The sequence below is a fragment of the Arthrobacter sp. B1I2 genome, assembly GCF_030816485.1.
Taxonomy (GTDB): Bacteria; Actinomycetota; Actinomycetes; order Actinomycetales; family Micrococcaceae; genus Arthrobacter.
In genome coordinates, this window is sequence record NZ_JAUSYC010000001.1 from 3,690,829 (window position 1) to 3,803,185 (window position 112,357).

Annotated in this window: 108 protein-coding genes and 2 pseudogenes (1 of these 110 cut by a window edge); 23 read left to right on the top strand and 87 right to left on the bottom strand. The window is 66.7% G+C overall.

Features of this window, described 5'->3' with window-relative positions; genetic code table 11:
- Window positions 1-1,382, bottom strand: partial view of a HelD family protein gene (locus tag QFZ57_RS17175; protein WP_306901061.1) — the 5' portion only. Its footprint begins 847 nt before the window's first position; the window shows 1,382 of its 2,229 coding nt (coding positions 1-1,382); the start codon lies at window positions 1,380-1,382; the stop codon falls past the left edge of the window.
- Between the two features lie 51 nt (window positions 1,383-1,433).
- A complete protein-coding gene (locus tag QFZ57_RS17180; RefSeq protein ID WP_306901062.1) occupies window positions 1,434-2,123 on the bottom strand; it encodes a DNA-3-methyladenine glycosylase in 690 nt (229 codons plus the stop codon).
- 128 nt (window positions 2,124-2,251) lie between these two features.
- Between QFZ57_RS17180 and QFZ57_RS17185 the strand changes: the two genes are divergently transcribed.
- Together QFZ57_RS17185 and QFZ57_RS17190 are read left to right on the top strand one after the other, a co-directional pair.
- Window positions 2,252-3,730: an AlkA N-terminal domain-containing protein gene (locus tag QFZ57_RS17185; RefSeq protein ID WP_306901063.1), complete on the top strand. Its 1,479-nt coding sequence runs from the start codon at window positions 2,252-2,254 to the stop codon at window positions 3,728-3,730.
- Window positions 3,727-4,221: a methylated-DNA--[protein]-cysteine S-methyltransferase gene (locus QFZ57_RS17190; RefSeq protein WP_306901064.1), complete on the top strand. Its 495-nt coding sequence runs from the start codon at window positions 3,727-3,729 to the stop codon at window positions 4,219-4,221. Before QFZ57_RS17185 ends, QFZ57_RS17190 begins: the two co-directional genes overlap by 4 nt.
- Window positions 4,222-4,301: 80 nt before the next feature.
- Here QFZ57_RS17190 and QFZ57_RS17195 read toward each other — a convergent pair whose 3' ends face one another.
- The 10 genes from QFZ57_RS17195 to argC all read right to left on the bottom strand — a co-directional run bounded on the left by QFZ57_RS17195 (window position 4,302) and on the right by argC (window position 14,410).
- On the bottom strand, window positions 4,302-5,042 hold the full coding sequence (locus tag QFZ57_RS17195) for a maleylpyruvate isomerase family mycothiol-dependent enzyme (protein WP_306631717.1): 741 nt from the start codon (window positions 5,040-5,042) through the stop codon (window positions 4,302-4,304).
- 21 nt (window positions 5,043-5,063) lie between these two features.
- Window positions 5,064-5,612: a pyridoxine/pyridoxamine 5'-phosphate oxidase gene (locus tag QFZ57_RS17200; RefSeq protein ID WP_306631718.1), complete on the bottom strand. Its 549-nt coding sequence runs from the start codon at window positions 5,610-5,612 to the stop codon at window positions 5,064-5,066.
- Window positions 5,613-5,682: 70 nt separating this feature from the next.
- Window positions 5,683-7,167 carry an argininosuccinate lyase gene (argH, locus tag QFZ57_RS17205; RefSeq protein WP_373461266.1) on the bottom strand — a complete coding sequence of 495 codons (1,485 nt, stop codon included), beginning with the start codon at window positions 7,165-7,167 and terminating at the stop codon, window positions 5,683-5,685.
- Window positions 7,168-7,172: 5 nt separating this feature from the next.
- A complete protein-coding gene (locus tag QFZ57_RS17210) occupies window positions 7,173-8,378 on the bottom strand; it encodes an argininosuccinate synthase (RefSeq protein WP_306631719.1) in 1,206 nt (401 codons plus the stop codon).
- 44 nt (window positions 8,379-8,422) lie between these two features.
- Window positions 8,423-8,953 (bottom strand): arginine repressor, encoded by a 531-nt coding sequence (locus QFZ57_RS17215; RefSeq protein WP_056338242.1) that lies wholly within the window; start codon window positions 8,951-8,953, stop codon window positions 8,423-8,425.
- Window positions 8,953-9,954 carry an ornithine carbamoyltransferase gene (gene argF / locus QFZ57_RS17220; protein ID WP_306901065.1) on the bottom strand — a complete coding sequence of 334 codons (1,002 nt, stop codon included), beginning with the start codon at window positions 9,952-9,954 and terminating at the stop codon, window positions 8,953-8,955. Before argF ends, QFZ57_RS17215 begins: the two co-directional genes overlap by 1 nt.
- Window positions 9,951-11,204 (bottom strand): acetylornithine transaminase, encoded by a 1,254-nt coding sequence (locus QFZ57_RS17225; RefSeq protein WP_306901066.1) that lies wholly within the window; start codon window positions 11,202-11,204, stop codon window positions 9,951-9,953. The genes argF and QFZ57_RS17225 overlap by 4 nt, the downstream gene beginning before the upstream one ends.
- Window positions 11,201-12,160, bottom strand: a complete 960-nt coding sequence (argB, locus tag QFZ57_RS17230; protein ID WP_306901067.1) for an acetylglutamate kinase — start codon at window positions 12,158-12,160, stop codon at window positions 11,201-11,203. The genes QFZ57_RS17225 and argB overlap by 4 nt, the downstream gene beginning before the upstream one ends.
- 55 nt (window positions 12,161-12,215) lie before the next feature.
- Window positions 12,216-13,382 carry a bifunctional glutamate N-acetyltransferase/amino-acid acetyltransferase ArgJ gene (gene argJ / locus QFZ57_RS17235; RefSeq protein ID WP_306901068.1) on the bottom strand — a complete coding sequence of 389 codons (1,167 nt, stop codon included), beginning with the start codon at window positions 13,380-13,382 and terminating at the stop codon, window positions 12,216-12,218.
- Complete coding sequence (argC, locus tag QFZ57_RS17240; RefSeq protein ID WP_306901069.1) at window positions 13,379-14,410, bottom strand: N-acetyl-gamma-glutamyl-phosphate reductase; 1,032 nt, start codon at window positions 14,408-14,410, stop codon at window positions 13,379-13,381. Before argC ends, argJ begins: the two co-directional genes overlap by 4 nt.
- Window positions 14,411-14,567: 157 nt before the next feature.
- Between argC and QFZ57_RS17245 the strand changes: the two genes are divergently transcribed.
- On the top strand, window positions 14,568-15,533 hold the full coding sequence (locus tag QFZ57_RS17245) for a quinone oxidoreductase family protein (protein ID WP_306631725.1): 966 nt from the start codon (window positions 14,568-14,570) through the stop codon (window positions 15,531-15,533).
- An 82-nt stretch (window positions 15,534-15,615) separates the two neighbouring features.
- On the opposite strand, the gene pheT is transcribed toward QFZ57_RS17245, so the two are convergent.
- Both pheT and pheS read right to left on the bottom strand, forming a co-directional pair.
- Window positions 15,616-18,159 carry a phenylalanine--tRNA ligase subunit beta gene (pheT, locus tag QFZ57_RS17250; protein ID WP_306901070.1) on the bottom strand — a complete coding sequence of 848 codons (2,544 nt, stop codon included), beginning with the start codon at window positions 18,157-18,159 and terminating at the stop codon, window positions 15,616-15,618.
- Window positions 18,160-18,161: 2 nt separating this feature from the next.
- Window positions 18,162-19,225 (bottom strand): annotated as a pseudogene (gene pheS, locus QFZ57_RS17255) (phenylalanine--tRNA ligase subunit alpha).
- A 201-nt stretch (window positions 19,226-19,426) separates the two neighbouring features.
- Between pheS and QFZ57_RS17260 the strand changes: the two are divergent.
- The 3 genes from QFZ57_RS17260 to QFZ57_RS17270 are packed head-to-tail and all read left to right on the top strand — an operon-like array spanning window position 19,427 to window position 21,699.
- Window positions 19,427-19,879: a hypothetical protein gene (locus QFZ57_RS17260; protein ID WP_306631728.1), complete on the top strand. Its 453-nt coding sequence runs from the start codon at window positions 19,427-19,429 to the stop codon at window positions 19,877-19,879.
- Window positions 19,879-20,523 (top strand): SIMPL domain-containing protein, encoded by a 645-nt coding sequence (locus tag QFZ57_RS17265; RefSeq protein ID WP_306901071.1) that lies wholly within the window; start codon window positions 19,879-19,881, stop codon window positions 20,521-20,523. Before QFZ57_RS17260 ends, QFZ57_RS17265 begins: the two co-directional genes overlap by 1 nt.
- A 57-nt stretch (window positions 20,524-20,580) precedes the next feature.
- A complete protein-coding gene (locus QFZ57_RS17270) occupies window positions 20,581-21,699 on the top strand; it encodes an Rv2578c family radical SAM protein (protein WP_306901072.1) in 1,119 nt (372 codons plus the stop codon).
- On the opposite strand, the gene QFZ57_RS17275 is transcribed toward QFZ57_RS17270, so the two are convergent.
- Window positions 21,696-22,142: a (deoxy)nucleoside triphosphate pyrophosphohydrolase gene (locus QFZ57_RS17275; RefSeq protein ID WP_306631731.1), complete on the bottom strand. Its 447-nt coding sequence runs from the start codon at window positions 22,140-22,142 to the stop codon at window positions 21,696-21,698. The genes QFZ57_RS17270 and QFZ57_RS17275 overlap by 4 nt on opposite strands.
- Before the next feature lie 173 nt (window positions 22,143-22,315).
- On the opposite strand from QFZ57_RS17275, the gene QFZ57_RS17280 reads away from it, so the two are divergent.
- Together QFZ57_RS17280 and QFZ57_RS17285 are read left to right on the top strand one after the other, a co-directional pair.
- A complete protein-coding gene (locus QFZ57_RS17280; RefSeq protein ID WP_306631732.1) occupies window positions 22,316-23,524 on the top strand; it encodes an MFS transporter in 1,209 nt (402 codons plus the stop codon).
- 154 nt (window positions 23,525-23,678) lie between these two features.
- Window positions 23,679-23,954, top strand: coding sequence for a GlsB/YeaQ/YmgE family stress response membrane protein (locus QFZ57_RS17285; RefSeq protein WP_141160945.1), 276 nt, complete (start codon window positions 23,679-23,681; stop codon window positions 23,952-23,954).
- 120 nt (window positions 23,955-24,074) lie between these two features.
- Here QFZ57_RS17285 and QFZ57_RS17290 read toward each other — a convergent pair whose 3' ends face one another.
- The 4 genes from QFZ57_RS17290 to infC form a co-directional block, all read right to left on the bottom strand.
- Window positions 24,075-25,001, bottom strand: a complete 927-nt coding sequence (locus QFZ57_RS17290; RefSeq protein ID WP_306631733.1) for a TrmH family RNA methyltransferase — start codon at window positions 24,999-25,001, stop codon at window positions 24,075-24,077.
- A gap of 72 nt (window positions 25,002-25,073) precedes the next feature.
- Complete coding sequence (gene rplT, locus QFZ57_RS17295; protein WP_306901073.1) at window positions 25,074-25,463, bottom strand: 50S ribosomal protein L20; 390 nt, start codon at window positions 25,461-25,463, stop codon at window positions 25,074-25,076.
- A 118-nt stretch (window positions 25,464-25,581) separates the two neighbouring features.
- Complete coding sequence (rpmI, locus tag QFZ57_RS17300; RefSeq protein ID WP_018771575.1) at window positions 25,582-25,776, bottom strand: 50S ribosomal protein L35; 195 nt, start codon at window positions 25,774-25,776, stop codon at window positions 25,582-25,584.
- 118 nt (window positions 25,777-25,894) lie between these two features.
- Window positions 25,895-26,947 carry a translation initiation factor IF-3 gene (gene infC, locus QFZ57_RS17305; protein ID WP_373461267.1) on the bottom strand — a complete coding sequence of 351 codons (1,053 nt, stop codon included), beginning with the start codon at window positions 26,945-26,947 and terminating at the stop codon, window positions 25,895-25,897.
- Between the two features lie 401 nt (window positions 26,948-27,348).
- Between infC and QFZ57_RS17310 the strand changes: the two genes are divergently transcribed.
- Window positions 27,349-27,735 carry a DUF1844 domain-containing protein gene (locus tag QFZ57_RS17310; RefSeq protein WP_018771577.1) on the top strand — a complete coding sequence of 129 codons (387 nt, stop codon included), beginning with the start codon at window positions 27,349-27,351 and terminating at the stop codon, window positions 27,733-27,735.
- Between the two features lie 175 nt (window positions 27,736-27,910).
- Here the strand turns inward: QFZ57_RS17310 and QFZ57_RS17315 are convergent, their stop codons facing one another.
- The 8 genes from QFZ57_RS17315 to QFZ57_RS17350 form a co-directional block, all read right to left on the bottom strand.
- Complete coding sequence (locus tag QFZ57_RS17315) at window positions 27,911-29,212, bottom strand: MFS transporter (RefSeq protein ID WP_306901074.1); 1,302 nt, start codon at window positions 29,210-29,212, stop codon at window positions 27,911-27,913.
- 57 nt (window positions 29,213-29,269) lie between these two features.
- Complete coding sequence (locus QFZ57_RS17320) at window positions 29,270-30,154, bottom strand: SseB family protein (RefSeq protein WP_306901075.1); 885 nt, start codon at window positions 30,152-30,154, stop codon at window positions 29,270-29,272.
- A gap of 19 nt (window positions 30,155-30,173) precedes the next feature.
- Window positions 30,174-30,920, bottom strand: a complete 747-nt coding sequence (priA, locus tag QFZ57_RS17325; protein WP_306631736.1) for a bifunctional 1-(5-phosphoribosyl)-5-((5-phosphoribosylamino)methylideneamino)imidazole-4-carboxamide isomerase/phosphoribosylanthranilate isomerase PriA — start codon at window positions 30,918-30,920, stop codon at window positions 30,174-30,176.
- Window positions 30,921-31,013: 93 nt separating this feature from the next.
- Window positions 31,014-31,172: a hypothetical protein gene (locus tag QFZ57_RS17330; RefSeq protein ID WP_306631737.1), complete on the bottom strand. Its 159-nt coding sequence runs from the start codon at window positions 31,170-31,172 to the stop codon at window positions 31,014-31,016.
- Window positions 31,173-31,934: an imidazole glycerol phosphate synthase subunit HisH gene (gene hisH, locus QFZ57_RS17335; RefSeq protein WP_306631738.1), complete on the bottom strand. Its 762-nt coding sequence runs from the start codon at window positions 31,932-31,934 to the stop codon at window positions 31,173-31,175. It abuts the gene before it with no gap.
- Window positions 31,931-32,557, bottom strand: coding sequence for an imidazoleglycerol-phosphate dehydratase HisB (hisB, locus tag QFZ57_RS17340; RefSeq protein WP_306631739.1), 627 nt, complete (start codon window positions 32,555-32,557; stop codon window positions 31,931-31,933). Before hisB ends, hisH begins: the two co-directional genes overlap by 4 nt.
- A gap of 61 nt (window positions 32,558-32,618) precedes the next feature.
- Window positions 32,619-33,737, bottom strand: a complete 1,119-nt coding sequence (locus tag QFZ57_RS17345) for a histidinol-phosphate transaminase (RefSeq protein ID WP_306901076.1) — start codon at window positions 33,735-33,737, stop codon at window positions 32,619-32,621.
- Between the two features lie 177 nt (window positions 33,738-33,914).
- Window positions 33,915-34,316, bottom strand: coding sequence for a LysM peptidoglycan-binding domain-containing protein (locus QFZ57_RS17350; RefSeq protein ID WP_306901077.1), 402 nt, complete (start codon window positions 34,314-34,316; stop codon window positions 33,915-33,917).
- A 353-nt stretch (window positions 34,317-34,669) separates the two neighbouring features.
- Between QFZ57_RS17350 and lexA the strand changes: the two genes are divergently transcribed.
- Window positions 34,670-35,407: a transcriptional repressor LexA gene (gene lexA / locus QFZ57_RS17355; RefSeq protein WP_306631742.1), complete on the top strand. Its 738-nt coding sequence runs from the start codon at window positions 34,670-34,672 to the stop codon at window positions 35,405-35,407.
- A 42-nt stretch (window positions 35,408-35,449) separates the two neighbouring features.
- Here the strand turns inward: lexA and QFZ57_RS17360 are convergent, their stop codons facing one another.
- Both QFZ57_RS17360 and hflX read right to left on the bottom strand, forming a co-directional pair.
- The gene (locus QFZ57_RS17360; protein ID WP_306901078.1) at window positions 35,450-37,510 is read right to left on the bottom strand and encodes an ATP-dependent DNA helicase; all 2,061 of its coding nucleotides are present in this window, start codon (window positions 37,508-37,510) and stop codon (window positions 35,450-35,452) included.
- The gene (hflX, locus tag QFZ57_RS17365; RefSeq protein WP_306901079.1) at window positions 37,503-39,083 is read right to left on the bottom strand and encodes a GTPase HflX; all 1,581 of its coding nucleotides are present in this window, start codon (window positions 39,081-39,083) and stop codon (window positions 37,503-37,505) included. Before hflX ends, QFZ57_RS17360 begins: the two co-directional genes overlap by 8 nt.
- A 437-nt stretch (window positions 39,084-39,520) precedes the next feature.
- Here hflX and QFZ57_RS17370 point away from each other — a divergent pair, with 437 nt between their 5' ends.
- Window positions 39,521-40,144, top strand: a complete 624-nt coding sequence (locus QFZ57_RS17370) for a class I SAM-dependent methyltransferase (protein WP_306901081.1) — start codon at window positions 39,521-39,523, stop codon at window positions 40,142-40,144.
- On the opposite strand, the gene dapF is transcribed toward QFZ57_RS17370, so the two are convergent.
- The 6 genes from dapF to QFZ57_RS17400 all read right to left on the bottom strand — a co-directional run bounded on the left by dapF (window position 40,116) and on the right by QFZ57_RS17400 (window position 45,705).
- On the bottom strand, window positions 40,116-41,060 hold the full coding sequence (gene dapF / locus QFZ57_RS17375) for a diaminopimelate epimerase (protein ID WP_306901082.1): 945 nt from the start codon (window positions 41,058-41,060) through the stop codon (window positions 40,116-40,118). The two genes, QFZ57_RS17370 and dapF, sit on opposite strands and share 29 nt — an antisense overlap.
- Before the next feature lie 59 nt (window positions 41,061-41,119).
- Window positions 41,120-42,016 carry a tRNA (adenosine(37)-N6)-dimethylallyltransferase MiaA gene (miaA, locus tag QFZ57_RS17380; RefSeq protein WP_306631746.1) on the bottom strand — a complete coding sequence of 299 codons (897 nt, stop codon included), beginning with the start codon at window positions 42,014-42,016 and terminating at the stop codon, window positions 41,120-41,122.
- Between the two features lie 2 nt (window positions 42,017-42,018).
- On the bottom strand, window positions 42,019-43,596 hold the full coding sequence (miaB, locus tag QFZ57_RS17385; RefSeq protein ID WP_373461269.1) for a tRNA (N6-isopentenyl adenosine(37)-C2)-methylthiotransferase MiaB: 1,578 nt from the start codon (window positions 43,594-43,596) through the stop codon (window positions 42,019-42,021).
- Between the two features lie 3 nt (window positions 43,597-43,599).
- Window positions 43,600-44,088, bottom strand: coding sequence for a regulatory protein RecX (locus tag QFZ57_RS17390; RefSeq protein ID WP_306632553.1), 489 nt, complete (start codon window positions 44,086-44,088; stop codon window positions 43,600-43,602).
- Window positions 44,089-44,220: 132 nt separating this feature from the next.
- Window positions 44,221-45,276 (bottom strand): recombinase RecA, encoded by a 1,056-nt coding sequence (recA, locus tag QFZ57_RS17395; RefSeq protein ID WP_306632554.1) that lies wholly within the window; start codon window positions 45,274-45,276, stop codon window positions 44,221-44,223.
- A gap of 204 nt (window positions 45,277-45,480) precedes the next feature.
- Complete coding sequence (locus tag QFZ57_RS17400) at window positions 45,481-45,705, bottom strand: DUF3046 domain-containing protein (protein ID WP_306631747.1); 225 nt, start codon at window positions 45,703-45,705, stop codon at window positions 45,481-45,483.
- 41 nt (window positions 45,706-45,746) lie between these two features.
- On the opposite strand from QFZ57_RS17400, the gene QFZ57_RS17405 reads away from it, so the two are divergent.
- Complete coding sequence (locus QFZ57_RS17405) at window positions 45,747-46,277, top strand: MarR family winged helix-turn-helix transcriptional regulator (protein WP_306631748.1); 531 nt, start codon at window positions 45,747-45,749, stop codon at window positions 46,275-46,277.
- Between the two features lie 120 nt (window positions 46,278-46,397).
- Here the strand turns inward: QFZ57_RS17405 and QFZ57_RS17410 are convergent, their stop codons facing one another.
- The 7 genes from QFZ57_RS17410 to QFZ57_RS17440 form a co-directional block, all read right to left on the bottom strand.
- The gene (locus QFZ57_RS17410; RefSeq protein ID WP_018771597.1) at window positions 46,398-46,850 is read right to left on the bottom strand and encodes a helix-turn-helix domain-containing protein; all 453 of its coding nucleotides are present in this window, start codon (window positions 46,848-46,850) and stop codon (window positions 46,398-46,400) included.
- Window positions 46,851-47,016: 166 nt separating this feature from the next.
- The gene (locus QFZ57_RS17415; RefSeq protein ID WP_306631749.1) at window positions 47,017-47,496 is read right to left on the bottom strand and encodes a CinA family protein; all 480 of its coding nucleotides are present in this window, start codon (window positions 47,494-47,496) and stop codon (window positions 47,017-47,019) included.
- A complete protein-coding gene (gene pgsA, locus QFZ57_RS17420; RefSeq protein ID WP_306901083.1) occupies window positions 47,493-48,137 on the bottom strand; it encodes a CDP-diacylglycerol--glycerol-3-phosphate 3-phosphatidyltransferase in 645 nt (214 codons plus the stop codon). The genes QFZ57_RS17415 and pgsA overlap by 4 nt, the downstream gene beginning before the upstream one ends.
- Before the next feature lie 17 nt (window positions 48,138-48,154).
- Window positions 48,155-51,046 carry an FtsK/SpoIIIE family DNA translocase gene (locus tag QFZ57_RS17425; RefSeq protein WP_306901084.1) on the bottom strand — a complete coding sequence of 964 codons (2,892 nt, stop codon included), beginning with the start codon at window positions 51,044-51,046 and terminating at the stop codon, window positions 48,155-48,157.
- 160 nt (window positions 51,047-51,206) lie between these two features.
- Window positions 51,207-52,898, bottom strand: coding sequence for a ribonuclease J (locus QFZ57_RS17430; protein ID WP_306631752.1), 1,692 nt, complete (start codon window positions 52,896-52,898; stop codon window positions 51,207-51,209).
- 40 nt (window positions 52,899-52,938) lie between these two features.
- The gene (gene dapA / locus QFZ57_RS17435; protein ID WP_306901085.1) at window positions 52,939-53,847 is read right to left on the bottom strand and encodes a 4-hydroxy-tetrahydrodipicolinate synthase; all 909 of its coding nucleotides are present in this window, start codon (window positions 53,845-53,847) and stop codon (window positions 52,939-52,941) included.
- Between the two features lie 58 nt (window positions 53,848-53,905).
- Complete coding sequence (locus tag QFZ57_RS17440) at window positions 53,906-54,289, bottom strand: hypothetical protein (RefSeq protein WP_306901086.1); 384 nt, start codon at window positions 54,287-54,289, stop codon at window positions 53,906-53,908.
- Window positions 54,290-54,392: 103 nt separating this feature from the next.
- On the opposite strand from QFZ57_RS17440, the gene QFZ57_RS17445 reads away from it, so the two are divergent.
- Complete coding sequence (locus QFZ57_RS17445) at window positions 54,393-55,628, top strand: heparan-alpha-glucosaminide N-acetyltransferase domain-containing protein (RefSeq protein ID WP_306901087.1); 1,236 nt, start codon at window positions 54,393-54,395, stop codon at window positions 55,626-55,628.
- Between the two features lie 79 nt (window positions 55,629-55,707).
- Here the strand turns inward: QFZ57_RS17445 and QFZ57_RS17450 are convergent, their stop codons facing one another.
- The 8 genes from QFZ57_RS17450 to QFZ57_RS17485 form a co-directional block, all read right to left on the bottom strand.
- Window positions 55,708-56,661, bottom strand: a complete 954-nt coding sequence (locus tag QFZ57_RS17450; protein WP_306901088.1) for a TM2 domain-containing protein — start codon at window positions 56,659-56,661, stop codon at window positions 55,708-55,710.
- Window positions 56,662-56,880: 219 nt separating this feature from the next.
- Window positions 56,881-57,354: a hypothetical protein gene (locus QFZ57_RS17455; protein ID WP_306631757.1), complete on the bottom strand. Its 474-nt coding sequence runs from the start codon at window positions 57,352-57,354 to the stop codon at window positions 56,881-56,883.
- Between the two features lie 3 nt (window positions 57,355-57,357).
- Window positions 57,358-58,128 carry a 4-hydroxy-tetrahydrodipicolinate reductase gene (gene dapB, locus QFZ57_RS17460; RefSeq protein ID WP_306901089.1) on the bottom strand — a complete coding sequence of 257 codons (771 nt, stop codon included), beginning with the start codon at window positions 58,126-58,128 and terminating at the stop codon, window positions 57,358-57,360.
- 63 nt (window positions 58,129-58,191) lie between these two features.
- Window positions 58,192-58,713: a molybdenum cofactor biosynthesis protein MoaE gene (locus tag QFZ57_RS17465; protein WP_306901090.1), complete on the bottom strand. Its 522-nt coding sequence runs from the start codon at window positions 58,711-58,713 to the stop codon at window positions 58,192-58,194.
- Window positions 58,703-59,233: a MogA/MoaB family molybdenum cofactor biosynthesis protein gene (locus tag QFZ57_RS17470; protein WP_306631760.1), complete on the bottom strand. Its 531-nt coding sequence runs from the start codon at window positions 59,231-59,233 to the stop codon at window positions 58,703-58,705. Before QFZ57_RS17470 ends, QFZ57_RS17465 begins: the two co-directional genes overlap by 11 nt.
- Complete coding sequence (gene moaC / locus QFZ57_RS17475) at window positions 59,230-59,721, bottom strand: cyclic pyranopterin monophosphate synthase MoaC (RefSeq protein ID WP_306901092.1); 492 nt, start codon at window positions 59,719-59,721, stop codon at window positions 59,230-59,232. The genes QFZ57_RS17470 and moaC overlap by 4 nt, the downstream gene beginning before the upstream one ends.
- Window positions 59,709-60,971 (bottom strand): molybdopterin molybdotransferase MoeA, encoded by a 1,263-nt coding sequence (locus tag QFZ57_RS17480; RefSeq protein ID WP_306901093.1) that lies wholly within the window; start codon window positions 60,969-60,971, stop codon window positions 59,709-59,711. The genes moaC and QFZ57_RS17480 overlap by 13 nt, the downstream gene beginning before the upstream one ends.
- A 23-nt stretch (window positions 60,972-60,994) precedes the next feature.
- The gene (locus QFZ57_RS17485) at window positions 60,995-62,485 is read right to left on the bottom strand and encodes a molybdopterin-dependent oxidoreductase (RefSeq protein WP_306901612.1); all 1,491 of its coding nucleotides are present in this window, start codon (window positions 62,483-62,485) and stop codon (window positions 60,995-60,997) included.
- Window positions 62,486-62,748: 263 nt separating this feature from the next.
- Here QFZ57_RS17485 and moaA point away from each other — a divergent pair, with 263 nt between their 5' ends.
- The 3 genes from moaA (at window position 62,749) to QFZ57_RS17500 (ending at window position 65,849) form a co-directional block, all read left to right on the top strand.
- Window positions 62,749-63,876 (top strand): GTP 3',8-cyclase MoaA, encoded by a 1,128-nt coding sequence (moaA, locus tag QFZ57_RS17490; protein ID WP_306631763.1) that lies wholly within the window; start codon window positions 62,749-62,751, stop codon window positions 63,874-63,876.
- Between the two features lie 5 nt (window positions 63,877-63,881).
- The gene (locus tag QFZ57_RS17495; protein ID WP_306631764.1) at window positions 63,882-64,148 is read left to right on the top strand and encodes a MoaD/ThiS family protein; all 267 of its coding nucleotides are present in this window, start codon (window positions 63,882-63,884) and stop codon (window positions 64,146-64,148) included.
- Window positions 64,149-64,223: 75 nt separating this feature from the next.
- Window positions 64,224-65,849, top strand: a complete 1,626-nt coding sequence (locus tag QFZ57_RS17500) for an HNH endonuclease signature motif containing protein (RefSeq protein WP_306901094.1) — start codon at window positions 64,224-64,226, stop codon at window positions 65,847-65,849.
- Between the two features lie 35 nt (window positions 65,850-65,884).
- Here QFZ57_RS17500 and QFZ57_RS17505 read toward each other — a convergent pair whose 3' ends face one another.
- Window positions 65,885-66,679 carry a helix-turn-helix transcriptional regulator gene (locus QFZ57_RS17505; protein WP_306901095.1) on the bottom strand — a complete coding sequence of 265 codons (795 nt, stop codon included), beginning with the start codon at window positions 66,677-66,679 and terminating at the stop codon, window positions 65,885-65,887.
- A gap of 476 nt (window positions 66,680-67,155) precedes the next feature.
- Between QFZ57_RS17505 and QFZ57_RS17510 the strand changes: the two genes are divergently transcribed.
- Entirely contained in the window at window positions 67,156-67,437 is a 282-nt protein-coding gene (locus tag QFZ57_RS17510) for a hypothetical protein (RefSeq protein WP_306631766.1), read from the top strand.
- A gap of 189 nt (window positions 67,438-67,626) precedes the next feature.
- On the opposite strand, the gene QFZ57_RS17515 is transcribed toward QFZ57_RS17510, so the two are convergent.
- From QFZ57_RS17515 to truB, 10 genes are all read right to left on the bottom strand, one after another.
- On the bottom strand, window positions 67,627-67,953 hold the full coding sequence (locus QFZ57_RS17515; protein ID WP_306901096.1) for a DUF1579 family protein: 327 nt from the start codon (window positions 67,951-67,953) through the stop codon (window positions 67,627-67,629).
- A gap of 71 nt (window positions 67,954-68,024) precedes the next feature.
- Entirely contained in the window at window positions 68,025-69,368 is a 1,344-nt protein-coding gene (locus tag QFZ57_RS17520; protein WP_306901097.1) for a M16 family metallopeptidase, read from the bottom strand.
- 112 nt (window positions 69,369-69,480) lie between these two features.
- Window positions 69,481-71,742, bottom strand: coding sequence for a polyribonucleotide nucleotidyltransferase (locus QFZ57_RS17525; RefSeq protein ID WP_306901613.1), 2,262 nt, complete (start codon window positions 71,740-71,742; stop codon window positions 69,481-69,483).
- Window positions 71,743-71,989: 247 nt separating this feature from the next.
- A complete protein-coding gene (gene rpsO, locus QFZ57_RS17530) occupies window positions 71,990-72,259 on the bottom strand; it encodes a 30S ribosomal protein S15 (protein WP_306631769.1) in 270 nt (89 codons plus the stop codon).
- A 198-nt stretch (window positions 72,260-72,457) separates the two neighbouring features.
- Complete coding sequence (locus QFZ57_RS17535; protein WP_306901098.1) at window positions 72,458-73,717, bottom strand: kynureninase; 1,260 nt, start codon at window positions 73,715-73,717, stop codon at window positions 72,458-72,460.
- Window positions 73,714-74,568, bottom strand: a complete 855-nt coding sequence (gene kynA, locus QFZ57_RS17540) for a tryptophan 2,3-dioxygenase (protein ID WP_306901099.1) — start codon at window positions 74,566-74,568, stop codon at window positions 73,714-73,716. Before kynA ends, QFZ57_RS17535 begins: the two co-directional genes overlap by 4 nt.
- Before the next feature lie 40 nt (window positions 74,569-74,608).
- Window positions 74,609-75,592 (bottom strand): bifunctional riboflavin kinase/FAD synthetase, encoded by a 984-nt coding sequence (locus QFZ57_RS17545; protein WP_306631772.1) that lies wholly within the window; start codon window positions 75,590-75,592, stop codon window positions 74,609-74,611.
- 79 nt (window positions 75,593-75,671) lie between these two features.
- Entirely contained in the window at window positions 75,672-76,139 is a 468-nt protein-coding gene (locus tag QFZ57_RS17550) for a hypothetical protein (RefSeq protein WP_306901100.1), read from the bottom strand.
- Window positions 76,140-76,158: 19 nt separating this feature from the next.
- Window positions 76,159-76,512 (bottom strand): hypothetical protein, encoded by a 354-nt coding sequence (locus QFZ57_RS17555; protein WP_306631774.1) that lies wholly within the window; start codon window positions 76,510-76,512, stop codon window positions 76,159-76,161.
- A 2-nt stretch (window positions 76,513-76,514) separates the two neighbouring features.
- Entirely contained in the window at window positions 76,515-77,447 is a 933-nt protein-coding gene (gene truB / locus QFZ57_RS17560) for a tRNA pseudouridine(55) synthase TruB (protein ID WP_306901101.1), read from the bottom strand.
- Window positions 77,448-77,562: 115 nt separating this feature from the next.
- On the opposite strand from truB, the gene QFZ57_RS17565 reads away from it, so the two are divergent.
- Window positions 77,563-78,720, top strand: a complete 1,158-nt coding sequence (locus QFZ57_RS17565) for a pyridoxal phosphate-dependent aminotransferase (protein ID WP_306901102.1) — start codon at window positions 77,563-77,565, stop codon at window positions 78,718-78,720.
- 59 nt (window positions 78,721-78,779) lie between these two features.
- Here QFZ57_RS17565 and trxA read toward each other — a convergent pair whose 3' ends face one another.
- Window positions 78,780-79,217 (bottom strand): thioredoxin, encoded by a 438-nt coding sequence (trxA, locus tag QFZ57_RS17570; protein ID WP_306901103.1) that lies wholly within the window; start codon window positions 79,215-79,217, stop codon window positions 78,780-78,782.
- Between the two features lie 2 nt (window positions 79,218-79,219).
- Window positions 79,220-79,705 (bottom strand): nucleoside deaminase, encoded by a 486-nt coding sequence (locus tag QFZ57_RS17575; protein WP_306901104.1) that lies wholly within the window; start codon window positions 79,703-79,705, stop codon window positions 79,220-79,222.
- Between the two features lie 174 nt (window positions 79,706-79,879).
- Here QFZ57_RS17575 and QFZ57_RS17580 point away from each other — a divergent pair, with 174 nt between their 5' ends.
- Complete coding sequence (locus QFZ57_RS17580; RefSeq protein WP_306631778.1) at window positions 79,880-81,004, top strand: ScyD/ScyE family protein; 1,125 nt, start codon at window positions 79,880-79,882, stop codon at window positions 81,002-81,004.
- A gap of 67 nt (window positions 81,005-81,071) precedes the next feature.
- Here QFZ57_RS17580 and rbfA read toward each other — a convergent pair whose 3' ends face one another.
- The 5 genes from rbfA to rimP all read right to left on the bottom strand — a co-directional run bounded on the left by rbfA (window position 81,072) and on the right by rimP (window position 87,062).
- Complete coding sequence (rbfA, locus tag QFZ57_RS17585; RefSeq protein WP_306631779.1) at window positions 81,072-81,581, bottom strand: 30S ribosome-binding factor RbfA; 510 nt, start codon at window positions 81,579-81,581, stop codon at window positions 81,072-81,074.
- A gap of 284 nt (window positions 81,582-81,865) precedes the next feature.
- Window positions 81,866-84,790, bottom strand: coding sequence for a translation initiation factor IF-2 (infB, locus tag QFZ57_RS17590; RefSeq protein ID WP_306901105.1), 2,925 nt, complete (start codon window positions 84,788-84,790; stop codon window positions 81,866-81,868).
- A 152-nt stretch (window positions 84,791-84,942) separates the two neighbouring features.
- The gene (locus tag QFZ57_RS17595) at window positions 84,943-85,290 is read right to left on the bottom strand and encodes a YlxR family protein (RefSeq protein ID WP_306631781.1); all 348 of its coding nucleotides are present in this window, start codon (window positions 85,288-85,290) and stop codon (window positions 84,943-84,945) included.
- Between the two features lie 180 nt (window positions 85,291-85,470).
- Window positions 85,471-86,451 carry a transcription termination factor NusA gene (gene nusA, locus QFZ57_RS17600; RefSeq protein WP_306631782.1) on the bottom strand — a complete coding sequence of 327 codons (981 nt, stop codon included), beginning with the start codon at window positions 86,449-86,451 and terminating at the stop codon, window positions 85,471-85,473.
- Window positions 86,451-87,062: a ribosome maturation factor RimP gene (gene rimP, locus QFZ57_RS17605; protein ID WP_306631783.1), complete on the bottom strand. Its 612-nt coding sequence runs from the start codon at window positions 87,060-87,062 to the stop codon at window positions 86,451-86,453. The genes nusA and rimP overlap by 1 nt, the downstream gene beginning before the upstream one ends.
- A gap of 107 nt (window positions 87,063-87,169) precedes the next feature.
- Between rimP and QFZ57_RS17610 the strand changes: the two genes are divergently transcribed.
- From QFZ57_RS17610 to QFZ57_RS17620, 3 genes are all read left to right on the top strand, one after another.
- Window positions 87,170-88,288, top strand: a complete 1,119-nt coding sequence (locus QFZ57_RS17610) for a DUF4439 domain-containing protein (protein ID WP_306901107.1) — start codon at window positions 87,170-87,172, stop codon at window positions 88,286-88,288.
- A 103-nt stretch (window positions 88,289-88,391) separates the two neighbouring features.
- Entirely contained in the window at window positions 88,392-89,159 is a 768-nt protein-coding gene (locus tag QFZ57_RS17615) for a VIT1/CCC1 transporter family protein (RefSeq protein WP_306901108.1), read from the top strand.
- A gap of 34 nt (window positions 89,160-89,193) precedes the next feature.
- Entirely contained in the window at window positions 89,194-90,231 is a 1,038-nt protein-coding gene (locus tag QFZ57_RS17620; RefSeq protein ID WP_306901109.1) for an aminoglycoside phosphotransferase family protein, read from the top strand.
- 77 nt (window positions 90,232-90,308) lie between these two features.
- On the opposite strand, the gene QFZ57_RS17625 is transcribed toward QFZ57_RS17620, so the two are convergent.
- The 12 genes and pseudogenes from QFZ57_RS17625 to dxr all read right to left on the bottom strand — a co-directional run bounded on the left by QFZ57_RS17625 (window position 90,309) and on the right by dxr (window position 102,602).
- Window positions 90,309-91,700 carry a pyridoxal phosphate-dependent decarboxylase family protein gene (locus QFZ57_RS17625; RefSeq protein WP_306901110.1) on the bottom strand — a complete coding sequence of 464 codons (1,392 nt, stop codon included), beginning with the start codon at window positions 91,698-91,700 and terminating at the stop codon, window positions 90,309-90,311.
- A gap of 55 nt (window positions 91,701-91,755) precedes the next feature.
- A complete protein-coding gene (locus QFZ57_RS17630; RefSeq protein WP_306901111.1) occupies window positions 91,756-92,550 on the bottom strand; it encodes a sulfite exporter TauE/SafE family protein in 795 nt (264 codons plus the stop codon).
- Window positions 92,547-94,359, bottom strand: a pseudogene (locus tag QFZ57_RS17635) (proline--tRNA ligase). The gene QFZ57_RS17630 and the pseudogene QFZ57_RS17635 overlap by 4 nt, the downstream one beginning before the upstream one ends.
- 394 nt (window positions 94,360-94,753) lie before the next feature.
- Complete coding sequence (locus QFZ57_RS17640) at window positions 94,754-95,320, bottom strand: hypothetical protein (RefSeq protein ID WP_306631789.1); 567 nt, start codon at window positions 95,318-95,320, stop codon at window positions 94,754-94,756.
- Window positions 95,321-95,567: 247 nt separating this feature from the next.
- Entirely contained in the window at window positions 95,568-96,458 is an 891-nt protein-coding gene (locus tag QFZ57_RS17645; RefSeq protein ID WP_306901614.1) for a GNAT family N-acetyltransferase, read from the bottom strand.
- The gene (gene ispG / locus QFZ57_RS17650) at window positions 96,421-97,587 is read right to left on the bottom strand and encodes a flavodoxin-dependent (E)-4-hydroxy-3-methylbut-2-enyl-diphosphate synthase (RefSeq protein WP_306901112.1); all 1,167 of its coding nucleotides are present in this window, start codon (window positions 97,585-97,587) and stop codon (window positions 96,421-96,423) included. Before ispG ends, QFZ57_RS17645 begins: the two co-directional genes overlap by 38 nt.
- A 34-nt stretch (window positions 97,588-97,621) precedes the next feature.
- Complete coding sequence (locus QFZ57_RS17655; protein ID WP_306631790.1) at window positions 97,622-97,915, bottom strand: YciI family protein; 294 nt, start codon at window positions 97,913-97,915, stop codon at window positions 97,622-97,624.
- A gap of 100 nt (window positions 97,916-98,015) precedes the next feature.
- Window positions 98,016-98,528, bottom strand: coding sequence for a hypothetical protein (locus QFZ57_RS17660; RefSeq protein WP_306631791.1), 513 nt, complete (start codon window positions 98,526-98,528; stop codon window positions 98,016-98,018).
- A complete protein-coding gene (locus tag QFZ57_RS17665; protein ID WP_306901113.1) occupies window positions 98,525-99,250 on the bottom strand; it encodes a MarR family transcriptional regulator in 726 nt (241 codons plus the stop codon). The genes QFZ57_RS17660 and QFZ57_RS17665 overlap by 4 nt, the downstream gene beginning before the upstream one ends.
- 88 nt (window positions 99,251-99,338) lie before the next feature.
- Window positions 99,339-100,013, bottom strand: a complete 675-nt coding sequence (locus QFZ57_RS17670) for a DUF4386 family protein (RefSeq protein WP_306901114.1) — start codon at window positions 100,011-100,013, stop codon at window positions 99,339-99,341.
- 55 nt (window positions 100,014-100,068) lie between these two features.
- A complete protein-coding gene (locus QFZ57_RS17675; protein ID WP_306631794.1) occupies window positions 100,069-101,400 on the bottom strand; it encodes a M50 family metallopeptidase in 1,332 nt (443 codons plus the stop codon).
- 17 nt (window positions 101,401-101,417) lie between these two features.
- A complete protein-coding gene (gene dxr / locus QFZ57_RS17680) occupies window positions 101,418-102,602 on the bottom strand; it encodes a 1-deoxy-D-xylulose-5-phosphate reductoisomerase (protein WP_306901115.1) in 1,185 nt (394 codons plus the stop codon).
- 109 nt (window positions 102,603-102,711) lie between these two features.
- Between dxr and QFZ57_RS17685 the strand changes: the two genes are divergently transcribed.
- Window positions 102,712-104,181, top strand: a complete 1,470-nt coding sequence (locus QFZ57_RS17685; protein WP_306901116.1) for a lipase maturation factor family protein — start codon at window positions 102,712-102,714, stop codon at window positions 104,179-104,181.
- A gap of 29 nt (window positions 104,182-104,210) precedes the next feature.
- On the opposite strand, the gene QFZ57_RS17690 is transcribed toward QFZ57_RS17685, so the two are convergent.
- The 7 genes from QFZ57_RS17690 to QFZ57_RS17720 are packed head-to-tail and all read right to left on the bottom strand — an operon-like array spanning window position 104,211 to window position 112,305.
- Window positions 104,211-105,050 (bottom strand): HpcH/HpaI aldolase/citrate lyase family protein, encoded by an 840-nt coding sequence (locus QFZ57_RS17690; RefSeq protein ID WP_306901117.1) that lies wholly within the window; start codon window positions 105,048-105,050, stop codon window positions 104,211-104,213.
- On the bottom strand, window positions 105,047-105,604 hold the full coding sequence (locus tag QFZ57_RS17695; RefSeq protein WP_306631798.1) for a MaoC family dehydratase: 558 nt from the start codon (window positions 105,602-105,604) through the stop codon (window positions 105,047-105,049). Before QFZ57_RS17695 ends, QFZ57_RS17690 begins: the two co-directional genes overlap by 4 nt.
- Window positions 105,601-106,392 (bottom strand): CoA transferase subunit B, encoded by a 792-nt coding sequence (locus QFZ57_RS17700; RefSeq protein WP_373461271.1) that lies wholly within the window; start codon window positions 106,390-106,392, stop codon window positions 105,601-105,603. Before QFZ57_RS17700 ends, QFZ57_RS17695 begins: the two co-directional genes overlap by 4 nt.
- Before the next feature lie 2 nt (window positions 106,393-106,394).
- Window positions 106,395-107,198 carry a CoA transferase subunit A gene (locus tag QFZ57_RS17705; RefSeq protein WP_306901118.1) on the bottom strand — a complete coding sequence of 268 codons (804 nt, stop codon included), beginning with the start codon at window positions 107,196-107,198 and terminating at the stop codon, window positions 106,395-106,397.
- A gap of 34 nt (window positions 107,199-107,232) precedes the next feature.
- The gene (locus QFZ57_RS17710) at window positions 107,233-108,396 is read right to left on the bottom strand and encodes an acyl-CoA dehydrogenase family protein (protein WP_306901119.1); all 1,164 of its coding nucleotides are present in this window, start codon (window positions 108,394-108,396) and stop codon (window positions 107,233-107,235) included.
- Between the two features lie 2 nt (window positions 108,397-108,398).
- Window positions 108,399-110,684 (bottom strand): acetyl/propionyl/methylcrotonyl-CoA carboxylase subunit alpha, encoded by a 2,286-nt coding sequence (locus QFZ57_RS17715; RefSeq protein WP_306901120.1) that lies wholly within the window; start codon window positions 110,682-110,684, stop codon window positions 108,399-108,401.
- A gap of 13 nt (window positions 110,685-110,697) precedes the next feature.
- Window positions 110,698-112,305 carry a carboxyl transferase domain-containing protein gene (locus QFZ57_RS17720; protein ID WP_306901121.1) on the bottom strand — a complete coding sequence of 536 codons (1,608 nt, stop codon included), beginning with the start codon at window positions 112,303-112,305 and terminating at the stop codon, window positions 110,698-110,700.
- Between the last annotated feature and the right edge of the window lie 52 nt (window positions 112,306-112,357).

A 112,357-nucleotide genomic window follows, 5' to 3' on the forward strand; every position in this document is an offset into this window, starting at 1 on the left:
TGCTCCTGCTGCGCCAGCCCGCGCCCGGCCGCCGGATCCAGCTCACCGAGCAGTTCGGCGGCCTCGTCCAGCAGCGGTACGTCGGATTCGGTCCACGGGGCATCGGCGGGACGCTGCAGCAGCGCCCGTTGGGCCGGCGTCAGGTTGGGGGTGCAGAATTCCAGCACCTCCGGCTTGCTGAACAGATCGGAGATCAGTTTCTCCGGCGTCATGGGCATCCAGCACAGGTTGAGCGCGATCCGCACGTCGCGGGCCGCCCGGACGTCCTCGGCCAGGTACGAGCGGTCCGCGTTGTTTCCGATGTTGCCGGCCTCAACGAGTTCGGTCATTTGTTCGGTCAGCTCGCGCAGCAAGATCTTCACGAACGTCACGCGTGCCTCGTTGTACGGCTTTCCGGTGGCACGGGCACGTTCCCGGGCACGCCGGACCTGACGCGGTGTCAGGGTAAGTTTGCGGCCGTCCACCTCAAGGATCCGGTTCTGTGCGGGGACGCGCATGCGGTTGGACACGGCGTTGGCCACAATGGCAGCCATGTCCAGGCGCCCCTTGATGGCGGCCACGTCCGCATTGGTTTCGGGGACGGCGTTGATGCCGGGCATCAGGCGGCCAACGCTGGCCATGACGACGCCGGTCTCGCCGAGCGAGGGCAGCACCCGCTCGATGTAGTTCATGAACGACGACGACGGTCCCACCAGCAGCACACCGGCGGTCTTGAGCCGGTCGCGGTGCGTGTAGAGCAGGTAGGCGGCCCGGTGCAGGGCCACGGCGGTCTTGCCCGTGCCCGGGCCGCCCTGGACTACCACGGCGCCGGAGATTGAGGACCGGATGATGCGGTCCTGCTCCGACTGGATGGTGCTGACGATGTCCGACATGCGGCCGGTTCGCTTGGAGTTCAGGGCAGCAAGCAGGGCCCCTTCGCCCTGGAGCGATTCTGCGTCCGTGAGCATGCCGGCGTCCAGAACGTCATCCTCGATGGCTTTGACGTCGCGGCCCTGCAGGATCAGGTGCCTGCGGCGCCGTACGCCCTGCCGGTCAAAGGCGGTGGCCTGGTAGAAGTGGCCGGCCTCGGGGGCGCGCCAGTCCACCATCAACCGCTGCAGGTCCTCGGTGGTGAGGCCGATGCGGCCAATGTATTGCGCTTCCCCGGAATCCAGGTCCAGGCGGCCAAAGACCAGCCGGTCATCCACCGCATCCAGCTGCGCCAGGCGGTCCTCATACAGTGCGGCGAACGCATCACGTTCCGAAACGTTCTGCATGGTGCCCACAGCTCCGGCACGACGGACCTGCGCCAGCTGGCGGCGCTTTTCCTCCCGGAGCTCCTCCAGCCGGGCATACAGGCCGGCTACATAGTCCCGTTCGTGGGCCAATTCGGCGTCGAGCATCAACGTTCCCCTATCGCAAAAGACAGACCGTCCATTCTACAACCATTTCCGTTAACGCTTGTGAAACCTTGCAGCCGGCGGCGCACCTGCAGGCTGCTTCCGGATCCGGGGCTTCGCGGCCTTGTACCTGGAGACTGTGGGGTCGCCGGTGAGCCAGAACCGCCAGGCGTATTCCTCCAAGCCCCCGGCGCCGGCCACGCCCACCCGCGGACCGGAACTGACCGGGCCGCTGCTGCCGGAGGGAAGCTCCAGCCCGAAAGGCGGAGCCAGTGCATCCCGGCCGCTGTCCGCCGTCGTCAATCCCAGTGCTTTGGCGAGGCGGGCCGGGCCGCTGGCCAGATCGGCGGGAGTTTTCGACGTGGGACGGCGCCGCTGTGCCAGCTCAAGCCCGTCCACGATCTCCCCGGCCCGGAGCAGCAGGGCGGACGCGGTGCCCGCCGGACCGCAGACGATGTTGGTGCAGTGATGCATGCCGTAGGTGAAGTAGACATAGAGGTGCCCGGCGGGCCCGAACATCGGTGCGTTGCGTGGCGTCGGGCCGCGGTAGGTATGCGAGCCGGGGTCCGGATGAAGTGAATCCTCCGGCCCAAGGTAGGCCTCCACCTCGGTGAGCCGGATGGACACGCTCCCGTCGCGGGACTCATGGGTCAGCACGGCGCCCAGCAGTTGCGGTGCGAGCTCGCGGGCATCCCCGGACAGGAAACTCCGAAGCTGCCCGGCGCCCGAAGTGCTTTCGTTCATTGCTTGACCTTACCCGGAGGCGGCTGGCTTGATGCGTTCAGAACGCGGTCCGGCGCCGGATTTCAGCCCGCCACGGCCATGTCCGATTTCCGCTAGAACCAGCAGGCGGCGGCTGGCAGGATGGAGGAATGGACTTCTGGCAGCGCTACCGGGCAATCGATACCCGTGATCCCCGGTTCGACGGCCAGTTCTACACCGCGGTCCGCAGCACCGGGATCTACTGCCGCCCCTCCTGCCCCGCCCGGACTCCCAAGGCATCGAACGTGACGTTTTACGAGACCTCCGCCGCAGCACATGAGGCCGGCTACCGCGCCTGCAAACGCTGCCTGCCGGAGGCGGTGCCGGGCACCCCGGCCTGGAACATGCGCCAGGACGTGGCGGGCCGAGCGATGCGGCTGATCAACGACGGCGTGATTAACCGCGACGGGGTGGCAGGCCTTGCCTCGCGCCTGGGCTATTCGCCGCGCCAGCTCAACCGGATCCTGGGCCAGGAGCTTGGCGCCGGTCCCCTGTCGCTGGCCCGCGCCGCAAGGGCCCAGACCGCACGCACCCTGCTGGTGTCCACCTCCATGAAGCTGGCCGACATCGCCTTCGCCGCCGGCTTCAGCAGCGTCCGGCAGTTCAACGAAACCATCGCGGAGGTGTTCGACATGACGCCCACTGCGCTTCGCAGGACGGTCCGGCACCCGGCACCGGGCGGCGGCACCACGGCCCTGACGCTGGGCCTGCCCTACCGCCCGCCGTTCGATCCGGGCATCTTCTCCTTCCTGGCGGTCCGCGCCATCCCCGGGATCGAGGAGGGCACGCCCACTTCCTACGCCCGGACGCTGCGTCTCCCCCACGGCGACGCGCGGTTCCGGGTGGAGTACGACGACGGCGCGCGGGAACGGCAGCTCACGCTCACCGTGGGTGCGGTGGACCTTCGCGACCTTCCGGCGCTGCTCAGCCGCGTGCGGCGGCTGTTCGACCTGGACGCGGACCCGGAGTCAATTGACGGCGCCCTCGCCGCCGACCCCCGGCTTGCTGCCTCCGTTGCCAACACTCCCGGGATGCGCCTGCCGGGGGCGCTGGACCCGCAGGAACTGCTGGTCCGGGCCATGGTTGGCCAGCAGATCACGGTGGCGGCAGCCCGCACCGCACTGACCCAGTTGTCCACGGCCGGCAGTCCCAGCAGTACATCCGGCGGGGGCCTGGACAGGTTGTTCCCCACCCCCACGGAAATCGCGGCGGCCGCACATCTGCTGCGCGGCCCCAAAAGGAGGATCGGGTCGCTCCTCCATGCAGCCTCAGCCATGGCCGGCGGGGAACTGGACTTCGGTTATGGCGACGACCTGGCCGGCCTGCGCGCGAAACTGCTGCCCTTGCCGGGAGTGGGACCGTGGACCGTGGGGTACGTGGCCATGCGGGTCCTGGGCGCCCCGGACGTCTTCCTTGCGAACGACGCCGCCGTGCGGAACGGCATCCGCGCACTTGATAATGGGGATAACGCCCTTAGTCCTGACTTCCGGGAGACCAGTCCGTGGCGCTCCTACGCCACCATGCACCTGTGGCGCGCCGCGGCCCGGCCCGCACTGACACCAACCGTTCCCGCGAAAGGGATGCCATGAAAGCGCAGCTGCTGCAACTGTCCACCCCGGACGGACCGTTCACGGTCCTAGCCCGGGACGGCGTGGTCCTTGCCTCGGGCTGGACGGCCGGCCTTCCGGAACTGGCCGGACAGGTCCATCCGGCGCTGCGCCCTGACGCCGTGGAAGAGGTGACAAACCTTGGCGGCATCTCGTCCGCCGTCGAAGCCTTCTACAGCGGCGACCTCGGCCCGGCCATGGCAGTCCCGGTCCGCCAGCAGTCCGGCCCGTTCCGTGCCCACGCCTGGGATGTACTGCGCCAGGTCAAACCGGGCGCACCGGTCACCTACAGCGAGTACGCGGCGCTCGCCGGCAACCCGCGCGCAGTCCGGGCGGCGGCAAGCGCCTGCGCCTTCAATGCGGCAGCCCTGTTCGTTCCCTGCCACCGCGTGATCCGCACCGACGGCTCGCTGGGCGGCTTCCGCTGGGGCCTGCGCATCAAGGAGAGCCTGCTGGCCCGCGAGGCCGCCTGACCCGACGGTTGCCCTGCCCTCTTGCGCTATCACTTTTGGTTGCTAAACCCATGGTTTAGGTGCCAAAAGTGATAGAGCAATCAACTCTTGGGTTCCGGCATCGCCGAAGGCCAGGGCAGCAGGCCGGGAAGGTCGGTACTGTCCCCGGCGGCGGTGGCCCGCAGGCTGTCCAGCGATGGCTTACGCCCCGCGAGCCACGCGGCGATGTCCGTGACCATGCCGCTGACGACGACGGTGCTGCCGCCGGCACCGAGGGCCAGCGGCGGAAGTGCCACCGGCTGCAGGACAAGCCGGGTTCCGGCCGGGATGCGGGCGGCCAGGAAGTCGAAGAGGTGGGAGCAGAAGTCCCTGTTCCAGGTCTCGGGTCCCGTCCCGGTATCCAGGTCCGAGGTGTGAATGACGAGCTCCCGCCAGAGCGCCAGCCCGGCATCGAAGATGACCCCGTCGCGGAACGCGATGGGGGTCTGCCACTCGTCCCCGCCCAGCGCATCAAACGCAGCCAGCGCCCGGCGCAGCGCAGCATCGACGTCCTCCCGGTGCCGCTCAAGGCTGTGCCCGGCGGCGAGATCGATGGCGCGGTTTCGGCCGTCCACGCCGCCGTCGTAAAGCTCCACCTTTTCGCCGCGTCGGCCGTATTCCACTTGCCGGGCCAGGGCATCGCAGATCCCGGCGAGATGGGCCAGGAGGTGGCCGCGGCTCCAGCCGGGAAGGGTGGACGGAGCGGTTTCGCCGCCGGCGGGGATGCGGTCCAGCCCGGCAGTCAGCGCGGCGCCGGCCTTGTGCAGTTCAGCCAGGAGCACGGCAGGAGAAGGAGAGGTCATGCGGCCAGCCTAGCGGAGCACTCAAGCCAGCGGAGTTCCGTCCGGCCCGACACGGTGGCGGACGTGGTTGCCGTCGTTGCCGGCCTGCCAGAACTCGATCTCGGCGGGCTGAAGAGCGTAAAGCTGCCAGTGCGGGTTGTCGCTGCCGTCGGCCCGGGGCCGCTCGTGCCAGTCGACGGCGGAGGCCTCGGCGGAGAGCTCAGTCACGGTGCCAACCACCCGGACCTGGCGGCCCAGGCCAGCCCAGTAGAAGTTCATGGCGGCACGCGGCTCGGCCGCCAGTTCGCGGCCCTTGCGGGAGGTGCGCGACGTGGCGAAGTGCCAGCCGTCGTCGTCAATGTTCTTCAGGATCAGCATCCGCGAGGACGGCTGCGGCGCGCCCCCGGACCCGGCACCTACTGTGGCCAGGCTGAACGCGTGCGGCTGCTGCTGCCCTGCGTCCAGCGCCTCGTCCAGCCACTGCTTAAACAGCAGTGCCGGTTCCTGCGGGGCGTTGTCCGGGTCGAAACCGGGCAGGTCGGAGGGGAAGTCGGGCAGGGTGCGAAGGAACTTGCGGAAGGTTTCGCTCATGGACCCAGCCTAGCCACATGCGGCAAAGGGGCCCCGCGGCGTACCACGGGGCCCCTTGCAGCCCAGGCAACTACCCTGCGTACTCCCGGACGCCGGAGAGCTCGGCTTCCAGCGCGGCAAGCTGGCGTTCGACGGCGGCCGGTGCCGTTCCGCCCTGGGAGTTGCGGCTGTTGAGGGAGCCCTCGGTGGAGAGAACGGTGCGGACCTCGGGAGTCAGGTGCTCCGAGATGGCCGCGTATTCTTCGTCCGTGAGGTCCCATAGCTCCACGCCGCGCGACTCGGCCTGCTTGACCGCCGCTCCGGAGAGTTCGTGCGCCTCGCGGAACGGGACGCCCTGGCGGACCAGCCATTCGGCAATGTCCGTGGCAAGCGCGAAACCCTGCGGGGCCAGGGACTCCATCCGCTCGGTGTTGAACGTCAGGGTGGCGATCATGCCGGAGACGGCCGGAAGCAGCAGCTCCAGGGTGTCCGCGGCGTCGAACACCGGCTCCTTGTCCTCCTGCAGGTCGCGGTTGTACGCCAGCGGCAGGCCCTTGAGCGTGGCCAGCAACCCGGTGAGGTTGCCGATCAGGCGCCCTGCCTTGCCGCGGGCCAGCTCCGCCACGTCCGGGTTCTTCTTCTGCGGCATGATCGAGGACCCCGTGGAGTACGAATCATGCAGCTTGACGAAGGAGAACTCCTTGGTGGCCCAGAAGATGACTTCCTCGGAGATGCGGGACAGGTCCACGCCGATCATGGAGCAGACCCAGGCGAATTCGGCGAAGACATCGCGGGACGCGGTGCCGTCGATCGAGTTGTGCACGGCGGAGTAGAAGCCGAGGTCCGCTGCCACAGCCTCAGGGTCCAGTCCCAGCGAGGACCCGGCCAGCGCGCCGGAGCCATAGGGCGAGACGCCGGCGCGCTTGTCCCAGTCCTGGAGCCGCTGCACGTCACGCAGCAGGGCCCAGGCATGGGCCAGCAGGTGGTGGCTTAGCAGGACCGGCTGGGCGTGCTGCAGGTGCGTCCGCCCCGGCATGGCCACACCGTGGTGCGCCTTGGCCTGCTCCACCAGGGCATCCACCGTGGCAAGGACGCCGCGCGCGATGATCTTTGCGTGGTCGCGCAGGAACATCCGGCCCAGCGTGGCCACCTGGTCATTGCGGGACCGGCCCGCGCGGAGCTTGCCGCCCAGCTGGGTTCCGGCCCGCTCAATCAGGCCCCGCTCCAGCGAACCATGCACGTCCTCGTCGGACTCTGCGGGCAGGTAGGCGCCGGAAGCCACGTCCTCATCAAGCTGCGTCAGGGCAGCAAGCATGCCTTCCAGCTCGGCGTCATCGAGTAAACCCGCCTTGTGCAGCACGCGGGCGTGCGCCTTTGAGCCGGCGATGTCGTAACGTGCCAGCCGCCAGTCGAAGTGCGTGGACTTGCTGAGCGCCGCGAGGGCGTCGGCGGGACCGCCGGCGAACCGGCCGCCCCACAGCGTGCCCGTGTTAGTCCCCGAGCGCACCCCAACCTCGCTGCGCTCGGATGGGGACCCCTGCGCTCGTGGGCCCTGTTTGGAATTCTGCTCACCCACGCGGGCTACTTTCCCGCAACCCGGATGTCGCGGCCGGAGGCAACCTTGGCGGACATGCCCCACAGCTCGATGAAGCCCTTGGCCTGGGACTGGTCGAAGGTGTCGCCGGTGTCGTAGGTGGCGAGGTTGAAGTCGTAGAGCGAGGTGTCGGAGCGGCGGCCGTTGACGACGGCCTGGCCGCCGTGCAGGGTCATGCGGATGTCGCCGGAGACGTACTTCTGGGTGTCTTCGATGAACGCTTCCAGGGAACGCTTGAGCGGAGAGAACCACTGGCCGTCGTAGACCAGCTCGGACCAGCGCTGGCCAACGGTGGCCTTGAAGCGGGCCTGCTCGCGCTCAACGGTGATGTCCTCGAGGTGCTTGTGGGCGGTGATGAGCGCCATGGCACCCGGGGCTTCGTAGATTTCGCGGGATTTGATGCCCACCAGGCGGTCCTCGACGACGTCAATGCGGCCCACGCCCTGGGCGCCGGCGCGGCGGTTGAGTTCCTTGATGGCCTGCAACGGGGTGACCTTGACGCCGTCGATCGCTACCGGAATGCCGGCTTCGAAGGAGATGATGACCTCATCCGGTGCCGGCGGGAACTCCGGGGTGGCGGTGTAGTCGTAGATGTCCTTGGTGGGGCCGTTCCAGATGTCCTCGAGGTAGCCGGTTTCCACGGCGCGGCCCCAAACGTTCTGGTCGATGGAGTACGGGTTCTTCTTGGTGGTCTCGATGGGCAGGCCCTTTTCCTCGGCGAAGGCGATGGCCTTGTCGCGGGTCAGGGCGAGGTCGCGGACCGGTGCGATGCACTTCAGGTCCGGGCCGAGGGTCTGGATGCCGACCTCGAAGCGGACCTGGTCGTTGCCCTTGCCGGTGCAGCCGTGCGCAACGGTGGTGGCGCCGAATTCGCGGGCGGCCTTGACCAGGTGCTTGACGATGACGGGACGGGAGATGGCGGACACCAGCGGGTAGTGGCCCTGGTAGAGGCCGTTGGCCTTCAGGGTGGGCATGCAGTACTCGTTGGCGAACTCGTCCGAGGCGTCGGCTACATAAGCCTCAACGGCGCCGCAGCCCAGGGCGCGCTGGCGGATGGTCTCGAGGGACTCCCCGCCCTGTCCGACGTCCACCGCCACGGCGATGACCTCGGCACCGGTGGCTTCACCGATCCAGCCGATGGCGACGGAGGTGTCCAGGCCGCCGGAGTAGGCCAGCACAATGCGTTCAGTCACTTTAGATGCTCCTTGTTGGGTTGGTTGGTTCGTTGTCTTCAAGCTTATTGCCCGGCTTCCTCGGCCATTTGCAGGAAGCGGGCTGCGAGGTCCGGGCCGCCCAGCGGGTCGCGGGAGACCAGCAGGACGGTGTCGTCGCCGGCGATGGTGCCCAGGATGGACGGCATCACCGAGTGGTCGATGGCCAGGGCCAAAAAGTTCGCCGCGCCGGGCGGAGTGCGCAGGACGGCGATGTTGGCGGAGGCTTCGGCGGTGACCAGCAGTTCGCTGCACAGCCGGGCCAGCCGCGCGTCGAGGATCTCCTGCGTCACACCGCTCTTCGCGGCCCGTTCACCGCCTTCGCCGGGGACTGCGTAGACCAGGACGCCTTCCTTGCCGCGGACGCGGACGGCGCCCAGTTCCACGAGGTCGCGGGACAGCGTGGCCTGGGTGACCTGTACGCCGTCGTCCGCCAGCAGCGCCGCCAGCTCAGCCTGGGAACGCACGGACTGCCCGGTAAGGATTGCCGTGATGCGCGCCTGCCGGGCGGTCTTGGTGGCCGGGCTGGTGCCCGGGGTGGACGGCTGGGCGGACACTAGAACGTGCTCTCCCCAGTGCCTTCAACGGGCGAAAGACCCTCGACGAAGGCCAGGCCCGAGCGGTGCATCAGCCAGGCCATCAGCGCCTTCTGGGCGTGCAGCCGGTTTTCCGCCTCGTCCCAGACGATCGACTGCGGGCCGTCGATGACATCGGCGGAGATCTCGTAGCCGCGGTAGGCAGGCAGGCAGTGAAGCACGACGGCGTCATCCGCGGCGAGTGCCATGGCGTCCGAGTCGACGGAGTAGTCCCGGAAGAGCTTCATCCGGGCTTCCTTTTCGGCTTCCTGGCCCATTGAAACCCAGGTATCGGTGGCCACGACGTCGGCCCCCTGCAGCGCTTCCTTCGCATCTGTGGTGATGAGCACGGAACCGCCGGTTTCAGCAGCTCGTCCCTTCGCGGCTGCCACGATGTCCGCGGCCGGCAGGTAGCCCTCCGGTCCGGCGATCCGGACGTGCATGCCGGCGGTGACTCCGGCCAGCAGGTAGGAGTTGGCCATGTTGTTGGCGGCATCCCCAAGGTAGCTCATGGTGAGGCCCTTGAGATTGCCCTTGTGTTCCTTGACGGCGAGCAGGTCGGCCAGGAGCTGGCACGGGTGGTAGTCATCGCAGAGGGCGTTGATGACCGGAACCCTGGAGTTCTCGGCCATGGCCACCAGGCCGGCGTGCGGGCCGGTGCGCCACACGATGGTGGAGACCATCCGTTCCAGCACCTTGGCGGTGTCCTCCACGGATTCCTTGTGTCCGATCTGCGCCTCGCCGGGGTTGATGATCAGGGCGTTGCCGCCCATGTCCGCGATGCCGGCGGCGAACGAGACGCGGGTCCGGGTGGAGGTCTTGTCGAAGATCACGGCCACCGTCTTGCGTCCGCTGCCTTCCGCGGCGAACGGCTGGACACTGTAAGGGGCAGCCTTCATGCGGGCGGCAAGTTCGAGGACTTCCGCCTGTTCGGCGGGGCTGAGGTCGGTGTCCTTGAGGAAGTGCCGGGTTGCGGTAGTCACTGGGCGTCCTTAGCTGTCTGGAGGATTGCCGGGAAGGCGGCGAGGAAGGAGTCGGCCTGTGCCGTGGTGAGGATCAGCGGCGGCGCCAGGCGGATGGTGCGGGGGCCCGGGCTGTTGACGATGAACCCTGCTTCAAGGCCGGCCTGCACCACGGCGGGGGCCACATCGGCGTCGAGGTCGAAGCCGATCAGGAGTCCCTCACCCCTGACCTCGGTGACTCCCTGGATGGCGGCCAGGCCGGAGCGCAGGTGCTCCCCCACGGCCACCACATTAGCGAGCACGTGCTGGCTTTCAAGGGTGTGGAGGGTGGCGAGGGCGGCGGCGGTCGCCACTGGATTGCCGCCGAAGGTGGTGCCATGCTGACCGGCGGACAACAGCGACGAAACCTGCTCGCCAAAGGTGACCAGGGCACCGACGGGGAATCCGCCGCCCAGGCCCTTGGCGAGTGTGACGGCGTCGGGGACAATTCCGGCGTCCTCGCTGGCGAACCACTTGCCCGTGCGGCCGATGCCGGTCTGGACCTCGTCCAGGATCAGCAATGCTCCGACCCGGGCCGTCAGTTCGCGTGCAGCCCTCAGGTATCCGGGCGGCAGGGGGCGTACGCCCGCCTCACCCTGGATTGGCTCAAGGAAGACCGCCGCAACGGTTTCATCGACTGCGTCTTTGAGCGCCTCGATGTCCCCGAACGGAATGTGCTCCACGCCGCCGGGCAGCGGCTCGAAGGGAGCACGGTAGGCTTCCTTGGCCGTGAGCGCCAGGGCGCCCATGGTCCGGCCATGGAACGCGCCCTCAAGGGCGATGATTTTGGTCCGCTTGGTATCCCCTCCGCCTGTGTTGCGGCGGGCCAGCTTGAAGGCGGCCTCGTTGGCCTCGGTTCCTGAGTTGGTGAAGAACACCTTGGAACCGGCCGGCGCATCGCTGAGGGCCAGGAGCTTTTCGGCCAGAGCAATCTGGGTGGGGCTGGTGAAGAAGTTGGACACGTGGCCGAGCGTTGCCAGCTGGCTGGCGATGACTGACGTCACGAACGGGTGGGCGTGGCCCAGGGCGTTGACGGCGATGCCGCCCAGCAGGTCCAGGTACTCCTTGCCGTCGGCGTCCCACACCAGGCAGCCGGCGCCGCGGACCAGGACCCGCTGCGGCGTGCCGAACACGTTCATGAGCGAGCTGGAGTAGCGGGAGAGCCACTCGGAGCCGGCGTGGCCGGTGGTTTCCACTAACTCAGTCACTGGGGACTTCTCGACGGTGTTCATCCGTTGATCTCCTCGTCGGGGACGACCTGGGTGCCAATGCCCGCCGTCGTAAATGTTTCAAGAAGCATGGAATGGGCCAGGCGCCCGTCCACGATGTGGGCCCGTTCCACGCCCTCGTCAACGGCCTTGAGGCAGGCGGCCATCTTGGGGATCATTCCGGATTCGAGCCTGGGCAGCATCTCCCGCAGTTCCGACGCCGTGAGCGAGGAAATCAGGGAGGACTTGTCCGGCCAGTTGGCGTAGAGGCCTTCGACGTCGGTCAGGATCACCAGCTTGGAGGCGCCCAGGGCCGAGGCCACCGCGGCCGCTGCCGTATCCGCATTGACGTTCAGGACCTGGCCCGTGGGCTGGAACCGTGCGGTCCCCGCCACGCTGTCGCCGCCGTCGACAATTTCCGGGGCCACCGTGGAGATCACGGGGATGCGGCCGGCGTCGAGGATGTCCACGATGCCCGCGGGGTCGACACCCACCACCTCGCCCACCAGGCCGAGGTCGACCTCTTCCCCGTCCACCACGGTGCCGGTGCGGACGGCGCGCAGGAGGCCGCCGTCTTCGCCGGACATCCCCACGGCGTAGGGGCCGTGGGAGTTGATCAGGCCCACGAGTTCGCGTCCCACCTGGCCGGTGAGGACCATGCGGACCACGTCCATGGCCTCGGGCGTGGTGACGCGCAGGCCGCCCTTGAACTCTGACTCAATGCCGAGCCGCGCGAGCATGGAGTTGATCTGGGGGCCGCCGCCATGGACCACCACGGGATGAATGCCCACGTGGTGGAGGAAGACGATGTCTTCGGCGAAAGCGCGCCGGAGTTCGTCGTTGACCATGGCGTTGCCGCCGTACTTGACCACCATGATGGTGCCGGCGAAGCGCTGGATCCAGGGCAGCGCCTCGATCAGGGTTGCTGCCTTGTCCTGGGCGTCGGACATGCTGGTGGTTTCACGCGTCTGGGTGTTCATGTTGTCACTTTCCGCAGCGGTTTCTGCCGTGCGCGGGCACTGGCTGGAGGAGCTCCTAGCTGGAGTAGGCGCTGTTCTCGTGCACGTAGTCGTGGGTGAGGTCGTTGGTCCAGATCGTGGCTTCGGCATCGCCTGCCTGAAGGTCGATCTCCACCAGCACCTCCCGCGGTTCCAGGTCCACCAGGCTGCGGTCGTCGCCGATGCTGCCATTGCGGCAGATCTGGACGCCGTTCATGGCCACATTGAGCTTGTCCGGTTCGAACGCCGCGTCCGTGGTGCCAACGGCGGAGAGCACACGGCCCCAGTTGGGGTCCTTGCCGAAAATGGCGGCCTTGAACAGGTTGGAGCGGGCCACCGAGCGGCTGACCGTTTCGGCATCCGCTTCGCTGGCGGCGTTGAAGGTGCGGATGGCGATGTCGTGGCTGGCGCCTTCGGCGTCGGCGATCAGCTTCCGTGCGAGCTCGGCGCAGACCTGGGTGAGACCGGTGCCGAAGGCCTCGGCTGACGGTACTGCGCCAGAGGCGCCGGAGGCCAGCAGGACCACGGTGTCATTGGTGGACATGCAGCCGTCGGAGTCGGCACGGTCGAAGGTGACGCGGGTGGCATCGCGGAGGACGACGTCGAGCAGTTCCGGCTGCACCATGGCGTCCGTGGTGAGCACCACCAGCATGGTGGCCAGGCCGGGGGCCAGCATGCCTGCTCCCTTGGCGATGCCGCCGATGCTGAATTCCTGGCCGTCGGTGTCGGTGCCGATGAACAGCGCGGACTTGGGCACGCTGTCGGTGGTCATGATGGCCGTGCCGGCAGCCGGGCCGCCCTCGGTGCTGAGCGCCGCAGCGGCGGCTTCCACACCCGGCAGGATCTTGTCCATGGGCAACTGTTCACCGATCAGGCCGGTGGAGCAGACGAAGACATCCGTGGCAGAGATGCCCAGGACCTCAGCCACTTTTTCGGCGGTGCTGTGGGTGTTCTGGAAGCCGGTGGGCCCGGTACACGCGTTCGCTCCGCCGGAGTTAAGGATGACCGCGTCCACGCGCCCGTCGGAGACCACCTGGCGGGACCAGTGCACGGGGGCTGCAGCCACCCTGTTGCTGGTAAAGACGGCGGCGGCAGCCTTGGACGGGCCGTCATTGACGACCAGGGCGAGGTCCGGGTTGCCGGAGGCCTTCAGTCCGGCGGTGACGCCGGCTGCCCGGAATCCCCGGGGTGTGGTGACGGTCACGGGGCTACTCCCTGCAGGTTGAGGCCGGCGGTTTCCGGCAGGCCGAGTGCGATATTCATGGATTGCACGGCGCCGCCGGCGGTGCCCTTGGTGAGGTTGTCAATCACGCAGGTGACGATCACCCGGCCGGTGTGGGCGTCGAATGCCAGCTGCATGGCCGCGTGGTTGGAGCCCTGGACCGACTTGGTTCCGGGCCACTGGCCCTCGGGCAGCACGTGCACGAACGGCTCATCGTCATACGCCTCGGCCCAGGCCAAACGCAGCTGCGCGGCGGTGGTGCCGGCCTTGACCTTTGCCGTGGCGGTGGTGAGGATGCCCCGGCTCATCGGAGCGAGGGTGGGCGTGAAGGAAACGGTGACCTGCTCCCCCGCCGCGCTGGAAAGGCCCTGCTCGATCTCGGGTGTGTGCCGGTGGCCGCCGCCCACGCCGTAGGGGCTCATGGAGCCCATCACTTCGGCGCCGATCAGGTTGACCTTGGCCGCCTTGCCGGCACCCGAGGTGCCGGACGCGGAAACGATCACGACGTCGTCGGGCTCCAACAGGTGCGCGGCGAACCCGGGGGTCAGTGCCAGGAGGGCGGACGTGGGGTAGCACCCGGGCACGGCGATGCGCTTGGCGCCCTTGAGGGCTTCGCGCTGGCCGGGCAGTTCCGGAAGTCCGTAGGGCCAGGTGCCGGCATGTGCCGAGCCGTAGAACTTCTCCCAGGCTGCGGCGTCCTCAAGGCGGTGGTCGGCGCCGGCGTCGATGACGATTGTTCCTTCGGGCAGCTGGGCGGCGATCTCAGCGGAAGCACCGTGCGGCAGCGCGAGGAAGACAACATCGTGGCCGGACAGGTTCTCCACGGTGGTGTCCTCGAGGATGCGGCTGGCCAGTCCGTGCAGGTGCGGCTGCAGTTCGCCCAAGCGGGACCCTGCGTTGCTGTGGGCTGTGATGGCGCCGATGGTCACCCCGGGGTGTCCGGCAAGGAGGCGGAGGACCTCTCCCCCGGCGTACCCGCTGGCTCCGGAAACCGCAACAGAAATAGTCATGCTCCGACTATACAGCAATAGTTATGCATAGGAGCCGATATTTATGCACAGATCGTGGCCTTGGATGACTCGTCAGCTTGTCGTCCCGGTCGGCGGTGTCCCTAGGATGGTTCCGGCAGCCGGGGCCGGAGACGCCGGGACCCGTGAAAGGAGAGCCATGACGCACGCAATCGTCGCACGGCAGGCAGGCGGACCGGAAGTCCTTGACTACACCGAAGTTGAAACACCCGTTCCGGGGCCGGGCCAGCTGCTGTTCAAAGTGGGCGCGGCCGGCGTCAACTTCATCGACACCTACAAGCGCAGCGGCACCTACAAAGTTCCGTACCCCCTCGTTCCCGGCACGGAGGCCGCAGGAACGGTGGAGGCAGTGGGTGAAGGTGTCACCGGCTTCTCCGTCGGTGACCGGATCGCCACGGCCGAGGGCATCAACTGCTACGCGGACTACGCACTGGTGGGCCAGGATGCCGCGCTGCCGGTACCGAAGGGCCTGGACGTCTTCACCGCCGCCGCCCTCCCCCTGCAGGGCATCACCGCCCATTACCTGATGAACTCAACGTTCAAGGTGGAGCCTGGCCACAAGGTCCTGCTGCATGCCGGTGCTGGCGGCGTGGGGCTGCTCCTGATCCAGCTGCTTAAAGCCCGGGGCGCCGAAGTCATCACCACGGTCTCCACGGATGAAAAGGAGCAGTTGGCGTCCGACGCCGGCGCGGACCACGTGCTGCGCTACGAGGGTTTTGCGGAGCGGGTCAGGGACATCACCAGCGGGACCGGCGTGGACGTCGTCTACGACGGCGTGGGGAAGGATACCTTCGACGGCTCGCTTGCTACGCTGCGGGTCCGGGGAATGCTGGTGCTTTTCGGTGCCGCGTCGGGCCCCGTCCCGCCGTTTGACCCGCAGCGCCTCAACGCCGGCGGCTCGCTGTTCCTGACCCGCCCCACCATGGGCCACTACCTGCGGGACGCGACGGAGCGGCGCTGGCGCTCGGACGAGGTCTTTGCTGCCGCCGCCGACGGCAGCCTGAAAGTGCGGATCGGCGCCCGCTACCCGTTGAGCCAGGCGGCCCAGGCGCACCGCGACCTCGAAGGCCGCAAGACCACCGGCAAGGTCATCCTGGTTCCCTAGCCCACCGCTTTTCCCGCGTAATGCAGAAATCCCCGCAACCAATCCAGGTTGCGGGGATTTCTGTCATGCAGGGGCGGCCAGCTCAGCGCTGGACCGCTCCAAAGCGCTCGGCAGCCAGCGCAACTGCGCCTTCACGCGCCGCCGAGGCTTCATCAGCGGTCAGTGTGCGGTCAGCCGCCCGGAACCGGAGGCCGAAGGCCAGTGACTTCTTGCCCTCCTCGATGCCCTTGCCTGCATAGACGTCGAACAGTGCCACGTCTTCCAGCAACTCACCCGCACCTTCACGCAGGGTGGCAAGCACCTCGTCCGCGGGCACCTCGGCGGGGACCACAAGGGCAACGTCCTGGGTGGCCACCGGGAACGTGGAAATATCGCGCGCCACGATAACGTCCGGTGCCGCCTCGAACAGGGCGTCAGCATTGAGTTCCAGCGCCATCGAACGCGCAGGCATGTCCGAAGCTGCCAGCAGCTTCGGGTGCAGTTCGCCCGCGTACCCCACGGTCTCCCCTGTCCGCAGCGCGAGCCGGGCGGTGCGGCCGGGATGGAACGCCTGGTGGCTGCCCTGGCTGACCACGAGGTCAACGCCAAGGACGTCCCCCGCCAAGCGGGCAACATCCAGCGCATCCGCCCAGTCCCACGCGCGCGGCGTGTGGGAGGCGGCGGCCGGGGAATCATGGCCCGTCAGGACGGCGGCCAGGTGGAACGGCTGGTCCGGGACGCCGTCGTACAGTGCGTCGAGCACCTCCGTGGCAGGCTTGGCGCCCAGCGGCGGAATGGACGCGGTGCCCACGGTCCCTTCGGGCAGGAACACCAGGCCAGATTCGAACAGGGCCAGGTCACGGAAGCCGCGGGAGTGGTTCCGCTTAGCCACCTCGATCAGCCCGGGCAGGATGGAGGTGCGCAGGTAGCCCTGCTCCTCGCTGATCGGGTTGGCGAGCTTGACAGCACTCCGGGCCGCACCCTCTTCCGCCGTGCCGAAGGTGTCGTTGGCCGCCTTGGAAACGAACGGGTAGGACAGGACCTCGGTGAGTCCGGCATCCGCCAGGGCCTGGATCAGGCGCCGGCGCTGCTGCTGGGTCCGGGTAAGGCCGCGGCCGGGAGGGGCCACGGGCAGGGTGGCGGGAATCTTGTCGTAGCCCACCAGCCGGGCGATTTCCTCAGTCAGGTCTTCCTTGGCCTCCAGGTCGCTGCGCCAACTGGGCGGCGTAACGGTCCAGCCGCCGTCGTTCTTCTCCACCACGGCGCCCAGGTCCTCAAGGGAGGTGACGATCTGCTCTTCCGTGAAATCGATCCCGATCAGGGCGGCGGGGAAGCCGGCGGGCAGCTCAATGGTGACGGTCTCCGGGGCTGTGCCCACGTCAGTTCCCGCTTCATCCGCCGTGCCACCGGCCAGTTCCACCAGCAGATCCACCACACGCTGGGCAGCGAGGCCCGCCACCTGCCAGTCAACCCCGCGTTCGAAGCGCTTGGACGCCTCGGACGGCAGCTTGTGCCGGCGCCGCGACCGCCCGATGGACACCTCGTCAAAGTGGGCCGATTCCACCAGGACGTTCGACGTCGAGTCACTCACCTCGGTTGTCGCGCCGCCCATGACGCCGGCAATGCCGATGGCGCCGGACTCGTCGGTGATGAGCAGGTCCTCGGCGTCAAGGGTGCGTTCCTTGCCGTCCAGGGTGGTGATCTTCTCGCCGGCGGACGCACGCCGCACTACGATGTCACCGGACAGCTTGTCCAGGTCGTAGCAGTGCGTGGGCTGGCCGAGTTCGAGCATGACGTAGTTGGAAATGTCCACCGGCAGCGAGATGGAGCGGACGCCTGCCAGCCGGAGCCGGGACACCATCCACGGCGGGGTGGGCCTGGTGGCATCCACGCCGCGCACGGTGCGTGCCACAAAGCGGTCGCAGCCGGGCTTGCCGTAGATGGGCGCGTCATCGTTGAGCTTGATGCCGTAGCCGCCGGACAGTTCCGCGGGCGCGTGGACCTTGCCGGCCGGGTCTGTGAAGGAGGTACCGGTGGCGTGCGCGTATTCCCGGGCCACGCCGCGGATGGAGAACGCGTAGCCGCGGTCGGGGGTGACATTGATTTCGGCAGCCTGGTCGTAGAGCCCCAGCAGCTCCATGGCATCAGTGCCGATTTCGGGGTCCAGCCCAATACGGGACAACACCAGGATGCCGTCGTGGTCCTCGCCGATGCCCAGTTCGCGGACTGAGGCAATCATGCCGGCGGAGAGGTGGCCGTAGGTCTTGCGGGCCGAGATACGGAAGTCCCCGGGCAGCACGGCGCCCGGGAGGGTGACCACCACCTTGTCGCCCTCAACGAAGTTGTGGGCGCCGCAGATGATGCCCTGGACACCGGACGGGTCAATGCCGTCTCCGGTGAGGGTCTGCTCCTGCCCTTCGGGGACAACGCGGACCTGGCACCAGTTGATGGTTTTGCCGTTGGTCTGCGGTTCCTTCACCAGGCTGAGGACCTGGCCCACCACGATGGGACCCCGCAGGGTGTCGGTGGGACGGTGGACGGCCTCTTCTTCAAAGCCGACCTTGACCAGCTCGGCCATGACGTCTTCGGCCGTTGCATCGGCCGGTACGGCCGCGAATTCACGCAACCAGGAAAGGGGGATACGCACTGTTAGATCTCCATCCCGAAGTGCTCGCTGAACCGTACATCGCCTTCGATCATGTCGCGCATGTCCCCCACCTCATTGCGGAACATGAGGGTGCGCTCGATGCCCATGCCAAAGGCAAAACCTGAGTAGACGTCCGGGTCGATGCCCGCGGCACGCAGGACGTTGGGATTGACCATGCCGCAGCCGCCCCACTCGATCCAGGCCGGGCCGCCCTTGGCGCCGGGATGGAAGATGTCCAGCTCGGCGGAGGGCTCGGTGAACGGGAAGTAGTTGGGGCGCAGCCGGATCTGGGCCTCGCCGCCGAACATCTGGCGTGCGAAGTGCTCAAGGGTGCCGCGGAGGTCCGCCATGCTGAGGTTCTTGTCGATGGCAAGGCCCTCGAACTGGTGGAACACCGGGGTGTGGGTGGCGTCCAGCTCATCTGTGCGGAACACCTTGCCCGGGCACAGCACGTAGATGGGCAGCTCGCGTTCCAGCATGGAACGCACCTGCACCGGGGAGGTGTGTGGGTGCGCATCAGCAGGTGGGCTTCGGGGGGTTCCACGAAGAAGGTGTCCTGCATTTCGCGGGCGGGGTGGTCCGGCTTGAAGTTCAGGGCGTCGAAGTTGAACCACTCGGATTCCACCTCGGGGCCTTCGGCGATTTCCCAGCCCATGCCCACGAAGATGTCGGCCACGCGGTCCTGCAGCGTGGAGAGCGGATGGCGGGCACCGGCGCGGCGACGGCGCGGGGCGGCGGTGACGTCAACGGTTTCCTCGACCAGGATCCGGGCGTCGTTCTCGGCTTCCAGCACCGCGGTCCGGTCGGCGAGCGCCTTGTTGACCCGGCCGCGGGAGGCGCCCATCAGCTTTCCGGCGAGCGCTTTCTGGTCCTTGGGCAACCGGCCAATTTCACGGTTGGCAAGGCTCAGCGGCGACTTCTCACCGCTGTGGGCAAGCCGCACCGCCTTCAGCTCGTCCAGGGTGGCCGCACCGGCGATGGCGGTGATGGCCTGATCTACAGCGGCGTTGATGGCGGCCTCATCCGTGGGGTTCGGGATGGCGGCGCCCGGCAAAGTTTCAGTCATCTACTGTTCTTAGCTACGAGTCGTGGCTGCCGGCGGGCGGGGCAGCCGTGCGCGGTTTCCCGCCCGGCGCGTCCGTCGCTGGCAGGTCATGGATGAATGCGCTGAACGTCAGTGTCATTCAATGACCAGGTCAGGGCTCGCCGGCAGGACCGGCGGCCACTGCCCTCCAGTCTAGTTGAACCCTCCGGCTACCATGGCCTCATGAATTGGCAGCACCGCGCGGCTTCCCTTCCGCGCCCGACGACGGCCCACCGGCTCAGACGGGCAGCGAACCTCCTCAACGGGAGCACCCTGGCCGGGCTCGCCGTCGCCCTCGCCGCCCGGACGCAGATCAGCCACGGACCGCGCGGACTGGTCATCGCTGCAGGCTACCGCTGGCGGTTGCCTTTTGCGCACGCCTACACCCTGGGCAATGTGGTGCTGTGCCGCAGCACGGCCGAAGACCTGCTGTCCCGGCCCGCACTCCTGGGACACGAGGAACGGCACTGCGGCCAGTACGCCTGGTGCCTGGGACTGCCCTTCATCCCGCTGTACCTGGCAGCCGCCGGCTGGTCGGTGCTGCGCACCGGAAATCCGGGCACGGCGAACATCTTCGAACGACGGGCAGGGCTGGCCGCCGGCGGCTACCCGCTTCCGGCGGGGAGGCAGGTGTGATGGACCAGGATACCCAGGCGCAAACAGTCACCGTAACGGGGACGGGATGGGCGGAAGCAGTCCCTGACCTGATGCTGGTTTCGGTGGGGATCGAATGCAGCGCCGCATCGGTGGCGGAAGCATACGCGGCTTCCGGAGAAGCCCTGGCCGCGGTGGGCTCGGTCCTCCGCAGCCGCGGCGTTTCCCCCAGTGATCTCCGCTCTACCGGCCTGACCGTCCGGGCCGACCTCGCCTGGCGTGACGGCGAAGGCCAGAAACTCGTGGGCTATGTTGCGTCCGCCAGCCTCACGGTAAGACTCCGGGACATCGGCAGCGCCGCCGCCACCATTTCAGAGGCCGTCGGCGCGGCCGGCGATGTTGTCCGGCTGAACAACCTGCAGCTGATTCTTTCCGACGAGTCCGCTGTCCGGGCAGAGGCCCGGGATGCCGCCTGGCAGGACGCGCTTCGCACCGCCGAACAGTATGCCGCGCTGGCCTCGGCCAGCCTGGGCCGGGTGCTGTCTGTGACAGACCAGCACCCCCCGGTGGGACCGGTTCCGCTCGCCGGGCTGCAGCGCGCCTCTGCCATCGAAGGGCCGGCGGTCGAACCGGGCGCGAACCGGGTGGAGGCAGCGGTCAGTGTCACCTGGGAGCTGCGGCATTAGGCTGTCCCACTGCGCGGCGCCTTGACTTCTATTCGAACATGTTTTCGAATAGAAGGCATGAGATGGGAAGCGCAAACACTGGTCCCCACGCCGGATACCACGGGCGGGGCTGTTCCGGCACTGCTTCCCCTGGCAGGCCTGGTCCGCTCTGTCACCACTCCGGAGTTCGCCGGAATCACGTTCCACGAGGTCACTGCCAAATCGATGCTCAACAGGGTTCCTGCAGGGTCAAAGATGCCCTTCGAATGGACCGTGAATCCCTACCGCGGCTGTAGCCACGCCTGCGTGTACTGCTTTGCCCGCAAGACGCACACCTACCTGGACTTCGACGCCGGCATGGACTTTGACAGCCAGGTGGTGGTGAAGGTGAACGCCGCGGAGATCCTCCGGAAGGAACTGAAGAAGGCATCCTGGACGCGCCAGCAGGTGGCGCTGGGCACCAACACCGATCCCTACCAGCGGGCCGAGGGCCGGTACCGGCTGATGCCTGGCATTATTACCGCTTTGGCGGAGTCCGGCACTCCCCTGTCCATCCTCACCAAGGGAACGCTGCTGGCCCGGGACATTCCGCTGCTCAAAAGGGCCGCCACGCAGGTGCCCGTAGGGCTGGGCATTTCCCTGGCCATGACGGACGAAGCCCTCTCGGAGGCCATCGAGCCTGGAACCCCGGGACCGAGGGCGCGACTCAAACTGGTCTCCCGCCTCCGCGAGGCCGGACTGCCCTGCGGCGTCATGGCCATGCCCATCCTGCCGTGGCTGTCCGACAGTGACGAGGCCCTGGATGCGCTGTTCAGCTCACTGGCTGCCGCCGGCGCAACCGGAGTCAGCGCCGGCGCCCTGTACCTGAAGCCGGGTACCCGGGAATGGTTCATGAAGTGGATCGCCGCACACCACCCCGAACTCGCCGGCCGCTACCGGCGGCTGTACGGAACAGGCTCCTATGCCTCAAAGGAGTACCGCACGTGGCTTGCCGGCAAGGTCCGCTACTTCAAGGCACGCCACGGCTTTTCGTATTCCACCGGCTTCAGCCACCGGGACCTGAACAACAATGACCTGGACGACCCACGGGCCGAGGAAGCGGAATATCCAGCCGGGACCATTCCCGCCGCGGTTCCGGAGGGCTCCGCTGAAGTTTCTTCCGCGTCCCGGCTTTCGCAGCAGGACGCGCTCTTCTAGCTGGCCCCGCCGAGCGGCGACACCACAGAGTCCAGCAGCGCATGGACAATCGGATAATCGGCCGGGATCCACGGCAGGGCAAGGACCGCTTCCCGGTCATGCAGGTCAACCCAGCGCAGTTCATCATGGTCTTCAAGGGGCATCGGTTCGCCGTGGGTCACCTCCGCGAACCAGACCCGCATGCTGGCCCGGTCATTGAGCGGCCAGCCTTCCGGTGTTTCCGCATGCAACTCTGGTCCCAGGTGGACGCCGATTCCGAGCTCCTCCGCCAGTTCCCGGAGCAGCGCGGTTTCGGGTTCCTCCCCGGGTTCAACCTTGCCTCCCGGAAACTCCCACAGCCCTGCCAAATGCTCCGGCGCGCTTCGCCTTGCCACCAGCAGTGCCGCCGGATCGGCCAACCGGTCTACTACAGCTCCGCCAACAACCTGAATCAGTCCAGTCACCGGCTCATTCTATGGGCCACAATGGGAATGTCGCGGAACAGCATTTCCGTCCCAGGCGTTACCTCCAGCGGGAATAGGTCCTGCCCACACAGGGTTGGCCACACTGTCCGGACTTTCCTGCCCCATTGCCGTGGCATCCGTCCCTTGAAGTCCACGTTTCGAGAAGCAGGCATATGAGCAGCGTTCTTTCCCCGTCCACGGCAACCCCCGTCAAGACCCACAGCCTCGGAATGGCAATCTTTGCCCTGGCCATGGGCGGGGTGGGCATCGGCGTCACCGAGTTCACCATGATGGGACTGCTGAAGGAAGTGGAACAGGGTCTGGGGATCACCACTCCGCAGGCCGGCCATCTGATCTCCGCGTACGCACTGGGAGTGGTGGTAGGCGCTCCCCTCCTGGCTGCCGTGGGCGCCAAGCTACCCCGCAAGAAACTCGCGCTGGGGCTCCTGCTGTTCTTTACCGTGGCCAACCTGGCCTCATTCATAGCGCCCGACTACGGATCGATGCTCGTGTCCCGCTTCGCCGCCGGCCTGCCGCACGGTGCGTTTTTCGGGGTTGCGGCCGTCATCGCCGCGTCCCTCGTTCCACCCACAAGGCGGGGTTGGGCCATCTCGATGGTCATGGCCGGACTCAGTGTCTCGAATGTGGTGGGAGTACCGTTCGCCACATGGCTGGGACAGACCTTCGGATGGCGCCTGCTGTTTGTCCTGGTTGGTGCGATCGGCCTGCTGGCGCTGGCTATGGTGTGGAAATTCGTCCCCTTCCAGCATGCCCACCCTGATGCGAGCATCCGGCGCGAGCTCGGAGCCCTCAAACGGCTCCAGGTGTGGTTGGCCCTCCTGGTGGGCATCGTGGGCTTCGGCGGCTTCTTCGCCACCTACACCTACATCGCGCACACCATGACCGCGGTGGCCGGCATCCCCTCCGCGCTGATTCCCCTGGTGGTGGCGCTCTACGGGCTGGGCATGGTGGCGGGGAACATCGTCGGCGGCAGGCTGGCCGATAAATCGGTCATGGGCACCCTGTACCGGGTCCTCCCGGCCATCGCCGTGGCCCTGGTGGTCTACGCGTTGGCCGCGCACTGGCAGTGGAGCGCAATGGTCATGGTGTTTGTGGTGGGTGCTTCCGGCTCCATGCTCATCCCCGCCCTGCAGACCCGCCTGCTGGACGCGTCGCCGGACGCCCCCTCGCTGGCATCCTCCCTCAACCACGCCGCACTGAACGTCGCCAACGCCCTCGGGGCGTTCCTCGGGGGTCTCGTCATCGCCCTCGGGTGGGGCTTTGTTGCCCCGGCCCTGGTCGGCGCCGTCCTCGCGGTCCTCGGTTTCGGCGTCGCCCTCGTCAGCGGCCTGCTCGAACGCAAGAGGCCACTGGCCGCCTGAGCGCCTACCGGTGCGTCCCGGGCCCGGAAACTGTCGGCCCGAGGAGTCCTAACGATGCAGCAACACCGCCTTTGGGGCTACTGACTTTGCAGGGTGCTTATGTTAGCTTGAGCCTCATCGGGACTATTAATCCCGGTCACAATAAGGAGGAGACATGGGTTTTCTTGCTTGGATTATTTTGGGCCTGATAGTCGGGGCCATCGTTAAGGCCGTTATGCCCGGACGGGTCGGCGGCGGCTGGGTCACCAGCCTTATCCTGGGGGTCGTTGGTGCCATTGTTGGCGGCTGGATTGGCAGCCTCCTGTTCAACAAGGGTGATCTTGCCTTCTTCGACCTTGGTACCTGGATTCTCGCTATCGTCGGCGGCCTGGTTGTTGCCGGCATCTACGGGGCAGTCACCGGACGCGGAAAAGCCACCCGCGCACCCTGATCGCTCTGTCTGTCAATCACCAAGGGGCCCCGGACTTCCGGGGCCTTTCTTTGTGCTTCAGATGTCTTGGCACCGGGCACATGCCGGCGCCCGCCCGTGCCGCCCGCCGTCGCGCTTCCCTTATCCGGTCCGTTCCTGCTCCACCGCAGCTCCGGCCCGGCGCTGTGAGCGGGCACTGGCGTACAGGCATACCGTGGCCGCCGTCCCAAGGTTGAGGCTCTCGGCGGCCCCGTAGACGGGAACAGCCACCCGGTGGTCCGCGAGTTCCAACTCCTCGGGTGCGAGTCCCTGCGCCTCGTTCCCGAAAAACCAGGCGGTCGGCCCTGCGAGGTCGTAGACCGAGTCAGGCCCGCTTCCGGTCAGCCTGCGCCGGGCGTTCTCGTCCTGCAGGACATCCAGGTCCAACTGCCCGTAGCCGTCCGCGGCGAGGATGCCGATGCCCCGGGCCTTGCAGGCTGCCGCCAGTTCTGCGGGATCCGCGGCCAGAACGACCGGAACGTGGAACAGTGAACCTGCGGTGGAGCGGACCGCCTTGGGGTTGTAGATATCAACGCTGGAGGTTGTGAAAACCACGGCATCGGCACCGGCAGAGTCGGCTGCACGCAGGACAGTTCCCGCGTTCCCGGGGTCCCTCACCTGGCACAGCACGGCAACCAGGCGGGGCCCGGCATCCAGCACCTCCGCCAGGGCCACGTCCACGAACCGGCAAACGGCGACGATGCCCTGCGGGTTGACGGTGTCGGCCATTGCTGCCAGGACTTCATCAGTGGCGAGCCGCGCGTTGGTGCCCTCGGCGAGCTCCTCGAATTCGGGAAAACGGTCAAGGCAGCTTTCGCTGGCGAATACCTCAGTGACTATTCCGGGAGCTCCCGCCGCAAGGCGCTGCTGGTGGAGTTTGAGCGCTTCGCGGACGGCCTGCGGACCCTCGGCCAGGAACTGGCCGCGCTTTAAACGGGCCGGGCGCCCTGCAAGCTTCGCCACGTCCCTGACCCGATCAGCTCGGGGGTTGGACAGTGGAAGATCTTGCGGGCGCCCGGTTTCGTTCATACAAGAACTGTAGTAGCTGCTGCCACGTGTTCCTGAACGGGCCCCTCAAGCGAGGGGCAAGAAGCGGCTTGCCTAGGCTGCGGCTGCCTTCTTGGCGGAGGTGTCGGCCGGCAGCGAGTCCTTGGCAACCTGGACCAGCGCGGCGAAAGCGTTGGCGTCAGAGACAGCCAGCTCTGCCAGCATGCGGCGGTCAACCTCAACCTCAGCAGCCTTCAGGCCCTGGATGAGACGGTTGTAGGTAAGGCCGTTGGCGCGGGATGCAGCGTTTATGCGCTGGATCCACAGGCGGCGGAAGTCGCCCTTCTTCTTCTTGCGGTCGCCGTAGCTGTATACAAACGAGTGCAGCAGCTGCTCTTTGGCCTTGCGGTACAGGCGCGAACGCTGTCCACGGTAGCCCTTTGCGCGTTCAAGGATAACCCGGCGCTTCTTGTGGGCGTTGACCGCCCTCTTCACACGTGCCACGTGCGTACTCCTTCGAAAATCTGATCCCAAGCATCTACTGCCGGTGTTCCGGCGGCCTGAGAATGCTGTTTGGCAGGTGACGGGCCACCAGGCGGCGGCCCCTCATAGAACTTGGAAATTAGATGCCGAGCATCTTCCGGATGACCTTGGCGTCGCCCTTGAAGACGATCCGGTCGCCGGCAAGGCGGCGGGTCAGGCGGGAGGACTTGTGCTCCAGGTAGTGGCGGCGGTTGGCCTGCTGGCGGCGCAGCTTGCCGCTGCCGGTCAGCTTGAAGCGCTTCTTAGCACCACTGTGGGTCTTCATCTTCGGCATGGGAACCGATCTCCTTAATTTCTGCGGGCCCGGGGGCCTGCAGTTCTATCGCGCAGCCACCCCTGCGGGCAGCATGCTGGTTGTTGACTGCCGGGGGCGTACCCCCGGCAGCTGTGAACTAGTTGGTCTTCTTACCGGCCGGCTTCGGCGCTGCCTTGGGGGCAGGGCGTGCAGCAGGCTTAGGCGCAGCAGGCCTGGCCACCGGCTTCGGCGGGGCAGGCACAGCGGCCGGCTTCGGCGCTGCCGGAGCGGCGGCTTCCGGCTTGGCGGCAGCTGCAGGCCTTGGGGCCGCAGCGGCCTTCGGCGCGGCAGCCTTAGGGGCTTCCTGCTTCGGCGCGGCAGCCTTAGGGGCGTCCTGCTTCGGCGCGGCAGCCTTAGGGGCTTCCTGCTTCGGCGCGGCAGCCTTGGGGGCTTCCTGCTTCGGAGCCTCCTGCTTCGGAGCGGCAGCCTTGGGGGCTTCCTGCTTCGGAGCTTCCTGCTTCGGCGCCGCGGCAGCGGGCTCCTCAGCGGGTGCCTTGTCCTCGGCAACAGCCTCCGGCTCGGTGGAGACGGTGAAGCCTTCCGGCAGGAGGTCCGCCAGTGACTGCGTCATGGGGGCCTGGTCGTCGCCGGACGTGTCAACGCGTCCGTCGGCCCTGGCTTCGTTCTGTGCCTTCGCTTCGGCGCGCTGAGTGGCCCGCCGTGCTTCAGCCTTGGCTTCGGCCTTGTTCTTGAGCGGACCAACCACCATGACCATGTTCCGGCCATCAATGCGGGGGCTGGACTCCACCACGCCGACTTCGGCGACGTCGTCCGCGAAGCGCTGGAGCAGGCGGATGCCCATCTCCGGACGCTGCTGCTCACGGCCACGGAACTGGATCATGGCCTTGACCTTGTCCCCGGCACCGAGGAAGCGCAGGGCGTGGCCGCGCTTGGTCTCGTAGTCGTGGGTGTCGATCTTCAAGCGGAAGCGGATTTCCTTCAGAACGGTGTTCGTCTGGTTCTTCCGGGCTTCGCGTGCCTTGACCGCAGCCTCGTACTTGTACTTGCCGAAGTCCATCAGCTTGCACACCGGAGGCTTCGCCTGAGGTGCAACTTCAACGAGATCAAGGTCGGACTCGGCAGCCAGGCGCAGGGCATCCTCAATACGGACGATTCCTACCTGTTCACCTGCAGGGCCGACCAGCCGCACCTCGGGGACGCGGATACGCTCATTGATTCTTGGCTCGCTAATGTTAAAGCTCCTGTGTTTGTTGTTGAGTCCGGCAAATAGAGAAGGCCCCCAATTGCCGGAGCAATCGAAGGCCTCAGATAGGTTGGCTCAGCAACCCCGCAAAGGGCTGCATGTGCACAGTCCCGGCAAATGCCGGCCCGTGCCCAACCAGGTACCCGGCAACCTTGCATCCCCTGCAGGTTCCAATGGAACGCGTGGGACAGCGGCTGACGCGGGTGGGAGAGAACTCCGCTTGCAAACTGGATGCCATTCTACAGAAAAAATTCCCGTCAACGCCGGAAAGCGCTGCTGGGAACCTGATCGTTTGGGACAATCTCTGAAATAACGACATCCAGTCGGTCTGTGTCAAGCTTACCAGTATGAGCACCTCAGACAGTAATTCGTACGTCTTTGAGCCTGGTGACGCAGGCGCAGACGTTTCACAACAGATCCGGGACATCTCGGAAGTCCCCGCCATCGAGGTCATCACCACGGCCGCCGTGCACCTGATGAGCGCCGCCGCCGTGAAGCTTGGCCTCGCCGCGGAAGACAACGCAGCCGAGTTGAAGGACCTGGACGAGGCCCGGAAGCTGATCACCGCGCTGGCGGGTCTGGTCACCGCGGCTGCCCCCGAAATCGGCTCGCAGCACGCCGGACCCTTGCGCGACGGGCTGCGCTCCCTCCAGCTGGCCTTCCGTGAAGAGTCGCTGATTCCCGACGCCCCGGGCAAGGGCCCGGGCGAGAAGTACACCGGTGCAGTGAACTAAGGAAGAACGCACATAAGCAGCGCCCGACGGCGGGACGGCCTTTGCAGGTCGTCCCGCCGTCGCGCTTTAACTTCCTCTTAACATCCCGCCGTTCCCCGAGTTTTTGGGCAGATATGCCGACTTGGCCGGCCCGGAAGTCCTCGTATCTGCACAAAAACTCCCGTGCGAGGGTGGGTCAGGCGGCTGCGCGGCGCCGGCGGTGCTGCTGGAGGGCCAGGCCCACCAGGCACAGCACCACGCCCGCGGCGCCGACCGACACGAAGCCTCCGGAAGGGCCCATGACGTCGATGAAGACCCCGGCCAGGGGGGAACCGAACGCAACACCGGCGGTCAGGGCCGAGCCGTACCAGCCCATCGCCTCCCCGCGCCGCTCCTCCGACACCAGGTACGCGACCTTTTCCGAGGCCGCGGAGAGGACTGGAGCACAGAGCAGGCCCGGCAGGAGGGAGACGAAGGCCAGCGTCCAGGTGTCGTGGGCGAAAGCCATGGGCAGGGTCAGCGCGGCCATGCCCAGCAGCAGGATGACAGGCGGGATGGGCCGGTGCATGGCGCCGTAGATGAGGCCGCCTACGACTGACGCGGCACACCAGAAGACGAAGACGATGCCAATTTCGCTCTGGTGGCCGCCGGTTTCCAGGGCTGCAACGATGCCGACGTCGGTGCCGCTCAGGACCATTCCGGCGCCGGCGGCAACGGCAAAGAGTGCTGCCACGGTTGCAGTGAACCAGGAGAACCCGCCTGCCAGTCTTCCGCGCAGGCCACCCTGCGCGGCGTTTGTGGCGGCCCCCGCGGGTGCGAGTTCCGCAGCCGCTTCCTGCACATGGGCGGGAGCAGTGGCGACGACGGCGGCTTCCGCGGCATGCTGCTCGTCCTCGGCGCATTCGGCTGTTTGGCCGGGGCTGCGGGTGGGCGGGTTGAACCACATGAGGAACAGCCCGGCGAGGGAGGTGGTCACGCCCACCACCGTCAGCCCGGCAGTGGTGAAACCACTGGTGGCCACCACCGCGCCGGCGGCCGGCCCGATCATGAACACCATTTCCGTGGTGATGGCATCGAGGGCGAACGCGGTGCGGCGTTGGTCTCCCTCCGCCAGGACGCCCAGGGATTGCCGGATGACGCTGAAAATGGGCAGTGTGAGAAGGCCGCCTACGAAAACGAGTGGAAGGAGCCATTGGTAGGACACGTGCGGCACCACCGACCAGATCACCGTTTCCGAGATCACGGACGGGATAAGTGCGGTCCGCAGTCCCACGGTGTCAACGCGCCTGCCCCGCCAGGGAGCGCCCAAGGCAATACCGATGGTCATCACGGCTGCGGCAGCACCGGCGGCGGCATAGCCCTGGCCCAGGGTGAGGACGATGTGCAGGGTCAGAAGAACGCCGGCGGCCGAGTGCGGGATGCGGGCAATCATGCCGACCAGCAGCAGCCGGCGGATAGGCCGGATGGCGACCAACTCCCGGTAGAGAGCGAAATTCACGAAGCGGTCCTTCAGGGTATGCCGCACCCGGGCGGGGATCACCCATCCGGCTGCCGGCTAGTCGGGAGCGCGCCTCAGTTTGATTTCGACGGAATCGACGCGCTCCCCAAACAATACATTCCGCGACCACTCCGCCTGCAGGCCGCCCACCAGTTCCTGGACACCCGCGGCGTCCAGGCCGTCCTCAAGGTACAGCACCACCTGAAGTTCCGGTCCGGCGCCGCCGCCGGGGACGACGGCGCCGTCGGCAGCGCTGGCAGCTACTCCCCTGCCCGGCAAAAGCTCGATGCCCCGGATGGCAGCGAATCCGGAGGCTGCCCGGGCCATTTCGCCGGCCAGCTCAGGGTCGTTGTAGGAAGGGGTCCAGTCATGCTGCCTGGCCAGTGCCCAGACCCCGGGCCGGCGTACCACGAACGTTACGTCGGCTCCGGGATCCAGGACCAGGAGCTCTGCGCCTTCTGCGACTGCCGAGAGGGCCGCCCGTGCGGCGTACACGGCTACCGGCCGGGCCCCGGGATGCCAGGCCGCCAGCGCGGCGGCCGAGGTGAAGGCAGGGAGCGCGATCCTGCCGTCGGCCGCCTTCAGCGTCACCAGCGCCATGTCTGCCTGCTTGTCGGCGTGCAGCCCGTGGTCCGTTTCCACCTCTTCTGCCAGCTGCGCCACGATCGGGATGAAGACCCGGGCCGTTGCCAGGGCTGCAACCACACCCGCTTCATCGCCTGTCCCCTGGCGAAGCGCCGCGACTGCGGCGAGGTAGCCGGCGTCGGCCGTGCCGTCGTCGTCGTCGAAGTTGTGGATCTTCGCGTCGTCACCGGCAAGGCTGCGGCCTGCCCACGGACGGCCCGCGGAATCCGTGGCGCCGCCGGCACCGGCCAGCGCCGCCGCGATATGTCCGGGCAGTTGGCGGGCTGCCGGGCGCCCCGGTTCCTCGACGTCAGGCATGGGAAATAAGCTGCCGGGCCTAGCGCCGGCCGGCGACGTTGAGGGCTTCAGGCAAGGTGAAGGCTCCGGCATACAAAGCCTTGCCCACAATGGCACCTTCCACGCCCAGGGGGACCAGCGACCGGAGGACCTTCAGGTCGTCCAGGCTGGAGATGCCGCCGGAAGCAACCACCGGCTTTCCGGTCTTCTCCACCATCTGGCGCAGGAGTTCGACGTTGGGTCCCTGGAGCGTGCCGTCCTTGGTCACGTCGGTCACCACGTAGCGGGAGCAGCCGGCCTCTTCGAGACGGCCCAGCACGTCCCAAAGGTCCCCGCCCTCCTTGGTCCAGCCGCGGCCGGCAAGGGTGGTTCCGCGGACGTCAAGGCCGACGGCGATCTTGTCACCGAAACGCTCGATGGCACGACGGGTCCACTCGGGGTCCTCCAGCGCAGCGGTTCCCAGGTTGACCCGGGCCACGCCCAGATCGAGGGCGGCTTCGAGGGTCTCGTCATCGCGGAGGCCGCCGGAGAGCTCCACCTTGATGTCCAGGCGGCCCACGACCTCGCGAAGCAGGTCAGCGTTGGAGCCCCGGCCGAAAGCCGCATCCAGATCAACCAGGTGCACCCACTCGGCGCCCTGTTGCTGCCAGTTCAGCGCCGCTTCGAGGGGCGTGCCGTAACTGGTCTCACTGCCGGCCTCGCCCTGGACCAGCCGGACGGCCTGGCCGTTGACGACGTCGACGGCTGGCAGCAGTTCAAGTACCGGCAGGTCATGTGCGGTGGTCATACTCATCCTCAGTGTTGATTCTTCGGTTCGGGCAAAGACGGGGTTCGGGCAGTGCGCGGGAGGCTGTCCTTCGCGTCGCCGCCCGGCTGGTGGTCAGTTGGCCGGCAGCGTCAGCAGGTAGGCGGCAAGCAGTGACATGGCGGCCAGGACGTAGAACGCCACCTGTGCCCAGAGGGGTTTGTGCTGCTGCCGGAACGAGATGCCGCCACCAATCAGTATGCCTGCGAGACCCATCAGGAGTACGGACCACATCTAGGCGACACTGCCGGCGTCCGCTGCGCCTGCACCGGGGTCACCGCCGGCGGGCTTGCGGAGGCCCTCCACCCAGTTGCGCAGGAGGCGCGCGCCGGCGTCGCCGGACTTTTCGGGGTGGAACTGGGTGGCGCAGAGCGGGCCGTTTTCGACGGCGGCGATGAACGGGCCGCCGTGCTCGGACCAGGTGACCAGGGGCGGCGCCATCCGCGGCTGGATGACGTCAAAGTTCCATTCCTGCACGCCGTAGGAGTGCACGAAGTAGAACCGTTCGTTTTCGACGCCGGCAAAAAGCTTCGAACCTTGCGGCACCTTGACGGTGTTCCAGCCCATGTGCGGGACCACCTCCGCGCGGAGGGCCTCCACCTTGCCGGGCCATTCTCCGATGCCCTCGGCTTCGGTGCCGTGCTCCACGCCGGCCTCGAAGAGGACCTGGAGGCCCACGCAGATGCCCAGTACGGGACGTCCGCCTGCCACGCGCCTGCCGATGAGCCGGATACCGTCCACGGCCTTGAGTTCGCGCATCACGGTCTCGAACGCACCCACGCCGGGCACCACCAGGCCGTCTGCGTTCAACACATCCTCCGGCTTGGCGCTCAGGATCACTTCCGCGCCGGCACGTTCCAGTGCGCGCACGGCGGACCTGACGTTCCCGGAACCATAGTCCAGGACCGTCACCGTGGGTTTGCCCTCAGGTGACGGCAGCTTCCGGGACGCTGTCGGATCGATGATTGCCCCGTCCTTCAGGACCTGCCCGCTCACAGTGCACCCTTGGTGGACGGGATGCCTTCGACACGCGGATCGGGTTCGACGGCGGCACGGAGTGCCCGAGCGAAGGCTTTGAACTGCGCCTCGACGATGTGGTGCGGGTCCCGGCCGGCCAACACGTTCATGTGCAGGCAGATGCCGGCATGCAGCGTGATCGCTTCGAAGACGTGGCGGGTCAGGGAACCCGTGAAGTGGCCCCCGATCAGGTGGTACTCCTGTCCGGCGGGCTCACCGCCGTGGACCAGGTAGGGGCGGCCGGAGACGTCCACCACCGCGTTGGCAAGGGCCTCGTCCAGCGGCACCGTGGCTTCGCCGAAGCGGCGGATTCCGGCCTTGTTGCCCAGGGCCGTGCGCAGCACTTCACCGAACGTGATGGCCACGTCCTCGACGGTGTGGTGGACGTCGATGTGGGTGTCTCCGGTGGCCTTGACGGTCATGTCGATCAGGGAGTGTTTGCACAGGGCCGTGAGCATGTGGTCGTAGAACGGCACCGAGGTATCGATGTCCGATACGCCGGTTCCGTCGAGGTTGATCTCCACGAGTACGGAGGACTCGCTGGTGGCACGCTCCATGCGGGCGGTCCGGTCCGCAGCCGTATTCGATCCGGTTGGACTCATGGTGAAGGATCCTTTGTGGGAGAAGAAGTGGTTCCGGGCGTCCAGCGCCGCAATATCAAGTCTAGGCCGGAAGCGCGGCCTGGCCCGCAAGGATGCGCTCCAGGGAAGTAAGGAAGGTTGTGGTTTCCGACTCAGTGCCCGCCGTGACCCTGAGGTGGCCGGGGATGCCTACGTCACGGATGAGCACACCTGCATCCAGCAGCTCCTGCCAGACCTGGTGCGGATTTTCCAGGCCCCCGAAGAATACGTAGTTGGAGTCTGACGCGGCCGGCTGGAGGCCCATCCTTGTCAGTTCCGCCACGATCCGGTCCCGCTGCTTCTTGATGTCCTGGACATCAGCCATCAGCGCTTCGCGGTGATCGAGGGCGGCCAGGGCGGTCGCCTGGGTGATGGCGGACAGGTGGTACGGCAGGCGCACCAGCCGCAGCGCATCGGTGACTTCCGGCGCTGCAGCCATGTAGCCGAGCCGGGCGCCCGCCAGGGCGAACGCCTTGCTCATGGTGCGGGATACGATCAGCCGCTCCCGGCCGGGCAGCAGGGTCAGTGCACTGGGAGTCCCGTCGTGCGCGAACTCGTGGTAGGCCTCATCGACGATCACGATGGCCTGGCTGGCCTCGCCGGCCTCATAGACGGCCTTCACAACGTCCAGTCCAAGGCCGGTCCCGGTGGGGTTATTGGGCGAGCAGAGGAAGACGATGTTCGGCTGCAGTTCCTTGACCTGGCGGGCGGCGGACTCAGCGCTCAGGTCGTAGCTTTCCGATCGTTCCCCCGTGATGTACCTGGTGTCGGTTCCGCTGGCAAGCAGGGGGTACATGGAGTACGTGGGCGGAAAGCCCAGGGCGGTACGGCCGGGACCGCCAAAGGCCTGGAGGATCTGCTGCAGCACTTCATTGGAGCCGTTGGCTGCCCAAAGGTTGGTTTCGTCAAGCCCGTGACCGAGGTATTCCGCCAGGGCTTTCCGCAGCTTGGTGAACTCACGGTCCGGGTAGCGGTTGAGCCCCGCTGCAGCCTCCGTGACGGCGGCGCTGATGGCTGCACGCACGTCTGCGGGAACACCATGGGTGTTCTCATTGACATTCAGCAGGATGGGGACGTCCAGTTGGGGCGCCCCGTAAGGGGTCAGCCCGCGAAGGTTGCTGCGGAGGGGAAGCCGGTTCAGACGCTCTAGCTGGTCGTTCACCTGAACAGTTTAGTTGCCGCAGCAACTACCGGAAAATGTGACAGCCGCTGTTCGCCCTCGGCATGCTCTGCCGTGAGCCCTTTTCTGCCACGGCTCATTCCCCGCCGCTGCGGTGTGCCGCGCCAACCCGTTCCCTGCCCTGGCCATTCCCTGCGGCAGGCTGCGCCGGCAGACCGCTCAGCGTGTGGGGACGAACAGTTGCTGGCCAGGCAGGACAGCGCCCGCGGAAAGGTTGTTGAGCTGGACGATGTCCGCCACTACGTCCCGGGCATCACGGTCCGGAGCAACCGCACCTGCGATGGCCCACAGCGACTGTCCGGCCTGCACCGTCACAGTGACCGTGGGCGTCACTGCAAGACCGGCAGCGGAATCGGAGGCCTTGGCCGGCGAGTTGAAGAGTCCGGACAGCGACATCAGAAGTACAGCGAGGAGTACAAGCGGTACCCCGATCAGGACGATCCGTCCCCGGCGGGTCAGCCGCAAGGTTGCGGCTGTTGGCGTCCGGCGGTCCACAGGATTCCGCCGCTGCAGGGAAAAGCGTTCCGAAAGTGAAACATGGTGAAGCGATATAGCTGACATGAACTGAGCCCTCCTGGACCTGCCGTGCTGCCCGGGTGTCCGCCCAGCCAGCTGCCCCAGCTATTGACCGCCGGGACCTTCTTCCGGCTACGTCTTCGAATAGGGCATGCACTGGTTAGAACACATGTTCGAACTTTGCTTGTTAAGTTTTAGCACCTATCAACGAATAATGTCGAGACTCGCTAGAACAAATGTTTGAAAAAGCCATGAGGCTGGCCTAGCTTTGAAACCAAAGAACAACCACCACTGAAGTTGAACAGCAGGGTCTGACAATGACAGTGGAAGTCCTCCCGGGGCGCTGCCGAACAGTGCCAAGCGGAAGATCCGGCGGCAAGCGAAAGGCATTGGCGAATATGGCAGCAGCAGCCGTCGGGGGCAGGACCGCCCCGCAATCCAAGAGGACCACCAAGGGCCTGACGCCCAGGCAGAAGAAAATCCTGGAAACCATCCAGCGCTCAGTTAATGAGAACGGGTACCCGCCCTCCATGCGTGAGATCGGCGATACCGTTGGCCTGGCGAGCCTGTCCAGCGTGACCCACCAGCTCTCCCAGCTGGAGAAGCTGGGTTACCTGCGCCGCGACCCCAAGCGGCCACGCGCCATGGAAGTGCTCATGCCCCTGACGCTGGACGGCGGTACCGGCAAAGCGGCCGGCACGTCTCCCGCCCCGCAGGCCGCCGGCGGCGGTGCCACCGTGGCAGAACTGCCCACCGCGCTTGATACTGCCATGGTTCCGCTGGTCGGCCGGATTGCTGCCGGCGGGCCCATCCTGGCCGAGCAACTCGTCGAAGATGTCATGCCGCTCCCCCGCCAACTGGTTGGCCAGGGCGAACTTTTCATGCTCAGGGTGGCGGGCGATTCCATGGTGGACGCAGCCATCTGCGACGGCGACTGGGTGGTGGTGCGGCGCCAGGCGGACGCCGCCAACGGGGACATCGTTGCTGCACTGCTGGACGACGAAGCCACGGTCAAGACCTTCCGGCAGCGCGACGGCCACACGTGGCTGCTTCCCCAAAACACGCAGTACGAACCCATCCTTGGCGACCACGCCACCATCATGGGCAAAGTGGTCTCAGTTCTGCGTTCCCTGTAGCCGGCTCTCCGCTGCCATCCCCGGACTTATCTGGGGCTGGCATCATCTGGCGGCGTCCGCGCCCAGCCTGGTCAGTGCGGCCAGCGCCTTGCTGCGGTCCGTGGTGGCCCAGAACGGGGGCAGTGCTCCCCGCAGGAAGCCCGCATACCGCTCTGTTGCCAACCGCGAATCCAGAACGGCCACTACGCCCTTGTCTCCGGTGGACCGGATCAGCCGGCCCGCGCCCTGTGCCAGCCGGATTGCCGCGTGCGTGGCCGAGACGGACATGAAGCCGTTTCCCCCGGCCTGCGCCACGGCACGCGAACGCGCGGTCATCAGCGGATCATCCGGCCTGGGGAACGGTATGCGGTCAATCACCACCAGGCGGCAGGAGCCTCCTGGGACGTCAACCCCCTGCCACAGGGACATAGTCCCAAAGAGGCAGGTGTCCGGTTCATCGGCGAACTGCTTGACCAGCGCTGCCATGGTCGATTCGCCCTGGCAGAGCACAGTCACGTCCAGCTTGGGCCGGAGGGCGTCCGCAGCCTCTTCGGCAGCCCGGCGCGATGAAAACAGGCACAGGGCTCCCCCGCCTGATGCTTTGATCAGCGCTTCCAGTTCCTCCAGCGCTTCCGGGGAAACGCCGCGGCCGGGCTTTGGCAGGTGGCCGGCCACATAGAGGATGCCCTGTTTTGGATAGTCGAAGGGCGAGCCCACGTCCACGCCTGTCCAGCTGGGCGCACCGTCGCCAATAAGGCCGAGTCCGCCGGCCGCTGGTTCAAACGCCGAGCCGATGGCCAGGGTCGCGGACGTCAGGACGACGGTGTGCCCGGCGAAGAGCCCTTCCCGCAGCCTCCCGGCTACGGACAACGGCGCGATGTTGATCAGGACCGGCGCATTCTCATCAGGCTGCGAGTATCCCTGGCCGGGATCGAACGTGCTGGCGCGGGAAAACCAGATTACTTCCCGGTTTTCCCGCGCAGCGATCAGCCGCTCGCACAGTTCCAGGATGAGCATGAGGCGGGACCGGGCCAGCTGCCGGCCGCCGTCGGCCGGGGTGGTGCTGTCCCCCTTGGAATCGGACAGCGCAGCCCGGCAGGCCTCCCGCAACTGGTCCACGCAGTCCAGCTGTTCGTCGTTCAGGCCGTTGGGAAGCAGGCCGTTCGGTGCGCCTGCGAGGGCCAGTTCGAGGTTGGCCGCTGCGGCATTCAGGGAATCAACGGTGATGGCGGTATGTTTCCGTGCGCCGGAAGCGGCCGCGTGGACCATGGCTACGGACAACTGCCCGGACACGGCTCCAGTGACCCGGTCCTGCAATTCGTGCGCTTCGTCCACCACGACGACGTCGTACTCGGGCAGGACGGCGAGTCCCTCGAAGGCGCTGACGGCGAGCATGGCGTGGTTGGTCACCACGACATCTGCCTCGGCTGCGTCCTGCCGGGCCAGCTCGCTGAAACACTCGGCGGCCATGGGGCATTTTTGGGCGCCGAGGCACTCCATGGAGGTCACTGAGACCTGGCGCCAGGCACGGTCAGTCACGCCGGGCAGCAGCTCGTCCCGGTCGCCGGTGGCTGTCTTCTCCGCCCATTCGCGGAGCCGCACCACTTCCTTGCCCAGCTGGGAGGAGGGTCCGCCCACTGCCGCGGCAAAATGCGGAACGCTGGTGTCCTCGCCCAAGGAGAAGAGCTGCCCTTCGGAAGGCTCCTCGGAGGGGAAGCCGCCTTCGAGTTTGTGGCGGCACACGTAGTTGGACCGCCCCTTCACCAGGGCAACCTTGACCGGCCGTTCCAGGGCCGGGGTGATGTTCTTCAGGAGCCGGGGCAGGTCCCTGCCAACAATCTGGGTTTGCAATGCCAGCGTGGCCGTGGATACCAGAGCCGGCTTGTTGCTTTCCAGGGCATGGGCAATGAGCGGCACCAGGTAGGCCAGCGATTTGCCGGTGCCGGTGCCTGCCTGGACCAGCAGATGGTTGCCCGTTTCGATGGCCCGGGCCACCTGCAGGGCCATTTCGTGTTGTCCGGTGCGGCTTTGCCCGCCCATGCCGGCGACGGCGCGGTCGAGCAGTTCGATAACGAGCTGCTCGCCGGCCGTCTGCGCGGCTTCCCCGGCGGCGGGGTCAGTCATTGACGACGAATGGCTGCAACTCGGACGCCAGGCCCTCCCTGACCTTCACCGCGGCCCTGGTGCCTGCCTCGACGTGGTCCACGCTGAGGATTTCGGCGTCTGACTCATGGAGCTTGCTGATCAGGTCTCCGCGGTCATACGGGATGAGCAGGTCCATCTTGACCGAGGGCCGGGGAATCGATTCGCTGATGGCCTTCAGCAGTTCCGGAATGCCCTCCCCTGTGCGGGCCGAGACCACCACGTGGCGTGGTTCGCGCTGCTTCAGCCGCTCCACCACGAAGGGGTCGGCCGCGTCGGCCTTGTTCAAGACGATGATCTCCGGCACCTTGCGGGCGTCAACTTCGCTGAAGACTTTCCGGACCGCAGCGATCTGTCCTTCGGGGTCGGGGTGCGAAGCGTCCACCACGTGCAGGATCAGGTCCGAGTCCGCTACCTCCTCGAGGGTGGAGCGGAAGGCTTCCACCAACTGGGTGGGCAGCGAACGGACGAATCCAACGGTGTCGGCCAGGGTGTACCCCAGGCCGTCCGCGGTTTCGGCCTTGCGGACGGTGGGATCCAGCGTGGCGAACAGTGCGTTCTCCACGAGGACGCCGGCGTCCGTGAGCCGGTTGAGCAGCGAGGACTTGCCGGCGTTGGTGTACCCGGCAATCGCCACGGAGGGCACTTCATTACGACGGCGGTTGGCCCGCTTGGTCTCGCGTGCCGGCTTCATTGCGGCGATTTCGCGCCGCAGCTTCGCCATGCGGGTACGGATCCGGCGCCGGTCCAGTTCGATCTTGGTTTCACCGGGGCCGCGGGAGCCCATGCCGGCGGCAGCGCCGCCGACCTGGCCACCGGCCTGGCGGGACATGGAGTCGCCCCAGCCGCGCAGGCGGGGAAGCAGGTATTCCAGCTGCGCCAGCTCCACCTGGGCTTTGCCTTCGCGGCTCTTGGCGTGCTGGGCGAAGATGTCCAGGATCAGGGCCGTCCGGTCGATGACCTTGACCTTGACGATGTCTTCAAGGCCACGACGCTGGGAAGGTGCCAGTTCGGCGTCCACCACCACGGTGTCCGCACCCGTCGACATGACAATGTCCTTGAGCTCCAGTGCCTTGCCTGAACCCAGGAAGGTTCCGGGGTCCGGCTTGTCCCGGCGCTGCACCAGCCCGTCCAGGACCTCCGAACCGGCAGTCTCGGCGAGGGCTGCAAGCTCACGCAGCGAGTTTTCGGCGTCGGCAAGCGTTCCCTCGGACCAAAGCCCGGCCAGGACCACGCGCTCCAGGCGCAGCTGGCGGTACTCGACTTCGGTGACATCTTCGAGTTCGGTGGACAGGCCTGCCCTGCGGCGCAGGGCGCGCCGTTCCTCAAGGTCCTGCTGGTCGCCGTCGTACGTTGAGTGTTCTTCGTCAACGCGGGAAATGGCCTGTGCCTTGCCGAGCACCGCTTTTCCGTTGCCGCTGCCTTCACCGCCGGGCGTGCTGACATTCTTGGCCGGGACGTCCTTGGCGAGGATCCGGTCGATAACAGCCTGGATCTCCTGCGGACTCATGTCCTGGGCGGCTGGATCGGAACCGGTGTTGGGCTGGCTGGTCATGGTCTCCTTTGAAGATTCGGCAATTCCAGAATAGTGCTGATTGGTTGGAAGTTGGAACGTATTCGCGCTGGGCTTACGGCCTGCGGTCATGCATTTCTCCTGGTTATGGGTCCGCCGGCTGCGATGCCGGGGCCGGGGATGCCGCGTCGGGACGGCGGCAGGGCTAAAGAGGGCCGGAAAATGGCGGGAAATGCAGCAGGGGGCTGACTTTCGAGTATTGTCCGGCGGCCGGACAGACCAGGAAGTCTGGGCCGGTGCACAAGCGGAAGGCTGGAAACCTGCGTCGCTGCGGGACGGGCTGTCGCTGGAGGACAGGCTGCGGGACGGGCGTGGCCCGTGCCGGCTACTCGAAGATCAGGAACATGCCATCCAGCCTAGCAGAGGGCACTCCGGCACGGTTTCCCATTACGCTGCAAGGGGAACTACTCTGGCCAGTTATGGAGTCCGCACACTATTTCAGTACCTCCCCGGCCCGCCCCTTTACCCGCAAACCCCTCACGGTGGAATTGGCCGGTGAAACGCGCCGGCTCCAGACGTCCACGGGCATCTTCAGCCCGGACGGAATCGATAAGGGCACTACGGTGCTCCTGGCCGAGGTCCCTGCCCCGCACCCCCAGGGGAACCTACTGGACATCGGGTGCGGCTGGGGGCCCATTGCACTCACCATGGCACTGCTGGCGCCTGCGTCAAAGGTCTATGCGGTGGACGTCAACGAACGCTGTATTGCCCTGACCAACGAAAACGCCGCCGCGCTGGGACTGTCCAACGTCGTCGCCAGCACGCCGGAGGCGGTGGACGCCGACGTTCGCTTCGACACCATCTGGTCCAACCCGCCCATCAGGATCGGCAAGGACGAGTTGCATGCCCTGCTCAAGCTCTGGCTTCCGCGCCTGGCAGACGGCGGTACGGCATGGCTGGTAGTGCAGAAGAACCTGGGCTCGGATTCCCTTCAGCGCTGGTTGGCTACCGAACTGGACAGCTCATTCACGGTGACCCGCGAGTCAACGTCAAAGTCCTTCCGGATCCTGAAAGTCACGAAAGCGTCCCGCTCGCCACAATGACGGCTGGGCCGCTGAGCTCCACGTGCTCGTGTCCGCCGGGGCCGGCAAAGAATTTCACGCCCACCACTCCTCCGGGAACGTGGACACGCCAGGCATCAGGCGCTTCAGCGCCCGCCCAGTGGCGGATTGCGACGGCGGCGGCACACGCGCCCGTTCCGCAGGATTGGGTCTCCCCAACCCCGCGCTCGTGGACCCGCATGGTCACTGAGCCGACGCCGTCATGGACCAGCGGCTCCGCGGGAACCACGAACTCCACGTTGGTCCCGTTCACCGGTACGGGATCGACCTTCGGCGCGGTGAAGAGCCGGGTGCCCGCGAGCTCGGTGAGTTCCGCGAGGGCCACCACGGTGTGCGGGTTGCCCATGCTGACGGAGAGAGCCGGCCGGGGAACTTCCAGCCCGTCGGCAGTGACCAGGGAATCCATGGCCTTGGCGCTGGCTTCCCCGGGGAAGATGAACTCCCAGGGCCCCATGTCCACCGCATAGCCGTCCCCGGTCCGGACCACGGTCTTCACCCCGCCGCGGGTGCCGATGGTGAGCGATCCGCCGTCGGGCAGGTCAATGAGGCCCTCGGTCCTGAGGAAGTGGACGAAAACCCGCACCCCGTTGCCGCACATTTCGGACAGCGAGCCGTCGGCGTTGCGGTAATCCATGAACCATTCCGCGTCCGGGGCCCCCGCGAGCAGTTCCTGGCCTTCCGGCAGGAAACGGGACGGGACAGCCCTGATCAGGCCATCAGCGCCGATCCCCCGGTGCCGGTCGCAGAGTGCGGCGGCCTGGTCGGCGCCAATGGTTCGGGTTCCCTCAGGATCGGCTACCAGGACAAAGTCGTTGCCGGTGCCGTGCCCCTTGGAAAAGCGGATTCCGCTCAGTGTGCGCAGGGCGGGCCCGGTGGTTTCTGCGGGGGTAGCATTCATGGTCCCAAGCGTAGCGGCGGATGCTGCCGGTGCTGAAACCGCAGCCCGTTGGCACGGCCCTATATGCACAGTGCCGTTGCCTTGCTGACGAGCTCCGGATCGTGCCAGTCGAGCCAGGCGATGCGGGGGTCGGCGCGGAACCAGGTCAGTTGCCGGCGGGCAAACTGCCGGGTGGCCACGATGGTTTCCTCCGCGGCATCCTCAATGGTTGATGTGCCGTCCAGGACCCGCAGGAACTGCGAATAGCCGAGTGCGCGGGATGCCGTTTTGCCGCGCCGCAGGCCCCGGGCGTCGAGCAGCCGGACCTCGTCCAGCAGCCCGGCGTCCACCATCCGGTGCACCCGTACTGCCAGCCGCTCCCGGAGGACCTCACGGTCCACGCCGAGGCCCACCTGGGTGGCGGGCCGGTAGTACTCGCGGCGGGGCATGAAGGAGCTGAAGGGCCTTCCGGTGAGTTCCTGGACCTCGAGGGCCCGGATGATCCGGCGGGCGTCCGAGACCCTGCCCGCCGATACCGGATCCACTGCTTGCAGCCTGGCCAGGAGCGCCTGGGTGCCAAGTTGCGCATGGTCCGCCTCGAGCCGTGCACGCAGTGCGGGGTCTGTACCCGGGAACTCCAGGACATCCAGGGCGGCCCGCACGTACAGCCCGGAGCCGCCGGCGAGAATTGCGCGCCTGCCGCGGGCATGGATGTCGTCGATGACGTCGCGGGCCTGTTGCTGGAAGTCGGACACGCTGGCTTCCTGGGTTACGTCCAGGATGTCCAGGAGGTGGTGCGGCACTCCCCTGCGCTCGGCCATCGTGATTTTCGCGGTGCCGATGTCCATTCCGCGGTAGAACTGCATGGCGTCAGCATTGATGACCTCGCCATCCAGTTCGAGGGCAAGGCTGACGGCGAGGTCGGACTTGCCGGAGCCGGTAGGGCCGACGACGGCGATGACGGGCGGGGCTGCCAACTTCAGCGGGTGCGCAACGGCAGCGAGGGCATGCCGAGGGAGACAGCCGCCGGTCCAGCGCCGGAACGGGGGGCCGGCGCCCCGCAGGAGTCGGCCCGGGACCTGTCCCACGCGTCCCCAGCCCGCGACCGGCGCAGGCTGTAGTCCTCAAGCGTGGGATCGGCCACCAGGTGGAAGGCCGCGGCCTCGGTAATGGTGACGGTGACCAGGTCCCCGGGCCTGGGGGCCGGAGCGCCGTCCGGGACCGAGAAGTGCACCAGCCGCTGGTCCTGGGAGCGGCCGGACAAGCGGTGGGTTTCCTCCGACTTCCGACCGGACTGCGCGGTGACCATGACCTCCAGCCTCCGGCCGAGCTGCTTCCGGTTCTCCTCGGCGGCGATCCGGTCCTGCAGGGCGGTGAGGCGTTCGAAGCGTTCCTGGACCACGGCCTTTGGCAGCTGCTCCGGCAGTTCGGCAGCGGGCGTGCCCGGGCGCTTCGAATACTGGAACGTGAAGGCGGTGGCAAAGCGAGACTCTTCCACCACGTCCAGCGTTGCCTGGAAATCCTCTTCGGTTTCACCAGGGAACCCGACAATGATGTCGGTGGAGATGGCGGCGTGCGGGATCCTGTCCCGGACCTTGTCCAGGATGCCCAGGAATTTCGTGGACCGGTACGAACGCTTCATGGCCCGGAGGATGCGGTCCGAACCGGACTGCAGCGGCATGTGAAGCTGCGGCATCACGTTGGGTGTCTCTGCCATGGCATCGATGACGTCATCGGTGAAGGCGGCAGGGTGCGGGCTGGTGAAGCGGACGCGTTCAAGCCCCTCGATTTCGCCGCAGGCGCGGAGGAGTTTGGAGAAAGCCTGGCGGTCCCCGAATTCGACACCGTAGGAGTTGACGTTCTGGCCGAGGAGGGTCACTTCGATGGCGCCATCGTCCACGAGCGCCTGGATTTCGGCGAGGATATCCCCTGGCCGGCGGTCCTTCTCCTTGCCGCGGAGGGCCGGCACGATGCAGAACGTGCAGGTGTTGTTGCAGCCGACAGAGATGGACACCCAGCCGGAGTAGACGGAGTCGCGCTTTGTGGGGAGGGTGGACGGGAAGACGTCCAGGGACTCCAGGATCTCCAGCTGGGCCTCGTTGTTGTGCCGTGCGCGGTCCAGGAGGGCTGGCAGGGCACCGACGTTGTGAGTGCCGAAAACTGCGTCCACCCATGGTGCCTTCTTGAGGATGGTTTCGCGGTCCTTCTGGGCCAGGCACCCGCCCACGGCGATCTGCATGCCGGGGTTGGCGGCCTTCACGGGGGCAAGGATGCCGAGGTTCCCGTAGAGCTTGTTGTCGGCGTTTTCCCGCACAGCGCAGGTATTGAACACCACCACATCGGCATGTTCGCCATCCGCCGGAACATAGCCCGCATCCTCAAGCATGCCGGCCATGCGCTCCGAGTCGTGCACGTTCATCTGGCAACCGAACGTGCGGACCTGGTAAGTACGCGGCTGCGCGGTACCGGATTGCGGCACGGCGCCGGTTTGCGAAAGGGCATTTGGCTCAACGGACGCGGCAGCACCGGAACGGGGGGAAGGAATGGTCAAACTCACCAGTTAAGGGTAACGGCTTTGGAGCATGCCGCTGTCGGGATCCTGCCGGGAATCCAGGACTTCGTTGACAATCCGGAACGCCTGGGATGGCTGGTAGCCCTTCCTCGCCAGCATGGAGGCCAACCGCCGGACGGCTTTGTCCCGTTCCGCTTGATCGGACATATCGGTTCCGGGCCGAAGCTTGCGCTCCACCAGCGTGCGCGCCGCGGCTTCCTCCTCGGCGTCGGTCAGTTGACCCAGGGCAGCAGCCGCAGTTTCCGGATCAATGCCCTTCTCCGCGAGTTCGCGCCGGAGGGCCCCCTTGGCGAGCTTGCGGGACTGGGACCGGCTCCTGACCCACATGTCCGCAAACTCGGCGTCATTGATCAGGCGGACCTCCTGAAACTTGTCCAGCACCGCTTCGGCGACCTGTTCCGGGATATTCCGCTCTGCCAGTTTCCGGGCGAGCTGCAGCCTGCTCTTGGGTGCTGCCGTGAGCTGCCGGTACACAATGGTCTGCGCGGCCGTAAAAGGATCCGGTTCGGCGTCGACAGCCTGCGGATCCTCAGGAACGGCGAAGCCGTCCGACGGCCCTGGAGAAGGGCTGCCGGAACGGGCCCGTCGTGAACGTGGTCCGGTCAAGGGCTAGAACCCGTCGACGGCTTTCAGCTTTGGCGCGTCCTTGGACTCCTCCACGGCGGGCTTTACCCCGACACCGAGCTTCTCCTTGATGAGGCGTTCCAGTTCCGCAGCGAGTTCGGGGTTGTCGCGGAGGAACCGGCGGGAGTTCTCCATGCCCTGGCCCAGCTGGTCACCGTCGTAGGTGAACCAGGATCCGGACTTCTTGATGATGCCGTGCTCCACACCCATGTCGATGATGCCGCCTTCGCGGGAGATGCCCTGGCCGTAGATGATGTCGAACTCGGCCACCTTGAAAGGCGGGGCCATCTTGTTCTTGACGATCTTGGCCTTGGTCCGGTTGCCGACGGAATCTGCGCCCTCCTTGAGGGTCTGGATCCGCCGGACGTCAATGCGGATCGACGCATAGAACTTCAGGGCTTTACCACCGGTGGTGGTTTCGGGGGAACCGAAGAAGACACCGATTTTTTCACGGAGCTGGTTGATGAAGATGGCGGTGGTCTTGGTCTGGCTCAGGCGGCCGGTAATCTTACGCAGGGCCTGACTCATGAGCCGTGCCTGGAGGCCCACGTGGCTGTCTCCCATGTCGCCTTCGATTTCGGCGCGGGGTACCAGGGCGGCAACGGAGTCGATGACGATGACATCGAGCGAGCCCGAACCGATCAGCATGTCCATGATCTCCAAGGCCTGCTCACCGGTGTCCGGCTGGGAGACGAGGAGCGCATCCGTATCCACCCCAAGCTTGGCGGCGTACTCCGGGTCCAGGGCGTGCTCAGCGTCGATGAAGGCGGCAATGCCGCCCAGCCGCTGCGCGTTGGCCACGGCGTGCAGCGCTACGGTGGTTTTACCGGAAGATTCCGGACCGTAGATCTCAACCACGCGGCCGCGGGGAAGGCCGCCAATGCCAAGGGCGACGTCCAGTGCGATGGAGCCGGTGGGAATGACTTCGATCGGGGCGCGCACTTCGTCACCCAGGCGCATGACCGAGCCCTTGCCGAACTGCTTGTCAATCTGGGCAAGCGCTGCTTCCAGCGCTTTTGCACGATCCGGGGCTGCCGCCATGGTTGACACCTCTAATGCTTTCTCGATGGTGGCCTTCGCGGCCGTTTTATTGGTCATCTCTGACGCTAATGGGACCCACTGACATTCCGGCCTGAGGACAACGGCTATGTGGATAAACCCAATAGAAAAAGCATAGCGTTATCCGAACAGGTATTCGAAGAATGAGGGTCCTGCGGCGTGTCAGCACCCGCAAGCGCAGCCGGATTAATCGCGGCGCGGGGCTATGTCCCGGCCCAGCCGCCGTTCGGCCGGCACATCCTGGACAGTGCAGACTGCCAGCCAGACCTTGCGCGGCTCGACGCCTGCGGCCAGGGCCTGGTCGGCGGTGCGCCCGCCTACGTCGGCAAGGACCAGGGTACTGCTCAGCACGCGGGAGTACCCCGCCCCGAACTCGTCATCCATCAGACGCCAGTACTCGCTGATTCGCATCGGTAAATCCTCTCATGATTGCGGACCCTAGAATTGTTGCCATGAGCAACCCCCCGGATCTCCCGCCGCAGCAGGACGCAGGCGATGATGCCGCCGATACCGCACTGCAGAATGTCGAACACCAGATCAGCCTCTTCTGGCGGCGGGCCAGGGCCATCTCCAACCAGCTCTCGCGCGAGGTCCACCCGGATATGGAACCTGCCGCGTACGGACTGTTGACGGTCATCCGCCGCGAGGGACCCATCCGCCTGACCGAGCTTGCCATGAACATCGGGGTGGGGAAGCCGTCGGTCAGCCGGCAGATTGCCTTCCTTGAAAGCCTGGGACTCGTGTCGAAGGAAGCGGATCCCCTGGACCGCCGGGCGCAGTCGATCCGGCTGACGCCGAAGGGCGAGGAGAAAATGCATCAGGTCCAGGACGCACGGCGCCAGGTTTTCCAGGAACGGCTGCGTGAGTGGCCGGTGGAGGACCTGCAGGAACTGGCGCGCTACATGGCCAAGCTGAACTCCACCTACGAGCGTGACGGATTCCCCAGGGAAGGCGCCCCCGCATCCCCTGACGAGGAGGAATAGGCGGCAGCAGCAACAAGCGGCCGGCGAAGTCGACTACCTGTGGGCATGCAGGAAGCCCCCGGCCAGTGAACTGGCCGGGGGCTTCCTGCATGCCAGGCCCACCTTCGGTGGGGGCTGACTTTACCGGGCGCCGGAGAGAAGGCCCGTTGAGAGTTCGTCGTTCAGTTCAGTGTTGAGGTCGCGTTCCAGGTCACGGCCGTACCGCTGGGAGAATTCCTGCGGAACGGTGTCCGGAACCGCGACGCCTTCGGCCACTGCCACACGGTCGCTGACCTCACGGAGCATGCTTGACAGCGGAACATCGAGTGCCGAGCAGATCGAGGACAGAAGCTCTGACGATGCTTCCTTCTGGCCGCGTTCCACTTCGCTGAGGTACCCCAGGGAGACTCGGGCGCTGTGCGAGACTTCACGGAGCGTGCGCCCCTGACGCTGGCGGACATCGCGCAGGACATCACCAATTTCGTGACGAAGTACTACCATCTTGCGCTCCTTCTGTTCGCTCTTAGCCTGTTCGGCGAGGCCCACATCCTTCCAGCGGACAACGCCGTTTACGGATACGGGCTGCTTTACCATCTGTATCGCCTTGCTCCCTCATTGGTCAGGTCCGCCGAGGGGCGGACCGTCGTGGTCATTTCATCCTAGGCGCCTCCGCTATCCGGAAGCGACACAATGTAATAACTAATCGGTACCGGCTTTTGTTCCCGTCAACTTTACGCCCGGTAACTTCTGGCCACCAGCTTCAGGCAGACAGTGCCTCCAGGAGCCGTTCCAGGGCGGCGGCGCAGGCTGCTGCCCGGATGTCGGGCCTGCTGCCCGTAAAGGAGTATTCGAAACCTGCGGTTCCGGCCGCAGTGGCAATGCCGATGTAAACCCGCCCCACGGGCTTGCCGTCATGGGCATCAGGGCCGGCCACCCCGGTGGTGGAAAGCCCGACGTCGGCGCCAAGGACCGTGCGTGCCCCGGCTGCCATGGCACGGGCAACGTCAGGGTCCACGGAGCCGGCGCGGGCCAGGAGGTTGGCGGGGACGTGCAGCACCGCTTCCTTCACGGAATTCTGGTAGGCAACAACTCCGCCCTGCAGCATGCCTGAGGCACCGGGCGTGTCGGCAAGGACGGCGGACACCATCCCGGCCGTCAACGACTCCGCGGTGGCAATGGTCTGCCCGGAGCCGAGCGCTTGCCGGACGGCCTCAGCGGCCAGGCGGTGGAGGTTGCTCATGCCTGTTCCTGCCCTGTCCCGGTCGCTGCCTGCCGCTTGCCTTTGGCACGAAGACGCAGGGCCTGGACCACATATTCGACGCCGGTCCACAACGTAATTGCCACGGCAGCCATCATCACCGCAAACGCCAGCCAGGACATCCACGGCGCGAATGCCCCGAAAGGCAGGAGGTACAGGAAGATCGCTGCGGTCTGCACCACGGTCTTGAGCTTGCCGCCCCGCGAGGCGGGGATGACCCCATAGCGGATCACGAAGAAGCGCAGGGCGGTGATGCCCCATTCCCGGACCAGGATAACCAGGGTGGCCCACCAGGGCAACTCGCCCAGCAAGGAGAGCATCACCAGCGCGGAGCCTGTCAGCAGCTTGTCTGCGATGGGGTCGGCGATCTTGCCAAAGTCCGTGACGAGGTTCCGGCTCCTGGCGATGTCGCCGTCGAGCTTGTCCGTGTAGATGGCGACGGCGAACGTCGCCACTGCTGCCCAGCGCCAGGGTCCGGAGGTGCTGTCCAGCCCGGGCGCGTCCGCCACGAGGAACCACACGAAGAACGGGACCAGCGCGATGCGGATCATGGTCAGGACATTGGGGAGGTTCCAGACCCCGGCACGGCCCTGGCCGGCGGCGGATGCATCGGTACTAGTCACGTTCCTAGGCTACCGGGCTACCGTCCGGTGAGGGACCAGGCGTCTTCGGATCCGTCGTCGTCATCGCCGTAGCCGCCGGGAGCGGAATCCGAGCCGTCGTAATATTCCACCTTCTGTTTCCTCTGGTCCAGGTCGGTGGCCACCAGGTCCTCGGCGTAGCCACCCTGGGCGATGTTGGCGTTGGCATTGTCGCTGAGCGCGGCCGTCTGTGAATCGGCAACGGCCGGCGCCTCCTGGCCCTTCATCGCGGCGAGGACGGCGGCGAGGTCGTCAGGCTTGACCAGCACGTCGCGCGCCTTGGACCCCTCCGAGGGGCCCACTACGCCCCGGGATTCGAGCAGGTCCATGAGCCGTCCGGCCTTGGCGAACCCGACGCGGAGTTTGCGCTGGAGCATCGAGGTGGAGCCGAACTGGGTCGTGACCACAAGTTCGGTGGCCTGCAGCAGCACCTCGAGGTCGTCCCCGATGTCGTCGTCGATCTGCTTCTTGGGCGCCTCAGCAGCGACGTCGTCGCGGTAGCTGGCCTGGAGCTGCCCCTTGACGTGTTCCACGACCTTATGGATTTCCGACTCGGTGACCCAGGCGCCCTGGACACGCATGGCCTTGGACGCACCCATCGGCAGGAAGAGCGCGTCGCCCTGGCCGATGAGCTTCTCGGCACCGGGCTGGTCCAGGACCACGCGGGAGTCGGTGACGGAGGACGTGGCGAAGGCCATGCGCGAGGGCACGTTGGCCTTGATGAGCCCGGTGACCACGTCCACGGACGGACGCTGGGTGGCCAGCACAAGGTGGATGCCGGCGGCACGCGCAAGCTGGGTGATTCGGACGATCGAGTCTTCGACGTCGCGTGGGGCCACCATCATGAGGTCGGCCAGCTCGTCGACGATTACCAGCAGGTACGGGTAGGGCCGGATGACGCGCTTGGAGTCCACCGGCGGCTGGACCTTGCCGGCGCGCACGGCCTTGTTGAAGTCGTCGATGTGCTTGAACCCGTAGTTGGCGAGGTCGTCGTAGCGGGCGTCCATCTCGCGGACCACCCACTGCAGCGCTTCGGCGGCTTTCTTGGGGTTGGTGATGATGGGCGTGATCAGGTGCGGAACGCCTTCATAGGCGGTCAGTTCCACGCGTTTGGGGTCCACCATGACCATGCGCACCTCATCCGGGGTGGCGCGCATCAGGATGGAGGTGATCATGGAGTTCACGAAGGACGACTTACCGGCGCCGGTTGCGCCGGCCACCAGGAGGTGCGGCATCTTGGCCAGGTTGGCCACCACGTAGCCGCCCTCGACGTCCTTGCCCACGCCCATCACCATCGGGTGGTCCGTGCGGCGGGCGTTCTGGCTGCGCAGCACGTCGCCCAGGGACACCGTCTCACGGTCGGTATTGGGGATCTCGATGCCAATCGCCGATTTGCCCGGGATGGGGCTCAGGATGCGGACATCGCTCGAAGCGACGGCATAGGAAATGTTCTTGGACAGCGCGGTGACGCGTTCCACCTTGGTACCGGGCGCCAGTTCGATTTCGTACCGGGTGACGGTGGGACCGCGGCTGAAGCCCGTGACGGTGGCATCGACGTTGAACTGCTGGAGGGTGTCGGTCAGGGCAGCGACGACGGCGTCATTGGCTTCGGTGCGCTCCTTGGGGATGGAGCCGGGCGTCAGGTAGTCCGAGGCAGGGAGGGTGTACGTGACGTCCCCGGCGAGCGACAGCTGTTCCGTCCGCTGCGGGATGGGAACGGGCGGCGGCGCGGGGGCCACGGGGTTAGAGGGGACCGTGGGCGCGGCGGCGGCCTTGCCGGGAGCAGCGGCATCCGGGATGACCAGCGGAATTGCCTCGGTGGCGTTTTCCGCCGGAGACGCCGGCGAACCGGCACCCAGGCCCTGGGCTGCCTTGATCTTTTCGACGGCGATCTCCGCCTGGGTGGGGCGCCGCACCCCGGGCGCGGGCCGCGCGGGTCCGCTCTCGTCGTCGTCGATGACGGCGTGCTCAAACGCCTCGTCGCCCACATAGCCCTCAAGGCCGGCCTCGGGCTCCTCGTTCTTGCCAAAGAGCTTCCGCTTCTTCTTCCTGGCCACCGCGGGTGCCGTCCGTTCCAGGTAGCTGCGGTCGTGCTTGTCCCCGGGGTGTTCCTGGTCCATCAGGTCGATGCCCATGAGGTGCTCGTAGGCTCCGTGAAGGCGCCGCGGAATGGCCGTGAACGGGGTGGCCGTGATGATCAGCAGTGAAACGAATGCCAGCAGGCCGTACAGGACCACCGGGACGGCGGAATGGATGGCGGCCAACGGCGTAGCGGCCAGGAAGCCGAGCATGCCGCCGGCTTTACGGAGGCCGTTGAACCCGTCGGCAACAGTGGGCTGGCCACCCAGGATGTGCGCCAGTCCGCACCCGGCGAACGTCATGATCAGGAAGCCGATGCCCACCCGGTTGTTGCCCCGGCCGTCGGAGGGCTGGCGGAACAGCCGGAAGGCGCAGACGAAAAGCATGAGCGGGAGCAGCAGGGAGATCCAGCCAAAGGTGCCGTTCACCACGGCGTAGACGGCGTCCGGGAACCAGCCAGTCAGGCCCCACCACGCGAAAGTGGCGATGAAGATGCCCAGTGCCAGGTTGAACAGGGCGGCGCCGTCCCGGCGTTCCTCTGCGGGGAGGTCGCTGACGTCGTGGCCGATGCGGCGCACTCCCCCGCCCACCAGGTGGCCCATTCCCAGCCACGCTCCGCCCACCACGCGCAGCAGCCAGGGCTGGTGGTGTTCGACGGCGGGAAGCTGGCGGGTGCGTGCGGTGCTGGATGAGCCGCCGCGCCCTGCCTTGCCGGCGGTGGAGCCGGTACCGCGGCCTGCGGAGCTGCCGGACTTGCTGCCGGCGCTCCCCCTGCCGGTACCTTTGGGCGCGGAAGTAGTACGTGTGGCCATAGTAGCCACGCTACCGGAAGCATGCTGTGATTCCGGGGATATCGGGGCCTCCGGCGGCCCGTCCGGGCGCACGCTGCACCTGTCCGGACGCGAGGAAGGGCCCGGTCCACGAAGAACCGGGCCCTTCCGCGTCTGCAACTAACGCAGTAACGCTGTGCTGTCAGGCCTCGAGCACCACGGGGATGATCATGGGCTTGCGGCGCAGCTTGCGGTTGACCCAGGTGCCCACCACGCGGCGCACTACCTGCTGGAGCTGCTGGCTGGTGTGGTCGGCGTGATTCTGGACTGCTTCCTCCAGCGCCGCGTTGATCTTGGGGATGATGTCGTCGAAGACTGAGTCATCCTCGGCCACGCCGCGGGCGTGGATTTCTGGACCGGACACCACCTTGCCCGTGGCACGGTGGATGACCGTGATGATGGAAATGAAGCCTTCGTCGCCCAGGATCCGGCGGTCCTTGAGATCCGCATCGGTGATCTCGCCCACGCTGGAGCCGTCCACGTAGACGAAGCCCACCTCCACCTGGCCCACGATGTCGGCCTGGTGGTCATGGAGATCAATGACCGTGCCGTTGTCCGCGAGGATGACGCTGGCCTCCGGCACGCCGGATTCGATGGCGATCTTGCCGTTGGCGATCAGGTGGCGGGTTTCGCCGTGTACGGGCATGGCGTTCAGGGGCTCAAGAATGTTGTAGCAGTAGAGCAGTTCACCGGCGGCGGCGTGGCCGGACACGTGGACCTTGGCGTTGCCCTTGTGGATCACATCAGCGCCCAGTTTGAGGAGGCCATTGATGATGCGGAACACCGCATTCTCGTTGCCCGGGATGAGGCTGGAAGCAAGGATGACGGTGTCGCCGTCGCCCACCACCACCCGGTGGTCGCCATTTGCCATCCGGGACAGCGCAGCCATGGGCTCACCCTGGGATCCGGTGGACATGAGCACCACACGGTTGTCGGGCAGGTTGTCAATGTTCTTGATGTCCACGACCAAACCGGCGGGAACGTCCAGGTAGCCGAGCTTTTCGGCGATGGCCATGTTGCGGACCATGGAGCGGCCCACGAAGGCCACCTTGCGGTTGTGCTTGGCCGCGGCGTCCAGGACCTGCTGCACGCGGTGCACGTGGGAGGAGAAGGACGCCACGATGATGCGCTTGGTGGCCTGGCCGAAAAGCCGCTCCAGCGTAGGGCCGATTTCCTTCTCCGCCGTGGTGAATCCGGGTACGTCGGCGTTGGTGGAGTCGGCCATGAAGAGGTCCACGCCCTCTTCGCCCAGCTTGGCGAAGTGCCGGAGGTCGGTGATGCGTCCGTCCAGCGGCAGCTGGTCCATCTTGAAGTCGCCGGTGTGCAGGACAGTGCCGCCTGCGGTGCGGATGAACACGGCCAGGGCGTCCGGGATGGAGTGGTTCACGGCCACGAACTCGCATTCGAAGGGCCCGAACTTCTCCACCCGGCCCTCTTCCACGGTCAGGGTGTAGGGCCGGATACGGTGCTCCTGCAGCTTGGCCTCGATCAGGGCGAGGGTCAGCTGCGATCCCACCAGGGGGATGTCGTTACGCAGGCGCAGCAGGTACGGCACGGCGCCGATGTGGTCCTCGTGGCCGTGCGTGAGGACCACGGCCACGACGTCGTCCAGCCGGTCCTCGATGTACGAGAAGTCCGGCAGGATCAGGTCAACGCCGGGCTGGGTTTCCTCGGGAAAGAGGACGCCGCAGTCCACGATCAGCAGCTTGCCGTCGATTTCGAATACGGCCATGTTCCGGCCGATCTCCCCCAGGCCGCCAAGCGGAACGATCCGCAGCGTGCCTTGGGGCAGGCGCGGAGGGGTAACAAGGCCGGTAAGGGCAGTTTGGGTCATAGTGCACTTCTTTCCAGGTGGAAGGGTGCCGGTCTTAGCCTCAGGAGAAGACCAGCCCCGCTTCCGCCAAATCCCCGCGGATGGTTTCGATCTCGGTTTCGTCCGGCTCCACGAGGGGCAAACGGACAATCGAGTTGGGCAGGACTCCCTGCCATTTAAGAATCTGTTTGGCCGCCACGGCCCCTTGGACACGGGTCATGGTTGCGCGGACAACGGGCTGCAGCTCGAAGTTGATCTTGCGGGCAGTGCCCAGGTCATTGGCGTTGATGGCGTCGATAAGTTCCCGGAAGCGGCGGGTGGTCACGTGGGTGGTAACGCCGACGAGGCCGACGGCGCCCAGCGCCATCCATGGCAGGGTCAGCCCGTCATCACCGGAGTAGAACAGCAGGTCCGTCTCGCTCATCACGCGGGTGGCTGCGACGAAGTCCGCCTTGGCGTCCTTCACCGCGACAATGTTGGGGTGCTGCGCCAGCCGGATCATGGTGTCCGGGTCGATGGCAATGGAGGACCGGCCGGGGATGTCGTACAGCATGACGGGTACGTCCACGGCGGAGGCGATGGTCTCGAAGTGGGCGCGGACCCCGGCCTGGCTCGGCTTGTTGTAGTACGGGGTCACCAGGAGGAGCCCGTCGACGCCGAGGGCTGCAGCCTGCTGGGAAAGGTGGACCGAGTGCGCGGTGTCATTGGTGCCGGTGCCGGCAATGATGGCCGCCCGGCCACCGACGGCGTCCTTCACGGCCCGGAACATGCCGAGGTTTTCTTCGTCCGTCAGCGTTGAGGTTTCCCCGGTGGTGCCGGTCACCACCAGTCCGTCACAGCCGTCGTCGACCAGCTTGCTGGCCAGCGCTGCCGCCTGGTCGTAATCCACTGCGCCGTCCTTGGTGAACGGCGTGACCATGGCGGTCAGGAGGGTACCGAGGGCAGGGATGTGCGCGGAAGAGTCAGCCATGGAAAAAACGTTACCCTGTCCCCGGCCGGTTAGGACAATGCCACGGGCGTGACGAGCGTCAAATACGGGGCTGCCCATGCTGCGGGGCATCATTGCCCGCATGGCAGTAGCGCCCGACGGCGGCCTGCCGGAGGTCCTCTGCCCAGGAGGCGAGCCGCTGCGCCGCCCGGACGTAGTGGAACAGTTCGGTGGGCGTCAGGGCATCGATGTCCGTCTCCGCCAACCGGCGGGCGAGTTCAGCCCCCTCCGGCTGGGCAGCCAGGCTGACGCCTTCCCGTTCCCACTGGACGTCCTCGGCGGGCCGGCCGGAGACAAGTTGGCGGAACAGGTAGTCCACCACTCCGGGGCTCATCGCCTTCAGCAGCCCATTCCCGGCGTCGGGATCAGTCAACGGCACCTTGGGTGTGCGGGGAACAGCGGCTCCTGATGATGGCATTTCCATGGCACCCATGATATTCGAACATATATTCGAATACAAGGCTGCACGTGCCGGTGGCACTTGCCGTGGGCAGCCGCCTCCCGGGCACGTGTGAGACGATCTGGTCATGACGTCCCGCAACCCGGCCACCCGGTCCCGGAAGACCGTGAACCGGCAGCAGCCGGGGCGCCTTCGGGGCATCGATGCCGCCCGGGGCCTGGCGTTGCTGGGCATGATGGCCACCCACCTGCTGCCGACGTTCGAATCGAATGCCAGCCTCACGCCAACCTGGATCGGCCTCACGTTCTCCGGACGGGCTGCCGCCCTCTTCGCCGTACTGGCGGGCGTGGGCCTTGCCCTGTCGACGGGAAAGAACAAACCGTTGGAGGGCGCAGAACTCTCGGCGGCCCGGCGGGGCGTGGCGCTGCGCGCCCTGGTGATTGCCGCCGTCGGTCTTACCCTGGGCGGGCTGGAAGTGAATGTAGCCATCATCCTGGTCCACTACGCCGTGCTGTTCCTGTGCGTCCTGCCCTTCCTGGGGCTGGACGTGAAACGACTGTGCGCGTGGGCCACCGGCTGGATCCTGGGGTCGCCGGTGCTGGCATACCTGCTGCGGCCCTGGCTCCTGGCCGCGGAGCCGCCCCTGAAGCTGGGCCACAATCCAGGCTGGGAGGACCTTGGAACACCGTCCCGGCTGCTCGCGGATGTGTTCTTCACGGGCTACTACCCAGTGGTGCAGTGGCTGTCCTACCTGCTGGTGGGACTGGCGATTGGCCGCCTGGTCCTTACCAAAGCACTGGTCCCCGTACTGCTGTTGGTTGGCGGAACAGTGGCGGCCGTGCTGGCCAAGACCCTGGGTGTGGCGGCGATGGAGGATTGGGGCGGCCGGGCAGCGTTGGAGAAGGTCCTGGACTCGCCGGGATACCCGCTGGGCAGCCTGCTGCAGGTGAACCTCGCCGGACTCCCCCAGGAGGGTTCGTGGTGGTGGCTGGCATCGGCAGCACCCCATTCGGGCACCCCGCTTGACTTGCTGCATACGTCGGCGGTTGCGGCGGCTGTCATCGGTGCATGCCTGCTCCTGGGGCGCCTCGCCGAGTGGGTGGACCTGGACCTGCTGCTGCCGCTGCGGGGGCCCGGCGCCATGACGCTGACCCTGTACACCGTCCATGTCTGGGTGGTCGCCAGCTTCTACCTCAAGCCCCTGCCGGCAGGTTGGACCGAGGACGGCGTGTACTTCGCCCATGCCGCCATTGCCATCGTCGTCGGCATCGTGTTTGCGCGGCTGCTGTGGCGCGGCCCGCTGGAATGGGTGGGCCACGCGGCGAGCCAGGTGGGCCGCGGCGGCTTCAAAGCCCTGTCCTGAGCGGAGGCTTTAAACGCAAGCAAAAGAAACCCCGCGGCCCCACCGTAAAGTGGCGCCACGGGGTCCTTTGGTTCGTGAATTACTGCGGAGTCAGGGTGAAGGTGGCGGCCTTGTCGCCGTAGTCATTGTTCACAACCACCTGGACCGGCCCCTTCTTCACGTCAAACGCAATGATCCCCTGGCGGACATCGTTGGCGCCGACCTCGTCGGAAGGCAGGGCGCCCAGTCCCTCGTCCAGATAGACCAGTTCGCCCTCTTTGCCGTCAGCATCGAGGACCTCGAAATTCGAGGGGCTGGAGAAGCTGGTGCCGGTCAGCGTCTCCCAGGAAACCTCCACCGCGAGGAAGCCGCCGTTCTTCGGCTCCATATAGGACATGCCGGGGATCTCGGTGGTGTAAACGGAGTCGAGAACGCCGATCTTAACGGTGTTGCCCTCCGACACGGTGGCAACGAACGAGTTGCCTTTGGTGGTGGTCCCGGCTGACGGAGCAGGTGCCGCCTGGGAAGCCGAAGGAAGTTCCGGAGGAACCGGCACCTTCCGGCCATCAACGGCGGCACCGATCATGGCGATGGACGCAATGGTCAACAGAATCCCGGTAATGATGCTCGCAAGCCAGAGAACGGCTGTGATGATCCAGGCCTTCTTCTTGTTCTCCGGGTAGCCCTCCAGCGGACGGCCATGAACATCCCGGGTGTTTCCGGTCAAGGTCATGATCAGGTCCACAATGGCCCAGATGCCCAGTCCGCCGGCCGTCAGCAGCTTGGCCACACCGGACCCGATTTTGCCGAGGTAGAAGCGGTCCGCGCCGAAGGTGCCCAGCAGGAGGGACAAAATCCAGGTAGTCAGGAAGGATTTCCGCGGACCATCGGAGTAGGGAGCCTGACCGTAGGGCCCTGGCTGATACTCCCCCTGCGGTCCTGCCGGGTACTGCCCTTCAAAGCCGGGCTGCCCTCCGAAGGTAGATGGTGCAGGCGGAACCGGCGGGGCCGACGGTCCGCTCTGGGGCAGGTGCGGGTAACTGGGGTGACTCATGGATCGTCCTTTATTGGAGGAGGGGTGCGGGTAGCAAATGGGGTTCGAGGGACGACCGTGGCGGTGAAACTGCCAACCCCATGCCTGCCCCCAAGCCGGAAAGTGTTTGTCCAACGACCTTACTATCCCGGGCAAAGAGCTGCGATGGGCAGACCTGCCCATGGCAGAAGATCCGGGCGTCCGGGACCGGCCGTGGCGGCAGGTTCCAGGTGGAGACTGTCAGGACGCCGCGCTGAAGAGCTTCACGGCGTCGCGCATGGACGCGCGCGCACGCTTGCGGTCCCCGGCGGCGTCATAGGCGCAGCTCAGCCGGAACCAGGAACGCCAGTCATCAGGAGAGGCCTCGGCCTCGGCCCGGTACTTTTCGAACTCGGCATCGGCCGCCGCCCGGACGATCCTGCCGCCCGGCGTGCGGGGAAGCTCATCCACCGGCAGGCCGCCTTCGGCCTCCAGGACCTTGGCCATCTGCTCGGTGCGGGCGCCAAACATCAGCTCGCGGACCAGGGCCCACGCGCCCACGATGGGCAGCACCAAATAGGCGGCCCCGATGGCCTTCGCGGTGAGGTTGCTGTCAGCCAGGAGCAGGAGGGACCGCTGGAAGGACACCACCAGGTAGAAAACCAGCAGCAGCGTTACCGCTCCCACCCAGATCTTGGTGCGGTTCTTCCGGAAGGCGGCTGCGAACCCGTTCACGGCCTAGAGTCCCAGATCCAGGTAACCGTCCAGACCGACGGTCAGGCCCGGGTGCGCGGCGACGTTGCGAACGCCCAGGAGCACGCCCGGCATGAACGAGGCGCGGTCAAAGGAATCGTGGCGGAGGGTCAGCTGCTCGCCGGGACCGCCCAGCAGGACTTCCTGGTGTGCCACGAGGCCGCGGAGCCGGACGCTGTGGACCCGTACGCCGTCCACCTCGCAGCCGCGCGCGCCCGCACGTTCGGTGGTGGTGGCGTCGGGGCTGGGCGGAACCTGGGCTGCGCTGCGTTCGGCGGCGATGAGTTGTGCGGTGCGGACGGCAGTGCCGGAAGGGGCGTCCACCTTGTCCGGATGGTGCAGTTCGATGATTTCCACCGACTCGAAGTACCTGGACGCCTTCGCGGCGAAGGCAGAGGCCAGCACCGAGCCCAAGGCAAAGTTCGGCGCGATGAGCACACCGGTGTCCGGGTGCACTGCCAGAAGGGATTCCAGCGCGGACAGCCGTCCCGCGTCCCAGCCGGTGGTGCCCACCACGGCGTGGATGCCGTGCTCGACGGCGAAGCGGACGTTGGCTTCGGTGCTTTCGGGAACCGTCAGGTCCACCAGGTACTGGGCACCTGAGGCGGTCAGCTGCTCCAGCGAGTCACCCCGTCCCAGGGCTGCGACGAGCTTCATGTCGGGCGCGGCATCGATGGCCTTTACGGCCTCGGCGCCCATGCGTCCATTGGCACCAAGGACGGCCACCAGCTTGGGTACGGAGTGTTGTTCGGTCATGGCATTAACCCTACCGGCGGGACGGGTTGGTGCAGGAACCGGGCGTCATGGGTTACCTCTGCATCAGCTGCCTGCCCCGACCCATTCCACCGTGCCGTCGGAGAAGAACTGTTCCTTCCAGATGGGCACCTGTTCCTTGATCCGGTCCACGAGTTCGGAGCAGACGGCGAACGCCTGGCCACGGTGGGCCGCCGACACGGCGCACACCAGCGCCGGGTCCCCGATCTCCAGCATTCCGATCCGGTGCGCTGCCCAGATGCGGACGGGCTGCCCTGCACCTGCGGGGTTTGGCTCCCCGGCAGCGTCTTGCCCGGCAGTGTTTTGCCCGACAGTGTTCTGCCCGGCATCAGTTTGCTCCGCAACCAGCCGGGCAACGACGTCGGCCATCACCTGGTGGGCCGTGGGGTGCGCACTGTAGCTGAGGCGCTCGACGGGCTTGCCGCCGTCGTGGTTGCGCACCACGCCGCTGAAGCTGACTACTGCACCGGCGGTGTCGCTTTCCACCGCGGCGATCGCCTGGTCCACGGAAATGGGTTCCGCGCTCAGGACTGCCCGCACTACCTCAAATGCTGCTTCAGTGCCCATGTCCGCCTTCCAGCTGGTCGCAAAGATGCCCGATCACCGGGTCCAGGACGGAGAGTCCATCCATGACGCCCTTGGGCGACCCGGGCAGGTTCACAATGAAGGTCTGCCCCGCGGAGCCTGCGTAGCCCCTGCTCAGGGCCGCCAGCGGGGTCTTGGCAGCGCCGGCCCGCCTGACCGCCTCCATAATTCCGGGGATTTCCCGGTCCAGCAGGGGCCGGGTGACCTCAGGGGTCTTGTCGTCCGGGCTGAGGCCGGTGCCGCCGCTGGTGATGACGACGGCGGGACGCTGGGTGAGCAGCGCCCTGATGGCAGCGCCCACGGGTTCTCCGTCGGGGACCACCATGGCTGGGAAGACGTCGAAGCCATGCTCCGTGAGCCAGTCGGTGATGATGGGGCCGGTTTCGTCGTCGTAGATTCCGGCGGCGGCGCGGGTTGAGGCGATGACGACGCCGGCCTTCCGCCCCTGCACGTCACCGTGCCGGTGGGGTTCGGAGACGTTCACAATGTTCGGATTGGTCACAGCGCCCAGTCTCCGCTCTTGCCGCCGCTCTTGGCCAGCACCTTGATGTCCGTCAGGACGGCATGCTTGTCCACGGCCTTGATCATGTCGTACACGCTGAGGGCTGCCACAGACGCAGCGGTCAGGGCTTCCATTTCCACACCGGTGACGCCGCGGGTCTTGACGGTGGAGCTGATGGTCACAGTTTCGGCGCCAAGTTCGAAATCCACGGTCACCTTGGACAGCGGCAACGGGTGGCACAGCGGAATCAGGTCCGGAGTCTTCTTGGCTGCCATGATGCCGGCCACGCGGGCAACCGCCAGGGCATCTCCCTTGGGAAGGCCCCCGGTACCCAGGAGCTGCATTACTTCCGCCGTGGTCCGGACCGTGGCGGTGGCCGTGGCCTCCCGGGTGGTCTCGGCTTTGGCGGAGACATCCACCATCTGGGCGCTGCCGTCCTGGCGCAGATGCGTCAGTGCGGGGGTCTGTTCTGCGTTCACAGCATCCATACTTCCACCTCGTCACCGGCGGCGAGCTCCGTTACGCCGGCAGGGACATGGACCAGGACGTTTGATCCTGCCAGGGCGTGCATCAGATGTGAGCTCTCGCCGCCTACCAGCTGCACGGTCCCGTCCGGCTGCAGGCTGCCGCGCCGGACCTGGTGCTTGTGCACGGGCGATGTGAGCGGCCGGCCCTGCCCGTCAAGATCAAGGCGGGCGCGTACCGGCAGCCTTGGGGCGGGCGCCCCCAGCAATGCTGACAGGGCCGGGCGGAGGAACATCTCGAAGGACACCAGGCAGCTGACCGGATTGCCGGGAAACCCAAGGAAAGGGACGCCGTCGAATGTTCCTATTCCCTGCGGGCCACCCGGCTGCATGGCCACGTGCAGGAAGTCGACCGGCTGGTCCGCCATCGCCTGCCGCACCACTTCATAGGCTCCCTTGCTGACCCCGCCCGTGGTCACGATCAGGTCCACGCCCCGGCATTCGGTCCGCAGCAGCGCCCGCAGTTCCGCGGGGGCGTCAGTGGAAATCCCGGCGCGCCGGACGGTGAGGCCCGCCTGCTTCATGGCGGCCTCCAGGAGGGTCCCGTTGGAGTCATAGATCCTGCCCGGCGGAAGTGGCCGGCCGGGTTCCACCACTTCGTCCCCGGTGGTGACCAGCAGGACGGTGGGGGCCCGGTAGACCGCCACCTCCGGGAGCCCCAGGGCGGCGAGCAGCCCCAATTGGGCCGGCCCCAGGCAGGTACCGGCGGCCAGGGCCCGCTCCCCTTCCGCGATGTCGCTGCCGGCGGCGCGCACGAACCTTCCCGGCGTAGTGGCAGGCAGTTCCACTGCCCGTCCCCGGCCAGGCTCCATAAAGTGGTCCGGCACAGCCATTTCAATGGGCACGACGGCGTCAGCCCCCGCCGGGATCATGGCACCGGTCATGATCGGCGCCGCCGTTCCCGGCTGCAGGGCCTGCGGGCTCGACCCGGCGGGAACCGGAGGCATGACGCGCAGGTCTGCACTGCCGCCGGGAATGTCACCGGAACGGACGGCGTAACCGTCCATCTGGGAATTGGCGAAAGGGGGAAGGCTGAGCGGCGCGGCGACATCGTGCACCAGGCCGCGCCCCAGCGCGCGGCTGAGCGGCAGGGTTTCGATGCGGTCCGCCGCACGGAGCGGCTGGAGGAGTTCCGCGACGGCGGCGGCATGCCCGGCGACGGACCGGGCGCGCTCCGTATGGGTGGCGTGGCCGTGCGGGGTGTGGCTGGTCATGGGTACGCCTTTGGTCGCGGCCTTCAGGATTTCACGTCCACTCTAACCGTGTGGAAACCGGTGGCTCCGTCAGGTGCCGGCGGCCGGGTGGTTTCGTCCTGGGGCCCGCCCTTCAGGTCGGTGGCGCGGACCTGGACCTCGTATTGCCCCGGGCTGAGGTCTACGGCCAGCTTCCACTGGTACCAGGTGTCGAGGGAGATGCCCGCGGCCAGTTCCGCTTCCCGCCATGGTCCCCGGTTGATCCGCAGTTCCACCGTTTGGATCCCGGTGTGCTGGGCCCAGGCAACACCCGCGAAGACAACTGTTCCCGCGTTGACGGGGCGCCCGCTGCGCGGCACGTCGATGCGGGACGACGTTTTGACGGGGCCACGCTCGGACCAGCCACGCGGGGTCCAGTATCCGGCGTCGTCGGCGAATCTGGTGACCTTGAGTTCGGTGACCCATTTGGTGGCCGAGACATAGCCGTAGAGGCCCGGGACCACCAACCGGACCGGGAAGCCGTGCTCAAGCGGCAGCGGTTCGCCGTTCATGCCCACGGCAAGCAGGGCGTCCCGGGTATCGGTGAGGACATCCAGGGGTGTCCCGGCGGTCCAGCCGTCGGCGCTGCGGGACAGGACCATGTCGGCGCCGGGCTGTGGACCGGCCTGGGCCAGCAGTTCGCGCACCGGCCAGCCGAGCCAGCGGGCGTTGCCGATCAGGTCCCCGCCCACGCCATTGGAAACGCAGGCGATGGTGATGTGGCGCTCGGTCAGGGGCTTTGCCAGCAGGTCCGCGTAGGAGAGCTGCACGTCCCGGGCCACCATCCCGGTCACTTTGAGGACCCAGGTCCCGGGGTTGACCGCCGGCACGGACAGGGCGGTGTCGATCCGGTAGAAATCCCGGTTGGGCGTAACCAGCGGGGAAACGCCGGCCACCCCCGGCTCCGCGGCGGGCGGGATCGGTGCCGCGGGTGATGCCGGCCCGGGCAGGGTGATTCGTGCCCTGGCTTCGCTGACCGCCATGCTGGCACCGCGCCAGATGCCTCCCAGCACTCCTCCCGCGGCAGAAGCCGCTGCGGTAATGCCAAGGGCCTGGAGGAAGCTGCGGCGGGAGCTGGCGGCCATGGGGTCAGGTGTGGTTTCGCCGGCGGCTGCGTCATCCCACGCGCGCAGCCTGCGCACCAGGAACCGCAACAGCACGACGGCGGCCACCGCGGCCAGGAGCGGCGGCATGAGGGCCATGGGGGTCACCTGGGAGCGCGTCAGGACCGCAACCGCTCCTGCCAGTCCGAAAATTCCCACAACTGCAGCACCAGTGAACCGCCGGCGGCGCTCGAGCACGCCGGCAAGAGCAGCCAGTGCGGCGATGACCAGCACCATTCCCACCAGGAGCGCAGCCTTGTCGGCCGTACCGAAGAGGGAGATCGCCCAGTCTTTGACGCCGGGAGGGACTGCGTCGATGACGGCACCGCCAACCGCAGTCAACGGTGACAGGGTGGGGCTGGCAAAACCCGCCAGCAACTCCCCCGCTGCCAGGCCGCCGGCTGCTGCAACCACCCCGGCTGCCGCAGCCCAACCGCCTCCGGCGCGCGGGACTGCCTGTAGCCGGACGGGACCTTCCGGCCGCTTCCCAAGGCCGGCGCCGTCGTCGTCCGTTGCATGCCGGCGCTGGGAACTCTTCACAACATCCAGCATAGGTTTGCCGGCGGTCACCGATACCGGCGCCGCCCACACAGCTTGCCTTGGGTTCTGCAAGGTCATGGTGTGATGCGCGGCTCAACGTGGCGTAGCCTGAATTCATGAGTGTCCAGCTAGGCATACCGCAGCCGCGGGAGGAAGCAGCGTCTGCGCTGCCCGCCGTTCCCGCACGCCGGCCGGCGGATGCACCGGCCGGGCTGGTGGACAGGTATGGCCGCCGCGCCACGGACATGAGGCTGTCCCTGACGGACAAGTGCAACCTCCGCTGCACCTATTGCATGCCGGCGGAAGGCCTGGAATGGCTCGCGAAGCAGGCAGTCATGTCGGCCGGGGAAATCGTTCGGATTGTCAAAATAGGCGTGGAGCAGCTGGGTGTCCGCGAACTGCGCCTGACGGGCGGCGAGCCGCTTGTCCGGCATGATCTCGTGGAGATCATCGCGGCCCTGCGTGCCAACCACCCTGATCTGCCGATCTCCATGACCACCAATGGTGTTGGCCTGGCCAAGAAGGCGGCGCCGCTCAAAGAAGCCGGCCTCACGCGCATCAATGTGTCGCTGGATTCGCTGCATGAGGAAACGTTCACCAAGCTGACCCGTCGCCCGTTCCTCAGCCAGGTCCTGGCCGGCGTGGATGCCGCCTGGGCTGCCGGCCTTGGCCCGGTCAAGCTCAACGCTGTCCTGATGCGGGGCATCAACGACGCGGACTCGCCGCAATTGCTCGCCTGGGCATTGGAGCGCGGCTACGAACTGCGGTTCATCGAGCAGATGCCGCTGGACGCCGACCACGGCTGGACGCGCCGCAACATGATCACCGCCGCCGAGATCCGCCAGTTGCTTTCCCGGGACTTCGTTCTAACCCCCGATCCCCGGGCCCGTGACGGCGCCCCTGCGGAACGCTTCGAAGTACGACGGCGGGTGGCGGGTTCTTCGGATTCGTCCGGGCCGCTGCTGGGAACCGTGGGAATTATCGCTTCCGTCACCGAGCCGTTTTGCTCCGACTGCCGGCGCACCAGGATCACTGCCGAGGGCAAGATCATGAGCTGCCTGTTTTCACGCGAGGAGTTCGACCTGCTGGGTCTGCTGCGGGCGGGCGCCACGGACGATGAATTGGCGCAGCGTTGGCAGGACGCCATGTGGATCAAACCGAAGGCCCACGGCATGGACCACGTGGGACTCGATGCTCCGGACTTCGTCCAGCCGGACCGCAGCATGAGCGCTATCGGGGGCTGACGAGGATGCTTGTACGTTATTTCGCTGCCGCACGCGCTGCCGCAGGTTTCGAGGAAGAAAAGTTCGACCTCCCGGCGGGCGCCACCGTTGCGGACCTGCTGGAGGCGGTGTTGGCCGTGGAGCGCGCCGCACCCCCTGCCGGGACACCGCCGCTTCCCCGGCTGCTTTCCCGCAGCAGTTTCCTGCTCAATGAGGTTGCGGTGCGGGACCAGGCAACAGTTCTTGGACCCGATGACGTCGTGGACGTGCTGCCTCCGTTCGCCGGCGGGTAAGCACCCGGGGCAGCTGGAACCGCCTGCTAAAGCTGCAGCGGGTTAAATGTCACACCCCCGTTGGATGATGTGTTCATGGGAATCAGTAGGGGCGTTGGGGTGGTGTTGGAGGGTGTTCATGCCTCTGTTGCTGCCCTTGATGCCCTGACCCTCGAAGACTCTTTTTTGGCTTCCGCCGCTGCCGGTGTTGGTGCTGATGTGGATGTCTTGCAGCGGCGGTACGAGCTCCGGCTGGAACGCATGGAGCTGACGTCCCGGCTGGAAGCGCAACTCGCGGCAGTGAAGACCCGGGACGCGGCCCGGGCCATCGAGTTCCAGCAGGCCATGGCCCCGCCCGACGCGACCGTGCAGGACCGGACCTATGCCGAGATGTCGGCGGTTGAGGAGATCGCCGGGGTCCTCACGCTCAGCTCCGCGGCCGCCGGGGCGTTCGTGGAACAGTCCCGGCGGGTGTGTTCCCTGCCGCCGGTGATCGATGCGTTGGCCGCCGGCGCCATCTCCTGGCAGCACGCCAGGATCGTGGCCGATGAAACCGAAGGCCTCACCCCCGACGCTGCCGCCGGGCTGGTGGCGCACTTCTTCGACCCGGACGCCCCGAACCCGGCCCGCGGCGCCGCCCCCGGTGAGCTCGTCCCGTCCCGGTTCCGGGCCAAGGTCCGGGCCTGGCGGGAACGCCACCACCCCGAAACCCTCCAGAGACGCCACGCCAAGTCCGTGGCCGACCGGCGGATGGAATACACCCCGGACCGGGACGGCATGGCCTGGATCAGGCTCTACCTCCCCGGGGACACCGCCTGCGCCATCTGGAACCGCACCACCGCCACCGCCCGCGGCCTCCAAGGACCCGGCGAAGACCGCACCCTCACCCAACTCCGCCCCGACATCGCCGCCTCACTACTCCTTGGCGCCGGCAGCGCCAGCGAGGTTGGACAAGTCCCTACCCCGCGGGCCGATGTGCTGGTCACCGTGCCCATCTTCTCCCTGCTCGGGCTCACTGACGAGCCCGCAATGCTGGACGGTCTGGGGCCCATCCCGGCCTCGATGGCACGCAGGCTCGTCGCGGACGGGGCGGACTCGTTCTACCGGGTCCTGGTCGACCCAAGAGACGGGGCGCCACTGGAGATCGGCCGGACACGCTACCGGCTCCCCGAAACCATCAAACAATGGATCCGGATGCGGGACGGCACATGCACCTTCCCCGGCTGCAACAACCATTCCCCGGACAACGACACCGACCACCTCACAGCATGGGAACACGGCGGCACCACCGGTGCCAGCAACCTCGGACAACTCTGCCCCAAACATCACCGGCTCAAACACGCCCGCCCGTGGAAACCCACCCCCGGAACGACAAACGAGCCGCCCGGCTGGACCTCACCCACCGGCCGCCACTACAACGCCGAACACCAAGACCACGAACCAACCCACTGGCCACCAGGAGCCCTGCCAGCGAAGGTTGTTGTGCCGTCCATGGCGGCGGCGCCCCTGCCCGGCCCGGTACTGGCGGAACCGGTGCAATGGGAACAGTTACTGACTCAGATGCCGGCATGGCCGGATCCGCCAGCCGAAGAACCTGCCGGTGACAATGTGCTTGAGCCGGAGGCACTTTCCGCGACGGATACGCTCTGGGACGATTTCTATGCTCTGCCGTTCCTCCTGCCTCCGGACCCCCTGAAGGGCTTGCCCGTCGCGTCACTTTGAACGTCATGCTCTGGGTTGACCGTCTTGTTTCGGGCCTAAGCCCCAGAGCCGGTGCCTTTCGGTCCGAAACCCGTGCCTGTTCCCAGTGCCAGGGCCAGCAGTGTCGGCCGGCTGTGGACGCCGCAACCCTGGAATATTTTCTTGAATTGGTCCTGCACCGTGTATTGGGTCACTCCCTGGGTCTCCGCCATGGTTTCGGTGTCCGTGCCCGCGGAAGCCAGCCACACCAGCTCCCTCTGCCGTGGCGTCAGGCCGAACGCCCTGGCAAACATGTCGAGCCGGTCTGACGTGGTGCAGCCCTGAATGGTTACGGCCAAAGGCGCTGATCCATGGCCGCCGGAGTCCATCCGGTTTGCCCGCAGGGAGGCCCAACGGCCTGCACCGATGTGCACCCTGCTTCCGGCTTCGTGGGCGTCCACTCCGGCCTCCCTGGCAAGCAGCTGGGCGGCGACGTTCAACACCTCGGCAGGCACCTGGTGGTGCGGGGACGGACCAGGCTGCAGCAGCTGCAGCCAGTCGGCGACCGATGCGGTCTGGCCGGCGACTGCCAGGTCTTCGTCGAGGGTCAGGACGGCCTGTTCCGGCAGGTCTGCATGTTTTCCGTTTGTTGGGTGGAGGGGGTCCGGTCCCATGCCGTCCCGAAACTGTCTGGAGACGGAACGACGAATCCCCGCCGTGACTGCCTCTGTGATTTCTCCCAGGTAGGCAGCTTCCTGATCCGTGAACGGACCGAAGTCACCCGTCCGCCACAGGTCGAGCCAGGCCCAGCATCCGTACTTGTCGGCAAAGACGACGGACACTACGTCCCGGACGCCGTAGTGCTTCAGCACCCCATCCCACACTGGGCTGCGGGAGGGCTCTCCGTGTGTTGCTTTCAGAAGGGTTACTACTGGAGAGGGCGAATTCATCAGCGCTGTCCAGCGGCCAGGCCCGGAGAGGTACTTGAGGCGGATAAGCCGCGGCAACTCCCGGGGGCAGGGAATCCTGGCACGTGGCGCCATCCCTACGGTCGTAAGGGGATCACAGAGAGGCCAGACAAAGGCATCGAAGGGCAACATCCTGCCTATTTCGGCGACCACTGCTCTGCGGAGGACCTGGTGTGTCACGTCCGAGCCGGCAAGAAGCCCAGCGCGCTCCAGGCTCCGTTCCTCAGCCCAGCTCCTGTTCATGTCCCCAGTATGCTCCCGCCCTTCGGCCAGGACGCACGCACCACTACCCAGATTTCTGGGATACCCTCCGCGGCCCGCGCCCTCTACTTTGGCAATGGGGGCAGCCCCCACTTGGCGGAGCGAATAAGGAGATTCCGTTGTACACCTTGCAGATCGAACACCAGATTACGGACTTCCCAACCTGGAAGTCGGCCTTTGACCGGGATCCGGTAAACAGGGCCGCCGCCGGCGTACTCGCACACAGGATAGGCCGTCCAGTCGGAGACTCCCACTACATCGTGGTTGAGCTGGACTTTGCCGATTTGGAGAAGGCAGAGCAGTTGCTCTCCAACCTCCGCGAACATGTCTGGCGTTCCAATGACAATGCCCCTGCTCTCGCCGGAGCACCGAAAACGCGAATCATCGAGGCTGCACCCTGAGCCGCCGCTCAGTCACGGTGGAAGACCGAGTGCATGAACGGCCTGTAGGCCGAAGCCGTGCCGTTGGTGCCGGTGTCCAGTCCGTGACCCCCGTCGTCCCGGCCAAGCGAACGTAATTCAGTGGCGTGGGTCAGGACACCGTCCTCAACCGAAATAGAGTGACGTGTCCAGCCTGCGGCACTGCAACGTTCAACGCGGAGGATGCCATTGCGCCACGTGCAGGCGGGCGGCCGTACCGCGCGGCACGCCGGTGCTGTCAACGTAGTACCAGAGCACGTCGTTGTGCACCGGGTCCACGGTAAAAATGCCGTGGCCTTCAAAGTGGCCGCCGTCCGGCTCAAGGTGCCGGTAGCTCTGGACCACACCAAGACCCCCGGCAACCTGGCTGTAGGTCACCTCCGCGTCCACGCTGTGTTCCGGCCCCCAGGGACCGGCAGCAACATGGGTGCTGCCCCGCCAGTGACCCAGCAGGCCCGATAACGCCGGATGTCCGCGCACCAGCCCTGGCCCGTTCATCGTCCCGCCACCCCCTGCCGAAGATCACCTCCCACTCAGGATGGACTCTGCAGCGCCGCGGCGCCAGTTGCCTACAGCCCGAAAGTTTCCGTCTCGTCGAACGGCCCCACCACGGTGATGGTTCGCGGCGCGGCAGCGAGTTCGGCGGCCAGTTCCTGGACCTGTTCCGTGGTGACCGCTTTGATCAGGCGCAGGGTTTCGTCGATGTCCTGGTACTCACCGGATACCAGCTCAGCGCGGCCCAGCCGGGACATCCGGGAACCGGTGTCCTCCAGCGCCAGGACAATTCCGCCGCCGAGCTGTCCCACGGCTTTCCGGAGTTCGTCGTCGGAAATTCCGTGCTCGGCGAGCTTGTCGAGTTCCACAGCCAGCAGGTCCAGCACTTGACGGACTTTGGATGGCGTGCAGCCCGCGTACATCCCGAAGTAGCCGGCGTCGGCATAGGACGATGCAAAGGAGTAGGTGGAGTACACCAGCCCACGCTTCTCGCGGACCTCCTGGAACAGCCGGGAGGACATGCCGCCGCCCAGGACCGCGTTCAGGACACTCATGACGTAGCGCCGCTCGTCGGTTGCAACGATCGTTGGGCATCCCATGATGATGTTCGCCTGCTCCACGGCGCGCTTGACCACGTGCAGGCCTGCGGTTCCAGCGATCAGGGCACGCTCCGTGGAACGCCGCTGCACCGGCGCCGCGTCGGACTCCAGCGACCAGCCCGCAGACTCAAGGGCATCCACCACAAGTCCGCACACGACGTCGTGATCCAAGCCGCCGGCGGCGGTGATGACCAGTTCCTCCGGCTTGTAGTACCTGCGGTAGTGCTCCCACACGGAGTCCCGCGCCACGGCTTTGATCGCCGCAGGAGTACCACCGATCGGCCGGCCCAGCGGGTGGCTCCCAAGGACCGCGGCGACAAAGTGCTCATGCGCCACATCCGTGGGGTCATCGCTGTCCATGGCGATTTCCTCAAGGATGACGTCCCGTTCCTGCTCCATCTCGTCCGGATCCAGCACGGCTCCGGTGATCATGTCCGCGATGACGTCGATGGCCATGGGAAGGTCCGAATCAAGGACCCGGGCGAAGTAGCACGTACTTTCCTTGGCCGTTGCCGCGTTTGATTCCCCGCCCACCTCATCAAATGCGGAGGCAATTTCCAAGGCTGTACGGCGCTGTGTGCCTTTGAACAGCAGGTGCTCAAGGAAGTGGGTGGATCCGTGCTGGCCGGGCGCCTCGTCCCGGGACCCGACGCCGACCCAGAACCCGATGGTGGCCGACCGCTGGCCCGGCATCGCCTCTGTCAGTACCCGCACTCCCCCGGGCAGCACTGATCGCCGCACCTCGGACCCGCCGTCGGAGCCATGGACCAGGGTGTCGCCGGCGTGGTTCTGCTCAAGCGGCAGGGGTACTACAGTCATTGATGCCTTTCGGGACGGGCAGCCGGATCTGGCTGCCATCGTAACAGCGGCGGGACCGGTGGATCATCCACCGGTCCCGCCGCTTCATGCTTATGCCGGGAAGCCCGGGCTGTTAGACGTCAGCGCCTTCAGCAGGCTCCTCGGTGTGGGCGCGCTCGGTCTCGACCTCGGCGCCTTCTTCCTCGGCAACTACCGGGGCGAGCGAAAGCTTTCCACGGTCGTCGATCTTGGTGATCTCCACCTGGACCTTCTGGCCCACCGAAACAACGTCGTCGACGTTGTCCACGCGCTTGCCGTTGGCCAGCTTGCGGAGCTCGGAGATGTGCAGGAGGCCGTCCTTGCCCGGGGTCAGCGACACGAAGGCACCGAAGGTGGTGGTCTTGACGACCGTGCCCAAGTAACGCTCGCCGATCTCGGGGACCTGCGGGTTGGCAATGGCGTTGATGGCGGAGCGTGCTGCATCTGCAGACGGACCGTTGGTGGCGCCAATGTAGACCGTGCCGTCGTCCTCGATGGAGATGTCGGCGCCGGTGTCCTCCTGGATCTGGTTGATCATCTTGCCCTTGGGGCCGATGACCTCGCCGATCTTATCCACGGGGATCTTGACGGCGATGACGCGCGGCGCGAACTCGGAGAGCTCGTCCGGGGTGTCGATGGCCGAGTTGAGGACCTCGAGGATGTGCAGGCGGGCTTCACGGGCCTGCTTCAGTGCTGCTGCCAGCACGGAGGCGGGGATGCCGTCGAGCTTGGTGTCCAGCTGGATGGCCGTGACGAACTCGGACGTACCGGCAACCTTGAAGTCCATGTCACCGAAGGCGTCTTCGGCGCCGAGGATGTCGGTCAGGGCCGCGTAGCGGGTCTGGCCGTCAACCTGGTCGGAAACCAGGCCCATGGCGATGCCGGCGACGGCGGCCTTCAGGGGCACACCGGCGTTCAGCAGGGACAGGGTGGAGGCACAGACGGAACCCATCGACGTCGAACCGTTGGAGCTAAGGGCCTCGGATACCTGGCGGATGGCGTACGGGAATTCCTCGCGGGACGGCAGGACGGGCACGAGGGCGCGTTCGGCCAGGGCGCCGTGGCCGATTTCGCGGCGCTTGGGCGAGCCCACGCGGCCGGTTTCACCGGTGGAGTACGGCGGGAAGTTGTAGTTGTGCATGTAGCGCTTGCGCGTCACCGGCGACAGCGAGTCGATCTGCTGTTCCATCTTGAGCATGTTCAGCGTGGTGACACCCATGATCTGGGTCTCGCCGCGCTCGAAGATGGCGGAACCGTGAACGCGGGGCAGGACCTCGACCTCGGCGGTGAGCTGGCGGATGTCCGTCAGGCCGCGGCCGTCGATGCGGATCTGGTCCTTGAGGATGCGCTGGCGCACAACGTGCTTGGTGACCGAGCGGAAGGCTGCGGACAGTTCCTTCTCGCGGCCTTCGAACTGGCCGGCCAGGCCGGCGAGGACCTCGTCCTTGAGCGCGTCGGAGGCGTTGTCGCGTTCCTGCTTGTCGGCGATCTGGAAGACAGCGGCAAGCTTTTCGGCTGCAGCGGATTCGACGGCGGCGTAAGCGTCGTCCTCGTAGTCCAGGAAGACCGGGAACTCAACGGTGGGCTTGGCAGCGCGGGCAGCGAGGTCAGCCTGGGCGTCGCAGAGTGCCTTGATGAACGGCTTGGCAGCCTCGAGGCCCTCGGACACGACCTCTTCGGTGGGGGCGGTGGCGCCCTGTTCCTTGATGAGGTTCCAGGAGTTGTCGGTGGCTTCGGCCTCGACCATCATGATGGCGACGTCGTCACCGGCAACGCGGCCGGCTACCACCATGTTGAACACGGAGTTTTCCAGCTGGGAGTGCTTGGGGAAAGCAACCCACTGGGAGCCGTTTTCGTCGGCGACCAGGGCAACGCGGACGCCGCCGATGGGACCGGAGAACGGCAGGCCGGACAGCTGGGTGGACATGGAAGAGGCGTTGATGGCCACCACGTCGTACAGCTCGTCGGGGTTGATGGCCAGGACGGTGACCACGATCTGGACCTCGTTGCGCAGGCCCTTGATGAAGGCGGGGCGCAGCGGGCGGTCCATCAGGCGGCAAGCCAGGATGGCCTCGGTGGACGGGCGCCCTTCACGGCGGAAGAACGAGCCCGGGATGCGGCCGGCGGCGTACATGCGCTCTTCGACGTCGACCGTCAGCGGGAAGAAGTCAAAGCCTTCACGCGGGTGCTTGCCGGCGGTGGTGGCGGACAGCAGCGCGGTGTCATCGTCGATGTACACCATGGCTGCGCCGGCTGCCTGCTTGGCGAGGCGGCCGGTTTCGAAGCGGATGACCCGCTTGCCGAATCGGCCATTGTCAATGACTGCTTCTGAGAACTGGATTTCGGGACCCTCCAAGAGAGTCACCTCCGTTTCTGTATTTACGGAAGTCCAGCCGCATCAACCCAGGCCAGCATTTGTCGACTGGCCCTGCACCCGGTCGTCGATCGAGACCCACGGGCCGCGGGCTTCAGTCAACGAAGCCGTTCCCGGGGATCACTACCGAGGACCGCGAATGCTTGATGCGGTTGATCCTCCTGTTTAGTTTTTTTGGTGGAGCGGGGCAGCCCGGTCCCAGATGGGACAGGGCCGCCCTAAAGTCCGACTAGCGGCGCAGGCCGAGGCGCTCGATGAGCGCACGGTAGCGGTTGATGTCAGTCTTCTTCAGGTAGCCAAGCATGCGCTTGCGACGACCGACCATGCCCAGCAGACCGCGCTGGGTGTGGTAATCGTGCTTGTGCTCCTTCATGTGCTCAGTCAGATCCTTGATCCGCTGGGTCAGGACCGCAACCTGGACCTCCGGTGAACCGGTGTCGCCTTCGGCGGTTGCGTATTCCTTGATGATGGACTGCTTTACAGCGGCTTCAAGTGCCACAATAACTCCTTGGGGATGTGCCGTGAGGGCCCAGGTCAGTAACTCACCGCCGGGTCTGCCGTGTACGTCCACTCGGTGAAAACCGGAGGAGGCCGCCAACAACAGGAACCAGCCGCCACGGACTGCAGCCGGTTCCATCCTCAAGTTTACCGGCCCCGGCCTGACCTGTCGAAACAGTGCGTGGAAACCGTGCGCCAGTCAGCCCTGCAGCCGGTCGCGGATGGCCGCCAGGCCTTGGAGTACTTCGGCAAAACTGGTGCTCAGGGGTGACAAGCCCACCCGGATGCCGTGCGGGGAGCGGAAGTCCGGGATGACGTCCCCTTCCCAGAGTGCTTCCACGGTCGCCTTGGTGAAGGCCGGGTGGTCCACCGTGATGTGGCCGCCCCGCTCCCCCGGATCCCGGGGCGACGCCAGCTCGGCGCCAAGCGGGGCCAGCCAGGCGTCGAAGACCTCGACGGCGAACCCTGTCAGTCCCACGGATTTGTCCCGGATGGCAGCCATGGAGGCTTCCTCGATGAGGTCCAGGGTGGCCTGCATGGCGAGCATGCCGAAAACGGCGGGTGTACCGCTGAGGAAGCCGCGGATGCCGGAGGCAGGCTGGTAGCCGGCAGCCATCTCAAAGGCGTCCTTGCGGCCCATCCAGCCCCAGATGGGCTGGTTGAGGGTGGCCAGGTGCCGCTGGTTGACGTAAGCGAACGCGGGCGATCCGGGGCCGCCGTTGAGATACTTGTAAGTGCACCCCGCGGCGAAGTCGACGCCCGCGCCGTCCAGGTCGATCTCCACCGACCCCGCCGAATGGCAAAGATCCCACACCACCAGGGCGCCGGCGTCGTGCACTGCCGCGGTGATCCCGGGCAGATCGGCCAGGTGGCCGGAGCGGTAGGCGATCTGGCTGAGGAGGACGACGGCGGTGCGCGGCCCGGCGGCCTGGCGCACTTGCTCAAGGGTCACCCCCGCAGCCGGATCCGGCTCGATCCAGCGGAGGGTCAGGCCTTCCTCCAGCGCGATGCCCTCGACGAGGTAGCGGTCCGTGGGAAAATTTTCGGTGTCCAGCACCAGCTCGTTGCGGTCCCGGTCCTGCACAGCGGCGAGGGCTGCGCGGATCAGCTTGTAGAGCACCACGGTGGTGGAATCGGCAATGATGGTCTGTCCCGGGGCCGCCCCAAGGACTGCGCGGCCCAGCTGGTCACCAATTGCCTGCGGCATGTTGAGCCACTGTTCGTCCCAGCCGCGGATGAGGCGGCCACCCCACTCGTCCCGGATGAAGGCGGCCACGTCGTCGGCGGTCCGTTTCAGGGGCCGGCCAAGGGAGTTGCCGTCCAGGTAGGACAGGGGCGTATCCGTGCCGATGAAGTGGTCCCGGTAGTGCGCCAGGGCGTCCCGGCGGTCCAGCTCCTCAGCCCGCTGGCGGAGCTCTTCGGCGGCCACAGCGGTGGAGTTTTCCTGGTGGATGCTCATTGTCCGATCTCCGTCCTGACAGCGAATAGTTCCGGGAAGAACGTCAGTTCCAGGGCCTTCTGCAGGAAGGCGGCCCCGCTGGACCCGCCGGTGCCGGTCTTCATGCCGATGGTCCGCTGGACGGTGCGCAGGTGCCGGAACCGCCAGAGCTGGAAGTTGTCCTCCAGGTCCACCAGTTCCTCGCACGCCTCATAGGCCGCCCAGTTGTCCGCCGCGTTCTCATAGATGTGTTTGAAAAGCGGGACCAGTTCGGGGCTGAACTCGTGCGCGCGGGTCATATCCCGGTCCAGCACCGAACGCGGAACATCGAACCCCTGACGGGAGAGGTAGGCCAGGAATTCGTCGTAGATGCTGGGGGCGGCAAGCAGCTCTTCCAGCATGGCGTGGGCCTGGGGATCGGATTCGAAGACCGGCAGCATCTTGCGGTTCTTGTTTCCCAGGACGAACTCGACCGCGCGGTACTGGGCGGACTGGAACCCTGAGGAGTTGCCCAGGAAGCCCCGGAACTGCGAATACTCGGTGGGGGTCAGCGTGGCCAGCACCGACCACTGCTCCGTGAGGGTCTTCTGGATGTGCTTGACCCTGGCAATGCCCTTGAGCGCCGAGCCCAGGTCGTCTTCGCGGAGCCAGGCCGCCGCGCTGCGCAGTTCATGCAGGACCAGTTTCAGCCACAGCTCCGTGGTCTGGTGCTGGATGATGAACAGCATCTCGTCGTGGTGTTCGGGCTGGCTGACCGGCTGCTGCGCACTGAGCAGCGTGGGAAGCTGCAGGTAGGAGGCGTAGCTCATCCGCGAGCTGAAGTCGCGGACGATCCCCTTATCCAGCTTGCGGGTGTTCTTTTCGACGGACACGTACTGCCTTTCGTTGTTGACACCCCTGCGGATGCTGCAGTCAGTGGGCGGCCAGGAGCTGGTGGGCCTCGGCCACATCCAGCTGCATCTGTTCCACCAGGGCCTCAGGGCCACGGTAGGCCACCATGCCGCGTAGCCGCGCCACGAATTCAACGATCACTGTCTGGCCGTACAGATCGAAGTCCTCCACGGCCTCCTTGGGCCTGTCGATGACGTGCGCCTCCACCTGGCGGCTCACGCCGTCGAAGGTGGGATTGGACCCCACCGAGATCGCTGCCGGCCAGCGCGTCCCGGCCTGGTCCACCAGCCAGCCGGCGTAGATGCCGTCGGCCGGGATCAACCCGGTGGCGTTTGAGGAGAGGTTCGCCGTGGGGAAACCGAGGGCCCGGCCGCGGGCGGCACCATGAACCACCTCGCCCCGCATTCTGTGCGGCCGGCCCAGGACCGAGGCGGCAGTGGCGACGTCGCCCTCCTGCAAGGCTTCACGCACCCAGGTGGAGGAGCAGCGGCGGTCCGTGCCGTCGTCGTCATGCAAGGGGTAGCCCTCGGCCCCGAACTCGCTGATGACCTGCACGTCGAAGCCGAATTTTTCGCCCAGCGCCTTCATGGTGTCCAGGTCGCCGGAGTTGCCACGGCCGAAGCGGGCGTCGTGGCCGATCACCACGTGGCTGGCGTGCAGGCAGTCCACCAGGTACTGCTCCACGAATTCCTCGGCCGTGAGGCTGGCGAGGTCCAGCGAGTACTTGACCACCAGGATGGCGTCCAGGCCGAGCCCGCCAAGAGCGTCCAGCTTGTCGTCCAGGCCCATGATCAGCTCCGGTGCGGCCTCGGGCCGGTGGATTACTGCCGGGTGGGGATCGAAGGTGACAGCCACAGCCTTGGCGTGGGAGAGGCGGGCCGAACGGATCAGCTGGGACAGCACCTGCTGGTGGCCGCGGTGAACGCCGTCGAAGTTGCCGAAAGTGACAACAGATGGGCCGAAGTCCGCCGGGACATCGGACGGATCGTTCCAGATGTAAACCATCACCCTCGCCTTAAGCTGCCTGCAAGCATCAACGTTCCGGAACCATGCCGGCCGCGGAACTCTTCAAGGTTACCCGGATTCACTGCGCCGCTTTGGCGCGCGTTGCATGTGCCGCGGAGGGCCGGCGCCGGTAGAGCCACACCAGTCCGAGGATGGGCAGCAACAGGGGGATGAAGCCGTAGCCGCGGCCAAACAGCGACCAGACCGTCTCGTGCGGGAACTGCACGGAATCCAGGATGCTCAGCGTCCCCACCACCAGGACACCTGCCAGTTCAACCAGTACCGCGGCAACGGAGACCTTGAACCAGGTGGTTCCGGCCTTGGCCAGCGAAACCGTGGCCACCACGTACACCAGGGCGGCGAACGCGGAGAGCAGGTACGCCAGCGGCGCCTCGGAGAACTTGGTGAGGATCTGGTACCCGGCACGCGCAGTGGCTGAGATGGCGAAAACCCCGTACACCGCTATCAGCAGGCGGCCAGGACCCGTGTTGCGGGTATTGCGGACGGATGTTTCGCCGGTGTCCGGCTGGGCCTGCTTGTGTTTCATTCCTGCTGCTTCTTCCACTTCAGTACCAGATCTGGTTCATTCGGGCAGCCATGACGAGTGCCGTGACGCCAACTGCGGCCAGGACAAAATTGCTCCACCGCGTGCGCTCCAGGATGGACCAATAGATTGCCGCCGGCGGCAGGAGCATGGCGGTGGCCATATAGCCCCAGAACTCCCACGCCTCACCAGCTATCGGTTCACCGGCGATAACCCGGACGATCGAACCCACCAGGTACACCACCAGGGCTGCTTCCACGGCCACGACGGAGAGGATGGTGACGTCGTTGGGTGACTTCTTCATGATTCCCGCACCAAGGCACACCAGCGTGGACACCAGTCCGACGACGAGGATGATCCAAAAATATGCGTCCATGCTTACGCCTTCGCGGCGGCTGCGGCCGTCCCGGTGCCTGGGGCGAAGACCAGCACCGGCTTGGCGTAACTGCCCGCGTCGGCGAGAAGGGCCACCAGGCTCCCATCGGGGGCGAAGGCGGCTGCGGGGTGGTCGGCGGTGGCAGCGGAAGGGCTCCCGGGGGCGGCGCCGGCAGCGATCCGCCGCCCGAACGAGATCTCCGTGGTTTCCTCGGCGCTAAGCTCGCGGTTGGGCATCAGTGCCCGGGCAGCCTGCGACATCTCCAGGACGTTGAGCTCTTCGGCCAACTGTTCCAGGGTGCGCGCCTGGTCCAGTGAGTAGGGGCCCACGTGGGTCCTGCGGAGGGCGGTGAGGTGTCCGCCCGTGCCCAGGGCGCTGCCCAGGTCCCGGGCGAGGGCACGGATGTAGGTGCCCGAGGAGCATTCGACGGTGACATCGAGGTCAACCACATTCGCTTCCGCCTCCCGCCGGATGCCGTGGACATCAAACCGGTGGATGGTGACGGGGCGTGCTGCCAGCTTCACGTCCTCGCCGGACCGTACCCGCGCATAGGCGCGTTCCCCGTTCACCTTGATGGCGCTGACGCTGCTGGGCACCTGCTGGATGTCGCCCGTGAGGGCCGCGACGCCGTCGTAAATTGCCTGGTCGCTGACGCCGGAAGTGCCGGCCGTGGCCGTGACCTCCCCTTCGGCATCGTCCGTAACGGTCGACTGGCCCAGCCGGATGGTGGCGGTGTAGGTCTTGGAGGTGCCCACGATGTAGGTCAGCAGCCGTGTGGCTTTGTTGATGCCGATCACCAGCACGCCCGTGGCCATGGGATCGAGTGTTCCTGCGTGCCCCACTTTCCGGGTCCCTGCGAGGCGCCGCATCCGGCCAACCACATCATGGCTGGTCCATCCCTGCGGCTTGTCCACTATCACCAGTCCAGAAAGCACGCCTACCAGTATATCGGCGCAGGTTGGCGCACCCGCCCACACCCCCGCGCCTACGCCACCCTGCCTGGCCCGGTTGCTCAGGGCCGGCCCCGCAAGGACGGCTAGGATGGCTGGCATGCCTGAGCTTGCCGCCCATGTCCGCGACGTGCCCGTTAACCAGATCCGCGAGATCACAGAGGCGGCGTGGCGCACTCCCGGCGCCATCGTGTTGAGCATCGGGGAGCCCGGTTTCCCGCTCCCCCGCCATGTCCTGGACGCAGGCATCGCCTGCCTGGACCGCGACGAAACCAACTACACGCCGAACGCCGGGATTCCCGCACTCCGTGAAGCGTTCGCTGCCAGGTTCCGGGAAGAACAGGGAGTCAACGTCGGCGCGGACCGCGTCTATGTGGTGTCCGGCGCGCAGCAGGGCCTGCACTTCGCCATGAGCCTGCTGCTCTCCCCCGGCGACGAAATCCTGATCCCCAACCCCGGCTACCCCACCTTTGCCATGACCAGCCGGCTGCTCAATGCCGTCCCGGTGGGTTATCCCCTGCACCCCGATCACGGCTTCCAGCCACGGGTCGCCGATGTGGAGGCGCTCATCACCAGCCGCACCAGGGTGCTGGTGCTCAACTCCCCGTCCAACCCACTCGGTGCCGTGCTCGGTGAAGAACTGGTCCGGGACCTGATGGACCTGGCCCGCCGGCACGATATCTGGGTGATTTCGGACGAGTGCTACGAGGCGTTCACCTACGATGTGCCCCACATCAGCCCGGCAAGGTTCGACGGCGGCACGCCGGCAGATGCGCGCGTGTTCACTTCGCTGACACTGTCCAAGACCTACGGCCTGACGGGGCTGCGCATCGGCGCGCTCATCTGCCCTCCGGGCCTGGAACAGAAGATGGACAACGTCATGGAATCCATCGTCTCGTGCGTGGCGTCCGCGCCGCAGTACGCGGCAGTGGCAGCCCTCACCGGGCCCCAGGACTACGTCCGGCACGCCCACCAGCACTACCGGGAAAACCGGGACGCCGCCTCGGCGGTCCTGGCTGCGAAGGGGATCCGCTACCTTCCGGCGCAGGGCGCGTTCTACCTGTGGGCTGACATGTCCCACGTGACCGGTGGAGATGTGCGGGCCTGGGTCCGGCGCTTCCTGGCGGATTCCGGTGTGGCCCTGGCTCCGGGGACTGCCTTTGGCTCCATTGGCGAGGGGTGGGTCCGGATCGCGCTGTGCGGCAGGAAGCAGGAACTGCTGAACGGACTCTCCCGGCTTCCGGGGGCCCGGCTGTAAATCCGACCCGCGTTAATTCCGGGTTCCGCCGGCCCGGGCAGTATTGGTTGTGCGCCGCGTCATTTGCGGGCGCCGGCGAGGGCCTTGTCCAACCAGGAACGGAGGACGTCCGCCGGTGCGGCTCCTGCCTGGCGCGCTGCGACCTTTCCGTCTACGAGCACCATCAGGGTCGGAATGGCCTGGACATCGAACCGCCGCGATAAGCCGGGCGACGTGTCCACGTCCACCTTCACCAGCTTTAGTTTCCCGGGCCGTTCCCGGGCCAGCTTGTCCAGGACGGGGCTGACCATGCGGCAGGGTCCGCACCAGGCGGCCCAGAAATCCACCAGTACCGGCACTGGAGACAGCTCCGCCTCGGCAGCGAAGTCGCCATCGCCCGCGGACACGATCCACGGCAGGTCGGCTTTGCAGTTGCCACAGCGGGGGCGGCCTGAAGCCTGGGCAGGCACCCGGTTCGTCTTACCGCAGGCGGGGCAGCTGAGAAGTGCGGGTTCCATGGCTAGTATTCCCTCCTGCTGTCAAAGGCGCGCCATGTTTGGAAGGGGACGTCCGACGTCGGGATGTCACCCCTGGTGACCGGCATCAGCTCCGGCGCCGCGCCGCTAAAGTAGTCGTAAAAGAGCGCGTCATCGAAGCCTGCCGCGGCCGCGCCATGACGGTCCGCGGCGAAGTAGACGCGACCGATCCTGGCCCACAGGGCGGAAGCCAGGCACATCGGGCAGGGCTCACAGCTTGCGTAGAGAACGGAGCCTGTGAGGTCGAAGTCCGCTGTTGCCGCGGCCGCCGCCCGGATAGCCACTACTTCCGCGTGGGCCGTGGGGTCGTTATCGCGCGTGACCCGGTTGACGCCGGCGTGAACGCGGCCGTCAGGCGTTACCACCACCGCACCGAAAGGGCCGCCGCCCTCGCCGACATTGTGCGTGGCCAACTCCACAGCCTGTTCAAGGTACGTGAAGGGGCTGTCGCCATGGTCTGCGGTAGTCATAGCACGATCCTAGCCACAGAGGCCATGGCGGCGGGATGGAAAGGGGGAAAGAAGGGGGCATACCCCCAACGACTACCCGCTGGTAGGAGCCTACGCTTGCGCCCGGGGACCATTTCGCCTCTGCCGAGGCTTCATATCCAGCCCGCAAGGGCCTCGCACCCCGGAGTACCCACAATGAAGAAAAGACTCGCACTTTTAGCCTGTATAGCGGTTTCGGCCGCGGCCATCGCGTCAGCAGGCCCCGCTGCCGCTTCCAGGGACGGGACCGACTATGAGATTCTCGCCGGCGGCCTCATCTCGCCACTGCACGTCACCGCAGGAACAGCACGGTCAGTCCTGGCGTCACAGGATTTCGCGGGGAAACTCACCCGGATCAACCGTGACGGGTCCACCGAAAACCTCTACACCGCCAAGCAGGGTTGGGAGGTTTCGGGCTCTGACACGCGCGGCAGCACGACGTACTTCCTCGAAAGCGTGGGCGCCGGGCAGGGAGACCCCGCCGCACTCCACGGATACCTGAAGGCCATCGACTCAAAGGGAAACGTCGACACGATCGCCAACTTCGCTGACTTCGAACGCCGCAAGAATCCCGACGGCTCCCAGCGCTTTGGTTTCGGTCGCGACGTCAGCGACCAGTGCCTCGCAGGCTGGCCAGCCTTCCCGCCTGCCAAGTACAAGGGCACGGTGGATTCGCACCCGTACGCTGTGGCGGTACGCGATGACACGGCGTACGTTGCGGACGCGGGCATGAACGCGGTCCTCAAGGTCAACCTGAAGAGCGGTGATATTGACACGATCGCGGTTCTGCCCGCACGTCCGGCGGTCATCCCCAAGGGCTTGGTGGTTCCCACCGACATGCAGGGTGGCACCATGAAGGTACCGGACTGCGTGGCTGGCCACAAATATGCCTTTGAGCCCGTGCCCACCGACGTGGCGATCGGTCCTGACGGCATGCTGTACGTGACGTCGCTGCCCGGCGGCCCGGAAGGACCGGAACTGGGTGCACGGGGTGCCATCTTCAAGATCAACCCATGGAACGGCGATACGGATCTCTGGGTCGATCACATTATGAGCCCCACGGGCCTGGCCGTGACAGACAACGGTGATGTGTACGTCGCCTCACTGTTCGGCGGCGAGATCCTGAAGTACACGTGTGAGGGCCGGCGCTCCCAGTTCCTGGCGGTGAACCTCCCGGCAGACGTCGACATCAGCGGCCACACCCTCTACGCCACCATCGACGCCCTGGGTGATCCGTCACAGCCGCCCGGAGGAAAGGTCATCAAGGCCGATCTCCGGTAGGCAAGGGAATACTTTCAGAGTTTAAAATGCCAGGGCCCGGGATATCTCCCGGGCCCTGGCTTGCGTCTTATTTGTTGCTGTCCTCGTCGAGGTCACTTTCGTCGCTGAGGTCCAGGTCCTCTTCGTCGAAGTCGTCCTCGTCGATGTCCACATCGGCAGATGCGTCGGACTTGTACGGGTCGGCGTCGCCGGCGTGCTTGGCTTGGGCGGCCAGTGCGGCTACCTCGGCGTCGCGTTTCTTGGCCTCGCGGAGCAATTCTTCGAGATTGGAGGCAACCACTGGTATCTGGTCGGCCACAAACTCGAGGGTGGGGGTCAGGCGAACGGTGATGTTCCGGCCGACTTCCTGCCGAAGCACACCCTTGGCTTTCTCAAGCCCCTTGGCAGCATCAGCCTGCACAGCCTGGTCACCGAGGACGGTGTAGTAAACAGTGGCATGCTGCAGATCATTGGTCACCCGGGCATCGGTAACAGTAATGCCCTCCAGCCGGGGATCCTTAACCTTCCGGCCCAGGGCCTCAGCAACAACAACCTTAATCCGCTGCGCCAACTTGGCAGCACGTGCCGGATCAGCCATGAACAACTCCTAAGAAAAATATGGGACGTACGACGGCGGCAGTGGGCCGGCGTCGAACGTTTTAGTTACCTGCCACGCACCCAGGGTCGAGCCACCACGCACTGGGGCGAGTGCACGACGGACCTGCGTTGGGTTTTTCCGGCGGCCCGGGAGTGGCATCGGGCCTGCCGGAGCTGGGTGGCCGACGTCGTAAGACGTAGGCCACCCAGCGAAGGGGCGGGGCCGCCGGAAAACCCCAACGACCCCGCACCTGGCACTGCTGACTCACCCGAAGGCGGACCAGCCTAGACGCGCGGCTTCTCGCGCATCTCGAAGGTCTCGATGATGTCACCTTCGGTGATGTCGTTGTACGAGCCAAGGCCGATACCACACTCGAAGTCCGTGCGGACCTCGGTGGCGTCGTCCTTGAAGCGCTTGAGCGTCTCAACGGTGAGGTTGTCACCGATGATCTTGCCGTCGCGGCTGATCCGTGCCTTGGTGTTACGGCGGATAATGCCCGAGCGGACGATCGAGCCGGCGATGTTTCCGAACTTGGAGGAGCGGAAGACTTCGCGGACCTCGGCGGTGCCGAGCTGGACTTCTTCGTATTCCGGCTTGAGCATGCCCTTGAGCGCCATCTCGATGTCATCGATTGCTGCGTAGATGACGGAGTAGAAGCGCATGTCCACGCCTTCGCGGTCTGCCAGTTCGGCAACCCGCTCGGCGGGCTTGACGTTGAAGCCGATGATGACGGCGGAGTCGACCGTTGCCAGGTTGACATCGTTCTGGGTGATGGCACCCACACCGCGGTGGATGACGCGCAGCTGCACGCCTTCGCCGACGTCGATCTTGAGCAGCGCGTCTTCGAGGGCTTCCACGGCACCGGACACGTCACCCTTGAGGATGAGGTTGAGGGTGTCGATCTTGCCTTCGGCGACGGCCTGGTCGAAGTCTTCCAGGCTGATGCGCTTGCGGCGCTTGGCCAGTGCGGCGTTACGGTCGGCGGCTTCACGCTTCTCGGCGATCTGGCGGGCGGTGCGCTCGTCAGCGGTCACGAAGAAGGTGTCACCGGCGCGCGGGACGTTGGACAGACCCAGCACCTGGACGGGACGGGACGGGCCGGCCTCGGTCAGCGCACTGCCGTCGTCGTCGAACATCGCACGGACGCGGCCGTGGGCCGTGCCTGCCACGATGGTGTCGCCGACGCGCAGGGTACCGGACTGCACCAGGACGGTGGCAACCGCACCGCGGCCCTTGTCCAGGTTGGCTTCGATCGCAATACCGCGGGCGTCCTTGTTCGGGTTGGCGCGCATGTCCAGGGCTGCGTCCGCGGTGAGCAGGACGGCCTCGAGCAGCTCGTCGATGTTGAGGTTCTGGCGGGCAGAGACCTCCACGAACATGGTGTCGCCACCGTATTCCTCGGGAACCAGGCCGTACTCGGTCAGCTGGCCGCGGACCTTCTCCGGGTTGGCGCCTTCCTTGTCGATCTTGTTCACTGCCACGACGATCGGCACGTTGGCCGCCTGGGCGTGGTTGAGGGCTTCAACGGTCTGCGGCATCACGCCGTCGTCCGCTGCGACCACCAGGATGGCGATGTCGGTGACCTTCGCACCACGGGCACGCATGGCGGTGAACGCCTCGTGGCCCGGGGTATCGATGAAGGTGATCTTGCGGTCGTCGCCTTCGTGGTTGTGCGTGACCTGGTAGGCACCGATGTGCTGCGTGATGCCGCCGTGCTCGCCCGCCATGACGTCTGACTTGCGGATGGCATCGAGCAGCCGGGTCTTACCGTGGTCAACGTGACCCATGACGGTGACAACCGGAGGACGTGCTTCCAGTTCCTCGTCGCCTTCGGCTTCGAGTTCGGCATCAAAGTCGATGTCGAAGCTGGAGAGCAGCTCGCGCTCCTCATCCTCCGGAGAAACGACCTGGAGCTTGTAGCCCAGTTCTTCACCCAGCAGCGCGAAGGTTTCCTCATCCAGCGACTGGGTGGCGGTAGCCATTTCACCGAGGTGGAACAGTACGGTCACCAGTGCGGCGGGGTTCGCCTCGATCTTGTCGGCGAAGTCCGTGATGGACGAGCCACGGCGCAGACGGATGACCGTGTTGCCGTCGCCGCGGGGTACGCTCACGCCACCCAGCGACGGGGCACTCATCTGCTCAAGTTCCTGGCGCTTGGCGCGCTTGGACTTGCGCTGCTTGCCACGGCCTGCGCCGCCCTTGCCGAAGGCACCCTGTGTGCCGCCGCGGCCGCGGCCGCCCTTGCCGAAGCCACCGCCGGCGGGAGCTCCGCCGCCTGCACCGGGACCACCGGTTCCGGGAGCGCCACCCGGGCGTCCCGGGCCACGGCCGCCGGCACCCGGACGTCCAGCACCGGCCGGAGCCGGGCGTTCAGTACGGTTGGGCATCATGCCGGGAGTAGGACGGGGACCGCCGGGACGCGGTGCACCCGGACGCGGTCCGCCTGCACCTGCTGCGGGACGGGGACCACCGGCACCGGCTGCGGGACGCGGCCCACCGGGACGCGGTCCACCTGCACCTGCTGCGGGACGGGGACCACCGGGACGGTCGCCGTCGTTGCGGCTGCCACCGGGACGGGGCATGCCCTGCGAGGTGGCGAAGGGGTTGTTGCCCGGACGGGGAGCGCGCTCTCCGTCGCCGCCACGGCCGCCGCGGGGCATGCCCTGCGAAGTGGCGAACGGGTTGTTGCCCGGACGGGGACCGCCGGGACGGGGAGCGGACGCACCCGGCGTGGATCCACCCGGACGGGCGGAAGGAGCCGGGGTGTCCGCCTTGGGCGCCGGGCGTGCACCGGGCTTAGCACCGGTGGACGGAGCGCCGCTGCTCGGAGCTGTGGCGGCCGCAGGCGCGGCGGCGGGGGCTGCCGGTGCTTCTGCCTGTGCAGGCGCGGCGGGAGCAGCCGGAGCCGGTGCCTGTGCCTCTGCCTTGGAGGCCGGAGCCTTGGGCGCAGCAGGGCCTGGAGCCGGGGCTGAAGGACGGGAACCTGCTGCCGGAGCGGGTGCCTTGGGTGCAGCGGCGGGCGCTGCGGCCGGTGCCGCTGACTTGGCAGCGGCGTCGGGGAAGGCGTTGCGCAGTTTACGCACAACGGGGGCCTCGATGGTTGACGAGGCGGAGCGAACGAATTCGCCCAGTTCCTGCAGTTTTGTCACTGCATCTTTGGAAGTTATACCGAGCTCTTTGGCGAGCTCATGTACGCGGACCTTGGCCACATTTCTCCTGTCTCGGTCCGCACCGAGCCAGGCACGAACCGTCTACTTCTTACTGCGGACCCCAGCCGCTGTTGATGCGAAAGGGCCCATTGCAGAGCGCAACAAAGTTGTCATCGTTACGCACTCATCGCTGGGAACTCATCGGGTTTCCATCAGATTTCTGACCCGCTTTCAGGTTGGACGGTTGGTGTTGCAGCCACCGGGGCGGCGTCAACGTTCGGGCCTGGCGTGATCCAGTGTTCGACGGCGGCGGTTCCGGTTGCGCCCGGAAGGGCACGTCCGAATGCTCGCCGCTTGATCGCCAGAGCCAGGCACGATTCGCTGGGGTGCAGCCATGCACCCCGGCCAGCCATCCGGCGTCGTTCATCCACCAGGACAGCGGTTGACCCGCTGCCTTCGGCGACGAGCCGGAGCAACTGCGACCGCGGGCCCTTCTTCCGGCACCCGATGCAGGTACGTTCAGGCTGATTTCCGGTGGAAAGCACTTCTGCCACGGTCATCGTCCTGACGTTCTTCTGCTGGCCGCAGGTTTTACCGCTTCCGCAACTACGGAAACAAGCACACCCAAGGCACACGGCTACCGGCCGTTAGGCGCGGTCTTGTCTATTCTAGCCCCTTTCGGGCTGTTCTGCCCGAAAGGGGGTGGCTGCCGCGTTGCGCCAGCCACCCTTGCCGGGACGTTACTTGTCGCGGGCAACCGCAGCGTCGGAGACGATGTCAATCCGCCAGCCGGTCAGCTTCGCCGCCAGGCGGGCGTTCTGGCCCTCCTTGCCGATGGCCAGCGACAGCTGGTAGTCGGGAACGACGACCCGGGCCGAACGCGTGGCTTCGTCCGTGATGGTGACCGAATTCACGCGCGACGGCGAGAGGGCGCTGGCGATGAAGGTGGCCGGGTTCTCGCTGAAGTCCACGATGTCGATCTTTTCATCGTTCAACTCGGTCATGACTGCGCGGACGCGTGAGCCCATCTCGCCGATGCAGGCACCCTTGGCGTTGATCCCGGGGGTGTTCGCCTTGACGGCGATCTTGGTGCGGTGGCCTGCCTCCCGGGCCAATGCCACGATCTCCACGGAGTGGTCGGCGATTTCTGGCACTTCGAGTTCGAAGAGCTTGCGGACCAGGCCCGGGTGTGACCGGGACAGGGTGACCGATGGCCCCTTGGTGCCGCGGTGCACGTCGATGACCAGGGCGCGCAGGCGGTTGCCGTGGACGTACTTCTCACCGGGAACCTGCTCGGGCGGCGGTAGGAGGGCCTCGACCGAGCCGAGGTTGACCTGGACCATGTGCGGGTTGTTGCCCTGCTGGATGGTGCCGGACACCAGCTCGCCTTCGCGGCCCTTGAATTCGCCCAGGACGTTGTCGTCCTCAACGTCGCGGAGCCGCTGCAGGATGATCTGGCGCGCAGTGCTGGCGGCAATCCGGCCGAACCCTTCGGGGGTGTGCTCGAATTCACCGATGGGTGCGCCGTCGTCGTCAATCTCCACGGCCCAGATGGTGACGTGGCCGCTCTTGCGGTCCAGCTCTGCGCGCGCTTTCTCGAAGGCGCCGGGTGACTTGTGGTACGCCACCAGGAGCGCCTGCTCGATGGTGGGGATCAGGAGGTCCAGCGGGATTTCACGCTCACGCTCCAAAAGTCTCAGTGCGCTCATGTCAATATCCATCAGGCCTCCTCAGAAGGTCCATTGTGTTCAGGTTCCAGACCGTCCTCGGGGAGGTGGCTGAATTCGATCTCGACTTTTCCGTTGCGGATCCTGTCGAAAGGAAGTTTTACTGGGTCGCCCTGCCGGGGCTTCATGCCCTTCTTGACGGCGACCTCGGGTACGAGGGTCACTCCCCCGTCGTCCACGGACTGGACACGTCCGGTGACGTTTTCGCCCTGGATCACGTTGACCTTGACCATCCGGCCCCGGGCGCGGTGCCAGTGCCGGGGCTCCGTCAGTGGACGGCCGACGCCGGGCGAGGACACTTCGAGGTCGTACGGACGGCCGTCGTCGTTGGGATCGTTGTCCAGCACATCCGAGAGCACCCTGGAAATGTCCGCAATGACGTCCAGGCTGACTCCGCCGCTTTCCTCCTGCGGCAGGTCCACCACAACGTGGACCACGCGGTGCGAGCCGGGAATGATGGCCACGTCCTCAAGGTACAGGCGGTTGGCCTGGACGGCGGGTTCCAGGAGGGCCCTGAGCCGGGCGGCTTCGGGGTTATGGGCCGGCGCAGATCCGCTTCCCGTGCCGGTGTGGTCTGGTGAAGCCGTGGCTTCTGCATTACTCACGATGCCGGCCGCCCTCCCTATAGATGATGTGGTGTTTACTAGCGTAGCTATTTTACCGGCCCAGTGGTGCACCCTGGTTCCCCCTCCGCGTGACACCATGGTCTGTTGTGAAAGACCGCCGCCAGGACATCAGCCCCCGCATGCGCCCGTTCCGTTTTGCCGTCCTGGCCCTTGCTGCGCTGGTTGTCCTGAGCCTCGGTTTCGCCCTGAATCCCGCGGAAAGGCCCGCCCCGGCCGAGCCTCCTTTCACGGAGCGGGCAAGGGCGGCAGCGTTCAGCGACGCAATGGACCTGCGGACTGCCGGGATGGAGCTCGCCGCCGCCGGCGCGGCGGATTCGGCCGTGCTGGACCCCGTTGTGACCTTGCTGACCATCCAGGCCCGGGCACTGCTGTCCCCTGCAACCGGGCGCGCGCCGGAGTCCGCGCCGGCCTCGCCGCCGGCATCTTCCACCCCCGGTCTTTACGGCACCGCGCAGCTCATTCAGGCCTTGGCAAACAGTGGGGCCGCCCGCGTCAAGGATGCTGAAACGGCCGACGGCGGCATGGCCCGGCTTCTCGCGGGCGCCGGCACCGCCCAACTCCTCGCGGCGGGGCGCCTTGCCGCCGCAACAGGCGTGCCCGCGCCGCAGGAACCGGCTGGACCGGACGCGAAGGGTTCCGGGGCCGCAGCAACTGCTTCTCCATGCCCTTCGCCCTCCGCTTCGGCGGCCGCCCAAGAGGCCGGCGGACCCCGCACTCCTGCGGGGATGCGCCAGGCACTGGCCGCGGCCGTCACCGCGGAGGACCAGGCCGTGTACGGCTACCAGGCGGCACTCCCCCGCCTGGCTCCAGCGGAGGCGGGGACGGCGTCGGAATTCCTGGACAGGCACAAGGAACTGGCCACAGAGGCGGAGGAACGCCTCCGCCTCGCCTGCGGAGCGTCCGTGCCGCAGGCGCCGGGCTATGTCCTCGACGCAGGCTTCCTGGCTGGACCGGCGGCAGGTTTGGGCAACCTTGAGGCGGCGACACTGGCGTCCTACGGTGACGTGGTGGCGGTATCCCAGGGCCAGGACCGGAGGTGGGCCCTGTCAGCCCTGCGGGCTGCCGCCGGCCGGGCCTTGCGGTGGGGTGCAGACCCGGGCCCTGTTCCAGGCCTTTCCCTGGATACCGGCCAGCTGCCTGCCCTTCCTGCGGGCGACGGCATTCCTGCTGGTACGACTCCGGCGGCGTCCGCGGCCGGGTCCTGACAGCCCGTTCGTCGTCGGCGGCTCTGCCCGCCCTGATCCCTGCCCGCAAAAGTAAGCCGCCCGGAGGCTGGCACCGGGCAGGCAGGAATGGTTTGCTGAAGGGATGAACGCGGACGAACCGGGAGACTCCCCGGGCGCCAGTACGGCCGGCCCCGGGCTGAACAGGCACCTGGAGACCGAACCACACGGCAACGACATCGCGCACCGGCTGAACTGGCTCCGCGCCGGCGTCCTGGGGGCCAACGACGGCATCGTCTCCGTGGCCGCGCTCGTGGTGGGCGTGGCCGGAGCCACTGCCGAGCCCGGCCCCATCCTTGCGGCAGGTGCAGCCGGGATGGTGGGCGGCGCGGTATCGATGGCGTTGGGTGAATATGTGTCCGTCAGCAGCCAAAGCGACAGCCAGCGGGCCCTGATCGAGAAGGAACGCCGCGAGCTGGCGGAGGAACCGGAAGAGGAACTGGCCGAACTGACCGCCATCTACCAGGCCAAGGGCCTCAGCCCTGAAACAGCCGCCAAAGTGGCCCAGGAGCTTACGGCCCACGATGTCCTGGCCGCGCACCTGTCCGCCGAACTCAACATCGATGAGGCGGACATCGTCAGCCCCTGGCACGCCGCTTTCGCCTCCGCCATCGCCTTCACCGTCGGAGCCATCCTGCCGATGCTTGCCATCCTGCTTCCGCCGCCGGAGATCCGCGTGCCGCTGACCTTCTTTTCAGTCCTGGTGGCCCTGGCCCTGACAGGCGCCCTTGGTGCATGGATCGGCGGCGGCTCAAAAACCCGGGCGGCAGTCCGCGTTGTGGTGGGCGGCGCCCTGGCACTCGCGGCAACCTTCACCATCGGCAATCTGTTGGGAGCCTCCGGTGTGGTCTGAGCCCGTGCTGCCTGGCACTGTGTCGCCTGGGGCCATGGCGCCTGCCCCTGCAGTGGCAGTGTCCATCCCTCCGGACCTTTCGGCCCGCTACGCCCGCAGCCGCGAGGGACGGGCCTGGCTGGACAGCCTTCCGGGCCTGCTGGAGGACCGCCTGGAGCAGTGGCGGCTCGAGGTTGACCTGGCGCCCGGGAGCCTGCCTTGGAACGGCCACGGCGGTGTGGTGGTCCCGGTGCGGCGGGAAGATAGCTCGCCCGCAGCCCTCAAAATCGCTTTTCCCCACGATGAGGCCAAGGTGGAACGGCATGCGCTGGCTCTGTGGGGCGGCCGTGGTGCCGTTGCAATGCTGGCCTCAGACGCGGAATCGTGCGCCATGCTCCTGGAACGCCTCGACGCCGGCCGGTCGCTGGCTGACCTGGACATGGAGGACGCAGCGCAGGTGTGGGGCGGGTTGGTGCGGCAACTGGGCCTTGCCCCGGACCACCGCGCCGAGTGGCAGGAGTTCGGCCACATCGCGGCCCGGGCCGAACAATGGAGCGATGACCTGCCTGCTGACTGGGAGCAGCTGGGCCGGCCGTTCCCCCGGTGGTTGTTGGAGGCAGCCCTTGAGGTGTGCCAGACGCGCGGCGCCGTGGGACGCCGGTCCGCGCATGACCTGCTGGTCCACACGGACCTGCATTTCCTGAACATCCTGGCGCGGCCGGGAAGAGCGGCAGCAGGGAAACCGCCAGCACCTGCCAGCTATGCAGCGATCGACCCGCAGCCGATGATCGGCGAGCCCGAGTTCGCCGTGGCGCCGCTGCTGTGGAACCGGCTCGGGGAGCTGCCGGCGGCCCAGGCGGGACAAGGGCTGCTCAGGCGCTGCCACGACTTCAGCACCGCCGCCGGCCTGGACCCCGACGTCGCCCGCCAATGGGGCATCGCCAGGGAAGTGGACAATGCGCTGTGGTACGCCGCGCGGGGCCACCTGGGTAATCTGTCGCGGTCGCTCTGGGTTGCCAGCACCCTGGCCGGGAACACCGTGGACGGCCTGCCGCATCCGCATGCCCTGCCGGAACCCGGACAGGGCGGCTAGGCCCGGGCAGCGCGGTTCCGGCCAGGCAACAGAAGTGACGGCGATCAACCGGCGCGAAACGGTCAGGCGCGGCAGCGTCAGGAGTTCCGCACCGCCGCCAGGGCTGACCGGACCGCGTCCACTGCCGTCGCCACGTCCTCCCCGGCCGTATGCCAGTTACTTACCGAAACCCGGAGGATCTCGCGGTCCTGCCAATGCGAACCGGACATCCAGACTCTCCCCTCCTCGATGATGCGGGCCGTGACGGCGCGCGTGGTGTCGTCGTCGCCGAAAGCCAGGCACACCTGGGTGTAGGCGACGTCGTTGAGTACCTCCACGCCGTCCAGGCCTGCCATGCCTTCGGCAATTGCGGCGGCCGCTGCCGCCAGTCCGCCCACCTGTGCTGCCACCCCCTCGCGGCCAAGGCTTTTCAGGGCCGCCCATACCGGAACCCCCCGGGCCCTGCGGGACAGCTCCGGGACTTTCTCGAAGGGGTCGCCCGGGCCTTCCGCGTCATGTACCAGGTAGCTGGCGTGCAGGCCCATCGCTGCCCGCAGTGCCGACGGGTCCCGGACAATGGCGATGCCGCAGTCGTAGGGCACATTCAGGGTTTTGTGGGCATCCGTGCCCCACGAGTCCGCGTCCTCGTAGCCCCGGGTGAGGTGCTGCAGGTCAGGCACGGCGGCGGCCCACAGCCCGAAGGCGCCGTCAATATGCACCCACGCGCCGTGCTTGCGCGCGACGGCGATGGCTTCGGCAAAGGGGTCGAAGGCGCCGGAGTGCAGGTTGCCCGCCTGGAGGCATACCAGGGCGGGCCCGGTGCCGGCGGCAAGGGCGGCGTCCAATGCGGCGGGGAGCAGACGGCCCTGCCCGTCGGCGTCGACCTGAGTTGGCTTCCCCAGGCCCACGTAGCGCAGGGCAAGGTCCACCGTGTCGTGCCGTTCACGCCCCACGAAGCAGCGGATCCGGGGCGCACCGAAGAGTCCGTCCCGGTCCAGGTCCCAGCCTGCGTCGGCCAGCAACCGCCAGCGGGCGGCGGCCATGCCGGTGAAGTTGGCCATGGTTGCGCCGGTGACAAATCCGACGTCGGCCGTGGAAGGCAGGCCCAGCAGCTCCAGCACCCACTGCCCGGCGGCTTCCTCGATGGCCGCGGTGGCCGGGGTTGCGTACCGGAGACAGGCGTTCTGGTCCCAGGCGCTGACCAGCCAGTCCGAGGCCAGGGCCGCAGGCAGGGTGCCGCCAATAACCCACCCGAAGAACCGGCCCGAGGGCATGGCCATGAGCCCGGGCTCGGCCGCGTTGGCCAGGAAGTCGATCACATCGGCGGCCGGCATGCCCTCTTCCGGCAGCGGCCCGCCGAAGACTGCGGTGAGCTCGGTGGCGTGCCCGCTCGGTCCCACCCGGCGGTGGGGAAGGCTGGCCAGCCAGGCCTGCGAATGCCCTGCTGCGGCCGCCAATGCCGCGGCATACTCGTCGTCGCCGTGTGCCATACCTGCATGCTACGCCGGGCTGGACCGCGCCACGAGGACCAGTTTCCTGGATGGATCAGGCGAAGTTTTCCTGCCAGACGTCGTAGGCGAGCTTGACGATCAGGGCCGCAACAACCACAAGGAAGACAACCCGGACGAACTTGCTCCCCTGTTGCACGGCCGTGCGGGCACCCAGGTAGCCGCCTGCCATGTTGGCTGCCCCAAGCAGCAGGCCGACGCCCCACAGGATGGACCCGTGCGGAAGGAAGAACAGCAGGGCCCCGGCGTTGGTGGCCATGTTCACGATCTTGGCTTTGGCGCTCGCTTCCAGGAAGGCGTAACCCATGGCCGAGACCAGCGCAATGACCAGGAAGGACCCTGTCCCCGGGCCGATAAGACCGTCGTAGAAGCCGATCACCGCACCGATGAGGCACGCAACGGCATAGTGCTTGTAGCCTTCGTGGCGCAGTGCGGTGAGCTCGCCGACGCCGGGCCTAAGGGCGGTGAAAAGCGCGACGGCGACCAGCGCCACCACGATGATCGGCTTGAATACCGCGGCCGGCAGGGTGGCCGCCAGGCTCGCACCGCCGAAACTGCCCGCCAGGGCTATCACGGCCATGGGGACGGCAGTCCGGAGGTCCGGCCCCACCCGGCGGTAGTAGGTGGCGGCACTGGTGGCGGTTCCGAAGATGGAGCCCATCTTGTTGGTGGCCAGCGCCTGGACGGGTGCGATGCCGGGAACCAGGAGCAGCGCGGGAAGCTGGATGAGTCCTCCGCCGCCCACCACCGCGTCTACCCAGCCGGCCGCGAATCCAGCCACCACAATCAGGATGATGGTGGTGAGCTGGATCGATTCGAAGCCGGAGATCACCGGGTGCGGACGGCGTTGACCACGTAGTCCACGGCCTTGTCCACTGCGACGTTCTCGGCCTCTCCGCTGCGGCGGTCCTTGATCTCCACCACGCCGTCCACCAGGCCGCGGCCCACAGCCAGGATGGTGGGAACGCCCACCAGTTCCGCGTCGCCGAATTTCACGCCCGGCGAGACCTTGGGGCGGTCGTCATAGATGACGGACAGGCCGGCCTCTTCGAGTTCTGCCGAAAGCTTTTCCGCCGTCTGGAAGATCTCGTCACCGCGGCCCACAGCCACGACGTGCACGTCGGCCGGAGCCACGGTGCGGGGCCAGACGAGGCCGCGGTCATCGTGGTTCGCCTCAGCCAGCGCGGCCACGGCGCGGGTCACTCCAACACCGTAGGAGCCCATGGTGACCACCACCTGCTTGCCGTTCTGGTCCAGAACCTTGAGGTCCAGGGCTTCGGCGTACTTGCGGCCGAGCTGGAAGATGTGCCCCATCTCGATGCCACGGGCGGTCTCCAGCGGGCCGGAGCCGTCCGGTGAGGGGTCGCCGGCACGCACTTCCGTGCACTCGATGACGCCGTCCCAGGCGAAATCGCGTCCCGCCACCAGGCCGAACACGTGCTTTGCCGGCCTCATTGGCGCCGGTGATCCACGCGGTCCCGCTGACTACGCGCGGGTCCACCAGGTACAGCAAACTGGTTGCGCTTTCGGCGCCGAGGTGCGGCTGATCCAGGGAGAGCCCGGGGCCCAGGTAGCCCTTGACGATCAGCGGCTGCTTCTTGAGGTCCTCCTCGCCGGCCTGCTCGAGTCCGATCTCGCCCGCGACCGGCAGGAATGCGCCGATGTTCGCCTCCACGCGCTTAAGGTCCACCGCGCGGTCGCCGGGAACGCCGATGACCACCAGCTGCCGCTCACCGGTTGGCAGCGTGACGGCGAGGACCACGTTCTTGAGCGTGTCCGCGGCAGTCCACGCGCCGCCGTCGGCCTCTGCCCGCGGGGCAATCTGGTTGGCGGCGGCAACCAGGGTGTCGATGGTGGGAGTGTCCGGGGTGTCCAGGACTTCTGCGGCCGGCGCGTTGCTGAAGTCGATCTCGTCGGGGACCACCGTGGTGACGGCCTCGACGTTGGCTGCGTAACCCCCGGCTGAGCGGACAAAGGTGTCCTCGCCGATCTCGGTGGGGAACAGGAATTCCTCGCTCCTGGACCCGCCCATGGCACCGGCCGTGGCTGCCACCGGTACAACCTCAAGCCCCAGGCGTTCGAAGATCTTCAGGTAGGCGCCACGGTGGGCTGCGTAGCTGGCGTCCAGGCCGGCGTCGTCGACGTCGAAGGAGTAGGAGTCCTTCATGATGAACTCACGTCCGCGCAGGAGCCCTGCCCGGGGGCGGGCTTCGTCCCGGTACTTGTTCTGGATCTGGTACAGGCTCAGCGGCAGGTCCTTGTACGACGAGTACAGGTCCTTGACCAGGAGGGTGAACATCTCCTCATGCGTGGGAGCCAGCAGGTAGTCCGCACCCTTGCGGTCCTGGAGCCGGAACAGGCCTTCACCGTATTCGGTCCAGCGGTTGGTGGCCTCGTACGGCTCGCGTGGCAGCAGGGCCGGGAAGTGGACCTCCTGGGCGCCGATGGCAGCCATTTCCTCGCGGATGATCTCCTCGACCTTGCGCAGGACGCTCAGCCCCAGCGGAAGCCAGGTGTAGATGCCGGGAGCCGCGCGGCGGATGTAGCCGGCGCGGACCAGGAGTTTGTGGCTGGCAACCTCGGCATCGACGGGGTCTTCGCGCAGCGTGCGCAGGAAAAGCTGGGACAGTCGTAGGACCACGGGTGGTATCCGTTTCTGGGGAAGTGCTGGGTCAGCAGGGCCGGACAAATCGTCTGGATACTAATCTACCGGCACACAACCTGCGGCACTGACTGGGACGGGCAGGCGGCCGGCTCGGAACGTCCGCCTAAGCCCGAACCCAGTAGAGCCACGCCCGGATAAACAAAGCCCCTGGCCCCCCAGTGAGGCTGGTCATCGCATCCGGGCGTGGCTCGAGGCCGTTATCGCCTGAGTACTGGTGAGGACCGCTGAGACCGTCCACCCCACTTCCAGCGCAGCTAGATCGAACCTATGTGATCGTGAACACGTTTGACAAGTGTTTTTACTTTTCAACCCTGTTGACCGCCTGCATGACGCGCCTTGGCTCTAATCCACCGACGCGGACCCGCGGGTTTTACTTGACCAGGGCGGCAGCGGCGTCCAGCAGTGCACCTGCCCGCCGCACGGCGTCCGCTTCGCTCTCGCCGCCGGACGCTACGGAGGTGAGTGCCACACCGTGGTGGACCACTTGCGCGGTGATCGTGGACTGCGTGCGGCCATCCGGCAACGCGCTGTCCGTACGGTAGGCGACGGCCTCGGGCAGGGCGCTCACCCCCTGCACCGGAGTAATGGTCACCGACACGTCCATGCCCGAAACAGTCATGGTCATTGAAGAGCAGTTCGCCAACTGCCCTGTCGGGTCCGCAACCCTGGCAAGGGAGCTTTGGTCCAGGCCAGCCACCAGGGACAGCGCTGTGACCGCCCCGCTGGCGGCCTCAGTGCTCATGCCCACGGCCATGGTTGCACCATCCACCGAAGGCACCGTGCTCGCCGCAGCAAGCTCCTTGCACTCCGCCGGCTGGACGTCGATGGACGCGATCATGGCCTTGGTTTGTTCAAGCGTGGCGGCAATGTCACCGGTCGGCAGGACGGACAACCTCCGGTCGGCGGCGTCCCGCACCTGCCCCACAATGGCAGCCAACTCGCCAGCGGTGTAAGCCTTCGCGGCGGGCGTGGGGGCAGGCGTGGGGCTTGCCGTTGGGGTGGGAGCTGCCGCAGTAGTTTCGGACGCCGCAGACGCTTCGGTCGGGGAATCCGGAGCCTGTGGCGCGGCCGTTCCCCCACAGGCCGAAACGGTAATCGCAAGAAGGGCGGCAGCCCCGAAAGCTCCCAACAAAGACGTCTTCAATTTTTCCCCCAATATTCAGCTGGCCGCCGGCCGGTGCCGGCTAGAAAAGAACTGTAGCGAACGTCCCCACCTGGCGGAAGCCAACGCGTTCGTAGGTGGACCTGGCCCGGGTGTTGAAGCCGTTCACATAGAGGCTGGTTATCGGGGCGATTTGCTGGGCCTTTTCCACCACTGCTGACATGTAGCCGGCGCTCAGCCCCTGGCCGCGGAAAACCGGGTTCATCCAGACCCCCTGGACCTGGGTGACATCATCGGTTACCGCCCCAAGCTCGGCTTTGAACACCACCTGGCGGGCTTCATTGAGGTGGACCAGGGAATATCCCTGCCTGATGAGGCCCTCCACCCGGCGGCTGTAGAATTCCCTGCCGCCAAGGTAGGGCGAATACCCCACCTCTTCCTCGAACATGGCGGCGCAGGCGGGAAGAATGCGGTCGAAGTCGGCGAGGTTCCCCTGGTCCAGGCCGCGATTGGGCCGGACCTGCGGCGGCCCGTCGATAACCATCAGCGGCTGGTCAGCCCGGACCTCGTGGGCATGGTGCCCCAGCACCGCGAGCTCGGCGTTGATTGCCAGCACGGCTTCCGCCGGCCCAAAGGCAGACGCATACCGGCGCCCGGAACTGTTGGCGGCTTCCGCCACCACGGGTGCCAGGGCGGGATCGAGCTGGACCGGAACCAGGTTGGCTCCGGCCCAGCACGCACCCGTCAGGATGCCGTCGTCGAAAACTCCGATCACACCGGCACCGCCGCTGGTGGGCGCCGCCGTCCCGGTGGCCCGCAGGTGGGCCAGGATGAACACGTTGGCCACCGGGTCCTGCTGGGCGAGCAATTTCAGGACGGGAGTGTCCTGGCCGTCGAGCGTGCGGACAGAAAGCCCCGCAGGGTCTCCGGCGTCCCTACGAGACGCTAACCACGGGGCTACCCTTGACAGCATCTTCGCCATCGGCCTCCCCCATCTCTTCCGCGATACGCATAGCCTCTTCGATCAGTGTCTCAACAATTGCGCTCTCGGGAACAGTCTTGATGACCTCGCCTCTAACGAAGATCTGGCCCTTGCCGTTGCCCGAGGCCACACCAAGATCAGCCTCGCGCGCCTCGCCTGGGCCGTTCACAACGCAGCCCATGACCGCCACGCGCAGCGGGATCTCCATCCCTTCGAGCCCGGCGGTGACCTGTTCAGCCAGAGTGTACACGTCCACCTGGGCACGGCCGCAGGAAGGGCAGGACACGATTTCCAGCTTGCGGGGCCGCAGGTTCAGTGACTGGAGGATCTGGTTGCCCACCTTGATCTCCTCCACCGGCGGCGCGGAGAGGGACACGCGGATGGTGTCGCCGATGCCCCGGGACAGGAGTGCGCCGAATGCCGTGGCGGACTTGATGGTGCCCTGGAACGCGGGCCCGGCCTCGGTGACGCCGAGGTGCAGGGGCCAGTCGCCCTTTTCGGCGAGCATTTCATACGCCGCAACCATGATCACGGGGTCGTTGTGCTTCACGGAAATCTTGAAGTCGTGGAAGCCGTGCTCCTCGAAGAGCGAGGCTTCCCAGACAGCTGATTCAACCAGCGCTTCCGGGGTGGCCTTGCCGTACTTCTTAAGGATGCCTGGCTCCAGGGAGCCGGCGTTGACGCCAATGCGAATGGAGGTGCCATGGTCCTTCGCAGCGGCGGCGATCTCCTTGACCTGGTCATCGAACTTGCGGATGTTTCCAGGGTTCACCCGCACGGCCGCACAGCCGGCTTCGATGGCCGCGAAGACGTACTTGGGTTGGAAGTGGATGTCCGCGATGACCGGGATCTGGGACTTCCGGGCAATGATGGGCAGCGCCTCGGCATCGTCAGCGGAGGGGCAGGCGACGCGGACAATGTCGCAGCCGGACGCCGTGAGTTCGGCGATTTGCTGCAGGGTGGCGTTGATGTCCGTAGTGGGCGTGGTGGTCATGGACTGCACGCTGATGGGGAAATCAGATCCTACGCCTACCGAACCGACCTTGATCTGGCGCGTCTTGCGGCGGGGGGCAAGGACGGGCGGTGGTGCTGACGGCATTCCCAGGCTGACCGAGGTCACGTGGACTCCTTGAGTTGAAAGGGTAGGAAGGCTGCTACGCGGCGAGTCCGGCGAGCACGCCAATGATGGGAGACCATTCGGTGATGCGTGTTCCGGCAATCACGCCGGCGGCGGCGAAAGGGTCCTGCTTGAGGATCGAGTTGAGGGCGGACTCATCCGTTGCCTTGAAGATCAGCAGGGCACCCGCGCCGTCGCCGTAGGGGCCGCTGGCAAGGAGGACACTGTCCTCCGCCAGTCCCGCGAGCCATTCGCGGTGAGCTGGCCGGGTCTCGTTGCGGCTTTCGGTGGAGTTGGCGGCATAAACGTACTCAACGGCAAAAACTGTCATACCGCTACCCTATCGCCATGGCCGGCTTGATACCGTACCGATCCCGCATGCAGGAAGGGGAGCCGGCGCAGGAAAAGCGCTTGGGGCAGGAAAAGGTATCTCACTGCAGGAAGAGGACTTTCACCGCTGCAGCCGTTCCGGCCGCCCAGAGCATGGAGGTAAGGGTCCCGATGATGAACCGCTCTGCTGCCACCGGCGTCTCCTTCAGCTCAGCGAATCTGCCCAGGCCCTTGATGGCGACGATGTAGGCGATGGCGACGGGCTGGCCGGTAAGAATGGCGAGGCACACGCCGAGCCTTTCGAGGATTCCGATGATCGCCCCGCCCCGAAGGATGCGCTGGGTCGGCAGCGGCGGCTCAGCAGCAGAACCGGCCGACGGCGGCGCGTCTGGCGCCGCTGTCAGCTCACCGTCCACGCTTTGGGTTTCAGCTTGTTGAGAATCAACAGTGACGTCTGCCGAGGGGTCCTCCGCTGCTTTCCTGGCCTCTTCCGCAGCTTTGGCAGCGTCGGCCCTGTCGTCGATGGTCCGGGCGAGCCGGAACACCAGGGCCGTCACCGGCCAGCCGGCGAAGCCCGCCACGAGCAGGGCAACGGTGATCCAGACTGCAGTCACGTGTCTCCTTCATTCCGGGGCGGGGCGTTTCCGGGTGGGGCTGGTTCGGGCGGGACCGCGCCCGCATTGGCAATCCGGCTTTGCGCATACTCGAGGAGCATGGCGGCTGCCGGCCTGGCTGCCCATTCTTCCTGCCACCCGGAGCGGATTACGGCACGGCTCACCGATTGCTCCGTTATTCCCAGCTCCCGTGCCACGTGTTTCTGGCTGCCGTGCTTGCCGTCGGCGGCCTGCAGGGCGCGGAGCCTGTCCACTACCCGCCACTGCGCCTGCGTGCGTTGCTGGACAAGACGCCCGATCAACCGAAGCACTGCCTGGGCGTTCGCACCGGCCATGACACCGTCCTTCGCTTGGGGCGGAATCTCCCTGCTACGGCCCACAGTGCCTGCCACCACTGACAACGGCACCTGGCCGGCGGCAGTCTTCGCCAGTTCCACGGCTTTGCGTGCGGCGACAAAACCGCTTCCGGACCCTTCGCGGGGGCTGCCTCCCGGCGCCAAGTGCACCGTGCCGATACCGATCCCGACGTACCAGTACCCGCTCCGGAGGGCATGCAGGGCCACATCCACAACTTCTTCCGGCCCTTCCAGCACACCCTGGAGTTCATCCCCTACGGAACGCTCAAAGCGCGCGGGCGTGAGGGTTCGCAGCGCAAGAATCAGATCCGGCACGCGATCAACGTCTGAAGTGCTGCCCCGCTGGTCGATGGTCAGAACGAACATGTCCCAACCGTATGCAGGTGATTCGGAATAATCAACCGTCAACAGCTGATCCGCTGTCATCAGTCCAAATTGGCTGATATCTGGGATATCAGCCTTTAGAGGATACTGAAGCGCGGTGGGACCCACTCCACGCCATCCATCCGCCGGCCGCCGCCAGGAGCAGTGCCCCGATGGACTGCGTTGGCAGGCTGCTTCCTGTCGTAGCCAGCCCGAGGACAACGCCCAGCACATAGAACAGGATGCTGCCCGCTGCCCAGAGGGCGCCGGACCAGCGCGGTAGAACCCGGGAACGAAATACCGCGACCCCCAGCAGGACCGAACCCACGAATGCCAGCAGGAGTCCCAGCAGGAACGCTGCGGTCATAGACGCCGGAAACTCCAGCTGCATCACGTCCTCGTTTCCTTTGAGGTAGGCCCCTCCAATAGCCGGAGTGGCAAACGTGGAGATGACGGCCGGCACCAACAGCAAAGCGGTACCGGCCGCAGCGATAGTCATGGCGGGTAACGCCAGGCGTCCTGACCGGCTGTCGGCCAGGAAACAGCCCAAAGCGAAGATCCCGAAGATGGCCAGGATGGTACCGGCCGTGGCGCCGAGCAGGTGGCTGGCCTGGTAGGAATCAGAGCTGACAAACCGTGCCCAGGCGCCGGGGTCCTTCACCTGGTCCGGTTGTGGCTCCAGCGCGCCCCATGCCGTGACGAGCCAGGCGACGGGCAGAGCCCACAATCCGGCCCTGATCCAGAGGCCGGTACTCTGCGTGTTCACGGTGCCCACCTCTCTCCACCGGGGCCGGCCTGCCTGCCCCTTCACGCTCCCTTAATCAGCCGAACAGGTTCACCGGCTTCACGATGTCGGCGTAGATGAGCAGGGCGCTCATGCCCATCAGCAACGCGGCCACCACGTAGGTCACCGGGAGCAGCTTGGCGATATCGAAGGCTCCAGGGTCCGGCCGTCCGCGCAGCTTTGCCACCCGCCGCCGTACGCCCTCATACAGCGCCCCGGCAACATGGCCGCCGTCAAGCGGCAGGAGCGGGATCAGGTTGAACACCGCAAGCGCGAAGTTCAGCCCGGCCATCAGGCCAACGAGGGTCGCCACCCGGGACTGCAGCGGTATAGCTTCCATGGCCGCCACCTCGCCCGCCACCCTGCCTACGCCGACCACGCTGATGGGGCCGTTGGGGTCGCGGGGCTCTTCGCTGAAGGCAGCCTTGGCAACCCCCACCACGCGGGCCGGCAGGTTGAAGACAACACCCGCCACCTGGCGGATGTTCTCCCCCGCCATGGGCAGGACGGACGACGCCGGCTGGGGCACCAGCGCCGTCTGCGCGCCGATGCCAAGGAATCCGACGTCCTGGTACTGGAGGTTGCCGGCGGCGTCGGTGGCCTGCCGTCCGTCGGCCCCCACCACGGGCCGGGCCGACAGGACGGGAGTCACGGTGGTGGACACCGGGTTGCCGTCCCGCTGCACGGTGATGGACACTTCCCTGCCGGCGGAGGCGCGGATCCACTCCGTCAGCTGGTCCCAACTGGTCACTGGTTTGCCGTCGAAGGAGGTAATGGTGTCGCTGGGCTTCAACCCGGCAGCAGCGGCCGGCGTCAGCTGGCAGTCAGCGGAGTCGGGATCGACAGTCTGTCCCGCAGCCACCTGGCATTTGGAGACATCCGAAATGGTGGTGGTGGCTGTCGCAATACCGAAGCCCATCAGCAGCACGGCGGTGAGCAGCACGCCGAGGATCATGTTCATGGCGGGCCCGCCCAGCATCACGATCACCTTTTTCCAGACCGGCAGGCGGTAAAAGACCCGGTTTTCATCGCCCGGCCCCACTTCCTCGTGGGCCATGGAGCGCGCCTCGGTGGCAAGCGTCTGGAACATGCCGGTGCTGGAGGGCCGGACCGAACCGTCATCCTTGTTGGGCGGGTACATGCCGATCATCGAGACGTACCCGCCCAACGGTACGGCCTTCAAACCGTATTCGGTTTCGCCTTTCCGGCGTGACCACAGCGTGGGCCCAAAGCCGATCATGTACTTGGTGACGCGGACTTTGAAGAGCTTGGCCGGCACCAGGTGCCCCACCTCGTGGAGCGCAATGGACACAGCAATGCCCAGCGCCACAAAGACGACGCCGAGGATGAAAAGTAGGACAGGGGTCATGGAGGTGCTGCTGCTTCCTAGAGACTGCTGACTGCTAAACGTTCGTGGGCGCGGGCTCGTGCCCACCTTTCAGCATCCAGCACCGATTCCACCGTTACCCCGGAGGAACCTGAGTGTTCGCTGAGCACGCTGTCCACCGTATCCACAATGTCGGTGAACCGGATCCGGCCGGCGTGGAACGCGGTGACCGCCTCCTCGTTGGCCGCATTGAACACGGCAGGGAAAGTGCTCCCCTGCTTTGCGGCGTCCTTGGCAAGGCCGACGGCGGGAAAGGCTTCGGTGTCCAGCGGCTCGAAGGTCCAGGTGGCGGCCTGCGTCCAGTCGCAGGGGCTGGCGGCGTTGGGTACGCGGGCCGGCCAGCCGAGCCCCAGGGCGATGGGCAGTCGCATGTCGGGCGGCGAGGCCTGGGCAATGGTGGAGCCGTCAACGAACTGGACCATCGAGTGGACGACGGACTGGGGGTGCACCACCACGTCGATACGGTCCAGCGGGATATCGAACAACAGGTGGGCCTCGATGACCTCCAGGCCCTTGTTCACCAGCGTGGCGGAATTGGTGGTGACCATCACGCCCATGTCCCAGGTGGGGTGGGCCAGCGCTTGCTGCGGGGTGGCTGCGTGGAGTTCCTCCCGGCTCCTGCCCCGGAACGGACCGCCGGAGGCCGTGAGGATGAGCTTGTCCACTTCGCCGGCAGCGCCGGAGCGCAGGCACTGGGCAATCGCGGAGTGTTCGGAGTCCACCGGCACGATCTGGCCTTCCCTGGCCGCGGCCTTGACCAGGCTGCCGCCCACGATCAGGGACTCTTTATTGGCCAGCGCCAACGTGGCCCCCGACTTCAGCGCCGCCAGGGTAGGGGCCAGGCCGATGGATCCGGTGATGCCGTTGAGCACCACGTCTGCGGGAACCGCGGCGATCCGGGCGGACGCGTCCGGGCCGGCCACAATCTCCGGCCGGTACCCTGGCCGGCCAGCTGCTGCTGCGGCTTCCCGGATCAGTGCTTCCAGCCGGCCGGGGTCCCCGCCGGCGATTCCCACGGCTGCTGCGCCGGTGTGGACAGCCTGCCGTGCCAGGAGTTCCAGGTTGCCGCCCCCGGCGCTGAGTGCCACCACCTCGAAAAGGTGCGGGGCGCCGTCGACGACGTCAATCGCCTGGGTGCCGATGGAACCGGTTGATCCGAGGAGGACGATTCTGCGTGGCTGCATCCGTTAAGTATCCCGCACCCTTCCCGGCCTGCTTGCGCCCACGGTCCAGTGCGCCCGTGACCTGCTGCTGCGCCTTGACCGGAAGGCCACCCGGCGTAACGTGGATTGCGTGGACTGGCTCGCGTGGTTTGATGCGCCGGAGTACCAATTCGCCCGGCAGGTGCTGCAACGGGGTGTCGCGGCACTGTATTTCGTTGCGTTCCTGTCCACGCTGAACCAGTTCCCCGCCCTGCTGGGCGAGCGCGGCCTGCTCCCTGTGCCGGAGTTCCTTGCGGGGTTCACCCGCATGCGCCGGCCCACGCTGTTCCGCTGGCGGTACTCGGACGGGCTGCTGCGCGGGGTCTGTGCCATCGGCCTGCTGGTGTCGGCGCTGCTCGTGGCCGGGATCCCGCAGGCCGGCCCGCCCTGGGTTCCGCTGATTGCGTTCCTGGCGTTGTGGCTGCTGTACATGTCCATCGTGAACGTGGGCCAGACGTTCTACGGGTTCGGCTGGGAGATGTTGCTCCTGGAGGCAGGCTTCACCGTGGCGTTCCTGGGATCGAACCAGACGGAGCCGCCCCGGCTCATCCTGATCCTGATCGTGTGGCTGGTGTTCCGGCTGGAATTCGGGGCGGGAATGATCAAGATCCGCGGCGGCCGGGAGTGGCGCGACCTGACGGCGCTGTACTACCACCATGAAACCCAGCCTATGCCCGGGCCCCTCAGCCGGCAGGCGCACCTCCTGCCCAAGCCGCTGCACCGGATCGAAGTGGTGGGCAACCACATCGCCCAGCTGGTGGTGCCGTTCCTGCTGTTCGCCCCGCAGCCCGTGGCCGGCGTCGCGGCGGGGGTCGTCGTCGTCACCCAGCTGTGGCTGGTGGCCAGCGGAAACTTCGCCTGGTTGAACTGGATGGCTATCGTGCTGGCCTTCGCAGCCGTCAGCGATCCCGTGGCGCACGCCGTGATCCCGGCAATCCCGGCGGACTGGGACGGTGCCATGGGCGGCCCGCGGGAAACCCCGATCTGGTGGCTGGCCATCACGCTCGCGGCGTCCCTCCTGCTGCTGGCCCTGAGCTACTGGCCGCTGCGCAACCTCTTCTCCCGCCGGCAGCTGATGAACGCCAGCTTCAACCGGTGGCAGCTGGTCAACGCCTATGGTGCGTTCGGCACCGTGACCAAGCAGCGCATTGAGGTTGTGGTGGAAGGCACGCTGGACGACGACCCCGACGACAGCTCGGACTGGCGCGAGTACGGTTTCAAGGGCAAGCCCGGTGACGTGCGCCGGATCCCGCGGCAGTGGGCCCCGTACCATTTGCGGCTGGACTGGCTGATGTGGTTCCTGCCGCTGCGGACCGTGCACGAGGAATGGTTCTACGCGTTCCTGGCGAAGCTGCTGGCGGCGGACCGCCAGATGCTGCGGCTGCTCCGCCAGGACCCGTTCGACGGCGCCGCGCCGCACTGGGTGCGTGTGCGCAGTTTCCATTACCGTTTCGCCACCCGGAAGGAGTTCGCGGAGACAGGGAACCGCTGGGTGCGGACACTGCTGTACGAGCCGATCCCACCCACCTCCCTGCGGCGGTCGGAGGGACGGCAACGGTAGCTGAACGTCCGCTATGCGTCCGCAGCGGGTTATGCGCCGGCAGCGGCGCGGCGAATGATCTCCTGGGCATGCTTGAGGATGGGTCCGTCGATCATCTTTCCCTGGTACTGGAAGACTCCCGATCCAGCTGACGCTGCAGCCTCCAGGAGCGCTTGAGCGGCGGCAACCTCGTCTTCAGAGGGTGCGTAGGCTTTGCGGACCAGGGCCGCCTGGCTGGGATGGATGCATGCTTTGGAGCTGAAGCCGGAGGCCACGGCGTCGGCAGCCTCGGCCGCGAGTCCGTCGAGGTCTGGGATGTTGGTGTACACGGCGTCCACCGCTTCCTTGCCGTAGGCGCGCGCGGCCAGCAGGACGGTGGAGCGGGCGTGCAGCGCCACCGCCCGGTAGCCGCCGTCGTCCTTTCGGCTGGAAGTACCCCCCAGGGTGGCCAGCAGGTCCTCCGCTCCCCACATGAGGCCCACCACGTTGGGGGCGGCGGCGATGGCCTCGGCGTTGAGCACGCCAAGGGCCGTTTCACACAGTGCTATCACCTGGTAGCCCTCCAGCGCCTTGAGCTGTTCGGCCGATTCGGCCTTGGCCAGCATCACGGTGCGGTAGGGCGTATGGGCCAGGCAGTGGAGGTCCTTTTCGAAGTCCGCGCTGCCAACGGGATTGACCCTGACTATGGTGCAGCTGGGTTCGAGCTCCGGTTCGACGCCGGTGGTTCCCAACTGGGCAAGGATGGCACCACGGGCGCGCTGCTTGTCCGCCGGTGCCACCGCGTCTTCCAGGTCCAGGATCACGGCGTCGGCCCGGGCGGCGGCCTTCTGGTAGCGCTCAGGCCGGTCGGCGGGGCAGAAAAGCAGCGCGGGTCCCATCACGAAAGTCATACCGGCATTGTCTCCTGTCCGGCGTCCTGCGCCTTGACGTGGGCCTCACGCGTCCACATCAGGCAGCTGCGGGTGGCCCGGGCCACCACGGTGCCGTCCTGGTTGCGCCCGGTGTGCTCCATGGTAACGATGCCCTGCCCCGGGCGTGAGGCCGAAAGCCGCTTGCCGGTGATGACGGTCTCCGTGTAGAGGGTGTCCCCGTGGTAGAGCGGGTGCGGGAAGGAGACGTCCGTCAGGCCCAGCTGGGCGATGATGGTCCCCTGGGTGAGCTGGGTGACGGACTGGCCCACCATGGTGGCAAGGGTGAACATCGAATTCATCAGCCGCCGGCCGAAAGGCTGCCCCGCGCTCCAGGCGGCATCCAGGTGCAGCGCCTGGGTGTTCATGGTGAGCGTGGTGAAGAGGACATTGTCGGTTTCGGTCACGGTGCGTCCCGGGCGGTGGGCGTACACCACGCCTTCCTCCAGCTCGTCGAAGTACAGCCCGCGCTGCTCGATGACGCGCCTACCGCCGCCGTCCTTCTGCAGGGAAGCCGGACCGTTGCCGTCCGTCATACCGTGAGTTCCCGGTCTTCCTCGAACAGGTCCGCGCCGGTGGCCGCCACCACGTCCTCGGCCGAGACGTTGGGGGCCAGTTCCCGCAGCACCAGCCTGGAAGCGCCGCCGTCCTTCACCACGTCGATCACTGCGAGGTCCGTGATGATCCGGTCCACGCAGCCCTTCCCGGTCAGCGGGAGCGAGCACTCCTGGACGATCTTGGGGTTGCCGTTGCGGTCCACATGCTCCATCATCACGATCACCCGCTTGGCGCCAAACACCAGGTCCATGGCGCCGCCCATGCCCTTGACCATCTTCCCTGGGATCATCCAGTTGGCCAGGTCACCGTTGGCGGCCACCTCCATGGCGCCCAGGACAGCGAGGTCCACGTGGCCGCCGCGGATCATGCCAAAGGATGTGGCGGAGTCGAAAAAAGCGGCGCCCCTGTTGACCGTCACGGTTTCCTTGCCGGCGTTGATCAGGTCCGGATCCACCGCGTCTTCAACGGGATAGGGCCCGACGCCGAGGATCCCGTTTTCCGAGTGAAGCACCACTTCCACCCCCTCGGGGATGTAGTTGGGAATCAGTGTGGGCATCCCGATCCCCAGGTTCACGTACTGGCCGTTGCGGAGTTCCCGGGCAACCCGGGCGGCGAGTTCGTTGCGCGTCCAGCCCTTCGTTTCCACAGCGGATGTTGAATCACCCGGCCCAGCATGCTGCTGGGAACCGGTCCTCCGGTATTCGGGGCGTACGGCTTCGGGCCGCGGGGCTTCGGGGCTGTTGGGATCCGTGCTCTTGGGAACCATGGTCATGCTCCTGCCTGCTGGTCGCTGCCGGGGGTTCGTCCTCCCGCGGGCGGTGCCGTGAGGGCAACCGTCCGCTTTTCGATCCGTTTCTCCCCGTCCCGCGCCAGGACGACCCGCTGGACGAAGATACCGGGGGTATGGATGTGTTCGGGGTCGAGTTCGCCGGGCTCCACGAGTTCCTCCACCTCGGCGATGGTGATCCTTCCGGCCATGGCACACAGCGGGTTGAAGTTCATCGCCGTAGCGTGGAAAACCAGGTTGCCGTGCCGGTCACCCTTCCACGCGTGCACCAGCCCGAAGTCCGGCGTCAGGGACTCTTCCAGGACATAGTCCACTCCCCCGAAGGACCGCACTTCCTTCGGCTCGGAAGCAACCGCAATGCCGCCGTTGGCGTCGTACTTCTGCGGCAGGCCGCCGTCGGACACCTGCGTGCCCACCCCCGCCTTGGTGTAGAAAGCCGGGATGCCCGCGCCCCCGGCCCGCAGCTTTTCGGCCAGCGTGCCCTGCGGGGTGAGCACCACTTCGAGCTCACCGGCCAGGTACTGCCTGGCGAACTCCTTGTTCTCGCCCACGTAGGAGCTGATGGTGCGGCGGATCCGCCCGTCCCGGAGCAGGATTCCCAGCCCCCAGTCGTCCACGCCGCAGTTGTTGCTGACGGTCTCCAGCCCCGAGGTGCCGGCCCGGTGCAGCGCGTCGATCAGTGCCACCGGAATTCCGCAGAGACCGAATCCGCCCACCGCCAGCGAGGCGCCGTCCGGGATGTCCGCAACCGCTTCGTCAGCGCTGGCAACAACCTTGTCAATCATCGGTGATCCTCTCAGGCCGGCTACAGTCCCAGTTCTAAAGACCCAGTTCGCGGGCGATCAGCATCAGCTGGACCTCCGTGGTGCCCTCCCCCACTTCAAGGATCTTGGAGTCGCGGTAGTGGCGTGCCACGGTGAACTCGTTGATGAAGCCATAGCCGCCGAATACCTGGGTGGCATCCCGCGCGTTGTCCATGGCTGCCTCGCCTGCGACCATCTTAGCGATGGCCGCCTGGGTCTTGAACGGCTTGCCGGCAAGCATCCGGGCGGCTGCATCGTAATAGGCCAGGCGGGCGGTGTGGGCCCGCGCTTCCATCCGGGCGATCTTGAACGAGATGGCCTGGTACTTGCCGATCTGGTGTCCGAAGGCGCGGCGTTCGTTGGCGTATTTGACCGACAGGTCCACGCAGCCCTGCGCCGCACCCGTGGCCAGGGCTGCGATGGCGATGCGCCCCTCGTCCAGGATGGACAGGAAATTGGCGTAACCGCGGCCCTCCTCTCCCAGCAGGTTAGCTTCCGGGACCCGGACGTCCCTAAGAGTCAGCGGGTGTGTGTCAGAGGCGTTCCAGCCCACCTTGTTGTATGGCTTTTCCGCCTTGAAGCCGGGGGTGTCGGTGGGCACCAGGATGGTGGAGATTTCCTTCCGGATGGAACCGTCCCCGCGTTCCTTCTGCCCGGTGACGGCGGTGACGGTGACCAGCCGCGTGATGTCCGTGCCCGAGTTGGTGATGAACTCCTTGTTGCCGTTGATCACCCACCCGCCGCCCTCCCGCCGGGCGTGGGTCTTGGTACCGCCGGCATCAGATCCTGCCTCCGGCTCTGTCAGGCCAAATCCGGCGAGCGCCTGGCCGGAGGCAAGCATCGGCAGCCACTCCTGTTTTTGTGCGTCCGTGCCGAAGCGGTAGACGGGCATGGCGCCCAGGGATACGCCGGCTTCGAGCGTGATGGCAACGGACTGGTCCACACGGCCAAGCTGCTCCAAGGCGAGCGCCAGGGCGAAGTAGTCCCCGCCCATGCCACCGTATTCTTCAGGGAACGGCAGCCCGAAGAGGCCCATCTCGGCCATTTGCTTCACCACCCCGTAGGGGAAGCTGTGCTCTTCGTCGTGCTTGGCGGAGACCGGGGCCACCACGTTGTCCGCGAAATCGCGCACGGTGTCGCTGAGGTCCTGGTACTCCTCGGTGAGTTCAAAACCGGTCATGTTCAGGCTCCTTCGCCTTGGGGTGCGGTTGTGTCTGTTTCTGTACTGGCTGTCTTTGTGCTGCCTGTCTTTGTGCCGGTGGCACTGGGATGGATGGTGGCCACCACCTGGTCCGCCTTCACCAGGTCACCGGTACTGGCGGCCAGGTGGACCGTCCCCGCCAGCGGGGCCACCAGGTGGTGTTCCATCTTCATGGCCTCCACGGACACCAGGACCTCCCCGGCCTCCACCGTGTCCCCGTCGGCCACCGGGACGGCCACGACGGTTCCGGGCATCGGCGAGCGCACCTCGGGATCGGCCGCGCCTTCCTGTCGCTGGACGGCCGCCAGCACGCGTTCCAGCCGCGCCTCCCGGGTCAGCACGTCCAGGCGGCTGGACCAGCCGTCGTTGCCAAGGAAGAGCTGGGTGGGGCCGCCGGGCGCAGGGGTGTCCCACGTTGGCCTGTTGGGCCCTGAGTAGACCGGCACCAGCCGGTAGGCGGCGCGGTGGCCGTCAAGGTCGAGTTCGATGCTTTGCCGGCTGGACCACTGCAGCGACGCGCTCCGCCGCGGCCCATCGTCGACGGCGACGCCGGCTGTCGCTCCCCCGTTGGGACTTCCGCTGACCTGTACGGTCACCACGCCGCCGTCGGGCGTTCCCAGGCTGGCCCGGCGTGGCGCCGGCGCTCCAAGCCGCCACCCGCTCCTGCCCTGCCAGGGGCCGCTCTCCGGCGCAGGGCTGTTCTGCGTCTCCAGGGAGAGGGCGTAGAGCGCGGCGGCCACCAACTCCGGTTCACCTGCGCGCCGGAATTCCAGCCCGGGCAGCTTCCGTTCGATCAGACCCGTGTCCAGGTGCCCGGCACGGACGTCGGGGTCGCTGATCAGCAGCCGCAGGTACTCGACGTTGGTGTCGATGCCCAACGCGGTGTAACCCGCGAGTGCCTCGTCAAGGGCCGCCAGGGCGGCGGCGCGGTGGTCCCCCCACGCAATCACCTTGGAGATCATGGGGTCGTAATGTGCCGAGAGCTCCAGCCCCTCCACCAGTGATGAGTCCACACGGACCCGGCCCTGCACTGTCTCCGTTTCGCTTCGGGCCAGGGCGCCCGGCCGCTGCCTCGGGCCGGGCAGTTCGTCCAGCATCAGCACGGTTCCGGTGGACGGGAGGAAGTTCTTTTCGGGCACCTCGGCGTAGACCCGCGCCTCCACTGCGTGCCCGGAAAGCCCGACGTCGGCCTGCCGCACGGTCAGCTCCCCACCCGCGGCGATCCGCACCTGCCATTCCACCAGGTCGATGCCGGTGACCATCTCGGTGACCGGGTGCTCCACCTGCAGCCGCGTGTTCATTTCCATGAAGAAGAACTCGTCCGGCGCGTCATCGGAAACCAGGAACTCCACCGTTCCGGCGCCGCTGTAGTTCACGCTGCGGGCCGCATTGCAGGCGGCCTCACCGATCCGTGCCCGGACTTCCGGCCCGTTGGGAAGGCCTTCCAGCAGGGGCGACGGGGCTTCCTCGATGACTTTCTGGTGCCGCCGCTGCAGGGAGCATTCGCGCTCGCCGAGGTGGATGACATTGCCGTGGTTATCCGCCAGTACCTGTACCTCGATGTGGCGCGGGGTGGTGACCAGGCGCTCCAGGAACAGGGTGTCGTCACCGAACGCGGCGGCTGCCACGCGGCGGGCGGTGGCCAGGGCGGCGGGCAGGTCCGACTGTTTTTTGACGGCGTGCATGCCTTTGCCGCCACCGCCCGCGGACGGCTTAATGAGCAGGGGAAAGCCGACGGCGGCGGCGGCCTCAAGGAGTTCGCTGTCCGTCATGCCGGGTTTGGCGACGCCGGGGACCACGGGTACGCCGTAGCCCGCCACATGGTTTTTGGCGCGGATCTTGTCGCCCATGACGTTCAGCGCTTCCACCCCGGGGCCGATGAACGTGATGCCGGCCTTCTCCAGGGCACGGGCGAAGTCCACGTTTTCGCTGAGGAAGCCATAGCCGGGGTGAACGGCTTCGGCGCCGGTCTGCCGGCAAGCCTCGAGGATCGCGTCGATGCTGAGGTAGCTCTCTGCCGCCGGGGCCGGGCCGATGCGCACGGCAGCGTCGGCTTCGCGCACGTGGCGGGCGCCGGCGTCGGCATCGCTGTAGACGGCGACGGAACGGATTCCCAGGTGGCGCAACGTCCGGATCACGCGGCAGGCGATTTCGCCGCGGTTGGCCACCAGAACGGTGTTGAAGAGCGGCTGGGCATCCGTCGCCGCGGTGATGCCCTCATTGATGGCCGGACCGGCTGTGGCCTGGGCTGCTGGGGTGGTCTGCATGATCATTGCTGGCTCACATCCGGAAGAGGCCGAAGGAGGTCTCCGGCAAGGGGGTGCGGGAGACGACGTCGAGCGCCAGGCCCAGGACGGTGCGGGTATCGGCGGGATCGATGACGGCGTCGTCCCACAACCTCGCGGTGGAGTAGTAGGGGCTGCCCTGGTCCTCATACTGCCGGCGGATAGGCGCCTTAAAAGCTTCCTCGTCATCGGCCGGCCATTCCTCACCCGCCGCTTCATACTGGTCCCGCTTCACGGTGGCCAGCACGCTGGCGGCCTGGTTGCCGCCCATTACCGAGATCCGGGCGGCCGGCCACATCCAAAGGAACCTCGGCGAGTAGGCGCGGCCGCACATGGAGTAGTTGCCGGCGCCAAAGGAGCCGCCGATCACCACTGTCAGCTTGGGAACGCGGGCGGTGGCAACGGCAGTCACCATCTTGGCGCCGTTCTTGGCGATGCCGCCCTGCTCGGCGTCCCTGCCCACCATGAAGCCGGAGATGTTCTGCAGGAACAGCAACGGGATGCCACGCTGGTCGCAGAGTTCAATGAAGTGCGCGCCCTTGAGCGAGGACTCGCTGAACAGCACGCCGTTGTTGGCCACGATTCCTACCGGGTGTCCGTGGATCCGGGCGAATCCCGTGACAAGGGTGGTGCCGTAGTCCTTCTTGAACTCATGGAGCCGGCTGCCGTCCACCAGCCGGGCGATCACCTCGTGGACGTCGTAGGGCGCGTTGACGTCCGTGGGCACTGCACCATAGAGCCCGTCCGGGTCCACGGCGGGATCGACGGCGGATTCCACCTGCCAGGCGGGCGCGGCGGGAGGCGGCAGCGTGGAGACGATGTCCCTGATGATCTGCAGGGCATGCTCATCGTTTTCGGCCAAGTGGTCCGTCACGCCCGAGACGCGCGAGTGCACCTCGCCGCCGCCCAGTTCCTCGGCAGTTACGATTTCCCCGATTGCTGCCTTCACCAGTGGCGGCCCGCCCAGGAAGATGGTGCCCTGGTTCCGGACAATGACGGTCTCATCACTCATGGCTGGGACGTAGGCACCGCCGGCCGTGCAGGACCCCATCACGGCCGCGATCTGCGGAATCTTGGCTGCCGAGAGGCGCGCCTGGTTGTAGAAAATCCGGCCGAAATGGTCCCTGTCCGGGAAGACCTCGTCCTGTTTGGGCAGGAAGGCCCCGCCCGAATCCACCAGGTAGACGCAGGGCAGACGGTTTTCCAGGGCGATCTCCTGGGCGCGCAGGTGCTTCTTCACCGTCAGCGGGTAGTAGGTGCCACCCTTGACGGTGGCGTCGTTGGAAATGACCAGGACCTGGCGGCCGTGCACCAGCCCGATCCCGGCGATGACTCCGGCGCCTGGCGCCTCGTCGCCGTACATGCCGTTGGCGGCCAGCGGTGCGATTTCCAGGAACGGACTGCCGTCGTCCAGCAGCTGGTCGATCCGGTCCCGGGGCAGCAGCTTGCCGCGGGCCACGTGCCGGTCCCGCGACTTCTGGGGCCCGCCCAGCGCGGCATCCGCCAGCCTCTTCCGCAGCTCCCCGGCGAGCGACAACTGCGCTTCGCGGTTGGCGCGAAAGGACTCGCTTGCTGGGTCAAGCCGGGTGGCCAGTGTCTCCATCGACGATCCGTCCTTGCATGGGCCGGGCCGGCTCCGCGCCAACTCGGTTAGT

What these genes read in the sequence shown, in the direction of transcription:
- QFZ57_RS17285 (WP_141160945.1), top strand. Translation starts at nt 23,679, where the DNA reads ATGGGTTTTCTTGCTTGGATTATTTTGGGCCTGATAGTCGGGGCCATC.
- QFZ57_RS17350 (WP_306901077.1), bottom strand. Translation starts at nt 34,316, where the DNA reads ATGTCAGCTATATCGCTTCACCATGTTTCACTTTCGGAACGCTTTTCC.
- dapF (WP_306901082.1), bottom strand. Translation starts at nt 41,060, where the DNA reads ATGAATGCTACCCCCGCAGAAACCACCGGGCCCGCCCTGCGCACACTG.
- QFZ57_RS17595 (WP_306631781.1), bottom strand. Translation starts at nt 85,290, where the DNA reads ATGACCGTGGCAGAAGTGCTTTCCACCGGAAATCAGCCTGAACGTACC.
- QFZ57_RS17270 (WP_306901072.1), top strand. Translation starts at nt 20,581, where the DNA reads ATGAGATGGGAAGCGCAAACACTGGTCCCCACGCCGGATACCACGGGC.
- QFZ57_RS17185 (WP_306901063.1), top strand. Translation starts at nt 2,252, where the DNA reads ATGGACTTCTGGCAGCGCTACCGGGCAATCGATACCCGTGATCCCCGG.
- QFZ57_RS17415 (WP_306631749.1), bottom strand. Translation starts at nt 47,496, where the DNA reads ATGAGCAACCTCCACCGCCTGGCCGCTGAGGCCGTCCGGCAAGCGCTC.
- QFZ57_RS17520 (WP_306901097.1), bottom strand. Translation starts at nt 69,368, where the DNA reads ATGACTGTAGTACCCCTGCCGCTTGAGCAGAACCACGCCGGCGACACC.
- QFZ57_RS17715 (WP_306901120.1), bottom strand. Translation starts at nt 110,684, where the DNA reads ATGCAGACCACCCCAGCAGCCCAGGCCACAGCCGGTCCGGCCATCAAT.
- QFZ57_RS17700 (WP_373461271.1), bottom strand. Translation starts at nt 106,392, where the DNA reads ATGGTTCCCAAGAGCACGGATCCCAACAGCCCCGAAGCCCCGCGGCCC.
- QFZ57_RS17550 (WP_306901100.1), bottom strand. Translation starts at nt 76,139, where the DNA reads ATGAAACACAAGCAGGCCCAGCCGGACACCGGCGAAACATCCGTCCGC.
- QFZ57_RS17465 (WP_306901090.1), bottom strand. Translation starts at nt 58,713, where the DNA reads ATGGGCACTGAAGCAGCATTTGAGGTAGTGCGGGCAGTCCTGAGCGCG.
- QFZ57_RS17360 (WP_306901078.1), bottom strand. Translation starts at nt 37,510, where the DNA reads ATGACTGACCCCGCCGCCGGGGAAGCCGCGCAGACGGCCGGCGAGCAG.
- QFZ57_RS17440 (WP_306901086.1), bottom strand. Translation starts at nt 54,289, where the DNA reads ATGGAAATGCCATCATCAGGAGCCGCTGTTCCCCGCACACCCAAGGTG.
- moaC (WP_306901092.1), bottom strand. Translation starts at nt 59,721, where the DNA reads ATGGATGCTGTGAACGCAGAACAGACCCCCGCACTGACGCATCTGCGC.
- rpmI (WP_018771575.1), bottom strand. Translation starts at nt 25,776, where the DNA reads ATGCCGAAGATGAAGACCCACAGTGGTGCTAAGAAGCGCTTCAAGCTG.
- QFZ57_RS17405 (WP_306631748.1), top strand. Translation starts at nt 45,747, where the DNA reads ATGAGCAACCCCCCGGATCTCCCGCCGCAGCAGGACGCAGGCGATGAT.
- QFZ57_RS17720 (WP_306901121.1), bottom strand. Translation starts at nt 112,305, where the DNA reads ATGGAGACACTGGCCACCCGGCTTGACCCAGCAAGCGAGTCCTTTCGC.
- rbfA (WP_306631779.1), bottom strand. Translation starts at nt 81,581, where the DNA reads ATGGCTGATCCGGCACGTGCTGCCAAGTTGGCGCAGCGGATTAAGGTT.
- dxr (WP_306901115.1), bottom strand. Translation starts at nt 102,602, where the DNA reads ATGCAGCCACGCAGAATCGTCCTCCTCGGATCAACCGGTTCCATCGGC.
- moaA (WP_306631763.1), top strand. Translation starts at nt 62,749, where the DNA reads ATGAGTGTCCAGCTAGGCATACCGCAGCCGCGGGAGGAAGCAGCGTCT.
- QFZ57_RS17430 (WP_306631752.1), bottom strand. Translation starts at nt 52,898, where the DNA reads ATGACCCAAACTGCCCTTACCGGCCTTGTTACCCCTCCGCGCCTGCCC.
- QFZ57_RS17580 (WP_306631778.1), top strand. Translation starts at nt 79,880, where the DNA reads ATGAAGAAAAGACTCGCACTTTTAGCCTGTATAGCGGTTTCGGCCGCG.
- QFZ57_RS17410 (WP_018771597.1), bottom strand. Translation starts at nt 46,850, where the DNA reads ATGGTAAAGCAGCCCGTATCCGTAAACGGCGTTGTCCGCTGGAAGGAT.
- QFZ57_RS17195 (WP_306631717.1), bottom strand. Translation starts at nt 5,042, where the DNA reads ATGACCTCTCCTTCTCCTGCCGTGCTCCTGGCTGAACTGCACAAGGCC.
- recA (WP_306632554.1), bottom strand. Translation starts at nt 45,276, where the DNA reads ATGGCGGCAGCCCCGGATCGTGCAAAAGCGCTGGAAGCAGCGCTTGCC.
- hflX (WP_306901079.1), bottom strand. Translation starts at nt 39,083, where the DNA reads ATGACCAGCCAGCCCAACACCGGTTCCGATCCAGCCGCCCAGGACATG.
- dapB (WP_306901089.1), bottom strand. Translation starts at nt 58,128, where the DNA reads ATGACCGAACAACACTCCGTACCCAAGCTGGTGGCCGTCCTTGGTGCC.
- lexA (WP_306631742.1), top strand. Translation starts at nt 34,670, where the DNA reads ATGGCAGCAGCAGCCGTCGGGGGCAGGACCGCCCCGCAATCCAAGAGG.
- QFZ57_RS17445 (WP_306901087.1), top strand. Translation starts at nt 54,393, where the DNA reads ATGACGTCCCGCAACCCGGCCACCCGGTCCCGGAAGACCGTGAACCGG.
- QFZ57_RS17695 (WP_306631798.1), bottom strand. Translation starts at nt 105,604, where the DNA reads ATGACGGACGGCAACGGTCCGGCTTCCCTGCAGAAGGACGGCGGCGGT.
- QFZ57_RS17180 (WP_306901062.1), bottom strand. Translation starts at nt 2,123, where the DNA reads ATGAACGAAAGCACTTCGGGCGCCGGGCAGCTTCGGAGTTTCCTGTCC.
- QFZ57_RS17500 (WP_306901094.1), top strand. Translation starts at nt 64,224, where the DNA reads ATGGGAATCAGTAGGGGCGTTGGGGTGGTGTTGGAGGGTGTTCATGCC.
- argC (WP_306901069.1), bottom strand. Translation starts at nt 14,410, where the DNA reads ATGACTATTTCTGTTGCGGTTTCCGGAGCCAGCGGGTACGCCGGGGGA.
- QFZ57_RS17665 (WP_306901113.1), bottom strand. Translation starts at nt 99,250, where the DNA reads ATGTTCGTTCTGACCATCGACCAGCGGGGCAGCACTTCAGACGTTGAT.
- QFZ57_RS17495 (WP_306631764.1), top strand. Translation starts at nt 63,882, where the DNA reads ATGCTTGTACGTTATTTCGCTGCCGCACGCGCTGCCGCAGGTTTCGAG.
- dapA (WP_306901085.1), bottom strand. Translation starts at nt 53,847, where the DNA reads ATGGCTGACTCTTCCGCGCACATCCCTGCCCTCGGTACCCTCCTGACC.
- QFZ57_RS17515 (WP_306901096.1), bottom strand. Translation starts at nt 67,953, where the DNA reads ATGAACGGGCCAGGGCTGGTGCGCGGACATCCGGCGTTATCGGGCCTG.
- QFZ57_RS17480 (WP_306901093.1), bottom strand. Translation starts at nt 60,971, where the DNA reads ATGACCAGCCACACCCCGCACGGCCACGCCACCCATACGGAGCGCGCC.
- QFZ57_RS17225 (WP_306901066.1), bottom strand. Translation starts at nt 11,204, where the DNA reads ATGAACACCGTCGAGAAGTCCCCAGTGACTGAGTTAGTGGAAACCACC.
- QFZ57_RS17710 (WP_306901119.1), bottom strand. Translation starts at nt 108,396, where the DNA reads ATGACCGGTTTTGAACTCACCGAGGAGTACCAGGACCTCAGCGACACC.
- QFZ57_RS17245 (WP_306631725.1), top strand. Translation starts at nt 14,568, where the DNA reads ATGACGCACGCAATCGTCGCACGGCAGGCAGGCGGACCGGAAGTCCTT.
- trxA (WP_306901103.1), bottom strand. Translation starts at nt 79,217, where the DNA reads ATGGAACCCGCACTTCTCAGCTGCCCCGCCTGCGGTAAGACGAACCGG.
- hisB (WP_306631739.1), bottom strand. Translation starts at nt 32,557, where the DNA reads ATGAGTCCAACCGGATCGAATACGGCTGCGGACCGGACCGCCCGCATG.
- QFZ57_RS17280 (WP_306631732.1), top strand. Translation starts at nt 22,316, where the DNA reads ATGAGCAGCGTTCTTTCCCCGTCCACGGCAACCCCCGTCAAGACCCAC.
- priA (WP_306631736.1), bottom strand. Translation starts at nt 30,920, where the DNA reads ATGACCACCGCACATGACCTGCCGGTACTTGAACTGCTGCCAGCCGTC.
- QFZ57_RS17575 (WP_306901104.1), bottom strand. Translation starts at nt 79,705, where the DNA reads ATGACTACCGCAGACCATGGCGACAGCCCCTTCACGTACCTTGAACAG.
- QFZ57_RS17320 (WP_306901075.1), bottom strand. Translation starts at nt 30,154, where the DNA reads ATGCCTGACGTCGAGGAACCGGGGCGCCCGGCAGCCCGCCAACTGCCC.
- QFZ57_RS17535 (WP_306901098.1), bottom strand. Translation starts at nt 73,717, where the DNA reads ATGAGCATCCACCAGGAAAACTCCACCGCTGTGGCCGCCGAAGAGCTC.
- QFZ57_RS17330 (WP_306631737.1), bottom strand. Translation starts at nt 31,172, where the DNA reads ATGTGGTCCGTACTCCTGATGGGTCTCGCAGGCATACTGATTGGTGGC.
- QFZ57_RS17565 (WP_306901102.1), top strand. Translation starts at nt 77,563, where the DNA reads ATGCCTGAGCTTGCCGCCCATGTCCGCGACGTGCCCGTTAACCAGATC.
- QFZ57_RS17200 (WP_306631718.1), bottom strand. Translation starts at nt 5,612, where the DNA reads ATGAGCGAAACCTTCCGCAAGTTCCTTCGCACCCTGCCCGACTTCCCC.
- QFZ57_RS17625 (WP_306901110.1), bottom strand. Translation starts at nt 91,700, where the DNA reads ATGGCACACGGCGACGACGAGTATGCCGCGGCATTGGCGGCCGCAGCA.
- QFZ57_RS17690 (WP_306901117.1), bottom strand. Translation starts at nt 105,050, where the DNA reads ATGACTTTCGTGATGGGACCCGCGCTGCTTTTCTGCCCCGCCGACCGG.
- nusA (WP_306631782.1), bottom strand. Translation starts at nt 86,451, where the DNA reads ATGGATATTGACATGAGCGCACTGAGACTTTTGGAGCGTGAGCGTGAA.
- QFZ57_RS17425 (WP_306901084.1), bottom strand. Translation starts at nt 51,046, where the DNA reads ATGGCCACACGTACTACTTCCGCGCCCAAAGGTACCGGCAGGGGGAGC.
- QFZ57_RS17190 (WP_306901064.1), top strand. Translation starts at nt 3,727, where the DNA reads ATGAAAGCGCAGCTGCTGCAACTGTCCACCCCGGACGGACCGTTCACG.
- QFZ57_RS17310 (WP_018771577.1), top strand. Translation starts at nt 27,349, where the DNA reads ATGAGCACCTCAGACAGTAATTCGTACGTCTTTGAGCCTGGTGACGCA.
- QFZ57_RS17620 (WP_306901109.1), top strand. Translation starts at nt 89,194, where the DNA reads ATGGCGCCTGCCCCTGCAGTGGCAGTGTCCATCCCTCCGGACCTTTCG.
- QFZ57_RS17675 (WP_306631794.1), bottom strand. Translation starts at nt 101,400, where the DNA reads ATGACCCCTGTCCTACTTTTCATCCTCGGCGTCGTCTTTGTGGCGCTG.
- QFZ57_RS17290 (WP_306631733.1), bottom strand. Translation starts at nt 25,001, where the DNA reads ATGAACGAAACCGGGCGCCCGCAAGATCTTCCACTGTCCAACCCCCGA.
- QFZ57_RS17545 (WP_306631772.1), bottom strand. Translation starts at nt 75,592, where the DNA reads ATGGTTTACATCTGGAACGATCCGTCCGATGTCCCGGCGGACTTCGGC.
- QFZ57_RS17400 (WP_306631747.1), bottom strand. Translation starts at nt 45,705, where the DNA reads ATGCGAATCAGCGAGTACTGGCGTCTGATGGATGACGAGTTCGGGGCG.
- QFZ57_RS17370 (WP_306901081.1), top strand. Translation starts at nt 39,521, where the DNA reads ATGGAGTCCGCACACTATTTCAGTACCTCCCCGGCCCGCCCCTTTACC.
- QFZ57_RS17555 (WP_306631774.1), bottom strand. Translation starts at nt 76,512, where the DNA reads ATGGACGCATATTTTTGGATCATCCTCGTCGTCGGACTGGTGTCCACG.
- QFZ57_RS17450 (WP_306901088.1), bottom strand. Translation starts at nt 56,661, where the DNA reads ATGAGTCACCCCAGTTACCCGCACCTGCCCCAGAGCGGACCGTCGGCC.
- QFZ57_RS17705 (WP_306901118.1), bottom strand. Translation starts at nt 107,198, where the DNA reads ATGATTGACAAGGTTGTTGCCAGCGCTGACGAAGCGGTTGCGGACATC.
- QFZ57_RS17260 (WP_306631728.1), top strand. Translation starts at nt 19,427, where the DNA reads ATGAATTGGCAGCACCGCGCGGCTTCCCTTCCGCGCCCGACGACGGCC.
- QFZ57_RS17655 (WP_306631790.1), bottom strand. Translation starts at nt 97,915, where the DNA reads ATGACAGTTTTTGCCGTTGAGTACGTTTATGCCGCCAACTCCACCGAA.
- QFZ57_RS17645 (WP_306901614.1), bottom strand. Translation starts at nt 96,458, where the DNA reads ATGCTGTCAAGGGTAGCCCCGTGGTTAGCGTCTCGTAGGGACGCCGGA.
- QFZ57_RS17615 (WP_306901108.1), top strand. Translation starts at nt 88,392, where the DNA reads ATGAACGCGGACGAACCGGGAGACTCCCCGGGCGCCAGTACGGCCGGC.
- QFZ57_RS17265 (WP_306901071.1), top strand. Translation starts at nt 19,879, where the DNA reads ATGGACCAGGATACCCAGGCGCAAACAGTCACCGTAACGGGGACGGGA.
- argB (WP_306901067.1), bottom strand. Translation starts at nt 12,160, where the DNA reads ATGAACACCCAGACGCGTGAAACCACCAGCATGTCCGACGCCCAGGAC.